Genomic DNA, 115,343 nt, shown 5'->3' on the forward strand with positions numbered 1-115,343 from the left:
ACTTGCTGATTTCTTCTTCAGCTTTCGCTGTTCCGACATCCTTTTTCGTTAATCCTGCTGCCTCTAATACAGCTTCAGCTAATTTATAACTTTCGGGATGGATACCTGTAGCATCTAACGGATTTTTAGCATCTGCAATACGCAAGAAACCAACTGCCTGCTCGTATGTTTTAGCACCTAATCGCGGGATTTTTTTCAGTTGGGCACGAGATGTAAATTGGCCGTTTTCACTACGCATTATCACAATATTTTCTGCAACAGTTTTTGAGAGTCCAGATACATATTGTAAAAGGGAGGCCGAAGCTGTATTTACATCTACCCCAACTTGGTTTACCGCTGTTTCCACAATAAATGTCAGTGATTCTGCGAGCTGCTTTTGGGATACATCATGCTGATACTGCCCTACACCGACAGCTTTCGGGTCAATTTTAACAAGCTCGGATAATGGGTCTTGCAAACGACGGGCAATCGATACAGCACTCCGTTGTTCCACCTGTAAATCCGGAAACTCCGATCGCGCCACTTCAGAAGCCGAGTATACGGAAGCCCCAGCCTCGTTGACAATAACATATGCAATGTTTCCATCTGCTTCTTTCAGTAGTTCTGCAATAAATTGCTCTGTTTCTCGTGATGCTGTCCCATTACCAATTGCAATAATACTAATCGGATATTTTTTTAATAATGCCTTTACTGTCGCTTTCGCTTTTGAAGGATCCGACGTAGTGTGGGGATAAATAACACCAACCTCAATCATCTTACCTGTCTCATCCACTACCGCCAATTTACAGCCGGTTCTGTATGCAGGATCTACACCAAGTACCATTTTACCGCGCATTGGAGGCTGTAATAATAAGTTGCGGAGATTTTCTGAGAAAATATGAATTGCCTGTGTTTCTGCTTTTGATGATAGTTCTGCGCGCAGCTCATTTTCAATAGATGGTTTAATTAAACGTTTATAGCTATCTGCAACTGCCAATTTCACTTCGTTGACAGATGGACCTACATAATTTCTAGGTATAAAATGATTTTCCATTTGAGTTGTCGCTTTATCAATCGGAACTTCAATCGTTGCACGAATCACTTCTTCCTTTTCACCGCGGTTTACCGCCAGTATACGGTGGGGTGCAATTCGATGAACAGGTTCTTCATATTCGTAATACATTTCAAATACTTGTTTTTCATCTTTTTCCGCATTTTTTAATGTTGTGACAAGCTTGCCTTCTCGCCAAGATAGTGTGCGTAATTTTTCACGAATTGCGGCATCATCCGCAAATCGCTCTGCTAAAATATCGCGTGCGCCCGCCAATGCTTCTTCAATCGAAGTAACACCTTGTTCTTCGTTTAAATAAGGAGTTGCCATTTGCTCCATCGTCCGCTTTGTATACTTTAAAAGCTCTTCAGCTAACGGTTCCAAGCCACGTTCTTTTGCAATCGTTGCTTTTGTACGACGCTTTTGTTTAAATGGTCGGTACAAATCTTCCACACGCTGTAAAACAGTTGATGCTTGAATAGCAGTTTGTAGTTCTTCCGTTAATTTACCTTGCTCATCGATTAAACGCAGCACTTCCTCTTTCCGTGTTTCGAGCTGCTGTATGTAATGGTAGCGGTCTTCCACTGCTTTTATTTGAACTTCATCAAGAGAACCTGTCATTTCTTTTCGGTAACGGGCGATAAAAGGTACTGTGTTACCTTCTTCCAGTAGCCCAATAACTGCTTTTGCTTGCTTTGGCTCTACTTTTGCATCTTTCGCGATTATTTGTAACATTTTTTGTTGATCCATTATGCCACTCCTTTGAATTTAAAACTTTCTTTTAGTGTACCATTCCATTTGTATTGTTTCCCAAAAAAAGCGATGAATTTATGCATGAAAAAGAGCCTACTAATCTATATTAGTAGACTCTTAAACTTTATAACGAGACGCCGCCGCTTGCTGTGATGGCATCTTGTAATTTTTTAATGGCTTTACGTTGAATTCGCGAAACGTGCATTTGGGATATACCGAGTCTCTCCCCGGCTTCCTTTTGACTAAGCTGTTCCAAATATGTTAACTGGATAATTTGTCGCTCACGTTCATTTAATACATTCATCGCATCAGCTACAATCATTCTGCGGTTTGTCACTTCATAGCCTGTATCTTCTCGACCCACTACATCAAATAACGTTACCGTACTGCCATCAGAATCCGATTCGATTGAATGATCCATCGATAGTGCCTGATAGCTTCGTCCCATCTCCATCGCTTCCAATACGTCCTCATCCTGTACTTCTAAATATGTCGCAATTTCAGTAATAGATGGGGAACGTTGTAAGGACGTCGTTAATGCTTCGACAGCCGCCTTGATTCTAGGTCCCAATTCTTTAATACGTCTCGGAACATGCACGTCCCAAGTTTTATCACGTAAAAAACGTTTTATTTCACCTACGATTGTCGGAACAGCAAACGCCTCGAAACTTCTGCCAAAAGAAGGGTCAAATCGTCGGATCGCACCTAATAAACCAAGCATCCCTACTTGTACAATATCATCATAATAAGATTTACCATGTGAATATTTGCGTGCAATCGACTCGACTAACTGCTGATAATGGAGCACAAGGTTAGTTTGTGATTCTTCACAGCCGCTCGCCTGATATTCTGCAATCCAATTTAGCACTTCTTCTTTTGATGTATTTTTAGGTAGTGATTCTTTCGACATTCCCTTTCACCTGCTCTCTCGAGACATACTTTGTCATGAAAACAGTGACGCCACCTTCGTTATTTAATTTCACTTCGTCCATTAAAGTCTCCATTAAATAAATCCCTAATCCACCTTCACGTAATAGTGCTACGTTTTCATTTTCATGATATGGACCAACTTTTGATTTAATCTCTTCAAAGTTAAAGCTGACACCGTAATCTGCAACCATTATTTCGATCTTGTCCTCAAATAACGCACAGCCGATCACAACTTCTCCTTCCTCGTTTGCTTTATAAGCATGGTGTACAACATTTGTCACCGCTTCACTTGTAGCAATTTTTAAGTCCTCAATTTCATCATAAGTAAACCCAACTCGCATCGCTAATCCTGAAATTGTTAGCCGGATTACACTTACATATTGCGATTTGGCAGGCACTCGAATTTCAATATAGTCAAATGCTCTCATCATTTCAACTCCAATTCCTCATCAATCTCAATACTCATTAATTCACTTAAACCTGTAATTTCAAACAATCTAACCAAACGATTCGATAAGTTGACTAATTTTAATGATGCATTTTCTCTCGTAACTTTTTTATAAAATGCAACAAATATTCCTAATCCTGTACTGTCCATATAATTTACTTTTGATAAATCTAATTCGATTTTTCGGCCTTCCACAATTTGAACAGTCTCTAACTCTTCGCGTAAAATCGGGGCTGTATACGTATCAATTTCACCCTCGATATAGCCTTTTAATACGTTTCCATCTTCTCTAAATTGAACATTAACATTCATTATTAGACACCTCCATCTATAAACCTAATTACTTTTCCCCAATGTACAGGAGTTCAAACATAATTATTTATTTATTTTTTAAAAATAACAACCGTAAAATCATCTTCTAATTCAAAATCCGGCAAGTTTTTCAAATAGGTGTACATTTCCTCACACATTTTCTGAGCTGAAAGATGGTTACAGCTTAATGCCAAATTCTTAATCACATCCCGTGGATCCAGCTCTCCTTGCTTGCGAAAATCCGTTACCCCATCTGTAATCATAATGATAAAATCATTATCCTCCAAATGAATATCATACTGTGGATACGTAACTTCCGGCATGACACCTAACAATAAACCTTTTGACTCCAAATCAAAGAAAGTGTTTTTACGAGCATTATAATATATAGCAGGTTCATGTCCAGCTGACCCATATGTAAATTTGCTTTCTTTAATATTATATGTCCCGTAAAACATCGAGACAAACATACTATCATCAACACTTTTTTCAATAATGCGGTTTAACACTTCCAAAATGTATGATGGATCTTTCGTTGCATACTCAAGTGTATCTAGCCCGTACTTAACCATCGACATACAAAGGGCTGCTGGTACACCTTTTCCGACAACATCTGTCACTGCTACACTAACAACTGAGTTATTGTTGTTTAGAAAGTGAACATAATCACCATTCATTTTGCGGATTGGTACAGATAGCATCCCAATATCAATCTGATTCAACATGGGTACTGTTGTTCTGAGAATCATATTCTGAATTTTTGTAGCAACATTCATCTCCATACGCAGTTCTTCTTGCTGTTCCAGTAAACTTTGATGCTCCTTTAAAGTTAAACCAAAGTGTACCATAATCTCAATTAGAAAATCATAGCTATGCGAAATATCTTCTGGTAGATCTGGATAAATTTTCTCTATCGCATATTTGTGGATATTGATTACTTCTTCTGGAGCTACTTTTTTTTGGATTAACTGTCGAATGAAATTTTGGCCTATATACAAATTTCGCTCAGTTTGGTTGGCCAAAAAATCCGATAATATTTTTTGATATTGAGTTTGCAGCTCTTTCAAATTTTATCACATCCTACTTTACCCATTTTTCGATAACTATTGTCGTACCGTTCCCTACATTGGATTGGATGTCCATTGTATCCATTAGTCTCTTGACTCCTGGCAGACCCGCTCCAAGCCCGCCTGAAGTAGAATAGCCGTCTTCCATCACCTTTTTCAAATTACTAATTCCTGGTCCTTTATCTGCCGCTATTATGCGAAGGCCAACTTTCTCTTCATTACTAATACGCTCTATCGTGACTTCCCCGGATCGGGCATATAAATAAATATTTCGAGCCAGTTCGCTTATCGCCGTCGTAATTCGAGCCTGATCTACCGCGCCAAAGCCAATTGCTTTCGCCTCATTACGTCCAAGTTGGCGTGCAGCTACAATATCCCATTCTGTTACAATCTCTACGGTAGATTTCGCATTCATCATAGTGCCCCCAATTTCCTACTTTTTCTTTCTATGGAGTTAACGTACAGTATCAATTTTTTGAATTATTAATCTTTTACATTATACCATATGTTATCCTTGTAGTTTAGTTGGATATAAATTTTAAACCATTTTTTTGATATATTTATAATTTTAAGGAAACTACCACAATATTGCATGATTACAGTTTACTATTTACCTCAAAATTATAAGGTACTTTGATTTGTAATAATAAAAAACACCGAAACGAAATGTTTCGATGTTTTTTTATGTATTAAAATTTTACGAGTCCTAAACTAATATTAAGAGCTATATCTACTTCTTGCATTAGTTTCGCATCTAGCTGAGTAATACGATCTGTTAATCGTGATTTATCAATTGTACGCAATTGTTCAAGCAAAATTACCGAATCACGCTCAAAACCATACTTTTTCGCATCGATTTCAACATGTGTAGGTAACTTTGCTTTTTGAATTTGCGCAGTTATTGCAGCTATTATGACGGTTGGACTAAAGCGATTTCCAATATCATTTTGAATAATAAGAACGGGTCTAGTCCCGCCCTGTTCTGACCCTACCACAGGTGATAGGTCAGCAAAAAAAACGTCTCCACGTTTTACAATCAAATTGTCATCCCCCGCTTACGAGACGCTCCACCATATGTTCCGCTTCATACTCTGCATGCAAGCACTCACTGCAAATTGTCAGATTAATTTGCGACATTTCCACATAGCCCTTTATTAAAGCTTCCCGTATTTGATTTGGTTGCATATGCTTTGTATAATTTTGAGTCGCCAAATACGCCATCATATAACCATTCTCAGTATTACGCCCAAACGTTCTTTCGAATTGCGTTACTAGCTCATTTGGTATGTCAATTACTACTTCTTCTACTTCTACTAATTCCTTCGCGTACAAAACAAGCACCTCCACCGAACATCCCATTTCCCATTCATTCTATCATTGATTGACTACAATGAAAAGACAGGAAAATTAAAAAACTGACAATTCTCGCAATAAATGAATAAATTTGGACATACTTGTTTTGTATATTTGAAGTTTTTTTTAGTAATATTACATCGATTATTTATATACCCTAGGAACTCTAGCTGTAATTACACATGGCACTTCGTAATTAATTGTTTGGAGTTTATGAGCCCAATCATCTATTGTGATTTCCTCTTGCTGTTGGCAGCCTATTAGTACAACTTCTTCTCCAACATTATATGCTTCCGGGAGTAAAATCATACTCTGATCCATACAAATTCTGCCGACAATTTTCGCTCTTTTTCCTCCAACAAGCACTTCTTGGCCAGAAAGCTTTCGGATCATACCATCTGCATAGCCGATCGGTATTGTTCCGATGTAGCAATCCTCTTCTGCAGTATATGTTGCCCCATAGCCTACCGATTGACCAGCTTGCATTTTTTTAATATGTACAAGTTCTGTCTGCAAGGAAAAGGCTGGCTTAATCGGAAAAGGTAATTTTGTGCCTACATAACTTGAAGGCAATAATCCGTACATGGAAATGCCGAAACGTACCGCATCATAATGCAAAGAAGGATCTTTCACTAATGCGGTCGCTGTATTGGCAACATGAACAAGACGAGGCTTTTGTGGCAGTGCACCTAAAAAGTCCTTGAATAGGGTAGCCTGATTGTCAAAGTACATCGAATCTTCTTCATCTGCAGTAGCAAAGTGCGTAAATATTCCATCCACTAAAAAATCATCGGAAGAATTAATCATTGTATACAATTCCATTAGTTCTTCTTTAGTGGAAACACCGATACGCCCCATGCCCGAATCAACTTTAATATGAAGTCTCAGCTGATTCAACAGTGGTGTATATTGCTGTGCAAGCTGCAACCATTCTGTTGAAAATACAGTAAGAATAATATTTTCAGCTGATGCAAACGGAATAAAAGTATGTGGTGAAGCACCTAAAACTAAAATATCAATATCCTTAAAATTTTCTCTAATATGTACTGCTTCGTCCGGTGTTGCGACAGCAAGCATTGTTGCACCTGCCTCAATTGCCGTTTTTGCAACTTCGACATCTCCATGACCATAAGCATTTGCCTTTACTACAGCAATTATTTGGATTTTCGGTCCTATATAGTTTTGTAGTGAAGAAATGTTATGTGTGATTGCTTGAAGATCAATTACTGCTTTTGTTGGTCTGTAATAAATTGGAGTATTCATTTCGATTTTTACCCTCTTTTTATAAGTTTAAACTTACTGTTATTTATGTAATTTTGAGTAAATCATTTTTAAATCCGTATACGAAAAGAAATCATCTTGCGCTTGTATACGCAAGATGTCTCTTCTTAAATATAACCATAAAATACAATTTAAAAACAAGTTTAGAATTATATTTTTTTAAAACCCGATTAGTTCCGGCCCAACACGATGTTAGTCACACATGGTTTGTCACAGGATGTGATGTTTTTAGCTTAGTGGGGGATGAGCCCCCACTGATTGACGTTTACTTCATACTACTTTCCTGCACACTTGCAGCTACTTCCAGTAATTCATCCTTCGTTAATTTTGTGGAAGCGATAAAGAAGGTCATGCCATCTTTGTCCCATTGAATTGAGTTATCAGTAATAGCCCCTATTGTATAGCCTAAATCCGCCGGGTCCCCAGATACAGGCAATATTGTTTCATCGGATTGAATCGGCTGCTGCATTAGTGTAAATGGCTTTTCCCCTTCGAATGTCAAAATAACTCGTGTGTTTCCATCTTCCTGCACTTCAAACTCATCTGTCAGCTTAGTATGTGCCCAGTCGATCGTTGGGTAATATACACTAAACTCTGTGTCCACCACTTCTGCTGATGCGGCTTTCTTTTCCTCTTTTTCAGAGAATTTCTCTACCGCGTACTCTTCTGCAGTATGCTTCACACCTAATTTAATGTCGGCAAATGTAATCACGACTTGTTCTTGTAAAGATTCATCCATCACACTTACTTTTGTCGGAAGCATCGTTTTCTTATCAACTACAATTTGCTGTACCGGCAGTGCTGTTTGGTCTACATTTCGTGTTGCTACTTCAAAAGTATAGCTTGCATCATCTTCAGTCATTACCACTTTTGAATCTGAAACTAAATCATCGGCTAATGCCCCAATTATATACGCCTGACTATTTTGCTTCGGCCATTCACTTTGGAATTTATGCGTTTTACGTAATGATGGCGTGACAACAAATACACCTTCTTCATTTCGGACGATTAACTGTTGTTCTGACTCACCTTTTGGATTAACTGCAACCCGATAAAAATCTGGTTTTGTATGCCAAACTTTCACATCGTAAATACGTGGTTCTGCGCCTGTCCGAACTTCCATCGAAGCACTTAATTCATAACCTTTTGCGTCATTCCACTTCTTGTTGACATCCTCAATCACTTCATCCTTTGTAGCTTTTCCACACGCCGCCAAAAAGAGACAACAAACGACAACTACTAGCAGTCGGAGTTTCAAAGATTCACCCTTTCGATTATCTATTTCGATAAATTACTATATGAGCCAAGGTGTGCATGTATGTATTATTGCATTAAGATTACTTGAGCAGCTGCTGTCGTCCTTGTATGAGTAATGGAAATGAACCCGTTCACCTGTTCACCATCAAAGTATAAAACAGGTTTCCCTTGCTCTTCTTTTAAAATTTCTATTTGATGAAGTTCACAGCCCTTACCAATTCCTGTGCCATTCGCTTTTGAATAAGCTTCCTTTGCAGCAAAGCGACCTGCCAGAAATTCCACTTTACGTGAGTCCGATAATGTATTAAAAACGGCAAGTTCCCTTTCCGTTAAAATTCGTTGTGCAAATTTCGCCGAACGTCCTATCATTTTTTCAATTCGATCCAATTCTACTAAATCTAATCCAATCCCTTTAATCATTTAATAGCTCTCCCTTTCTTTTCCTCATTACTCCAATGTATAATAAATAAAATACGTTTTATTTTGTATCGACTTAATTGAGGTGGAACATGTTTATTCGTAGAGAAAATTTTAAACAGTACATTACGTTATATCCGGTCGTATCATCAATTATAGCAATTAATTTAATTGTTTTCGTCCTAACATTAATCCCGGGATTCGGCGAAGAATTACTTTATGCCGGTATGAGCGTCAATGGACTCATTGCAGCCGGTGAATGGTGGCGCATTATCACGTCCATGTTTTTACATGCAGGTTTTATGCACGTTCTTTTTAATATGTTCTCCCTATTTTTATTTGGTCCGGAGCTCGAGAAAATCGCCGGCAAAATGCGATTTTTAACAATTTACTTTTTAGCCGGAATTTTTGGTGTTGCTGCCACTTACGCAACACAAGATGCCTATTATGCCAGCGTAGGGGCAAGTGGAGCACTTTATGGAATTTTCGGTGCGTTCGGAGCACTTGTTTATTACACGAGACATTTATTCCCGCAGTTGAGACAAATTATATTGCCGTTAATTGTGATTAGTATTATTATGACATTTTTAACACCAAATATTAATATTGCTGCACATTTAGGCGGTTTAGTTACCGGCTTTATTTTAGGGGTTGTTTACTTTAACCCTAAAAATATGGGGCGCTGGCGCAAACAGTCCATTAAACGGGTAAAATAAAAACAGGATCCGCGAAAGTAATTTCGCGGATCCTGTTTTTTAATGTTCATACCATGTCAGTATTTTTTCCACTTCCCGTTGCTCCACATGACGTGCAGTCGCTGAAGCTCCGGCTATACCTGACATCACTATAATTTTTACAGATCCTATATTTCGCCGCTTTTGGAAATACGTTTGACTTCCTTGCGTAATTTGCACACGTTTCTTTAAAGCATAAAACGTTACACGACTTACAAGGCGCGATACAATCGTAATTTGCTGATCTTTCACCGTAAATCCGGTCGTCTTAAATTGCCATCTTCCAAGTAGAATAATCGGAACGATCAGCAATAATGACAGCAGTCCATATGGGTAAAAGAAGTAAGAAACTGCGCCGATTAACGGAACTAACCATACAAAATCAATCCGATAGAAAAAAGGCTGTGCTTTTTTCGGCGGCTGAACAATTTGGTTAACTTGAAAATCATATTCAGGAAACAGTTCTGCCAAAGGTGCAAATACTTCTTTTTTTGCAATTAGCGGAAATAAAATGATTTTCTTATCATTTTCCCCGCTAAATCCTCCACCAGCACTTTCTACCGCAACAGAAGCTAAGCCAAGCAGTTGCTGGAAAGGGTTTTCTGCCAGTTTAATTGCCTGCACCCGGTTTAACGGAATTGTCACACGTTTTTTTTCGATTAATCCTCGTGTAATAATTAACCGATCATGCTGCTTGCACACCGTAAAGTTATAATAATTTAAAAAGGTCAAGCCGACAGAAACTCCCCATGCCAGTATAAGTGCAAGAGCGATTAAAATCATAACGACTATATAGCCGTATTCCACTAAAAATGCCAACTCATCATAAATCAAGTCAAAAGGGATAAACTCCGCAAATTGGGAAAGGACAGCAAAGACGCCGGCAAGTACTACTCCCACACCGCTGGAAGTCGTCGCTAACAATAACAGCTCCGGTACTTTCATTTTGTGTAATATAACTGATGCCGGCTCTGGCTCTTCCTCTTCAGCTACTTGTACCAGGTCACTTTCAACCGGCAGTTTTTGTTTCGTTTTCGCCTTTTTCATTTGAATTTCTACTTCATCTGCCGCAGCTTTCGTTACCGCTGTCAACTCCGCTTCCGGTTTACCATCTTTACTTCCCGCCGTTTCCACTTGTACTTGTACAAGCTTGAACAACCGGTGAAAAATACCTTCTTTATAATTCAGGTTTTGAATGCGCTCAAATGGAATGTAGCGCTTTTTCTTTATAAACAGACCGTATTCCACACGGAGTTCACTATCTTCAAACCAATATACAAATGTCCACCACTTAATCAAACCGCTCACTACCGTTACCGATAAGACGATTACTAAAATAAAGAGTGGAATCATTTCGCTGAAAAATGTTTCGCTTCGATAATCCAAATTAATATTAAAGCCGTTCGCCGCAACAATGATAATGATTGGGATAAGGAGATCTTTCAATGCTTTTACTACATTGATGATTGCCGTTACAGGATGAAGTTTATATTTCTCTTTAGACATCATCTTCCGCCACCCTTGCAAGTTCAGAGATTTTTGTCCTCAATTCATCGGCGTCCTCAACTTTCAGCATAGGAATCGTATGTACTGTAGCCGCCGAAGAAATCGATATATTCGCTAACATGTATTTCTTTAATATCGGTCCCTGCTCTGTATCCACATGTTGAACACGCACCATCGGTATTAGTGTCCGTTTTACGACAAACAGGCCACTTTGAATTTCAATTTCCTGTTCTCGTACTTCATATCTCCAAATTCTCCAACGAATGCTCGGAAATACAATAACCGAAAATGCGATCGATAAGATAACCAGCGCTATGGCAATCCACATAATCCACTGCGGCCAATCAAATCGGACTGTTAAAAATACAATACCACCTGTTAAAAGAGCGATAATAAAAGTTTGAATGATTCCATATAATCGCCACACAGTTTGCGCTTTTTTAGGTAACTGAAACTTTGGTTGTTCTCTCACTTGCCCTACACCTCTTTCTCTACAGTATGCTATACGTATTAACCGTTTAAATGTTTCATTCTGCTCTAACCATTATGAAAAAACAATCCCCTTACCCTCATAGTATAGTTAATTGGTAAATTTGTTAAATAATTTATAAAGATTTTATTTCCCGGAAAATATATTTATATAAAATTTTCCACAAAAAAACACACCAACAAGAAAAATGTTGGTGTGTTTGAATAAGATTAGTCTTCACGACGTGGACGTGGACGACGATCACGAGAACCTTCGCGACGAGCACCGCCTTCACGACGACCTCCATCACGACTTCCGCTACCAGAACGGCTTCCGCCTCCGCCACCTTCACGACGGCGATCTCCTCCGCGACGGTCACCACCGCCACGGTTGCCACCACCACGGTTACGGTCATTACCGCCACGGCCACGGCCTCCGCCACCTTGTGAACGGTCACGACGCATTGGTAATGGACGCTCTTCCGATAATGATACTGGTGTAGCATCAGGTTCTTTAGTAATTGATTTAAGAGCAGCTGCTACTAAGTCAAGTGCATCGTTATTTTCCAATAACTTAGCTGCTAACTCACGGTAAGTACCTAAATCATTATTTTGAACTAATTCCACCAATGATTGCATTGCATCTTCTTGTAAGCCTACTAATGCTTCTTCAGATGATGGTGGACGTAAAGGAGTCATACGTTTTTTCGTAGTTTCTTCTACGATGCGTAAATAACCCATTTCACGAGGTGTTACGAAAGTTACTGCAACACCAGATTTACCTGCACGGCCTGTACGACCGATACGGTGAACGTATGATTCTGGATCTTGTGGAATGTCAAAGTTGTAAACATGCGTTACACCTGAAATATCCAATCCACGAGCTGCAACGTCTGTTGCGATTAAAATATCGATTTTACCTTCTTTAAACTGACGTAAAACAGAAATACGTTTCGCTTGAGATAAATCACCGTGGATACCTTCCGCTAAGAAGCCACGTAAACCTAAAGCTTGGCTTAACTCATCAACACGGCGTTTCGTACGACCGAAGATAATTGCTAATTCTGGTTTTTGTGAATCCAATAGACGAGATAAAGCATCGAATTTTTCGCGCTCTGTTGCTTTTACGAAGAATTGTTCAATGTTTTCCATTGTTAATTCTTTCGCTTTAATTTTTACGATTTCAGGATCTTTCATGAATGTCTCTGCAATTTTACGGATTGCTGGAGGCATTGTCGCTGAGAATAGTAATGTTTGGCGATCTGATGGTACGTTTTCTAAAATCGCATTAATATCATCGATGAAGCCCATGTTTAACATTTCGTCCGCTTCGTCTAAAACTAAAGTTTGCACTTCGTCTAAACGTAATGTACGACGGTTAATATGGTCTTGAATACGACCCGGTGTACCTACAATAATTTGAGGTTTGTTTTTTAATGCGCGGATTTGACGGCCAATTTCTTGACCTCCGTAAACTGATAATAATTTTACGCGCTTGTCATAACCTAATTTATAAAGTTCTTCTGAAACTTGGATTGCTAATTCGCGAGTCGGAGCAATTACCAAAGCTTGGATATTTGGATTTTTTGGATCGATTTTCTCGATTAAAGGAATACCAAATGCAGCTGTTTTACCAGTACCTGTTTGTGCTTGGCCTAAAACATCACGGCCAGCCATTGCAAACGTAACTGTTCCTTCTTGGATTGGTGTTGCTTCTTCAAACCCCATACGCTTAATAGAACGTAATGTCGATTCACTAATGTTTAATTCTGAAAAATTTGTCAAACTCTTCATTCTCCTTTTTCCTGTATAAGTTGACAAATGGTTACATTTTCAGATGAAATGGCGGCAAATTTTCGAGCCATTGTATGTGGAACGTTTCCGTTACTTAAAAATTCTCTCTGCTTCATATGCAGAGTCTCTTATATGAAAAGGAAAGCCCGGTCATTGCCGAGCGGTTCAATTCTACTGTTTCTAATTGGGTAATGCTCGTGTAAAAATAGAATAAAACCGTTTATCAAAAAAAAGTACTCTTCACCCATAAGTCTGAAGAGTCTTCGCACAAAATGTATCCATTGCTTTTATTAGTCTAACATGGGTTGTAACGGTATGCAATGATATTGCTTTGTATCAAAATAGTCAGATATTTATTACTCCATTAAAAATTGATACACTTGATCAAACCATTGCTCACAATCATCACTGTAACAAATATGATGTTTTCCACAATCTGAAATATACATTTGCTTTTGTTGCGACTGAATTTGTTGAAATAAAATATGTGCGGTTGCACTTGGTACAATACCATCCAGCTCCCCTTGTACGATAAAGGTAGGACAGTGAATGTTTTTTATATACGGTTCAGTTTTTTTCACGACCTTCATAAATTCAATCGTCGCTGATAACGGAACATTTTTAAATTTAAATTTGTACCGTGCAAACAATTCATTTTCTTCTAACTTATTGTGCACCATATCCTGGGCAATCGCTCGAATATCTTTTACTAACTGAGTAGGACTCACATACTTGGCTGCAGCACTTAGGAGTACCAACTTTTTTACTGGGTAACGTATAGATAAGTACATCGCAATGACACCACCCATTGAAAAGCCGACGACAATGACTTCATCTACTTGCTTTTTCAACTGCCGATATGCGATTTCCGCTTCCATCATCCAGTGTTCTGCTTTATAGCCTTTCATTGCCAAATTTTCTGCATCACCGTGGCCTGAAAATGTCGGAATACTTACGACCCAATCTATTCGTTGCTCTATATAATGTGCAAATGGCTGTACTTCATACGGTCCGCCTGAAAATCCGTGTAAAAATAGAACGCCGATTTTCATTAGTTCACCTGCTTCCATGAGCTGTTAGTAATTATAATAATCGACAATTCGAACAGAAAAAAGCTTTTGCACTAAAAAAACGAGCTAGCACTAGGCTAACTCGATTGAATGGATAATTTTCTCCAACTTCATTCCACGGGAACCTTTAACTAAAAGGATGGACTCGTTTGTTGCATGAGATTGGATCTTTTCGATAATCGGTGCGTACTCATTCTCGGAATACACTAAATGTTCAGCATCAAAAGTCTCTTGCAGTTTATTATATAGCCACTTCATACGAGGGCCGTATAAGCAAACATAGCTTATTTCTTCAGGATGAATATGTCCTGCAATTCCTTCATGCATCTTCTTTTCCTCGTTTCCGAGCTCAAGCATATCACCGAGTACAAGCCACTTTTCATTTCGGATAGTCGTTTGCTCGACAAATTCGATTGCTGCATGCATCGATGTTGGCGCTGCATTATATGCATCATTAATAAATAATAAATCACCGACGGGAACAAGCTGCATCCGCATATCTGTTAAAACTACTTTCTTTAATGCTTCGCGGATTTGTTCATCAGTCAAACCTAATGACTTACTCACAAGCATTGCACTTAAAGTATTCTTTACTTGGTGTTCCCCTAAAACTGAAATAAAGAAATCACCTTGTATTAATCCCTCTACATGGAAGCTGCTTCCTTGTGCTGTCGCTTTAATTTGCGACGCTGCCAAATTCAGTTCCTGGCTAAAGCCAAATGCCTGTGTTTTTAAATGCGGTGTTTTGGCAACTAAGTTTTGAAGTAACGGCTCATCACCGTCATAAAAGAGAATCCCTTCTTCAGACAACCCTTTTACAATTTCAAACTTCGCCTTCGCAATTCCTTCCCGCGATCCTAAATCTTGCATATGTGCTTCACCGATATTTGTAATAATGGCATAATGTGGTCGTGCAAGATTAGTTAAAAATTCAATCTCACCGAAACCGCTCATCCCCATTTCCAATACGGAAACTTCCGTGTCCTCATCAAGCTGTAAAATCGTGATCGGCAAACCGAGCTGATTATTAAAATTCCCGATTGTTTTTTGTACTTTAAAGTAAGGAGAAAGAGCACCCGCCAAAATATCTTTTGACGAAGTTTTACCGTTTGAGCCGGTAATCCCGATAAATGTCGCTTGATGCTCATTACGGTAACACTCTGACATTTTTTGAAGTGCAAGCTCTGGGTCTTCCACGAAAATTAATGGCAAATGTGCCGGGGGATTCGGCTCGTCGATCATCCATAAAGAAGCTGCCGCACCTTTTTCAAATGCCTGCTCGACAAATCGGTGTCCATTAACGGCTTCTCCGCGGAAAGGAATAAATAAATCCCCTTTCGTAATTGTCCGTGTATCAATGGAGACACCTGTGACAATTGTTTCAGGAAATGACTGATTTTCTATCGTTAACCATTCTGCAATTTGCTGTAAACTTTTTTTCACTTTTTATCCCACTCAATCTCTGTTGTATTGAAGCTGTTGTTTTTCTGTATAACGTTCCACCGCAAAATCAATCAGCTCTTTAATTAACTGCGGATATGTTACATCTGTATGCTGCCACAGTAACGGATACATGCTGACCGGTGTGAATCCTGGCATCGTATTTACTTCATTAATGTAAATTTCGTTGTTTTCAGTTACGAAGAAATCCGCGCGTACTAACCCGGCTCCGTCAATTGCTTTGAATGCTCTTTTCGCCATATCAACCAAGTTTGTATAGACATCGTTTTGTAATGGTGCCGGAATAATTAATGCCGTCGAGCCATCTTTATATTTTGAATCATAATCATAAAACTCAGTCATCGGCTTAATCTCACCTGCTACTGAAACATTTGGTGTATCATTTCCTAACACAGCAAGCTCAATTTCACGTGCAGTGACGCCCTGTTCAATTACAATTTTGCGGTCATATTGGAGTGCAAATTGAACAGCTTTTTCTAGTTCCGCTGCATTTGTCGCTTTGCTAATCCCTACACTTGATCCTAAATTAGCTGGCTTAACGAACATTGGATAACCTAAAGACTGTTCACATCTTTTGATCCAAGCTTCTTTTTCCCGCTCCCATTCACTTCGAATAAAGTATTCATAAGGCAATTGCGGCAATTTTGCCATTTCAAACAACTGTTTCATAACTACCTTATCCATACCTGCTGCAGAGCCAAGAACACCGTTCCCTACATAAGGAATATTCAGTACTTCCAAAAAGCCCTGTACTGTTCCGTCTTCACCGTTCGTTCCATGCAGTAAAGGGAAGATTACATCAAATGGACTTTCCATATGTTTTGCAATGAATTGCGTAATATTATTTTCAGAATGGTCTGATGCTGTTGTAAATTGCAATTGTTCAATCGTTTGAGCGGGTTCTGTTAACTGAGGTCCAACACGCCATTCCCCCTTCAATGTAATAAAAATCGGGAAAACGTCAAACTCATTAAAATCCAATGCTTGTGTTACTGCCTTTGCAGTTGAAAGTGATACTTCATGCTCGGCTGACTTACCACCATATAATAAACCAATTCTTTTTTTCATTTTTTTTGACCTCCAGTTTTCACTAACCTTATTTTATCACGAATACACAAAACGCTGAAATCGGATAAAAAACACCCACTGCCCTGTTCGCTGTGAGTGTCAACTAATTTGTATTAATTCATCATAGCCTTGTTTTAATATTTCATCTAAATCGTCCCAAACTTCATCCGGATAATCATAATCACTCAGCAGTCTAATTTCGATTCCATAATGGGAATTTGGTTTATCTAGTTTATATAATGACAGCAATGCGCCTTCCTTAACAAAAGGCCGATATTGTCTTAATGTAGAAGGATCGATTGTCGGTGAGTTGTTTTTACTCTTTCTTCTCCAAAAGCTTCCAACACCTTCTTTATCTCTTATCATTCGATTAAATAGATTCGAAACAAGTATTTCAGAATCGCCTATAAAACGATAATATACTTTAGTCATTTTGTCAGTTACAGAAGAGTAATAAGCATAGCGATTTTGCAATTTGCTGAAAAAGGGCGATGCAAGCGGTTCACGCTTATGACTTAAATACAGAAGCTCTGCTTGTTCAAGGGGAGTTAATGTATTAATGTTTTTCTCTGTCGTAAAATCTACCCAGCACAAATCTTTCTTTAAGTCGCTTTCCTTTTTTAGAAAATCGCGCATATCATCATTTGTTACAAAATCAAATTGTGTATGCATATTAAAAGAGCCGTTGTCGTACGCGTGCTTTAATAACAGAACATTTTTTACGGGCTCGACCGAAACCATAAATTCCTTCAGTGTAAGACCACTATAAATAACAAAATGTTCGACATCGTTCATATGAATATATAAATGATGCATAAAATCTTCAGCAGATTTCAGTTTCTTCGCCACGATTTGCACGCCCCTTTAATATGAATAATATGATTATTATATGACTTCTCATTCAAATTTGAAACATTTTCTCACCTGTTTCGTCCAACTTTTAAATTAGTCTTACTAAAGTAATTTTTATAAGAATATGATAAAGTAAATAAAGCTTAAAACATTCTAGCTATTCGTGTTAAATATTTCCTATACGGAATCGCTACGAAAAGTTGGGACAACATAAGAACCTTCAATTTGTTGGTATCTTCTGGCCCTTTAGTGGGCTAAATTTAATAATTTAAGGTGAAATGAATGGATACAAACAATTATAATTTCAATAAACGGTTCGACTGGCCGCTCACAATTATTTTAATCTTATTTTTAGGTGTGAGTCTACTTGCCATTGCCTCTGCGCAGACTTCTGGCCAATATGGCGAGAACTATGTGCCTAAACAAATCCTGAACTATGCAATTTTTGCCTTTATCGTAGCATTTGTCATGTACTTTGACCCAGACCAATATAAAAAGCTGGCGTGGCCACTTTACGGTTTTGGTATCTTACTGCTAATCGCAATTGTTGTTATTCCAACATCTACCGGCATAACAGTTGAACGAAACGGTGCAAAAAGCTGGTTCCAAACACCGATTGGTAATATTCAACCCGCCGAATTTATGAAGACGTTTTTCATTTTAGCTTCTGCCTTTTTAATTAGTAAGCACAATGAAACTTACCAGATTAAAACGATTAAAACCGATTTATTGCTGCTCGGCAAAATTGGGTTAACGTTGGCAGTACCGCTTGGCTTCATTATGATGCAGCCAGATTTAGGCTCTGCTCTAGTATTTTTTGCTATTACTGCAGCACTTGTGATCGTGGCAGGTGTCACTTGGAAAATTGTTTTACCGTTGTTTGGCGGAGCAGCAGTTATAGGCGGGTCGTTATTATGGATGGCACTGTATATGCAGGACTTCCTGGAAAAGACATTTGGATTCCAGCCATACCAATTCGCCCGTATTTATTCATGGATCAATCCATACGAATATGCGACATCAGACGGCTATCATTTAATAACTTCACTAAATGCAATTGGCTCCGGTGAGGTTTTCGGTAAAGGATTCATGGCGCGTGAAGTTTATGTTGCCGAAAATCATACAGACTTTATCTTTGCTGTAATTGGCGAAGAATGGGGCTTTATCGGTGCAAGCGCTGTTATTTGTCTCTATTTCCTGTTAATTTATCACTTAACGAAAATGACATTATTATTAAAAGATCCATTCTGTACTTATGTATGTGCAGGGATTATCGCCATGATTACATTCCATGTATTCGAAAACATCGGCATGACGATACAATTACTGCCAATTACCGGTATTCCGTTACCTTTCATTAGCTATGGAGGTAGTTCGATGATGGGGAATGCCTTAGCGATCGGTCTTGTATATAGTATGAAGTTTCATTACCGAACATATATGTTTACAACAAATGATCCCGACAATGAATAAAACAAAAGGACCCGTGCATACCACGGGTCCTTTTCTTATTGCTTCATATGAAAATAACGGATGACGAGCAAGGTTTCAACACACCTTACTCTCATTAATTTTGCGCTTGTGGAGTTTGTGTTGGTGGTGTTAAAACTTTTAAAAGCTCAAGACGAGATTTCGTAACTGTCGCCGTAACACCTAATTTTGATAAGTTTGTAACAATACGCTTTAAATCAATCTCTTTCGCCATTTGATTACACCTCAAACTTTCCTTTGTTAATATATATAACGATTTTTCATGTTAAAAGTTTCAATTTAATAAGGTCAGACCTTCTAATACTTCATATATTACCACGTAAAATCTTATTTTTCTTTCCTGTTTTGTGACAAATCTAAAACATAATTAATCTTAACCTTTTTTAAGCAATAATAAACTTATTTAAATTTATTTAAGAAAATTATTCCTAAGTAAGTTTTATAATTACTTTTGAAATAAATTACATAAACTTCTCGAATACATGTTATTTAATAATTTCATTTTCCACGTGTAGTTAAAAGGGATTGTATTGTATCCCCAACCATGTTTAACAAAAATTATAAATGGAAATATTGTAAAATATCATAACCATTTTTGTGAAGTAAAACCGATTAGGAATAAACAAATTTTCGTTCATACGACCTTTTAAGTTAGTCATTTCACATAGATGTTACTTCAGTAGGAGGAACTTCAAATGTCACATATAGAAAAAAACATTTATATTCCAAAAGAATTGACCCATTATCATACGAGTTTAAGTCACTCAGCTGAACAAGCTGCCATTTTGAACCCGGTGAAACAACCTTCATTTTTGCATGAAAGCAAATTTGCCGGGCTTCCGTTTCTAACAAACAAAATGGAACATCCAAAAGACAATCAAAATCGCTATATGCTATTTTTGGCACAGCTTAATTTTGCGGAAATCCAGCTGGATCACCCATTTCCACAAGACGGTATATTACAATTTTATATTCCCCAACAATGTTATGAAAAGGAAAAGTTTCATTCGGAATGCCGTTATTTTAAAGTACAATATATACCTTATCAAGGTCACTATAATGAATTTATTCATGATTTCACCTATTTAGAAGATGTAAACTTCAGCAGTTTCCCAATTCAGCAGGAAATGAAGCTTATTCCTAAATCACAATTTGAACCGGTATCGGCAATGGATTACAGATTAAATAATTATTTCAAACCTGAAATTATGGATGCACCTATTACACTGGATGACCGTTCATTTCAGGATGTATATTTGGAAAGTTATTTAGCAGCAGAACATAAAATTGGGGGCTATCCATATTTTATCCATCAGGATTTCAGAAAAACATCGCCCTATTTACAGCACTATGACACATTATTACTGCAAATCGTTTCAAACGATGAACAAAATATTATGTGGGGAGATAGCGGTATTATCAGCTTCTTCATCAACTCCGAAAAATTAGCGCAATGCGATTTCTCGGATATTTACTTCCATGTTGAGGAATACTAAACGTTAAGAAGCACTCGCTTGAAGTGTTTCTTTTTTTGTTTTGCTTCCATAGGCTATAATGGTAAGAAAGAAGGAAAGTAGGTGAATCTTTTGAGCGCAATTACACAAAGTTCCATTTTAGTACCACTTATTATGTTTATAAATATTCTTTTTGCCCTGACTGTCATTTTTTTAGAGCGCAAAAAGCCTTCATCGACTTGGGCATGGTTGCTCGTTCTTTTTTTCTTACCGTTTGTCGGATTTTTCCTCTATTTATTATTAGGTAGACAATTGAGAAAAAAACACTTATTCCGTTGGGATGGAAGAAAAGATATCGGAATTGAACAACTGATCAGTTATCAAATTGAAGCAATCGAGAATAATGAACTGGAGCTACGTGTAGAACATATTAAAAGTTATAATCATCTCATTTATATGAATTTAAAAACAAACAACGCTGTCCTGACACAAGATAACGATGTAAAAATTTTCGTTGACGGCAGTGACAAGTTCGAAGCACTTATCAATGATATTTCACATGCGAAAAACCATATTCATATTCAATACTATATTTTCAAACTGGATAATTTGGGCCAACGCATTGTAAATGCTTTAATCAAAAAGGCTAAACAAGGTGTAAAAGTAAGAGTACTATTTGATGAAATGGGCTCACGCGGAGTTCGGAAGCGGCATTTTAAAGAGCTGATCGAAGCTGGCGGTGAAGTAGAAGTGTTCTTCCCTTCGATCTTACCTCTCATCAATCCACGGTTAAACTTTAGAAATCATAGAAAAATTTCCATAATAGACGGGCGTATCGGCTATATCGGGGGATTTAATGTTGGGGACGAATATTTAAGTTTATCGGATCGTTTCGGCTACTGGCGGGATACCCATCTGCGTATTGAAGGGAGTGCTGTCCATCCATTACAGACTCGCTTCATTTTGGACTGGAATCAGGCAAGCGCCAAAAATGATATTTGTTATGCGGAGCGTTACTTTCCGATTATCCCTCAAAAAGGAACGGCCGCTCTCCAAATTATTTCTAGTGGACCGGATACAGAATGGGAAGTAATTAAAAACAACTACTTGCATTTAATTACGAATGCAAAAAAATACGTGTACATACAGTCCCCGTATTTCATTCCAGATGAATCGTTTTTTGACGCTATTCGAATCGCTGCCTTATCCGGAATCGATGTACGGATTATGATTCCAAATAAACCTGACCATTTGTTTGTCTATTGGGCGACTTATTCATATGTAGGGCCACTCGTTGAGGCGGGAGCCAAGGTGTATCATTATGAGAAAGGCTTTATTCATGCAAAGATGATTGTTGTAGATGATGAGATTGCTTCAGTTGGCACTGCAAACATTGATGTGCGGAGCTTTAGTTTAAACTTTGAAGTGAACGCTCTTCTTTATGACAGATTATTGGCTCACCGCCTTGCTGAAATATTTGAAAGTGATATATTAGACTGCTCCGAGCTCACATTTGAACTGTATAAAAACCGTTCCAATTTTATTAAATTCAAAGAATCCATTTCCCGTTTATTATCACCGATATTATAAGGGAATGGAAATAAGCGGAAAGGTAGATCAGGTGAACTGATATTCCTTTTACACACAGTAAAAAACCAATTTCCTCCTTGCGAGAAAATTGGTTTTTTCGTTTATATTCCAGCTTCAAGTATCATTGTATTCCTAAATATTCTTCCAGCGTTACGCCTGCTTCATAAACTTTTGCGGCTAGTTCGCCTTCTAAATAGCGGAAATGCCATGATTCATGCATGAAACCTGTAATATCTTCTTTTCCTTTTGGATAACGTAAAATGAAGCCGTATTTATGAGCATTTTGTGCTAACCATTGTCCCGCTTCAGTTTGGCCGAATTCATTTGTCAGCCACAGCTCTTCACGGCCTTTTTCCCCAATATCAAAAGCGAGGCCAGTCTGATGCTCGGAATACCCAGGTCTTGCACTATAGCGATCAGCTGCCTCCTTTCCGTCTCTCTTTACATAACGATCATATAGCGTTTTTTGATAATCGTAAGAACGGAAACCACTAAATGCAACAAGCTCTAGTCCATCTTCCATTGCAGCCTTTGCCATCTTTTCAAAAGCTGCTCGTGCTTTAGGATCTTCTCCTTTATTGTAGGTAGCAGGTAGTGGATTTTTCTTGTTCGCGATTAAAACCCCCTTCACAAATGTAGGTTCTGTCGCAGGCTTTTGGCCAACAATATATCCATTTTCAAGCTCCACTTCTTCCGTAACAGGAGCTTCTTTAGCAGGTTGCTGATTTGGCTGCTCACCGGAATTTGTCGGAGGCTTCTCGCCGTTTTTATCTGAAGAAGGCAGATCAGCACCATTTCCTTCTTGTTGCTTCAATGGTTCTTCGGTTTCATTTGTTTTATTTTGTGTCTCTACATTTTCAACTTCGTTTGGTTTAACAGATTTTTCTTCTGTTTGCGCTATTTCAAATTTATAATAAATAGATCCTAAAATCGCGATTAAAATAATAATTGAAATGGATACAATCATTGCGATCGGACTTTTTCTGTTTGCTTTTCTGTTCATTCCATTTCGCCTTCTTTTTCTATTTTTATCCTGTGACAATAACAAATAAAACAATAATCGATAAAACCGCAAAGATCATCGACATCTTCTGCATCCATTTTGCTTCTTTTTCATGCCCCTTTTCTTTAAAGGTACGTGAACGGAAAAAATTCGTAAACGTAAACATGATTGTCATTGCTAAAATAGCTGCTTCCATATTTTGTTTCACAATAAAAAATAGTGCCGTTAAACTAGCTCCTGCCACTAATACGAGTGATATTGCTCTTTCATATTTTTTCATTATTCTCTCCTTACATGATGATTACGTTTTCTACTTCAGCAATCTAATTTTCAACCTTTGTTTAGTATAAAACTAGCTTAATTGATAATGCAATTTTGAAAATCTTCAAAGGTACAAATTTGTTTACAAATAAAAAACTCTACATGTAATAATATATACCATGCAGAGTTTTCATATAGTATTCTTTTTTTTCTGAAACTTTCAGCTAAACAAAGAATAAGGAAATTAACCTAACTTATCTGCCCAAAGTTTAAGGGACCATTATATATACACCATTCAACTTTGAATATTAAACACTTTCGTACGCTACTTCCGGAATTTCAAATCTGAAAAATTCATGATGCAGTTCATCACGGAAATGCTTAGGTGTTACACCTGTGTACTTCTTAAAAATTCTAGTGAAATAACTCTGATTGCAGAAATGAAATTGATCTGAAATTGATGTAATGCTTTTATTCGTATGACGTAAATAATATTGGGATTCCTCTACACGGCGGACATTTAAGTATTCCACTAAAGTAATTCCTACATGTTCACGGAAAATACGCGATAAATGACTCGTACTAATATGGAAGTTTGCTGCAATACTTTCAACTGTTAAATCATTTTCCAGCTCATCATTTATGTACATAATTACTTTGTTTACTGTTTGGTGACGGAACGTAGGCTGTTTTCGATCCGCAATAAAGTACACATAAAAATCGATTAAGTCATCTGCAAACTGCAGAAACTCGGCATCCTTCATCTTGTTTTCAATCATATCTGCACAAGCTAAATTGAAGGCAAATGCTTTTTTAGAAGGGACTTGATTATCTAAAAGCTTACGCGCAACAATTGATGATAACGTAACAAAGTATGAGCGCACTACTTTAATGACTTGTTTTCCGAAGCGTACGGATAATATGTCAATAATTTCGTGTAATGTCTTCTTTGCTTTGGCTACTTCTAAATGATAAACTTCAAAAATCAATCGAGATTCCAGAACAAAAAAATCTTCGATACCAGCATATTGATTGATATTGTCAATCTCTTGAAAATACCGCTTTGAAATTGTTTCCGAGATTGAATATTGATGTAGTTGCATAAGTTACCCCATCTTTCTTCAGAATGACCTTCTATTACTTATTAGAAAGACAAGCCCAATACGAAATGTACAAGAAATTGTCATAATTCTGCAGAATGGTTATGTTCCTACATCAGCCAGGTCTGCATTTCATAATAAGTCATATCATTATATTAATCATAAGAAAATCCCATAGTAGAATTTCTTTTATTAAGCAAAGTAATTATTTATACAATTTAATATTTATACTATCTATAGTATGCTTTATTTCCCGCATAATAGTACATTTTATTAGTAACTATAGTGAATATTACCATATTATAAGTTTTCCTTTCAACCTAATTTTAACAATTACCCTAGGACAAAATTATTAGGTTACTTCCAATTATAGAAATAAAGGAAATTAAAAATTGCATATTTCGCTTAATCATACTCTTTTAGCATAGTAATTTTCACGCTATTTTTTCACTGAAACTTTTTGACAAAAATCCATTTTTAGATGTTCAAAAAATATTTTTCATTTTAAAAAATCTTCCCAACCCAATTTCTTTAAATATGTAGTAAAATAGTTCATAATTGTATAAAATGCTTATAAAGAGGTGTTATAAAGTGGATCCAAGACAAATAGAAGAAATTATGGAAGTCATTAAAGAGTTTTTCCCTGAAAATACATCAATTGCTATTTCAGATACAAATGAGTATTTATATTACCAGCCAAGTAAGAAAGTAGACTTAAAAATCAAACCAGGCGACCCGATTAAAGAAGGTTCAGCTGCATACAAAGCATTAACGTATGGCCAAAAAATCAATTCTTACATTGAATCTGACGTATTCGGAGTTCCTTATTATGGAATGAGTATTCCTCTCATCGAAGAAGGTGAAACAAAAGGTGCTATTACAGCAATCTTCCCTCAAAAACCTTCTCCATTTTTAACTAATTATATTACAGTAAAAATTGATGACTGCTGGTACCCAATTAAACATAATCAAGTAATTTATCTTGAGACTCAATTGCGTAAAACATTTGTAAAAACGATGCACCGTGAAGGATACCACCGCTTAAACTTAAGTGATTTGGAATTATTTTTAGCTCCTGATTCGTTCATCCGTTGCCACCGTTCTTATATTGTTAATATTGATTATATTGATGAAATCCAACCAGATTCACACTCAACTTTCCTGCTAATCATGAAAGACGGTACACGTATTCCTGTAAGCCAACGCTATGCAAGCTACTTCCGCCGTTCTTTAGGATTCTAAAATTGTTTAAAAGCGACTCGTACAAACGGGTCGCTTTTATTCTTTCTCCCTCTCCCTTGGCCTTTTTACCTATTCCGTTAATTTTAATTGTGCAAATTTGCTAATTAATCAACCAGCCAGCTTTACATTCAATTCATTTTTATCTCTCTTTTACGATAAATTTCTCTAATAAACACCTTTTAAGCGCTTTTATGTTGCGCGTGAAGTAAATGTGACAATTTGATGATAATATTAGCATAAATGCCGGTTTACTACCTGGTGAAAAACACAGAAAATTATAAAAGTTTTCTGTTTATCAAACGATTAAATAACTTATTAGGGGAGGATTTTTTAATGGATCCACGAGTTGAGAAACGTTTAGGTTTAAAACAATTAGTAGATAAAGTTGTATCTGCTGAAGAAGCTGCTGCTTTAATCCAAGATGGCACAGTAGTAGGGATGTCAGGATTTACTCGCGCAGGTGATGCTAAAGTTGTACCAATGGCATTAGTAGAGCGTGCTAAAAATGAAAAATTTAAAATTGATGTATATACAGGGGCTTCATTAGGTCCTGAAGTTGATAACTACTTAGCTGCTGCTGGTGTTATTAACAAACGTGGTCCTTTTCAAGGGGATTCGGTAATGCGCGGTTTAGTTAACAAAGGCGAAATTTCTTATGTAGACGCACACCTTTCTCATAATGCTGAGTTAGTACGTCAAGGAATTATCGGTCCTATTAAACACTTAATTTTAGAAGCAGTTGCAATTACAGAAGACGGTTTAATTATCCCATCTAACTCTGTAGGTAACTCACCAATCTTCGCTGAATATGCAGAGAATATTATTATCGAATTAAATATCTCTCATCCGGAAGCATTGATCGGTATTCATGATATCTATGTTCCAGGTGAACAAGGTAAGCGTGACGCGATTCCAATGACAAATGCTGAGCAACGTATTGGTGAAATCGGTATTAAAGTAGATCCAGCTAAAATTAAAGCCATCGTTATTTCTGAAGAGCCAGACGCTCCTTCATTAATCGTTCCTCCAGATGAAGAAACACAAAATATGGCGAACATTTTATTAGACTTCTTCCGTTCAGAAATCAAAGCGGGTCGTTTAACAAATGAATTAATGCCATTACAATCTGGTGTAGGTTCTGTAGCAAACGCAGTTTTAGACGGTTTTGCTGATTCTGAATTCGAAAACTTGGTAGTTGCTTCTGAAGTACTACAAGATGCAGTATTCAACTTAATTGATGCTGGTAAAGTACGCTTTGCTGCTGCAACTTCTATTACACTTACTGAAGAATTACAGAAAAAAGTTTACGGCAACTTAGAAAAGTATGCTGACAAAATTTGCTTACGTCCACAAGAAATCTCTAACCACCCAGAGCTTATCCGTCGTTTGGGCTTAATCTCAATCAACACTGCTCTTGAGTTAGATATTTATGGTAACGTAAACTCTACACACGTTTCAGGAACTAAAATGATGAATGGTATCGGCGGTTCTGGTGACTTCGCACGTAACGCTCGTCTTGGTATCTTCGTAACGAAATCATACGCAAAAGGCGGCGCGATTTCTTCAATCGTACCAATGGTTTCTCACGTAGATCACACTGAGCACGATGTAGACGTAATCGTAACTGAACAAGGGATCGCAGATTTACGCGGACTTGCTCCAAAAGAGCGCGTAAAATTAATCATCGAAAACTGTGCACACCCAGATTTCAAAGAGCAGTTATGGGATTACTATAACCGCGCTTACGAAGCAACTGGCGGCGCGCATACTCCTCATATCTTAGAGGAAGCTCTATCTTGGCACGTAAATCTTGCTAAAAACAAAACAATGAAAAAAGAAACAGCTAACGCTTAATCTTTATACATGTTAAAGGGTTTGTCTGAAACGATTTAAAACGTTTCCGGACAAACCCTTTTTATCGTTTTGGTTCAAACATTATTAAACCCCCACATCATAAAAAAAAGGAGGCTACTTTCCCGCCCACCTTGTTTTTATATAGTTCAGCTATGCGCTTATGCTCGTTTGTCCTGTTCATGATTGTAATAATTTGTTGTTGTTTGAGCGCCTTCTTCGACCATTTGGTTACCTTCTAGCGTATGGTCTGCAATCTCTCCAGCTGTCACTGCAACATCTTCCAGTGATTCCTCTTTGTAATCCTCTTTTCCGACAGAAGCCGATTTAGCCATATTTGTATCTAAATCTCCTGTTGATGACGGATGCGCGTTTTCATTACTATAACCAGCCGATTTGTCTTGAACTTTCTGCATTAGGCCTTGCACTCCACCGCTTTCATTCACTTTCCCTTTTGCTTTGTTTAAATAATCCATTGCTTTATCACGGTTTTCCTTTTTACTTAAAAATGAAGCAGCACCTGCTAATAATCCAGCAACTACAACGCCCTTACCTTTTAATTTAGCCATAATAATATTACCTCCCAATTCAAAATTTAATTTCACTTTTCATATAAATTAATATACCCTTCGAAATTCTTTTAAAACATTTGCTGTTATAGGATTAAAAAATACCTGAATTGGATAAATATATATAAATAAAATAAAAGGAGTGTTCAATATGTTTCAAAACAAAGAAATTACATATAAAGGTACGGAAATTTTTGCACTTCTCGGTGTCTCAGGAGTTATCACTGCTATGATTTCATTATTTGTAGGGTTTTAAACAACCATGATCGTAAATCTAAAGAAAGTTATAATTACATAATAAAACACGATTTTCAAAAGAAATGAAAATCGTGTTTTTTTATATTGCTATACTTTTACATCGTCATACGCGTCGCTTTTTTGGAATGAAGAAACGACATATGAGCAAATGGCATTCATCTTGTAATTGTTTTCTCGTGCGTAGTCCGCAGCTGCATCTAAAAGCTTTTTGGCTACCCCTTGACCGCGCAGTACATCCGATACATACGTATGGTCCATATTCATGACACCATCACGTAAAACCCAAGTAATCTCAGCAACACGCTGACCATTCAACTCATATTCCAGAGCACCATAGTTGTTCCCTTTGTCTTTATAAATAAATTCCATATTTCTCCCTCCTTTTGTACTTCACAATATACCATAATTTGAATTTTCATCAAAAATAAAAGCACCCGTTAAGGAGTGCCTTCATTAAAAACTATTTTATTTGAACCAGGACGAAATTGTATCGATTAAATTATTGAAGAAATTTTTGACGCTTTGCCAAAATCCTTCATCCTCCAGTATTGCACCGAACTTCTCATCGAACTTTGCCGTTAAATCCGATAACTGTGAAGATAATTTACTGAAGTCAATATTCAGATTACTAATTCGGTCCATTAAATCAACTAAAAGCTGACGGTCTGCTTCACTCAAATTGATTTGCAGTTTATTCAGCTGTTCTTCAACAATTTGCTGAACCTCTTCTTTTGTTGCCGGTTTATTTTCTGCAATTGCTTTTTTAATTTCCGTTAATAGTTCCGCTACTTGTTCATCTGAAACACCTGCCGATTCGGCAAGTGATGTAGCAACGGATAATTCGTCATTTGCGACATCTGTACGTTCAATATCTAATGTCTCACCTGTTTTTACTTCATATGCTTTATATATACCGACTAATGCAGAGTGACCTGTTACTGGTTTCGGTGCTGCAATTTCTACAATCGCATCTTCAATACCTGCCGTTAACATGGCACTTGCATACATTTCCGATGTTACCTGTGTAATATTATCTGGTGTTACGATACTAATTGTAAGTCCCTTACCTGCATCTTGGCGTGTAATTTTAGCTGATGAAAACATGCGTGAACTAGGGTTACTATCTTTTATATATTTTGCTAAATCCTGTCCTGTAATCGTAATTTCATCTATTTCTGTCTCTTTATCTACACGCAATGCTATTTTCACTGTTTCTTTTTCATCAGCAGATAAATTACCTCCATAAACAACGATTGGTACGCCGAGCTTTTCGTTGATTGGATTCTTTTGTTCTGTAGCAGCCGCAGAAGCAGACATTGGTAAAACAAAAGAAATCAGTAGCACAAATGCAGCAATAACAGCCATCCATTTTTGTTTCATTTATAAATCCCCCTTTACGAATGTATATGTTGTCCAATTTTACTATACATTCTTTAATTAATACGAATAAAAAAAGTAAAAGGTTTCATGTACATTTCCCCTTTTACTTATAGTTGTATCTAAACGATTTCTGTCCAGCCGTCTTTTTGCGTAATTTTGCGCGCTTTCATTAAAGTACCTAGTGCACGCTTAAACGAACCTTTACTCATCTTGAACATTTCAGAAATTTCCTCTGGTGTTGACTTATCACCAAACGGCATTCTTCCGCCGACACTTTCCAAATATGCAAAGATTTTTTCCGCATCTTCCCCTAAACGCTCATGCTTTCGAGGTAAAAATGATCCGTTTAACGAGCCATCTTCCTTCACATCAATAATGCGCACCTGCACTTCTTGTCCTAAACGAGGCTCAGCCTTCATTTCAGATTCGTGTACGAAAATACGATGAGGGTTATCAACGCCTAATAAAAATGAACCTACCGGTAATAGACGGTATGGTCGAGCAGTAATATTTTTGTTGAACATGTCTTCCGCTGCGCCTTCATACATGTCATTAACTTTTTCTTCAGTAATTAGACGACCGAATAAATCACCGTTGCGATCTGTACGTAATGTAATATACAAATGATCTCCTGACTCTGGCCATACTTCTTCAATAGCCGGTAAATCTTCGGCACGCACTAATACTTCACGTGACGTACCAATATCACAAAAAGCACCTTCTTTTGTCACTTTTAACACACGTGCCCAACCGTAATCCGCTTCTGTAATATGAGGAATTGCCGTCGTTGCCTGAAGGTCTCCTCGGCGATCTGTATAAAGGAATACTTTTAAAACATCGCCAATCGCAATTGTTTCTGCTACATCTGATGCATTTAAAGGAATTTCCAAATCACCATTTGTTAAAATATAGCGTGACCCTTGTTCTTCCAATACCGTTAATTCCACTACTTGTCCTGATTTTATTAACTGATTCATCATATTCTCCTTTTTCTTGTCAATCATTACATACTATGATTTGATTTCATTTCTTCCAGCTTCTTTGTAATTTGAGGCTCTTCTTCTAAAAGCTGCACAAGATCAGCAATGCGATCAATGGAATTCCAGCTCAAGTGATGTTCAATACCTTCAACGTCTTCATATATACGTTCTTCATCGACCCCTATTAAACGCAAAAATTGTTCCAGCAAATCATGTCGCTGAACAAGTCTCTTTCCTAACTTTTGCCCTTTTGGCGTTAATGTTAAGCCTCTATATTTTTCATATATCAAATAGCCGTCTTTATCTAATTTCTGCACCATTTTTGTAACGGAGGAAGGTAGAACAGATAAAGCTTCCGCAATATCGGACACACGCGCATACCCTTTATGTTCAATTAGTAGATAAATTTGTTCAATGTGGTCCTCCATGCTAGGTGTTGGCATAGCTGTTCCCTCTCTTTCCAATTGCTCCTTTCAGTTTACTACAATTTCACGCAAAAAGTTAACTGAAAACAGTAAACACCGAAATATACATCCGCTTGGCTGCATAACAATTTGGTTCCGGTTACATAGGAAGCGGATTAGTCATCTGTTGCCGAAAATCGTGACAATTTTAAACTACGCAAAAATGGGTTAAAAGAAAAAGGCTATTGCAATTAGTATGCCCCTAATTGAATAACCTCTTCATTTTATCTTTTACAAAACTTGATCATAACTGCTTATATACATAAAAACGCATTGATATCATTACTTATAGATGCTTAGGATATTGTTTTACGATGTGAAGTGCACGAATAATTTGTTTGTTAATTTCCTCAAGATATTCCGGGGTGCTCATTTGTTTAAATACAGCATCTCTCGTCTCATCTGACGTAACATAACGAGCAGGCAATACATTTAAAACAATTGCATTCACATCCATCTCACATTGTTCACAATGGCAAAATGTTTGATATTCAACGCCATGCAGCAGAAAACTAACAAGCCCTTTTACAATTTCCTCTGTAACATTTATTAATTTAATACCTGACATTGTATCTTTCGCCTCATTTATATAACTAGATTGTCTTCTTTAATCATATAACGCGAAGTAATATAACTCAAACATTTTTATTAGCATATGTGACTATTTTACTTTAATTTTATATTTTCAACTCTATATTTTAACTCATTCCAATATCAATACTGCACTACTTTTCTCCTTTTATTAGCATATAAAATTTAAAGCAACATTTAAAAATCCTCCCTTTTGAAAAAGGGAGGATCATTCAAACTTCTATTCAGCTTTTAAAATTAACTCGTAACCATGGTCGATATCGCCATTGATTTTTGTTTTATGATAGCGGCCGTATACCCAGTTTGACGTTTGGTTGTCATACCATTTAGACTTCACATGACCGCTCTGCCCTGGACCAACAATATGATATGCTGATTTTAAATTATCCAAGTCAGCTACAAAGCGCCATGATGCCCCGTGATTTACATTCCCGCTGCCATCTTCAGAAGCTGCTTGTACGGTAACACTAGAACCGCCAACCGGTAGTTTTTCAGGGTTGACATAGTCCGCTAAAAAGTCGGATGCGCTTGCTAATGGATGATCGAATGTGAGCTGATTATAGCTGCCCCATTTCCATTTTGAAACCGACGTCCCAAATTTACCTTTAATTTTTGTAACTGCATCCTCGAATGCAGTGTAAACGAATTTATCCAGTCCGCCTTCTTCTGTAATCCAGACACCCGGATTACCTGCATATGCATCACGCAACATCTGGTCGGTAATTTGCGATTTAGCTGGCATTAATTTATAAACATCTTCAGGCATTGCATCCTGGAATAATGCCTTTTCCATATTTTCAATTAAGAAATGGTATACAAGTGGTGCACCTTGGTCTTTATCATCATAATACTCCCACTCTTCCAGAAGTGTTATGACATTCTTGTATTTGCCATCTTTATCTTGAGCTTTGATCGTTTCAAGTAAGCCTGGTAAAAATTCTTGGGCATGCAAATTCTTTTTATCCATTTGCATCCCTTTCATTTCTGCAACAGACAGCTTTAATAATTCACCTGTTTCCTCATCATACATTGGTGTTTTAATCATCTCTACGATTCGCTCATATCGATAAGGCTGTGCCCAAAGATTTGAAATATGGTAAGGGTATTCCTCGCCTACAACTTGATTATTCGCTGTTGCAATAAACCCTTCTTCCGGATTAATAACAGTTGGCAGCTCATCAAACGGGATATAGCTTTCCCAACCGTATTCCGAAGAGTTACCTGGCACTGGCAATGCACCTGTACCTTGTTTACGGATTGGTACTAGACCATTTGCTTTGTATGCAATTGTTCCATCAGTTGAAGCAAACACAAAGTTTTGCGCCGGTGCTTTAAAGTCCTCTAACGCAACTTCAAACTCTTCCCAATCTGTCGCTTTATTGAAACCTAATACTGCTTTTAGTTCCTGTGTTGATTGTAATGCTGTCCACTGCATAGAGAACTGCTCTTTCATCTTTGTATCTTTAAGCATAATGTTGGAAATAATTGGACCATGGCGTGTTTCCACAACTTCAAAGTCCACCGTTTCACCGTCTTTTACTTTGATTGGCTCTTGTCGAACAGTTGCCTCTTCCCATTCGCCGTCATATTCAAATTGATACGGGTTTTCCGGGTTGGGTGTTTCAATATATATATCTTGCACATCTGGGTTCACATTCGTTACGCCCCATGCAATTTGTTCGTTATGCCCAAGAATAATTCCAGGAATCCCTGCAAAAATTACACCACTTACATTTTGTTCTGGTGATTGCAAATGCATTTGATACCATACAGACGGTGTGCTTAATCCTAGATGCGGATCATCTGCAAGCAATGGCTTACCTGACTTTGTCAGCTCGCCACTTACAACCCAGTTATTACTGCCGTTATGTTCTGATGGTAAATAATCTGTTGGAATAGCACTTGCAATATCTGTTTCCAGATTTAAATTCGCTTCAATAATTGATTGTGCGTTTTCTGGATACTCTACAAATAATTCTTCAGCTTGTTCTTGTGTATAGTTTTGCATTGCCCATGAACGGAATACTTGCTGATTCCAGTTTCCGCCTAAGTCATATGCCATATATTTTCCGATTGTCAATGAATCAATCGGTGTCCATGCTTCAGGTTTATACCCAAGTAATTTGAATTCATATGAAAGTTTGCTTGTATCTTTTACTTCATCGATAAAAGCATTTACACCTTCTGTATACCACTCCAGGATTTGTTTTGACTGGGCATCATAATCATCCCATGATTGTTCCGCAGCATGACGTAAACTAAATGTCCGGAAAAACTTATCTGTATTTACTGCAGATTCACCTACGACTTCAGCTAATGTACCACTTGCTTGGCGGCGCGCTAAATCCATTTGGAATAAACGATCCTGCGCCTGTACATAGCCTTGTGCACGGTAAAGATCCGCATCAGACTTGGCAACAATGTGCGGTACTCCTACACCATCTCTCGTAACTTCTACATCCTCATCTAAAATGGAGACAGCAAGCTCACCTTCAATGACAGGTTTAGAATTTGATACGTATAAGTGCAATCCTGCTACCGCTGCACCACCTACAATAATTAAAATCCCAACTGCCCAAATGACAATGTTAATAAATTTGCGTCCTTTTGACTTTTTCGCCTGTTGCGCCATAAATTCCACCTCTTTTTTTCGTTTTTTACAAAGCAATATGCTGTAAAAGTTCTATTTCTATTAGTCTATTCATCTTACACCGTTTTTAATTTTAATACGATAGGGCAATGATCGCTACCTAAAATTTCTGAATGTATAGATGCTTCCTCTATTTTTTCAACTAGTCGGTCAGAGATAATAAAGTAGTCGATGCGCCAGCCGATATTTCGCTCACGTACTTTCGCCATGTAACTCCACCATGTAAAGTGGTCGGTTACATCCGGATGGAAATGACGAAACGTATCTGTAAACCCACTTGCGAGTAAGTCTGTCATCTTTCCGCGCTCTTCATATGTATATCCGGAATTACCGATATTGGATTTCACATTTTTAATATCCAGTTCACTATGGGCAACATTTAAATCTCCACAATAAATGACGGGCTTTTTCGCATCAAGTTCCTTTAAATATATTCTCATTCGGTCTTCCCAAAGCAGCCGTTCCTCCAAACGAGTTAAATCTCTTTTTGCATTCGGTGTGTATGTATTCACCAAATAAAAGTTTTCATACTCCAATGTAAGGATTCGGCCTTCATCTGCCGCAATTTCATTTTCAATGCCGTAATAGACAGCTAACGGCTCGTGTTTCGTAAATACCGCTGTACCGGAGTAGCCTTTTTTCACTGCTGAATGCCAATATTGATAGTATCCTTCTAGTTGGAGATCAATTTGTCCTACCTGGCATTTTGTTTCTTGTAAACAGAAAAAATCCGCATCCATTTCCCGAAAATAATCCAAAAATCCTTTATTCACACATGCACGTATCCCATTCACATTCCACGAAATAAATTTCATCTTTCTTACTCCTTTTATGTAACATATATTAAATTAACCATTAAAAAAAAGAGAACTCGCGCTAAATTAGCACGAGTTGGAGTTGCACTTTATCTTTCAAGATTAGTCTTCACCGACGATTTTTACTTCCATTTCCAAATCGATATCGAACTTCTCTTTTACGACACGCTGTACCATTTGAATTGTATCGATATAGTCTTTTGCCGTAGCATTGTTTTTATTGACGATAAATCCTGCATGCTTTGTAGAAACCTCGGCCCCACCAACACCCTTACCTTGCAATTCACTATCCTGAATGAGCTTACCTGCAAAATAACCTGGTGGACGTTTAAATACACTGCCTGCTGAAGGATATTCGAGGGGTTGCTTCGATTCACGCTGGAATGTTAAATCAGCAATTTTTTCATCGATTTGCTGTTGATCGCCTTGCGCTAATTGGAACGTAGCTGACAGCACGAGATATCCTTTTTTTGCAATAATACTTTTACGGTAAGAAAGCTCCAGTTGTTCGTTGTTCAGCTCAAGAATCTTTCCTTCCGGTGTCAGTACTCTACAAGATGTGACGATATCTTTAACCTCACCACCGTAAGCGCCGGCATTCATCGCCATTGCTCCTCCGATCGAACCTGGAATACCGCATGCAAATTCAAACCCAGTTAAACTTTTAGCTGCAACTTGTTTTGACACTTCTTTAATCAATGCACCACTTTGCGCATAAACCGTATTACCTTCAATGCGAATTTCATCCAATAAGGCAAAATGCAGGACGATTCCACGGACACCACCATCACGAACGACCATATTAGACCCGTTCCCCAGCATGAGTAGCGGTACATTATTCTCATACGCATACTTAACGACAGCTGCTGCTTGCTCTTCTGTATTCGGCAGCACTAAAATATCTGCCTTACCGCCTAGTTTTGTCATCGTATATTTTTTTAGTGTTTCATTTATTTTTATATTAGTTGAAGGAATCCATTGTAATAAATCATTTTCCCACTGTTGAATTGTCATAAAAAACATTTTCCTTTCTTGTAAAGCTGACGTACTTTTTAAGTATCTGTTTTTATAACGCTTTTTACAAGTAAAACAACATGATTTATAACCAAGTTTTCGCCCAGATCTCAATTTCTCTAACAGTTTGTTCAAGGGAAAGCCCTTTATCTGTTAAATTATACTCTACACGAACCGGTACTTCTGAGTATACTTTACGTTCAACAATTCCTTCTTTTTCGAGTTCCTTTAAACGCTCCGACAATAAGCGTCCACTAATCGGCAATGCTGCTTCGATCGCATTGAAACGTTGAGGTCCTTCCAACAATTGATAAATAATTAAAGCTGTCCAGCGTTTCCCAACAAGCTCCATTGCTTTCGATAGACGCGGACATAGCGCTGATTCTTTCATTTTCTTCACCTCATATTCACTACTCTAAATCTAAATTTATTTAACTGCTACATATTATATTACCACTTCTCATCAATTACGAAAAGTAAGTAGCTTACTGCCAGGTTAATTTAAAATAATTGCAACTGCTCAATGACATAAAAAAGAAGGGAACTCACAACTTTGTGAATTACCCTTCTTTACTATATGAATAATAAATTATGCTGTTACTTTTGCTAAATTTTGCGCTGCAGCTTTTACTTTTTCTAGACCGTCAGCGATAATTTGTTCAGCGCCCGCTGGATTTGAAGCATGACCTTCGATAATAACTTCATCGATTTTTTCCATGCCATATACGCCACCAATAACTGCATTAATATAATTTACTGACATTTCTGATGCGTTTGCTTGTGGTGTTGAGTAAATACCGCCACGAGCGTTTAATACGATATATTTTTTGTCCGTCATCAAGCTTACTAATTGACCTTGTTCGTTATATTTAAATGAATATCCAGCACCGTATGTGTAATCGATGAATGATTGTAATGCAGCTGGGATTGTTAAGTTCCATAATGGGAATGCAAATACTACTACATCAGCAGCTGTTAATGCTTCACGAGACTTATTGAAAGCAGCTAAAGAACCTTCTTGGATTGCTGATAATTCTTCGCCCGCTTGTGCTTTACCGAAAGCGTTGAATAATTCTTGACCGAAATATGGCATATTTTCTTCAAATACGTCAAAAGTTGTTACGTTTAAACCTTCATTATTCGCTACTTCAGCAATGAATGTTTCATACATTTTTGTTGATACGCCATCTGGGCGGTTATTTGCTTTTACTACTAATACGTTTGTCATTTTCATTCTCCCTAATATTTTTAATATTATTTATTTTTGCATTTTTATCTTGTTTTAAAGTATCTCAAATTCGAGGTACTTTTATATAATAAAAGAACAACCTAAAAAAATCAATTAGATTGTTCTCATACTTTAGTCTGAATTCCCATTTCGGTTTTATATAAAAATACGAATCTGGGTAAATTTACTCATTTCATTGCTTTTAAATATCACAAGAATCATCGGTACACGCAGCCCCGTCTACACCTTGCATTTTTAAAGGCTTACGTAATCCCATTTCCTGTGCTGCCTTTTCGATTGTTTGCTCAAACACTTCCTGTGGCTGTGCACCTGAAATACCGTACTTATTATCAATAACAAAGAAAGGTACGCCTCGTACACCAAGATTTTGAGCAACCGCAATATCTTGCTCAACTTGCTCCAAATACTCATTGCTCTCGATCACTTGTCGTGCTTTTTCAGCCGATAACCCAACTTCTTCTGCTAATGTCAGTAATACATCAGTTTGTCCGATTGCTTCACCTTCTAAAAAGTAGGCTTTTAACACACGCTCGGTGAACTCTTTTTCTTTTCCTTCTGTTTCAGCCCATTTCGCTAAACGGTGCGCTTTTACAGTGTTGGCACTTTTCATTTCATCAAAATTGTACTCAAGCCCTACTTCTTTGGCACGTGCTGTAACATTTGCTGTCATCTTCTTCACTTCATCTAATGAAATCTGGTATTTTCGTGACAATTCTTCATAGACAGAGCTTGTTGTATCAACTGGTGTGGAAGGATCCAATAAATAGCTTTTATATGCTACTTCAATCGCATCTCCATACCCAAGTTCATCTAATGCGATTTCTAACTGTTTTTTGCCGATATAGCAAAAAGGACATACATAATCAGACCATACTTCGATTTTCATGCTCATCACTCCCCTTGTCTTGTATTGTAGCGAGCAATTATTCAAAAGTACAATGTTTGAAACTCTCTACTCCCCACTAGTTGCGTAATGACTTAATTTGTAGCATAACTGAATAAATCAATGCCAAATACCCAATGCTAAAAAATAAAAAGGTGATATTTTGAAACAATCTCTATGGCTTCCAACACATTCAGAATTTTCTGCTCCAACACTTCAAGAATCGATTAACTGCGATATCTGTATTATCGGTGGGGGGATTAGCGGTATTTATACAGCCTATTCACTTGCTAAAGAGGGGCTGCAAGTTGTGCTAATTGAAGCAATGCCTCAGTTTTCACAAGGTACGACAGGCTATTCTACAGGGAAATTAACAGTACAGCATAATGTCATTTACTCAAAACTTAATGAAGAAGACGGGAAAATTTACTACGAGGCAAATAAACAGGCTATCGAACAAGCTGTTTCCGAAAGTAGCACCAGCTTTACCCGAGCTACTTCTTATGTTTATACAGCTACCCCTCAAGGAAAAGAGCAGCTTTTAAACGAGGCGGAAAGCTATAAAAAAATTGGGATTCCATTTGTTGCAACAAAGGACATCGAACTTTCGGTTCCTGTAGAACTTGCGCTCGGCATTAAAAATGAAGGTCAGATCAATCCTGTTGAGTTCACAAATACGTATGTTCATTTAGCAAGAAAACATGGAGCACAACTTTATTTAAATACACGAGTCACTAAATTAGAAATGTCCAAAAATTGTCTTCATACAAGCAATGACCATACTGTCCATTATAAAAAGCTTATTTTATGTACACATTACCCGATTGAATCAATCCGCCAGCTTTATTCGATGAAGCTGCAAATTAAACGGTCCTACTTAACTGCAACAAAATATTCACAACTGTTAGAAGGCCAATATTTAAGCGTTGATGCTCAAAGCCGTACAATTCGAACGGCACTTATCGATAATCAGCCGTACTTCATCTATGGCGGGCAATCGCATACAGCAGGGTCCACAAGTGATACAGACCCGTTTTACGATACATTGCAGCATGAACTAACAACAGATTTTGAACTTCCTCCATATGAATATGGCTGGAGTGCCCAGGATATTATGACTGCAGACCAAATCCCTTACATCGGCCAGCTTTCCCCAAGCGATGACAGTTTGTATATTGCAACGGGTTTCAATAAATGGGGGCTTTCCTCATCGCTTGTTGCAGGAACATTGCTTACAGATCTTATTAAAAGAATTGCAAACCCGGCAGCTGCTTTATTCTCACCGGACCGTTCGAATTTCGGAAAGACTTTTTACTTTATGCTGCAAACGGGCGGAATGATCGGAAAAGAGCTTGTAAAAGGCTATATCGACAGACCGGATGCGCCTAAGTGTACACACCTCGGCTGTAAAACAAGATGGAATGTAGCTGATGATACATGGGATTGTCCATGTCATGGATCCCGGTACAACGCAAAAGGCGAAGTCATCGAAGGCCCTGCCGTCTATCCGTTAAAAATGAAAAAATCCGGTAACTCTTAAAAGAGTTACCGGGTTTATTTTTTATTTTAAGTTTTCCGTTAATACTGGAACGATTTGTTTTTTTCGTGATACAACGCCAGGCAAGCTGATGCGACCGTTGACAATTGTTGCACCAAAGGCTTTCGCTGCTTCTTCGGCAACTTGTCCAGCTGCTACTGCTGTTGAATCATTGTTTAAAATATCCGTTACAACGAAGAAGAATAAATCAAGGCCGTTATCTGCAATATTTTTGTTCAATAAGTTTTCAAGCTCTTCTTGGCGACCAAGAACGTCTTCGATATCCACTGCGTTTACTTGGGCAACCGTCGCTTTATATTCACCAAATTCAAAGCCTTTTGCATCCAATGACAATAAATCTTCCAATGACTTATCTGAAAGGTCCGCACCTGCTTTTAGCATAGCTAAACCATATTGTGCAGTATCAACATTTGCAATGGCTGCCAATTCTTCACCAGCTTTTACATCTTGCTCTGTGCATGTCGGTGATTTGAATAATAATGTATCTGAAATAATTGCAGAAAGCATTAAACCCGCAATATTAGCCGGAATTTCCACATTATTTTCTTTAAATAATTTATTTAAAATTGTCGCTGTACAACCTACAGGCTCCGCACGGAAATAGAGCGGATCAGCTGTTGTAAAGTTCGCAATACGGTGATGATCGATTACTTCCGTGATTTGTACGTCTTCAATTCCATCTGCCGATTGCTGGAACTCATTGTGGTCCACCAAAATTACATGTGCCGCTTCGTCTTTTACGTTCGCAATTAGACGCGGTGCTTCAAAGTTGAATTTTTCCAGTGCATACTTTGTTTCATTATTTAATTCTCCAAGACGAACTGCTTCTGCATCCACACCTAATTGTTGTTTTAAGTATGCATAAACAATTGCTGAAGTAATTGTATCTGTATCTGGATTTTTATGTCCGAAAACTAATGTTTTACTCATGAGTGAGCCTCCTATTTAAATGCTTTTCGCTCTTCATTTTAACATAACGATCTAAAAGTGAAAAACAGAAGATTTGCTAACATTACTTAGCAAAAAGTAAAACTGTAAGGGCTATTGGTTAGCCCTTACAGTTTAGCTGATTGCTATTAAATTTGATGTATTCAAAGCGCTTTTTGTGTTTTTAGTATACTGCTCATATTGTTGCGGATTTTGATCTACCATCGATTCCACTAATATATGTAAAAGAGAGAAAACCGCAATCGTACATGTGTTTCCGGATTCTTTTGTATTAGGAACGATGAGTACGAGGTTAGCCGGTTCATCTTGAGAATTAAGCTCTTTGTTACGGATTGCGACAATTTTCACATTTTTTCTTTTAGCAATTTCAACTATTGTCGCCATATCTTCATACTCTTCATCAAGCGATATAATGAAAAGCAATGAATCTTCATCCATATATGCAACCTGCTGTGCAATTTTGTCTGCCTCATGGGGAATAAAATGAACGCGGTCTCGTAACCTATTGACATTGCTGTACATCCAAAATGCAACTGGTGTCGATTGTCTGAAACCTAAAAAGTGGATTTTTTTTGCTGTATGTAATAATTGCACAACTTCTTCAACATCCTGCTCTTTTAGTTGATTGAAAGTTTTTGAAATGTTGGCGATGTCATTTTTAACAATGTCTGCCCCAATGTGATTTCGGATTTTTTTAACAGGCACCGCTTGTTTAACTTCGCTTGCTTCACCTTTTTCCATTAAATATTCCTTCAGTTTATCTTGGAGCTCACTAAAACCTGCCAAATCCATTGAGTAGCAAAATCTTATTACAGTCGATTCACTTACATCCGCTAATCTTCCTACTTCGGAAGCGGTATTTGTCCACACAATATTCGGATTATCCATAACAAACTGAGCAACTTTCCGCTGCCCCTTAGAAAGGCGAATATACTTCTTTTTAATATTTTCACAAATAGTCAAATTCTCCATCTCCCTTTCCTCTATTTATCCAATAAAATATTTTCTCACACATTTATGTAACTTTACTTACACTAAATTCTTAATAATAAAAAATACATTATCATGAATAATAATAGAATTCAACGAGTTTTCTGAAAAAACTTTAGCATACTAAAGAATATAAAATTTCAAATAGAAAATTGACATACTTTTGTAAAATATATAGTTTATAAAAGAACTATTATTAAAAATCCTGTTAAGCGCATTCAACTATTAGGTATTTTTTTACATATCATTCATATTAAAAGGGACCTGCGCTTTTTTAATAGCACAGGTCCTTAATATTTATTATACTCTATGGATTGCCATTCGGCATTTAACTATTGTAATTCTGTTTGCTTCGTTTCTTTACCTAAAAAAATAACCGCTAATACACCAATAACGATGGCTACACAGAAAATAGCGAAAATAAAGCTAATATCATAACCTTTTGTCAGCAGTGTCCCCACTAATAACGGACCGAAAATACCTCCAACTCGACCTATAGCTGCCGCCATACCAGCTCCCGTTCCACGTACGATTGCCGGATATTGCTCAGGTGTATAGGCATATAAAGCACCCCATGCTCCCAAGTTAAAGAATGAAAGCAACATACCCGAAATTAATAATGTTTCGATCGTTTCTGCACCACCGAACACAAAGGCACTTGCTGCAGTACCTAATAAATATGTAACTAATACAAATTTCCGCCCAAACTTTTCGATAAACCAAGCAGCTGTAAAATAACCTGGTAATTGGGCTAAAGTCATAATTAATACATATTTAAAACTTGATATTAAATCAAATCCTTTGCCAACCATTACACTTGGTAACCATAAAAACATGCCATAGTATGAAAATACAACTGCAAACCATAAAACCCAAAGCATTAGTGTAGAACGTGCATATTTTTTCTCCCATAATGTTGCGATATTTTGAAATACTGAACGTTTTTTCGATTCCTCTTTTACCCTGAACTGTGGAGAGTCCGGTAATTTCATTCTTATATAAATTGCATAAAGTGCAGGAATTGCCGTAATTAATAATGCAACTCGCCAGCCTTCTAGTGGCCAAAATTCAGCCGGTATAACGAAATAGGCAATAAGCGCAGCAATTAGCCAGCCTCCAGCCCAAAAACTTTCAAGTAAAACAACAACTCTTCCGCGTTCTTCAGCTTTTACGCTTTCAGATACAAGTGTCGAAGCAACCGGTAATTCCCCGCCAAGCCCCATTCCAACAAAGAAACGTAATATTAAAAAGAGCGTCAACGTTGTCGTAAAAGCGGATAATCCACTCGCAACGGAGAAAATTATTAATGTCCACATAAAAATTTGTTTACGTCCAACTTTATCTGCAAGTACACCAAATAACACCGCACCTACTGCCATACCGATGGAGTTTACACTTGCAATCCAACCCATTTGACTACTATTCAATCCCCAGTCAACCGCAAGTGCTGCAATGATAAAGGATAGTATTCCAACATCCATTGCATCGAACATCCATCCAACCCCTGCTATACGTAAAAGTTTATTACGTGATAAGGGCTTTTGTTCATTTGTTCCCACTGACATTACTTTTCCACCTTCCATGTGTCTTTACACCTGACTTAACAACATTATTATAATACATTTCTTTCTTAAAAGTGACAACATTTTTTTTACTTAACAAATTGTTCCGACAATTTAACAATTCCTATTGAAATAAGAAACACATAGGTATAAAATGTCTTGTATACAAAAACAAATGTTCACCTAGCGAGAACAGAAGGAGTTTATTATCTATGTGGAAAGGTCTTATCGAAGAATATAAACAGTACCTACCTGTTACTGAAAATACACCTGCTTTATCACTAAATGAAGGAAATACACCACTAATCCCGTTAGTAAATTTATCAAAAGAGCTCGGAATTGAGTTATACGGAAAAATCGAAGGCGCTAACCCAACCGGATCTTTTAAAGACCGTGGTATGGTATTTGCTGTTGCAAAAGCAATTGAAGAAGGTTCTAAAGTTGTTATTTGTGCATCTACAGGCAATACATCCGCTGCTGCAGCGGCATATGCGGCACGTGCAGGCATTCAGTCTATCGTTGTCATTCCAAAAGGCAAAGTAGCACTCGGAAAATTGGCACAAGCATGCATGTACGGTGCAAAGATTATTGAAATTGACGGTAACTTTGATGATGCATTAAATATTGTTCGCAAAATTGGGGAAAATACTCCTATCGCACTTGTTAACTCTGTAAACCCATATCGTATTGAAGGTCAAAAAACAGCTGCGTTTGAAATTGTCGACCAACTTGGTCAAGCACCTGACTACTTATGTATTCCTGTAGGAAACGCAGGGAATATTACAGCTTACTGGAAAGGCTTTAAAGAATATAATGAAGCAAAACAAAGCGGTCTTCCTAAAATGTATGGGTTTGAAGCAGAAGGTGCCGCTGCAATCGTGCAGGGTGCTCCCATTGCAAATCCGGAAACAGTAGCAACAGCGATTCGTATCGGAAATCCAGCAAGCTGGAAGTTCGCTGAAACAGCTCGTGATGAGTCAGGCGGTCTAATTGATGCTGTAACAGATGAAGAAATTTTAGAAGCTTATAAACTAATTGCCAACAAAGAGGGGATTTTTGTGGAGCCGGGTTCAGCTGCTTCATTAGCTGGTGTCATTAAATCTGTAAAAGCCGGTAAAATTGCTGCAGGCAGTCGTGTTGTTACAATCTTTACTGGAAACGGCTTAAAAGATCCGGATACAGCGATGAATGTTTCAACTGTTGACCTTGTTTCTTTACAAAATGACGAGCAGGAAATCCGTAATTATATCGAGGGCGTATTTAGTCTATGAGTAAAAAGTGGCAAATCAAAGTTCCTGGCAGTACAGCAAATTTAGGCCCTGGATTTGATTCCATTGGCCTTGGACTATCACTCTATTTAACATTGGATGTCACATTACAAGATGAGTGGGAATTTATGCATATTGGTGACAATGTGCCTTCTGATACGACAGTCGACACACATTTAATTTATACAATTGCACAACAGGTAGCACAGCAATATAATACAACGCTGCCTCCATGTAAAGTTGAGATGACTAGCGAGCTTCCCCTTGCTCGTGGTATTGGCAGCAGCGCGGCAGCAATCGTGGGTGCTATTGAATTAGCCAATATTTTAGGGGATCTGAAATTATCGCAACAGGATAAGCTGAACATTTCATCTCAAATTGAAGGACATCCTGATAACGCAACCGCTTCGGTATTGGGCGGGTTGACGATTTCCTCAATGGACGAAGCCGGAATTGTCGATACACTACATATTCAGGAAATGGATGCAGCATTCGTAGTATTTATCCCGAATATCGAACTTAAAACAGCAGCATCACGCGGTGTTTTACCGGAGCACCTGAAACGTAGCTATGCAGTGCGTGCGAGCGCCAATGCGAATATGCTAGCAGCTTCCCTGATTGCAAAGGATTATGAGCGAATCGGACGTTATATGGAAGCAGACCTTTTCCATGAACCTTTCCGAGCAAACCTTATTCCTGCTTATAAAGAAATTCGCGAAGCAGCAAAAAGGGCCGGAGCATATGGAACTGCTTTAAGTGGTGCCGGACCAACATTAATCTCGATGATCCCGCTTGCTTTATCCGAACAGTTTACCTCCTCAATGCAACAACAGTTTCCGGAACACCAAGTTGTAGTGACAACTGCTTCACCATCCGGCTCCACTGTCACAGCTTATTAATAATAAAATAAGGGTATTTAATGTACGTTATTTCCATATACGAATAACGTACATTTTTTGTTTTTTCTATACAATTTTGTCTTTTATGCATAATTCCCCTTAAATTTGGGTATATTAATAAATCTACTGTTAGAAAGGGGTAATGTTTATGAAAATTGCAGTTATTGGGGCTGCTGGTAAGGCAGGAACTCATATTTTAAGAGAAGCAATAATGAGAAACTTTGATGTGACAGCGATTGTAAAAAATAGGGCAACAGTTCAAGAAGAAAATATTAACATCATTGAAAGCGACCTGTTTAATTTAACAGAGGAACAAATCGCTCCTTTCGATATTTTAATTAATGCTTTTGCTCCACTACCAGGGGAAGAACATTTACATGTTGATGCTGGTGAACATTTAATTTCCTTACTAGAAGGAACAGAGAAAAAGTTGTTCGTCATCGGGAGTTCAGGCTGCCTTTTTGTTGATCGCGAAAAAACAGTTCGCCTTATGGATCTCGAAGATTATCCGGAAGACCTTGCTGTCGCAGCAAAGGCTCAATTGCAGAATCTGCGTGATTTGGAAAGCTCTTCAATCCACTGGTCCTTTGCCATTCCATCGGCAATGTTCGATTCGGATGGACCGCGTACCGGCCACTATATTAAGGGTGAAGAGAAAATTTTAGTAAACTCGCAATTTAACAGTTATATCAGTTATGCTGATTTTGCTGTCGCATTGCTCGATGAAATTGAAAAAAATGAATACCCAAATACAACATTTACTGTTGCATCTGAAAATGTAACAGCAGCATCTTAATAAATAGCGCCGAAGCTTCTGGCCTCGACACGAAAAAAGCCAGCATGTTCCCAATAGGAGATGCTGGTTTTTTTTTGTGGAGAAATTAAGTTAACATCACTAAACTGATCGCCATAACTGCCATACCTGCTATTAATCCATAAATTGAAGAATGGGCTTCATCATATTTTTTAGCAGCCGGCAGCAGCTCATCAATCGAAATAAATACCATAATACCTGCAACACCAGCAAAAACAATACCGAACAATGTATCTGTCATAAATTGCATTAGTACTAAGTAGGCAATAAACGCACCGAGCGGCTCTGATAAACCAGAGGCGAACGACCATTTAAATGCCTTCATACGCTTCCCTGTTGCATAAAAGATAGGAATAGCTACCGCAATACCTTCGGGAATATTATGAATGGCTACAGCAATTGCTATCGCTACTCCGACATTCGGGTCCTGCAATACCGCCATAAATGTCGCAATACCTTCCGGAAAGTTATGAATCGCGATTGCTAACGCTGTAAATAAACCCATTTTCATTAACCGGTCTGCTTCTACATCCTCATTTCCGATTAATTGAGCCTTTTGTACATCTTCTACAGACTTTACTTCATGCGGGTTTCTACCCTTTGGAATAAACCGGTCGATTAAGGCAATTAAAAGCATCCCCCCGAAAAAGCCGATGATTGTGTACCAATACCCTACTGTCTCCCCATGAACGTTAACTAAAGCGTCTTTCGCTTTTACAAAAATCTCTACAAGTGATACATAAATCATAACACCTGCTGAAAAGCCTAATGCAACTGAAAGAAACCTTTTATTTGTGCGTGTTGTAAAAAATGCGATCAAGCTGCCAATACCTGTAGCAAGCCCTGCAAATAATGTTAAGCCTAACGCTAATAATACATTCTCATCCATACAATTCTCCTTCTTTATAATCTTTTCTCATATTATACGCACAATGTTTCCTATGTGCAACTTTTTTTAAGCGGGAAACATCTTGTGAGGGTAACCAAACCAAATACTAAAAAAAGGGATTCCTATTCATCAGGAATCCCAATACTACTATTTATTCTTTTTTGACTCATACCATAATACGCATAGGACAAACCAAGTATACCCGATACTCCACCCTGCTATAACATCCGTTGCATAGTGGCGACCTTCCGCTATACGTGATAAACCTATGAAAAAAATAAGGACTAGCATTACACTGTATGTAATAAATTTCCAACTTTTATTTTTCAGCAATTTCGAAATCAAATATGCGAGCGTTAAAAAGAACATTACACTGATTTGCGCATGTCCTGAAGGAAAGCTAAATGAAGTAAGCTGATCTTCAATTTCCGGACGTGGTCGTGAAAAAATACGCTTTAAAAGCTGATTCAGCCCATTTCCAACCCCAACTGTAAGAAGCACAAAGAGCACACCGCGAAAATCTTTTTTAAAGATTGCCAAATACAGCAAGATAATAACGGTTGCAACTATGACAAACTTTATTTCTCCTAAATAATGAAATAAAATAATGAAATTATTACCAAATAATAAAGAGCGGATTTTCATATCAAATGCCTCGAAGCTTGGTATATCAAAATTCAGTGCAATAATAATAAACACCAGCAATGTAACGAATGCAAAAATCGAAACTTTCTTTTTCAAACGATAACCTACTTTCCTTATACGAACTGTTACTTCACTATTATTATATGTAGTATACAAAAAATAAAAATCCACTTCGCTAAAAAACTCTGCAAAGTAGATTCCCTCTTAAACATTCATTATTCTACAACTGTGTAATTTCCGTGCTCCATTGAAATAACGAAATCCGGTTTAGGTGGTTTACCGCCATGCTCTTTGATTTTCGCTTTGTGGCCCGCAATATGCTCAGGGCTCTTCTCCCAGGCTTTCCATGCATCTTCCGATTCCCAACGAATAATCATTACAACTTCCTCTTCACCACGTCGCACATTTTTTACAAGCAGTTCACGGCCAATAAATCCTTCGCGTTGTTCAAGCATCGATGGACCTTGACCAGTTTTTTTGCTAAAGCGCTCGATAATTTTAAGCGAGTTGCCTTCTGTTACGATCCATTTGCGAATTTGTACGAACATTTTAATTCCCCTCTCTTTTAAAAAGGCATGCCTCTACTTGAGAGACATGCCATCTTTAATTATATTATTTTAATTCATTTAAGATTTCATCTAATTTTTCTGCTTCAGTTGTTACACCATTAGAAGAGAAGTACCAGTTTACGCCATCAAGGTAAACGATTTTGCCTTCTTTGTAAGCACGCGTTTGTTTGATGATATCGTTTTCGATGTCAGCTTTGATTGTTTCTACATCAGATGCTGTACGGTCGATGATTAATAATACTTCTGGGTCTACAGAAAGAATTGACTCATACGAGAAGTCAGAACCGTGTGATGAAGCTTTGATATCAGTTGTTGATGGTTTGAAACCAAAGTCATTGTAAACATATGCGAAACGAGAATCTTCACCGTTGTCGAAACCAGAGATTTTTTTGTCGTTGTACATTGCTACTAATGCATTTTCATAGCCAGCTGCTTTTTCTTTTACAGCGTCAACTTTTTCTTGTAATGCAGCTTTTAACTCTTCAGCTTTTTCTTGTTTTCCGAAGATTTCAGCAGCTAAGTCAACTGATTCGTATACACCTTCTACATAGTTTGAGTTATCAGAACCGATGAATACAACGTTTGGTGTAATTTCTTTTAATTCTTCATAGAAAGAACCTTGACGACCTGAGATGAAGATTGCATCCGGGTTAGCAGCTGCTACTTTTTCGAAGTCGATCTGTTTTAAAGAACCAACATCAGTAATTGAATCAGTTAAATATTTTTCTTTTAAATGCTCAGGGAAGTTACCTTTACCGCCGTTAGCAGCGATACCAACGATACCTTCAACACCTAATGCATCAAGTGTATCTAAGAAACCGTAGTCAAATACTACGATGTTTTTTGGCATTTCTTTAAATGTTACATCTTCAAAAGTAAGGGATTTACCGTCTTCTGTTTCACTACCCGCTGATAATGGAGATACTGTCATTGGGAAAGCTGGAGCTTCCGTAGATGAAGTTGTTTCTTCTGTTTTAGCTGGTTCGTTCGCTTCATCTTTCGTAGATGTTTCTTCGTCTGAACCACAAGCTGCTAACATTAATGTTAATGCTGCTGCCGTTAAAAATTTCCACTTTTTCATTGTTACTTTTCCTCCTAAAATACTCTCAAGCGAGAGTGATAATCGTTTTCAATTAACTAACGTTAGTGTAAATCAACTGCCTATAGTTGTCAATGAATATTCTGAAACTAATATTCATTCTCAATTAAATTTACAAAATAAATGCATAAGCGAGCAAAGCCCATGCATTTATCCGTATTTTTATTTAACTATGTGAATTAAAATATACACAAATACGACAGCCATCCTGTTCCTGCACCGGAATATGCATATCATATACTTCTCGTAATGCTTCAGAGTTAATAATCTCATTTGTTGGACCATCTTTTACAAGGCGTCCATCTTTCAATGCGACAATCCGATCTGAATATACTGAAGCAAAGTTAATATCATGTAAAACAATTACTACTGTTTTGCCCAACTCATCAACGAGCTTGCGTAAAATTTTCATAATTTGAACAGAGTGCTTCATATCCAAGTTGTTTAAAGGCTCATCCAGTAAAATATATTCTGTATCCTGAGCGATTACCATCGAGATAAAAGCACGTTGCTTTTGACCACCTGATAATTCATCCAAAAACTTATGTTCCATTTCACCAAGTGTCATATATTCAATTGCACGGTCGATATGCTGCTCATCTTCTGGAGTCAAACGACCTTTCGAATATGGATAACGGCCAAATGATACAAGCTCACGAACTGTTAAACGCACATTTAAATGATTTGACTGACGTAAAATAGCAACGCGTTTCGCAAAATCATTGGACTTCATTTTTTTAACATCACTTTGATCTAAAAATACTTCACCTGTATCTGCATCAAGCAACCGGCTTACCATTGATAATAATGTAGATTTACCTGCTCCATTCGGTCCAATAAACGAAGTAATTGCTTTCGGCTGAATAGTTAATGAGACATCCTCAACAACCGGTTTTTTTCCAAAGCTTTTAGAAAGCCCTTTAATTTCAATCATCCTGCTTTCCTACTTTCCTTCAGTATTAGGTAAATAAAGTAAAGTCCACCGACAAAGTTAATAATAACGCTGATCGTTGTACTTAACTGGAATACATGCAGTACTAAGAACTGCCCACCGACAAGTGCAATAATACTTATTAAACTCGCACCCACTATTAAAACGGAATGCTTGTACGTAGCAAAAAACTGATATGCCAAGTTAGAAACGATTAACCCTAAAAATGTAATCGGACCAACAAGTGCAGTAGATGTTGCAATTAAAACAGAAGATAAAATTAATACTTTCAATACTATTCTATCATAATTTACACCTAAGTTTATTGCATTCTCCCGACCTAGTGACATGACATCTAAATCACGCAATAAACGGTAACCGTAGATAAATGAAGCCCCTAAAATAATGACAGCAATAAATAGCAGCTCTGTTTTCACATTCATGAAACTAGCAAACAGTCGTGTCTGTAAGCTTTCATATTCTACAGGGTCGATTATTACTTGTAAAAATGTTACAAAACTGCCGAGTAATGTTCCGATTATCATTCCTGCAAGTAAAAGTAGGAAAATCGGATGTTTATCTGCCCGGAATAAGAAACGGTATAAAATCAGTGCGAAAATTACCATTGCCAAAATTGATAAACCAAAGTTTAAATAACGACTTACTACAAAGATTGATGCAGAGCCTGCAAAGAAGAAAATAATCGTTTGCACTACTTCATACATCGAATCGACGCCCATCATAGATGGTGTCAGTAAACGGTTATGTGTAACCGTCTGAAATGTAACGGTCGCATATGCAATCGCCGTTCCTGTAATTACCATTGCTGCTATTCGCTCTAACCGCTTTGGAAAGGCATAACTGAAACCGCCCTGAATATTGTAAAAAGCAAATAACGCAATACATACCAATGCGATAATTGCTAAGAAAATCAACTTTGTACTATTTTTTCGCATATGCTTTCCCCCTAAATAACATTACTAAGAAGATCGCACTGCCGATTACCGCAACCGTTGTGTTTACGGGAATTTCAAACGGGTATACAATTAAACGACTTAAAATATCACACATTAATAGGAATGCTGCACCTAAGAAGATTGTATGCGGAATTGTTTTACGTAAATTGTCTCCCATATATAATGAAACCAAGTTCGGTACGATTAATCCTAGGAAAGGTATAATCCCTACCGTTAAGACAACTGTAGTGGAAATAATCGCTACTAGTACTAAACCAAGATTCAATACGGTACGATAGCTTAAGCCAAGATTTTTGGCGAAATCTTCACCCATGCCAGCAACTGTAAACTTATTGGCATATAAATACGCAAGGAAAATTGCAGGCACCGCTACATAAAGCAATTCATAGCGACCTGATACAACAAGTGTAAAACTTCCTAGAAAGAATGTATCTACACTTTGCAGCACATCCGCCTCATACGCAAGAAATGTTGAAATGGCACCAATAATATTCCCATACATAATCCCGATAAGAGGTACAAAAATAACGTCCTTGAATTTAATGCTTTCAAGAAGACGCATGAAAACCATCATACCGATCAGTGCAAATGTAAAACTGAATATAATTTTCTCCATATACCCAACACTTGTAAAAAATATCATTGATACAACAATACCTAGCTTTGCCGCATCAAGCGTACCAGACGTTGTCGGCGATACGAATTTGTTACGGCTTAAGCTTTGCATAATTAATCCTGAAATACCCATCCCTGCCCCAGCAAGTATAATTGCCATTAATCGCGGTACTCGACTCATTAAGAAAATTTGCATTTTATCTGAATCCCAATCCAATAAATCAGATGGCTTAATGTCGATAGCTCCGATAAACAATGATAAAAAGGACAGGACGATGGTCGCTACTACGAGCATCCAAAGTCTCATTTCATTCTCCCACTATTCTTTATATATTTTATACCTCTATATATTACGTAAATTCTAAATGAAAATGAGAATCATCTCTTTCCCTACATCATTATATAATTGCTAATAATGAAAATCAAACAGACAATTTATAATAAGTTATTTTAAAAGAAGAATAGACTGAAAAATGTACTTTTAGAGCGTTTCTCCGCTTTAATTACGCATCCTTTCTCTTTATTAATAGGAAGAAAATTCAAATTAAAAAAGACCACAATTATTAAAAATTGTGGCCTTACATTTATAATCGATATGTTTTTTTACTTACACTATATTTATTTAATGCTTCGCGATTCACATTATAGCCAAGCCCTTTTGACTTTGGAACAGTAATGTAGCCATCTGTAACGGTTACTTCAGGTTGAATAATATCTTCATGCCAATAACGTTCAGAAGCAGCGGTATCTCCAGGCATTATAAAGTTTGCAAGACTTGTCAGTGCAACATTTTGTGCGCGGCCGATACCCGCTTCCAGCATTCCTCCACACCACACAGGAACATTGTGTTCCATACAGTAGTCATGGATACGCTTTGCTTCGCTAATACCGCCAACTCGCGCAATTTTAATATTTATCACCCGACAGCTGCCAAGTTGAACCGCTTTTCTCGTGTCCTCTAATGAAGTAATACTCTCATCTAAACAAACCGGTGTCTTTATTTGTTTTTGCAATAGTGCATGATCGATTATGTCATCATGCGCTAATGGCTGTTCAATCATCATTAAATTAAATGCATCCAACTCTTTTAAACGATCGATTTCATCTAATGTATACGCTGAGTTTGCATCTGCCATTAAAGGAATTACCGGGAATGCCTGCCGAATTGTTCGGATCAGCTCAATATCTTTGCCTGGCTTAATTTTTACTTTAATTCGTTTATAGCCTTCATCCAAAAACTGCTGAATCGTTTGGATCAGCTGTTCATCTGTAGGCTGTAAACCGATGCTGATTCCTACTTCGATTTTTTCCCGGACTCCTCCAACAGCCGATGCCAACGATTGGTCCGTCAATTGAGCATAAATATCCCACACCGCTCCTTCAATCGACGCTTTCGCCATATTATTGCGTCGAATCGGACGGAATATTTCATACACGTCATCCGGATGCTTTAATTCTTTCCCAAGCAATGCAGGGATTAAAAAATCCTCCAATAAATGAAGCGAAGTTTTAAATGTTTCTTCTGTATAGGAAGGCTCCTCGAATGCAACCCCCTCGCCCCAACCGACTACACCACTTTCATCTGTCGCCTCAATAACTAAAAAACGCTTGTCTTGCATTGTACCTAAGCCTGTCGTAAACGGGGTTTTCATTCGCATCACTAGTTCATGAATTGTTACTTTTACTAATTTCATATTTGTTGCTCCTAATAATATTCAGCCGCCGAATCATTCACCAATTGATGCTAAAGAGCAAATAATGAACGCTTTACAAGTAAGTAATGGCTAATATTATCATCTATTTTGTTTAAATAAATTATTTTATAATTTTGATCAAACATTGCCTGTAAAATGTGTCTTGTTTTATAGCGCCAATCTTCTGCTAAAGAGACACTTTCCACTTTGATTTTCTGGAAGTTCGTAGGGATAGGTAACAGATAGGCATCATGGATAAGTGACTCTTCTTTTTTGAATCTTTGCTCCGGATCCAATGTCGGAAGGCCTACCATATTTTCTTCCCAATTTACTACCGGCTTTGCTTCATCCAGTAATTCTTCCACTTTCGCATCCCAGCGTAAGTAATCATTATCTACAAGTTGCCATTCTACACAAAGACGATCTGTAGGCAGTACTCGATTGAACGGATCTTCCATTTCCCCGTAGCAATTTTCTATATAAGTATCGCTGTAACTACGCAATTTTGAAAAGTTTAAAAATCCGCTGCGTGCTTCAAGAGGGTCAAATGTCCAGCGGCAAGTTCTATAACCGCGCTCTATAGCGATATCCTTTAAGTAATTTTTAAGAAGTTCTCCAACGCCTAGCTCACGATAATTACGTTTCACACCAATCATATGGGAATATAAGTATATATTCTCATCCATATATCCAGGGCAACTATAGTTAAAACCAATTATTTCATCATTTAAATATGCACCAAGTATAATCCCGCCATTGCGAATCGTCGCAATTGTCTGATGTACCGGAATGCTGCCAACAGCCCAAATTTCATGCTCTAGCTTACGTGCCTCTTCAATTTGTTCAATTGTCGTTAACTCTTTAATCGTCACTGATTCTAACATAATTCTGCCTCCCCTATAGTTACTTTTTTTCATACTTAAAAACGCCTTGCTTTACTTAGTTCTCTCCTCAATCATGCTATGTTACCATGATTTCTGAAAAAGACGTGTAACCATCGGGAATGTTCTACATATATCGGTTACCCGGTTATTTTCGACCAAATGTAGCGAATTTAACCCAAGCAGGTCTCTTTCGGCAAATGTTTTTGACAACTTGCTGAAAGAAGTTAATGTGAAGAATCGATACTTCCTTACTCAAAGATTTCTTAGCGCTTTGATAAGTATCATCCCAATCCCATTATATACCACATAATACCTTTTTAAGTAGTTAACTTTTATTATTCCTTATTGACCAAAAGAAAAAACCTTTATTTGCAGAATTTCTGCAAATAAAGGTTTGAAAATTACTTAATACCGCGCATTGCTTTAGAGATGATTGGCGAGATTAGGAGGATAATAACACCTAATACTACCGATAAACCACCTAATACACCAAAGTAAGTTGTTTCAGATACAATTCCATAAACTCGAACTAACTGTGCGTTAATTGCTTGTGCAGCAGCTGAAGCTAAGAACCATAACGCCATTGTCTGTCCTGCGAATGCAGCTGGAGCCAATTTCGTTGTAGCTGATAGACCAACCGGTGACAGCAATAGCTCACCTAATACTAACAGGAAGATTGAGAATACAACCCAAAGTGGGTTTACTAACGTATCTTCCGGAGTTAAAACGATTGCTGCGATCATTACGAAGAATGAAATACCTGCAAAGAATAAAGATAAAGCAAATTTCTTTGGAGTAGATGGTCCGCGATCCGCTAATTTCGTCCACATAATCGCAAACATTGGCGCTAGAACGATGATGAATAACGGGTTAAATGACTGGAACCATGCAGCTGGAATTTCAAAGCCCCATAAATTTAAGTTTGTACGTGTATCAATGAATGTTGCAATAACTGTTGAAGATTGTTCAGCAATTGCCCAGAACATTACCGCACAGATAAATAATGGGATATAAGCTAATAGACGAGATTTTTCGTCTGCATTTGTTTTTGGACTACGATACATATAAATAATAAATAGCGTAGGAATCATTACACCTAAGAATGTAATTAACAATGAGAAGTTTTCAATGCTTGCGTTACCTGTTTGGTAAGCTACGAAACCTAAAATCACAATAATTAAACCACCGATTGTGAAGTTACGAGTCGTCGTTTTCTTCTCTTTATCAGAAAGTGGGTTTGGTGCTACAGAACCTGCTAAACCAAGGCTCTTTTGTGACATTAAGTAAACAACTAAACCGATGAACATACCTACCGCAGCAACACTGAATCCTGCGTGGAAGCCCCAGTTCTTTTGGAATAACCCAACTAATAACGGTGCCAGGAAGCCACCCATGTTGATACCCATATAGAAAATAGAGAATCCTGAATCACGACGTGCATCATTTTCCGCATACAAGTCACCAACTACCGATGAAACGTTTGGTTTTAATAAACCAGTACCAATAATAATAAAGAACATTGATAAGTATAAGGCTGTTACACCAAGCGGCAAGGCCAATAATATATGACCAATCATAATTAATATTCCGCCGTAGAATATCGCTTTACGCATACCAGTAATTCGGTCAGCGATCCACCCGCCAATAATACCTGACATGTAGATTAATGAACCGTAAATCGACATGATGATGTTTGCTTGCGTACGATCTAATCCTAATCCACCATCTTTAACTGCGTAATACATGTAGAATAGTAGAATGGCACGCATACCATAATATGAAAAACGTTCCCAAAACTCTGTAAAGAATAGTGTAAACAACCCTTTAGGTTGACCGACAAAACCAGTTTGAGGAACGGACTTCACGATTTCTTCTTTTGAATACATTTGAAATCCTCCCGATTAATAAATATTCTGACAATAAACTCTGTCGTCTGTTGTCTGACATTTGAAATAATATACTTGAACACTTTAGCCTAATAGTTGATTAAAATCAACAAATAATCAAAATGTTATAATTTTATGTTTTTTCTATATTTTCAGATAAATAAAACGTATCTTCACATCAAGATTTTTGTATTATAAATCAATTAATTCAGTAATGAAATTATTTTGACTTTTCCTTAGAAAAATAAATTTTCATTAATATAGAAAAAGACTAAAGTACAATGTGACTGCAATGTACTTTAGTCTTTTGTTTATATTATTGCTTAACAACATAAATTTCATACTTTTGATAATCCGCTTCTTTAAGTTCAAGCGTCAATAATGTACCCTCTTCTTCATACTCCGTTTCCAGAACAGTTGCCTGCTCATTTAAATAGGAAACAATTCCGCCCTGATTATATGGAATAAGCATTTGACACGTTATATAATTAGCAAAAATTTGCTGACGAATTAACTGAAGTAACTCCTCAAGTCCTACATCTTCCTTCGCAGAAAGCCAAATATTATCTCCGCTAACTAACGGATATTCTACATCAGCCAAATCGGATTTATTGTATACATATACAGTAGGAATATTTTCAACATCAATTGCTTTTAATGTCTCATTCGTTACATCCATCATAAATCGGTATTCCTCATTAGAAACATCGACAACATGCAGCAACAGGTCGGATTCTCGTGCTTCTTCCAATGTTGATCGGAAGGCTTTTACTAAATGATGCGGCAATTTACTAACAAAACCAACCGTATCAGTCAGTAAAAAGGATTTGTTATCTTCCAGGTCAATATTGCGGACCGAAGTTTCAAGTGTTGCGAACAACATATCCTTTTCAAACACTTGCTTTGTATCATCTTGCCCTGCCTTTGCAAGTAACTGGTTCATAATCGTGGACTTCCCTGCATTTGTATAACCTACAATTGATACGACAGGCACTGCATTTTTACGGCGTTGTTTACGCTGTGTTTCACGCTGCTCTTTAACTACTTCTAACTCTTTCTTGATTTTCGAAATCTGATCTTCAATTTTACGGCGGTCAAGTTCAAGTTTCGTTTCCCCTGCACCACGGTTTTTAAAGCCGCCGCCTGTTCCTCCCCCTTGACGGGATAATGATGCATGGAGCCCAACTAGGCGCGGGAGCATATACTGTAATTGAGCGAGCTCTACTTGTAATTGCGCTTCACGCGTTTTTGCACGGCGACTGAAAATATCTAAAATCAGCATTGTGCGATCAATTACTTTACATTGTAAATCACGTTCTAAATTACGGATTTGCGATGGTGAGAGTTCATCATTAAAAATAACAATGTTGGCATCTGTTTCATCAAAGAACGCCTTAATTTCTTCAATCTTCCCTGTGCCTACATAATGTGAAGGTGTGACCCGTTCCAGATTTTGCGTCACCATACCGACAACTTCTACATCTAAGGCTTGTGCTAAATTCGCCAATTCTTCCATTGAATAATCGAAATGCTCATCCTTTTGTAAATTGACGCCAACTAATACACCGCGTTCAATCAATACTTCAACATCTTTCAAATTTTTGCCTCCTTGCTACCATCTATAGTTTTTTCCCATCGTAACATACAATTCAAAAGCCTGTACAATGACAGCATATAAGCGCATTATGATACTATAAGAACAATTATTTTTCTTCATTCATCACTTACCTTTCACGGGTGAGTGATGAATGAAGAAAAGCCCCGGCAGATGTCACAGATTTTTTTAAGGAAAATGAAGTCAGCCTAAATACGTCACATCAAGTGACAACGGCTGACTGACCCACATCCTGTGGGCCTCAAAAAATCTGGACGCAAATACGCCGAGGCGTAATTGATGAAAAAGAAAAGGCGGTTTTTATGAAATTTGAACAAATGAAAGTGCAGCTTCATGCACTCATTTCTAATAAAACACTACTTCAGGCAACAATTAGCCAACCACGTCAGAAGTCCAATGACCTAAAACGGGTCAAACTCAAGCCGGTAGAGATTCGCGGAGACTATATGATCCAGCTGGAATTTCAATATGAGCGCATTTTAAAACATGAAAATATTACAATTGAAGATTTAGCTGTAAAGCTTGATGCTCTCTTTGAAGATTTTCGTCAAGTACATGCAGAGTTTCAGGAGCAGACAGTGCAAGTGCAACTCTCTAAGAAAAATAAGGTACTTTGGAAATCTGATCAAAATGCGACAACTAAACAAGTGAACTTATCCCATAACCGAAAAAAACAGTATTTATTGGATGATTCCCGTGTTCACCCGTTTTTAGTCCGCTTAGGGGTGCAGACAGAGGACGGAAAAATAAAGAAACAGAAATACGATAAGTTTAAACAAATCAATCGCTTTGTTGAGTTTATTGATGATTCATTAGCCCATTTGCCAAAAGACAGAACGATTCGCATCTTAGATTTCGGTTCAGGTAAATCTTATTTAACATTCGCTTTGTATCATTACTTAAAAATTGAAAAGGGTCTTGATATTCATGTCACAGGCCTGGACCTCAAAAAAGAAGTAATCGAAGAATGTAATCGGATTGCTGCTGATTTACAATATGAAGATTTACAGTTTTTAGTCGGGGATATTAATGACTTCAATGAAGAAACTGCTGTAGATATGGTCGTAACGCTTCATGCTTGTGATGTTGCGACAGATATGGCATTAGCCCGTGCAGTAAGGTGGGGCGCAAAAGTTATTTTAAGTGTTCCTTGTTGTCAGCATGAGCTGAACCGTCAGCTGGAGGTACCAGCACTATCAATTATGACACAGCATGGTTTAGTGAAGGAGCGCTTTGCAGCATTAGCTACCGATTCAATTCGCGCTGAACTTTTATCACTTGTCGGCTATGATACTCAATTACTGGAATTTATCGATATGGAAAATACACCAAAGAATATTTTAATACGTGCTTACCATACCGGAAAGAAGCCAACGAGTGAGCAGCGGTTAAAGTACGACGAATTTGTGCGCTTTTTAAATGCCAAGCCATTTCTAGAAAATGAGCTGCAGGATTTACTCCTATAGCAAAATAGTTTTCTCACTTTGTTTTATTTTTTCTATTTTGTGACTAAAATTGATTACTTATTCAACTTTTCCTTTTGTTACAGAATTGTAAAGATTGATAAGGTTAGAGTAAAATTTGTATAGATTTTTTTAAGTTTTTGTTATGATAATTGAGGTTAATTTTTAAAATTATTTTAATTATATATATTCAGGAGGCAATTCCATGTTTAGTTCAAAGAAGCAAGATCCGTTTTTCTCAGCCTTATTGAAAATTGCTGAAAATATGCGTGAAGGTATCCATTATGCAAATGATTTCCGCATTGAAACGGTTGCAGACTTAAAGGAAATCAGCATTCGTATGAAACAATACGAAACAGCGGGTGATAAATTAATTCATGAATTAATCGTCATGCTTAATAAATCATTTATGACACCAATAGAGCGTGAAGATATTTTATCATTAGCGATTCGTATGGATGATGTGTTGGATGGCGCAGAAGGTACGATTGCACATTTCGAAATGTTTTCATTAACAGAAATCGATGAGTCAATGCGTGATTTCCTAGCATATATCGCCAAATCTACTGATGAAATCGTTAAAGCGATGGAACTTTTAAACAGAAAAGATCTTGTTGGAATGCGCCAGCACGCCATTTTAATTAAAGATTATGAGCGTGAATGTGATGAAGTATTACGTTCTTCCATTAAAAAACTATTTTTAAACGAAAAAGATCCTATTCGTCTAATTAAATTCAAAGATATTTATGAGCAGCTAGAAGAAATTGCCGACTACTGTCAAACAGTTGCTAATACAATCGAAACAATCATTATGCGTAATGCGTAATAAATGAGGAGTCCTTTTAATGAATACACTACTTATCATTACCGTCCTAGTAGTCTTTTTTGCACTTGCATTTGACTTCATTAATGGTTTTCATGATACTGCAAATGCGATTGCGACATCCGTTTCAACACGTGCGCTACCTCCTCGAGTAGCGGTAATCATGGCAGCATTTATGAATTTCTTGGGTGCCATTACATTCGTAGGTGTTGCAAAGGCGATTGCGTCAGATATTGTTGACCCGTTTGCATTATCTACACCTGATGCACCATTAATCGGTTCTGTTGTTATTTTGGCCGCTCTATTATCGGCGATTACCTGGAACTTAGTCACTTGGTATTTTGGAATTCCATCAAGTTCTTCTCATACATTGATCGGTTCGATTGCAGGTGCTGCCATTGCAGCATCTGGAGTCGGGGTTTTAAACTATAGCGGATTCACAAAAATTATTATTGCTTTATTAGCATCACCAATCATTGCGATTTGTGCCGGTTATTTAATGATGACAATAATGAAATTTATTTTTAAGAATATGAATCTTTATAAAACAAATAAAGGCTTCCGTATTATGCAAATTTTCACTGCAGCCATTCAATCATTTACCCACGGGACAAACGATGCTCAAAAGGCAATGGGTATTATTACGATGGCACTGATTGCAGCGAATTGGCAAACAACGGATGATGTACAAGGCTGGGTACGTTTTGCCTGTGCTTTAGCAATGGGTCTTGGTACTTCGATCGGTGGCTATAAAATTATTAAAACAGTTGGCGGTAAAATCATGAAAATCCGTCCTGTAAACGGTGCCGCTGCGGACATTGCTTCTGCATCCATCATTTTCGGTGCGACATTAATTCACTTGCCTGTATCAACAACACATGTTATTTCTTCTGCAATTATGGGTGTTGGTTCGGCACAAAATGTAAAAGGCGTAAACTGGGGTATGGCTCGTAAAATTGTCACAACTTGGATTATTACAATGCCTATTTCTGCTGTGATGGCAGCAATTATCTATACAGTATTAAATCTATTCTTTTAAAAAAGAGGGCAGGTATGTTTCGAAATTTTTTTCGGACAAACCTCCCTCTTTTCTTTTTTTCTATCAATCCATTACACTGTATTTATGGAAAAAGAAAGGCGGTAATTTATGAAACAGTTTGCAGCATTCATTACAAAATTCGCAAAACCGATTGTTCTACTATGGTCTGCACTTTTAATTGTTCTTGCATTTTTTGCGCTTCAACTCCCTTCTAAACTGCAAGGGGATGGTTTTTTCTACGATGGCGACCACTCGTATGTAACGAAAGAGCTATCGGATACATTCAACTTACCTGCAAAAACGATTTTTGTACTGTTTGAAAATAAATCGGATGAGGAAATTTCATCAGCACTTGAAAGTTTAGAAACAATCGAAGAAATCCAATCCATTACATCTCCTGTAGGTGTTGAAGATTTAAACAAAGAAGGATATGCCTATGGAATGCTGGAGTTCGATAATACGGTGGATGATTACTTCCCTATTATTGATGAGCTGCGTGAAAAGCTTGGCGATATTAACGGTATTTCCATTACAGGAGAACCGGTTATTTCAAAGGATATTAATGTTGCGAGTCAAAATGATTTAATTAAAGCTGAAACGATTGGCCTTCCGATCGCCTTAATCGTTTTATTGTTAGCATTCGGTACGATCGTAGCTTCTTTACTGCCGATATTAGTCGGCGGTGCTACGGTTGTCATCACACTTGGTCTATTGACTCTATTAGGAGATAGTGTGAACTTATCGATTTTCGTGTTAAATATTGTCCCAATGCTCGGGTTAGCCTTAAGTATTGATTTTGCATTGCTGCTTATTAACCGATACCGTGAAGAACGCAATACACAATCGGTTGAGCAGTCTGTTCAAATTGCTATCCAAACAGCCGGACGCTCAATTATCTTTTCAGCGCTTTGTGTCATGATCGGTCTTGGCGCAATGATTGTCATAGATGTTGAAATATTCATGAACATCGCGCTTGGCGGGTCAATTGTTGTGTTGCTCGCTGTATTAACAGGTATTACACTTTTACCGGCAGCATTGACGATTTTAGGCGACCGTTTAAATAAAGGCCGTGTTTTCCGTATAAAACCAACTGCCTCTCGTTGGCAGAAGTTCGCCGCCTTTGTCATGAAACGTCCTGTCACAATTATCGTTGTGGCTATCATCTTGCTATGTGTTGCAATGGTGCCGATTAAGGATATCGAGTTAACTATTCCTTCTACGGAATCACTGCCGGAATCCTATGAGTCACGCCAAACGTTCGATACACTCGATGAACAATTCGGTCTCGGCGATAATACACCAGTATTCCTTCTGGCAGAAAATGATGAAGCCGGTGCTTGGGATACGACAGAAGGCCGCGAGAAAATACTCGATATCCAGCAGCAGTTGTTGGATGATCCGCTTGTTGATCGTGTAACGTCAATGTTTACTGTGGCCCATATCGATTCTGTTGAAATGTGGGAAATGGCGAATAGCAACCCGCAAGCACCAGGTGCACTGGAGGAAGTGGCGGAAAACTTTATTCAGGAAGATAAAATGTATATGGTCGCGTATTTAAATACAGAAGGTTCTTCATTCGAAGCACAGGATTTTGTACGGGACTGGAGTGAAAAGGACTTAGGTGTCGATTTCGCCTTATCCGGTCAAGCAAAGTTCAATCAGGAAATCTTTGATGAGATTTCGAGCAAGGTACTCATCGCCATTGCGATCATCATTGTATCAACCTTCTTTATTTTAATGATTGCGTTCCGTTCGATTTTAATTCCGTTGAAGGCGATCTTAATGAACATCCTTGGCTTAGGAGCGACATTCGGAATTCTCGTCTACATTTTCCAGTATGGCCATTTCGGTTTGGAAGCGACGACGATTGTACTGATTATTCCGGTGTTAACCTTCTGCTTAGTGTTCGGCTTAAGTATGGACTATGAAGTTTTTTTAATTTCCCGTATTCAGGAGGAATATTTAAAAGGGGCAACAAATACGAAGGCAACGGTCGATGGACTTGTCTCGACGAGTAAAATTATTACATCGGCAGCGCTCATTATGATTGTTATTACCGGTGCATTCGCATTTACGGATGTCATGCCCGTGAAGCAAATCGGTGTCGGTATTGCGATCGCGATTGCCATTGATGCAACAATCATCCGCCTGATGCTCGTCCCAAGTTTCATGAAGTTGTTTGGTGACTGGAACTGGTGGCTGCCGTTTAGAAAGAATACTAGATAACGTTGAATAAATAGTCGTCCGGCCTTTTGTAAAGGGATCGGGCGGCTGTTTTATTTCGGTCAGGATTTTATTAGAACAATTGTCGGGGATATTAGAAGACGCAGTGAGGTTATTAGAACATCTGTAGTTTTTATTTGAAAACCGGGTGAAACGGGTTATTTTCCTTTCAATTAGAGAGGGTGCCGGGTGACCAATCTTGCGTTTATTAGAACTTCTCGTGCCGATATTAGAACAACTTGATGGGATATTAGCACATCTATCCCCTATATTAGAAAATCTCGAACACTTATTAGCACATAGAGCTTGTATATTAGAAAATGAGACTTTTATTAGAACTTTTTAAAATATATTAGACAATTCCACCTGTTTATTAGAAAATCATCACCCCACACTCCCCAAAATAAAAAAATCCCCTTCGTCACTATAACGATGAAGGGGATTTTAGAAATCAAAGCGACCAACCTAGCCTATATACAGTTGTTCCTCAAACGGCAGCACAACTGCATATGCTTCGCTCGACTGTTCACTTTTGTTTAACTCGATCTGTTTCGGGTCTTTAGGTTCCCACAACATATAAAATGCTTGAATTACAATGACAATAACAACGGATGCTACTAAAATTGTACCGACGATAATCTTGACCATTTTATTTCCGGACATTTCTTTCGATGAATTCTGTTGTGCCATTCTTCAATTCCCTCACTTATCTATTTTGAAAGTCGGAAACCTTCCTCACGTAAATAAGCGATAGCATCTTCACGCGTACCGAAAGATTCCTCTAAATTTCCTTGATGATAAATATTCCAAGAACGATCATTAAACTCAAGCTCTAGTTTTGTTCCTTCACGCGATGTCCACGTCTCGACAATCGGTAAAATCTCTTCTTCTTCCTCAGATAAATAGTTGATTGAGTCGCGCACTATTTCACGTAACGCTTCCTCGCTGTAGTCACGAATATTGACTAGCCCGTTGTCGCCCGCTTCTGTTTCATATTTCAATAAGTCACCGACGAAAACAAAGCCATTGCCGTTTGGATGCAACTTTTCTACAACAATCGATTTTTCGTAAAGGCTTCCTTCAAAATGATAATTCACACGTTTTAATGAAATTTCCTTTTTCGTCAACTGAGGAAATGATTCGATAATTTCTTGTTTTTGTTCAAATGTTAGCATTGTCTGCTCCTTTTAAATGTCTTTTCAATTAATAAGTATACCGTGTCCGGCGAAAATTAAAAAGCGAAGCATATGCTTATCACATATGCTCCGCAACTTAGCCATATAAACTAGGTTATATCGTCTTATTGGCAGTCTCTTTAATCTGTTTGCGTTCTTCATAAATATTTTGAACGATTACTTTAATGACACAGTACGTAGGGATCGCAATCAGAATTCCGATAAACCCGGCAATATTTCCTGCTGCCAATACGATTGAAATGACTGTCAACGGGTGAATATCCAAAGATCGTCCCATAACATTTGGTGTGATTAAGTTACTTTCTACTTGCTGTGCGACAAGCGTTACAACACCCACCCAAATAACGTCAAACGGATTATTCAGAAGTGCTACAATCACTGCCGGTACAAGGGAAAGCCACGGACCGATAAACGGAATCATATTCATGAAAAATGCAAACAAAGCAAGTAATAATGAATATTCCAAACCAATGATTAAATAGCCAATATACATCATGATTGCGAGTAAAAAGCTGACCAATACTTGTCCTTGTACATAGCTTCTTAATACGTTATCAATTTCTTCTAATGTTTTTTTCACCCATGTGCGGCGTTCCCCAGAAAAGATACCATAAATCTGAGGAGCGAATTTTTCATGGTCTTTCAACATAAAAATAAAGAAAAATGGTGCTAATACTAATGTTAATGTGACGGTTACCGCCCCGCTTAAGAAAGAAACAAGATATTTACTACTTGCGACAGCAATGTCTTGTATCGAATTGGTTACAGATGCTATAAACTCTTCTACTTGCGGAGGTAACATCGGAATATTTTCCTTATTATCTAAAATAAAATCAGCTGCTTCTTCAATATCCTTAGCGATCGTCGGTGCATTTTCAACAAGTCTGTTTACCTGGTTTGCAATTGGAGTGCCAACCAAAATCAAAAAACTTGCGAATAAACCCGCAATTATAAGAACAATCGTTATTAAACTACCCCATCTCGGCATTCCCCGTTTTTCCAATATACGCTGTAACGGCTCTGAAATATAATAGAGCACCCCACCGAGTAATAACGGCACAAGAATTGTCGTAAAAATGATGATAATCGGATTAAATATCGAATGAATTTCAATAAAGTATTTAATAATTAATAATGTTAATAAAATACCTACGCCAACTTGGAACCACAGTTTTCTTGTCATCGGCTCACTCTCTTTCCCAAACTTTCTTTTACTTTATATTTTTACTATAACTATGTACGTTTTAGCATGCCATAAAGGTTCATAAAATACAAAAAATAAAAAAGGTTTCTTCCGCAAAGGAGTCTTTGCGGAACAAACCTCTTAACTTTTATAGCTTTTTATCGTCAATTGAATTTAAATAGTCTTCGATTGTGCCTACAACCGACTCCACACAGCCGTCGTCAAATGGCGAGATTAAGCCCGCTTCTTCAACAAGTTTTGTGAAAGCAAATGACCCGCCTAGACTGCATAAATGCAGATAGTCTTTCCAAGCACCATCAAAGTCTTCGCGTGAACGTTTCCAAAACTGGAATGCACAAATTTGCGCTAACGTGTAGTCAATATAATAGAATGGGCTTGAATAAATATGACCTTGTCGTTGCCAAAAAGCTCCGGATTCCAAGTAGTCATGTCCATCATAATTGCGATGCGGTAAATATTTCGCCTCGATTTCTTTCCATGCAGCATTGCGCTCTGCTGGTGTCATTTGTGGATTTTCATACACGACATGCTGGAATTCATCTACTGCTACACCGTATGGTAAGAATAGTAACCCGCTGCTTAAATGCGAGAATTTATACTTATCTGTTTGGTGCTTGAAGAATAGCTCCATCCAAGGCCATGTAAAGAATTCCATACTCATAGAATGAATTTCTGCTGATTCATATGTCGGCCATAAGTATTCCGGAATTCCAATATTTCGGCTTGAATACACTTGGAATGCGTGTCCTGCCTCATGTGTCAGTACATCAATATCTCCGGATGTGCCATTAAAGTTCGAGAAGATGTACGGTGATTCGTAGTCTTCGATAAACGTACAGTATCCGCCGCTTTCCTTACCTTTTTTCGCAACTAAATCCATCAGGTCATGCTCGATCATATAGTTGAAGAACTCGCCTGTTTCCTTAGATAGTTCTTCGTACATTTTTTTACCATTATCGATAATCCATTGCGGATCACCTTGAGGTACGGCATTTCCTGTTAAGAATGTTAAGCCTTCATCATAGAATTTAAAGTCTTCCACACCGATGCGTTCTGCTTGGCGTTCATATAGTTTTGTGGCAAGCGGCACGATATTTTCGCGCACTTGCTCGCGGAATTTCGCAACCATCTCTGCATTGTAGTCTATACGGTTCATGTTGACATAGCCCAGTTCTACATAGTTTTTGAAGCCTAATTTCGTCGCAATTTCATGGCGCAGCTTCACTAAATCATCATAAATCTGATCGAACTTTTCTTTGTTTGAAGCATAGAAATCTGCACTCGCTTCACGTGCCGCTTTACGTACTTCACGTTCTGTCGATTCTGCATATGGTCCCAGCTGTGCCAGCGTCAATGTTTTACCGTCAAACTCAATCTGAGCAGAAGCAACTAGCTTGCTGTATTCAGAAGTTAATCTGTTTTCCTTTTGCATAAGCTCGATTACTGCAGGCGAGAAACCTTTTAATAAGTTTTCAGCTAATGCAAATAGTTGCGTACCCCATTTTTCTTCCAGTTGTGCACGGAATGGCGACTTCACGAGTTCCGTATAGTAATTAAATACAAGCTCATCTGCCATTGGACTTACTTCATCAAAATAGTCGCGCTCTTTTTGGTAATATTCATCATTCGTATCGATTGATGCACGTACATAGACGATATTGGCCATTGTAGAAAATGTGTTGCGAATCGCATTTAATTTTTCGATGACCTCGCTTTGTTCATCTACTGTAGTTGCAGCTTTAAACTCTTCTAATAATGCTGCTGTCTGTTCTTTCATTTGTTCTAGATCCGGACGTTTATAATCAAAGTCTTTAAATGTTACCAAACTCATTCACCCCATCTGTTCACTTCATTCGGAATTCGAAATTCCCTCTTTTATTATTTATGATTATGGCAAAAATTGCAATTATTTTCAGAATATTTATCCAGCTTTATTTTAGGTTAATAGACATAAAAATAAGCAGCCGAGAAAAGGTCTCTGCTGCTTATTCCGGTTTTTATATCTTGAACTTATTCATTTCCAATACGACTTGTTGTGAATGGCTATCCAATTCTTCAACCGCTTTTGTTAGATCATCGACTACGAGAGTTTGTTCATCTGAAGCAAGTGCCAAATGTTTGGCGTAGTCTGATGTATCGTTTACTAAGCGACTCATCTCCTCAGTTGAAGCTAGAATTTGCTCTGCACCAGCAGACATTTGCTCGACAACTGCTGAATCATCCTGAATTCGGTTGTTGACATTCAATACGGAATTCAAAATTTGGTTTAAACGCTGACCAATTTCACCTACTGCCATCGTTCCTTCTTTAACATCTGTAGTTGTCAGATCAATCTCAACTAGTAAACGATCCGTTATATGCGAGAAGTTTTGCAGATGATCTGAAATCTCCTCCGCTGATGATCTGGACATTTCCGCCAGTTTCTTTACTTCATCTGCTACAACGGCAAAACCTTTTCCGGCTTCCCCGGCACGCGCCGCTTCAATTGCAGCATTAAGCGCAAGTAAATTTGTCTGATCCGAAATATTCGTAATGACGGTCACCATTTCTTTAATCGAATGGAAGTTTTGCCCCATTTCCCTCACTAGCTTAGCCGTATTTTCTACCGATTTTTCTACCCCTTGAATCTGGTCAACTACCTTTCCGGAACTTTGTGCGCCATCTTCAACAAGGCTCGTCATATCGGAAGAAATTTCAGCAATCTCATTAAATGTATCGGCCAGTTTCTGAATGCCGATTGCCATTTCATTCATCGCAGCATTTACTTCATTATTGCTTACTTGCTGTAATGTCCCGCTGTGTGAAATCGTGGCGATATTTTCTACCATTTTTTCATTTGATGTGTTCACACGTTCTGTAGATGTTTCGATTAAATCGACTACTTCTCCCAGCCCATCTGTACGTTCCTTTAATATTTGGAATGTTGCAGATAACTCGACGAGTGAACTTTGGAAATTTTTAGCGAACGCTGTAACTTCATTATTCGTTTTAAAACTCAGCTTGTCCAACGTAGCCTGTGATTCAACAATATCACCTGAAGCTAGATTTTCTGCTGCCTTATTTAATGTTTGTAGTGGGGATAATGCCCGACGGATATAGGTATAAATCCCAATTAAAGCTACGATAAATATAATAATGAAAATGAGCGCTATAAGTGGGACAATCTCTTTTGCTACATTCTCTGTTAAAGAACTGATATACGAAGCATCGATATCAACACCTAAATAGGCAATCGTTTCTCCTGCATCATTTTTAATTGGAACAATGCCAGTAATATATTCACCGAAATCACTGTTTAAAAGGTCTGATGCAAATTGACCTTCTTCGATAACGCGCTCAATATGCTCGTATTTTGTAGAACCTGATGGGTCACCCAGTTTCCCGGCGTTTTCAGTATCATCTGCTGGCATGCCATCAACTAAAAAGGAAATCTCCCCATTTTCTTCTGGTACAAAATAGGTGTAGGCATACATGACACCATTGTATTCACGTAATTCATTTAACTGTTCACGTAATTCCCAATATGTTGCATTTTCACTTGGTTTTTCAATAAGCTGCTCATACTTTTGTACATCTATGTATTTTACGATATTGCTAGCTACTTCAATCGTACGCTCTTTTACGGATGATTGAACTGAACGAGCTGAGTTATATTGAAGCATAATGACGGTTAATAGCAAAATAACGGCGAAAATACTGCCGATCATCAGTATTATTCTACTACCTAATTTGTCCATTCTTTTCATAGCCTATTCTATCTCCTAGTATAATATTTAATTGTTTAATTTATTTTGAATTAAAGATTATTTAAATGCAACTTCTTTTCGTGAATCCTTTATATTATTAATGAATAATAAGTAAATAGAACTACCCATTTCCCGTTAGTTTCCAAAAGTAAATGAAGACAGAAAAAAAGCCCAAAGAATCATCTTTGGACTTAGATTTTTATTCGCCTAAATCAGCATTGTGGTAAACGCGTTGCACGTCTTCCAAATCTTCCAATGCATCAATCATTTTTTCAAACTTCACTAAATCATCACCAGTTAAAGCCACATCCGTCATTGGCAGCATCGTTAGCTCTGCTACAGTAAAGTCTTCGATGCCCGCTCCTTTAAATGCTTCTTGCGTTGCATGGAACTGTTCCGGCTCAACATATACGATAATTGTGCCTTCTTCATCCATAATGTCACGCATATCTAAATCAGCTTCCATTAAAATTTCAAGAATTTCATCTTCTGATTTACCTTCAATTCCGAATACAGCTGTATTTTGGAACATATGCGCCGCTGAACCAGATACGCCCATATTACCGCCATTTTTACCGAATGCTGCACGTACTTCAGAAGCTGTACGGTTTACGTTGTTTGTTAATGCATCAACGATTACCATTGTACCTGCTACCCCGAAACCTTCGTAGCGTAATTCATCAAATTGCTCATCTCCGCCGCCTTTTGCTTTGTCGATTGCTTTTTCAATAATATGTTTTGGTACAGAATACGTTTTTGCTCGTTCCAAAACCGTTTTCAGTGCACGGTTTGATTCCGGATTTGGTTCACCTGATTTTGCTGCTACATAAATTTCACGACCGAATTTAGCATAAATACGACTATTTGCTGCGTCTTTCCCAGCCTTTTTATCTTTAATGTTATTCCATTTACGACCCATTTTATTCACTCTCTTTCATACTCTATTAGTAACGTTATTTAAAAACGAAAAAATATATTTAACTTATTTATTATACATAAACTTGAAATAATTTTAAATTACTCTGCATAAAAAAATGTAAAAACCTATAGCACCATTTGGCATGCTATAGGTTTCGTTTATAATTGTGATGCCTCTAAGCTAAATGTATCGCCGCCTTGAAGTGTCCCGGCATTATATCCTTTTTTGAACCAGCGCATCCGTTGCTCGCTTGTACCATGTGTAAAGCTTTCCGGTACGACATATCCTTGCGCTTCCATCTGTAGTGTATCATCGCCAATGGCATTTGCTGCCGTTAATGCCTCCTCAAAATCGCCTTCTTCCAAATACCCCTTGTCTTGGACATGATGTGCCCATACACCCGAGTAATAGTCAGCCTGAAGTTCCAGACGTTTCACGGCTTCATTGTACTTGGCTTGTGATACTTTTCCGTTTAACGCATGTACCTGTTCGGATGTGCCCAATAATGTTTGGACATGGTGCCCGACTTCATGCGCGACTACATAAGCCATCGCAAAATCACCCGGTGCATCAAACCGGTTTTTTAATTCTTTATAAAAACTTAAATCAATATACAACTTATAATCTGCCGGACAATAAAATGGCCCGACCGCAGCACTTTGCATTCCGCATCCGGAGCTTACACTATCCGTAAACAATACGAGCGTCGGATTTTTGTAAGTTAATCCATTGTCAGCAAACAATTGTTGCCATATATCCTCTGTATCCGCAAGTACTACCGAAACGAATTCCGCCAGTTCCTCTTCTTCAGCGGTCGGTTCATAGTTTTCAGAAGTTGCACCGTTTTGCGTAATGCTCTTTGATACTTCCGAAACAACATCCCCTGCATCTCCGCCATTGAGCAATGTGAAAATAATGGCAATAATTATCCCGACACCGCCAAGACCTCCACCGATTTTCCCGGCACTCATCCCACGGCGATCCTCCACATTACTGCTTTTCCGTCTTCCTTTTACATCCATAGTGTTCCCCTCCACCTAAAACAGGCATTCTTTGCCCTATAATTACCCTATTTACGATTTCATATAACTTCTAATTTTAATTTGTAAAACAAAAGAAATCGAAGTAGTTTTCAATTCCACTTCGATTTCTTTCTAAACTTCGCCTAATACAAAAATAACTACCTTATAAATCGGCTTCGATCTTTTTCAGCAATGCCTCGCAGCCTTCTACACATAGATCGTACGTTTCCTGGAAATCCCCTGTATACCATGGATCCGGAACATCTTTTTTATGTGTCGTCAGATCAAGGAAGCGGAACACTTTTGCATCAGCTTCAGCACGCAGCATTTCGATTGTATTTTTCACGTTGCTTTCATCCATACAGACAATATAGTCAAAGCTGTCTAAATCGGAAGTGCATAACTGTCTTGCAAGCATACCGGTTGTCATAATTCCGTATTCCTGTAATTTTGCCGTCGTTCCTTTATGCGGGGGTTCTCCAATATGGTAATTGCTCGTGCCGGCCGAGTCGACTGTAATTTTATCCGTTAAACCGCGTTTAGCGATTAAATCACGCATAACAGCTTCCGCCATCGGAGAACGGCAAATATTGCCCAAACATACGAATAGTACTTGCTTCATCTCTTTTCCACTCCTAATCAAAGAAGCCGCACGAAAGATTCCGCGCAGCTCCTGTTATTTTACTTCCGGGTGCATTTCCTTCAAATGTGCTGTCAATCGGTTCAGCTCATCTTCCAAAAATTGAATAGATTGTTCACGGCCTTCTTTTCCTGCCCCAACTGTAAATGGCTTCCCGTAAATTAAATAGCCTTTTTGGCGTTTGAATACACCTTTTGCATTTTTCGGACCGATATATGCAGCCGGCAAAATTTCAGTCTTCGCCAACTGGGCAATTGTCACTGCGCCGGCTTTTAGTTCCGAGTTTTCCGAACTTCTCGTTCCACTCGGGAAGATTCCGACTACTTTTCCTTCTTTAATAAGCTGTCGCGGGATTTTAATAACACTTGGTCCCGGATTATCGCGATCTACCGGGAATGCGTTCAATCTCGTAATGAGCCAACCTAATCCTTTGACATCAAATAATTGTTTCTTAGCCATAAAATGTACTTCTTTAGGCAGCATAGATATTCCTAGATTCAAAATATCGATATAGCCATTATGTGTACAGGCAACGACAAAGCCGCCTTCTTTCGGTATATTTTCTTTCCCGTATACCTTAGCCTTTGACCCGTTAACCCCTAAAATTCCATACACAACTCTTGCAATAAATTTATACACGTTTCATTCCTACCTTATCGTTAATCTCACTTTATTTTAATTGAAAGTAATACCATCATTCAATCACTACTGTTTTGCCGTCGTTCCCGCAATTTGCTCGATTAATGGGGGCAGCCAATCCTCAAGCTGACTAAACGAAAATCCTAATTGCTCCGCCTTGTCATTTTTCATATACCATGTTGCAGGTATGGCATATGGTGAACGGATTTCCTCTGTCCCAAGTAATGCTATTTTAGCGCGCTCCCCTGTCTTTTCTTCAATAAGAGAAATAAGGTCTTTTAACGAAATAACCCCATTTGCTATCGCATTAATTGGACCTTCCACATCTTCATTACCTGCCCACTGTAAAAATTGAGCGGCTTCTGTTGCCTGAATGAAGGACATTTCCGCATCCATGTTTAAAAATCCAATCGGTTCCTTATTAATAATGCGCTCAATATGGAAATGCAAACGGCGCGTATAATCATCTTCTCCCATGACAATCGGGAAACGGACCGCGACTACAGGGAACTCCGCATATTTATAAAATACCGCCTCTGCCAGACGTTTGCCTTCACCATACGTAAATTCATGTGTGTCTCCCATGATGATGCCATATGAAGTCGGATCAAAATCTTCTTCCGAATGCGGCTTTCCATTTGCCTCATATACAGCTAATGTAGAGGTGAAGACGAGCTTGCCGATTTTACCATTGAACAGATCGCATAGCTGTTTTGCCTCATTTGGCGAATAGCAAATATTATCATATACAATATCAAATGTACGATTTTCCAATGCCTTCCCAAAAGCCTCCGTATCTTTACGATCCACTTTAATATGCTCCACTGCATCGCCAAAGGGATTTTCCGACATACCACGTGTGACAATTGTTACTTCATGCTTTTGCTCCAATAAAAGCTCCACTAATTTACGGCCAAAAAATCGTGTCCCGCCTAATACTAAGATTTTCTTCATATACGATCACTCCATTCCAATTAATAAATCTAAATCAATTGTAATTTCCTGTAATTGAATACTTTCTTTATCGTTAATATGCCAGCCCATCGGTGTCATTTCAAGAAGGTTTTGTACTAAATGTGCTTCAAGTGGTACTGTATAGGTAATTCTTTTTACTTCTGCATTTGCAAAACTTGCTTTAAAACGCTCAACTGTTTCAGCATTTGTATAGGTTTCCTTTTCCGAATTTGCAAACGCCTGTTTACGCAGTTCTTTTAAGTAATTTTCCTGTGGCACAACTTTAATCACTTTACCGCCCCGTTTTAATAGCCGTTTAAATTCATCGTAATTTGCAGGTGACAAAATATTTAAAATCGCATCAAAAGATTGCTCGTTGAATGGACTATTGGCTAAATCACCTACACACCATAGCTGTTCAGGATTATACTTTGCCGCTGCGATTACCCCTTCTTTAGAAATATCAATTCCTACACCAACAGGGCGATCAAGCTGTTCGCAAATACGATGTAAATGAGAACCTTCACCACAACCTGTATCTAAAATTACCGGCTGTTCTACTGTGATTTCCCGGGCAATGGCGGCTTGTAACCGATCATAGATTCCTGCTTGAATGACAGTATGGCGAGACTCGAATAATTCTTTTCCATACATTGATTGGATAGGTCGATTTAACATATAAACATAGCCTTGTTTTGCCACATCAAATGTATGATTCGATAGACAGCTCATTTTTCCTTCATTGCTTATCTCTATTCCCTGTTGGCATATAGGACAAGCAAAAAGTTGGCTATTGAATTGAAATTGCTGAATACTTAACGCTCGTTTTGATAATAGACCCATTATGGATCCTCCTTCATATGTGTTCGCTAGTATCGTACCATAAACTCATTCAAATAAAAAAAGGAAATAGTGGTCACTACTCCCTTCAAATACTTTTCAATCTATAATAGTTGGCTCGTTGTCACAAATTCATAGCCTTCTTCTTTCAAATACAATATAACTTCCTCTAAAGCATCTGCTGATTGCTGATGAATATCGTGCATTAAAATAATCCCATTGTCCTTTGCTTGTGATTTTAAATTTGCCAATGTCTTTTTCGGTGTTTTATGCTGCCAATCAAGTGTATCAATATTCCACAGAACCGGCTTTATATCATCGATCGATTCCCTTACTTTTTCATCTATTGCTCCAAACGGCGGTCGATACATCGTAGGCGTCTTTCCTGTTGCGTCACAAATTGCCTCGTTTGCTCGGTCGATTTCTGCTCGCATTTGTTGTGCGTTTAGCTTCGTCAAGTTTTTGTGGCTCCACGTATGATTGGCAATTTCATGACCGAAAGCATCCGCTTTTTTCACGACATCAGGATATTTTACAACGTTTTGACCGAGCACAAAGAATGTTGCCTTCACTTCATACTTTTGCAGTGTCATTAAAATTTGATCGGTCACATTTTTATGTGGACCGTCATCGAACGTAAGTGCAATTTTTTTATGAACGGCCTGTTGTTCTGGAGGTTGTTGTTGTTCATTTTCTTGTACAACATCGGCCTGCGTATTATCCAATATATTTTCAACCTTTATGTATGTTGTACAATTTCTGACCGGTGCCCCTCCGTCATTCATATAAAACGGCATCATTTTATTTAAGCTGTCGGTTGGCTCGTTTATATAACCTTTGGAAGCGGATGGCTCATAATAAGCAGCATTCATCGAAACCGCTTTATTACTTGCGTAAGTTGACGGTGTATCGATCCATAGGCGATATCCGAAAACTATTAATATTCCACATAATATGCTGAGCACTGTTATTTTTTTGCCCATTCTACTACCCTCCTTTCCTCTTCTATTTATTAGACGTATGAAGAGAGCAAAAAGTTAATAAAATATTGGATTTTTTTATAAATTTTTCCCATAAAAATAGCAAAGTAGAAAAAACTACTTCGCTCTGTTTACTTTGTCGGTGTGGCGGTTTTTGAATGTAATGTCGTATTTTTCCCGTGCATAAAGGCTTCTAATGCTGTGTACACACTTTCAATCTCTGTTTCTGATAATCGTTTTCCTTCAAGTGTTTTTGCCCATTTTTTTAATTCCGCCATTTTTAGCACTTCTACATTTGAAGATTGAACTTCAATCTGCTGAAATGAGCAACCATTCGTAAAAACTACGAGCGTTTCAAATATTGTACCGTTTACTTCCGGCAGCTGGTCTTTTAATACATGAGTTAAACGTTTTGTTTCATGGATCGGGTTATTAAATACTTGTTTTTTATTTTTATGTAATAGCTCAATCCATTCAATACCCTGCTCCCGTCCATTAATCCAGCCTGATTTATCTTTCACATTTACTACATAGATCCCTGATTCATGAAGTAAAAGTGCATCAATTGTTTGTACTTCATTATGAACAGGAAGTTGGAGATTCACCATTACTTTTTTTATACCTTGAACATGCTCCAATTCCTTTACTAGCTGATCGGATATTCGGACACTCTTATTCATAAGCACATCAAAATAGGTATAGCCGGTCAATTGATAAAATGTTGTATTGTCATGAGTATATAATTTAAAAATAATGTAACCAATAATCGCAATTAGAACGACCAATAAAAATAAGGTCATTGCGTTCACTCCTTGTCTGCGTCATCGCAGTTCATTTTAAATAACACTAGTGCCATTCCTAAATTTCTATAGGCTGTTGAGAGTTGGCTTTATGACTGTTTATAATCGGCAAAAGCTGATCAAGCTTTTGTATTTCATAAGTTGGCCGAATTGTTGATGGTACCGCATTAAACGGATTAAGCCAGCATGTATCGATTCCGGCATTTGCGCCACCGATAATATCAGCACTGTAGGAATCACCAATGATCATCGCCTTGTTCGGGTCGAAATTTGGAATTCGTTCAAAAACATAATCAAAAAATGGCTTCATCGGCTTTTGATAGCCTGTATTTTCCGAAACGAAAACTTGCTTAAAATAAGGTGCCAAGCCTGTCACTTGGAGGCGTTTCATTTGTGTCTCGGCCAACCCATTCGATGTGATATACAGTTCATACTCAGGTTCCAATGTATGAATCAGCTCCAATGCGCCTTCAACAAACACTTTACTTTCCGCTAAATAGCCTCGGTACTCAGCGTCCAATGCCTTGCCATCCACTTCAATGCCAAAATGCTCAAATGTCTTGCCAAATCGGGTTTCCATTAAAATGTCACGAGTGATCAGCCCTTCTTCAAGCGAGCGCCATAAGCCCGTATTAATTTTTCGGTAAACATCCTCGGTCTGGGGTGTCAATGGAAGCTGATATGCTTCAAATAACTTCGGCAGTGCCAACTTTTCGGCAGCTTTAAAATCCAATAATGTATCATCCAAGTCAAATAATAAAAATTGATATTCCTTCATATGTGTACTCCGTTTCCATTATACTAATATATTAGCTTATCATAATCGAATCACAATTTTAACTATTTACACTACTCCTAATTTTCGATAGCATGAGAGTATTGCTCTATGTAAAGAAAGAAGGGTTCTTTTATGGGATTTGAGTTAGACCCACAACTAGTTATTATTTTAATTTGTTTTGGTTTTTTAGCAGCCTTTATCGATTCTGTTGTGGGAGGCGGTGGCCTTATTTCCCTGCCTGCATTAATGTTTGCCGGGCTAAGTCCCTCTGCAGCTGTTGCAACAAACAAACTGGCCGGGACGATGGGATCATTAACGAGTACTATTACTTTTTATCGGTCTGGAAAGCTTGATATTAAATCCGTAATGAAGTATTTCCCATGGGTTTTTATTAGTTCCATGATTGGGGCTTGGATTGTCCATTTACTTGATCCAAATTTATTGAAACCATTAATGCTGATCATGCTGGCAGCTGTAGCAGTCTATACAATATTCAAAAAAGATTGGGGCAGCATTTCGGCGGTTAAAACTCTTTCAAAAACAAAGTATGTTTTATTTTTCCTAGTGATTTCACTAATTGGTTTTTATGATGGATTTTTAGGTCCTGGTACGGGGTCATTCCTGATTTTTGCATTTCTCATGGTCGGCTATGATTTTTTAAAGGCAGCCGGTAATGCAAAACTTCTTAATTTCGGGAGTAATATCGGGGCACTTTTAATGTTTATCTATTTAGGGCAAATCAATTATACATATGGCTTGATTATGGGGGCCGCTCAAATTGTCGGAGCAATTGTCGGTTCACGGTTTGCGATTAAACGCGGAAGTGGCTATGTGCGTGTCCTTTTCATTATTGTTACGATTACGCTACTTGCGAAAAATGGATATGATTTCTTCATGAAATAGAATGTATCGGATGTCCAATTATTGGGCATCTTTTTTAATTTTAAAAAAAGCTCCGAAAATCGGAGCTGAGTTCTTATTGCATTTCTTTTGTCGGTCCCATTACTGGAGGTACCGGTAAACCTGCTTGGCGTAGTAATACTGTCATTTGGCCAATATGATGCGTTTGGTGTGTGATCACTTTGCTAAGTAGCTCACCGCGCTTCATCATACCACCAAAAGCAGGTACTTCTTCTAAAAGCTGTTCCTCTGTTAATGCTGCCGCTTCTTTTTTATACGCTTCGCGCACCATTTCATACTTCTCTATAATTCCAGCCATTGTGTCTGGCTGTGGCATATCAGGACCTGGACCCGGAATTTGCAATCCCGCAAAATGGCCGAATGCGCCTGCTACACTTACTAAATGCCATGATAACCATCCTAATGAATTGTGCTCATCTACGATGGCGATATGCATTTTGTCATCCGGAATGGCTTGCATTACTTTCAATGCACCCTTTGATGAGATTGCCCAATCTTTTACAAAATCTTCAGCTACACGATACATAAATAATTCCCCTTTACTAAGATTTGTTTTTATCATACCGAATAAGAACGGATTGCGCTATAAATCAACATTTCAGATTTTTAATCAAGGTATATAATCCAGTAAGATGCTCCATATTTCAACTTTTTCATCAAAGGTTTTAATATTCTTCCCTGGAATCGGGCTTGTAGATGGCATTTTTTTATATGCCCGTCCATCCAATACTTGGAGCCCAATATGTCTTTTAAAAACATCAAAGCTTTTCCCGCCATTAAATAGGACAAGCTGTATTTGCGGGTATTTTTTAAACAGCTCCGAAAAGTTATTCGGTATTTCATTTTTTATTGTTGCATCAAGACTTCCTTCACGTTCACAGCTTTCGATGGAATCCCATAGCCCGATACAATGTTTACGAAGAAGTGCGATTCTTTCGTTATAGTCTTCCGGAATATCGATTGCTAGAAGCTTTCCTATAATTGGCCAAAAATGATTCCGTTGGTTGCCGTAGTATTGCTGTTTTTCCAGTGACTGCTTTCCTGGCATTGAGCCAAGAATAAGCACTTTTGTTTTCCCATCCACAATCGGAGGTAATATATTATGGATGAGCTCCATCACAACTCCCACCATTCTTTACTGTTATTTTAATGATAAAAGAACCACATATAAGTATGCGGTTCTTTCACTCTATTATTCTTTTTTATATACAATTGATCCATTAACAACGGTCAATAATGCATTCGTCTGTAAAATTTCTTCAGCGCTGCAGTTCATTAAATCCGTATCGAGTATTGTAAAATCGGCATCATACCCTTGTCGGATATATCCGCGTTCGTCTTCTTTAGAAATTGCTTCGGCACTGCCAACGGTGTACATTTTCACTGCCTCATAACGGGTAAGCTTTTGTTCAGCATTATAGCCTTCATGTGTATCTTTCGGTTTCTTTCGCTCCACTGCCGCATATATTGTTTCAAATGGACTCATCGCTTCAATCGGGGCATCAGTACCTGCCGCACATATTAAACCTTCTTCTATAAACGTTTTCCACGCATAATGATGACCAGGGCGATTTTCACCAAGCTTCTCTGTTACCCATGGATAATCCGATGTAACAAAGGCCGGCTGCAAATCCAATATAATCGACAGCTTCTTCATTCGGTCAAGATGTTCTTCCGATACGATGCAGCAATGAATCAGGCGATCGCGCTTCCCGTCAGCTACAGGATATTTCTCTAAATATTGAAGCACCTGTTCCATTGCGCCATCACCGATTATATGAATGGCTACGGCTTCATTATACTTCCGTGCTAATTGTATGAGTGCTTCCATTTGTTCATCCGTATGAATGAGCATCCCTTTATTATGTTCATCATTTGCATATGGCGCCAATAATGCAGCCGTAGAGCCACCTAATGAACCATCCGCAAAAATTTTCATCGCACCCGCCTCAATAAATGGCTCATCAAATTGTGCATTGTCCGTTACCATTTCCTCAAATACCGTATGATGACGCAATAAATTGACACGGAAATGCTTTCGTTCACCTATTACGCTATGATAGGCAGTCAGCGGATTCGTATAATGGCCGTAATAGCCCATCTCTTCTGTATGCCCACCGGTTAAACCATAGGATTGCATATGTTCAATGGCCAGCTGCAATACTTCCGCTAAACTTTCAATATAGCTTTCTCCCTCTTGTTTGAATAGTGATGACACTAGATTCGTTGCCTGTTCATACAACAGTCCGTTCAGCTCACCGTTTTCATGGCGTCCAATCTTTCCGCCTTCGGGATTTTCAGTATCTATTGTAATACCCGCTAAATGAAGTGTGGTTGAATTCACTAAAGCAACATGGTGGCACACACGGTTAAGGAATAGAGGGTTTTTTGTTACTGCATCCAATTCCTCTTTCGTTGGAATACGGCCATCTGTAAATTGATTTTCATTCCATCCGTCCCCAATGAGCCACTGCCCATCCTGTAGTTGGCTTGCCGCATTTTTAACCAGTTGCACAAGCTCTTCCCCACTTGTTGCTACTGTCAAATCAAGACGCATCAACTTTTCACCGTGTCCTATCATATGGAGATGACTATCTACAAAGCCGGGGTACATAACTGCGCCCTGCAAGTCGATAACATCATCTGCATATACTAGTAAATCGTCGAAAGCCCCTGTCTCCACGATCTTACCATCTTGTACAAGCACTGCCTGAACGGTCGCCCCTTCTTGCTCCATCGTATATATTTTGCCATTAGTCCATAGCTGCCTCATCTTCCGCTATCCCCCATCTACATATCAAAATCTTGTCGTGCATATGGTTCACCTATATTCATATGATCGAGAATCGGTTCATCTGATCCTTTATAAATAAACGTGATATCCTGCAATTCAGGTAAATTCTCAAAATAAGAGCGTGCTAACGTTTCAACAAACATATTGGCACCTGCAGAACCTTGAATCGTATATATATCGTCACCTAAATTAAGCACTAAGCTCTTATCCTTATTTTCCATTGTATAGTCAAGCAACACTACATCATGCTCATTTACTGTTGAAAAAATAAACGGCACCAGTTCTTCGTCATCGCTATTGAAATTTTCTTCAAATGGAACGGTATTCTCTGCATTCTCATCTGATTTATATAATGTAATCTTTTCCTCTTTCACTTTAGAGCTACCTTGTGTCACATTGTCTGTATTATTTCCCGGGACATTATTTACATCATCACTCATCTCTTTTGTCCCGCACGCTGCGAGCACGAGCGCAAATAACATGACCAATAACAATTTCTTCATCATTGCCTCACTCCTTTTGATGTATTACTTTCAAGATACAGAATAAATAAACAATTTTCAAACTTCCGATGACTTTTCTAAGTACTTGTTACGCTCAAAATATAGCTAAGTTTATCTAAATATAAGTAAACCATTAAATTTCAATACTGAAAATAAAATGTTTTCAAAAAATATTGACAATGGTAATTACCTCCAATATTATTAAGGAACACTAAATAAATTAAAACAAGGAAAGGAGTTTAGGGATATGATGACACCAATTGTAAAGTTACCAATTTCAACAGCGACAATTTCATATTGCCCTAACCTGAACTTTTGTTTTAATTTCGCACGTACTTGTAAATAAAAAGCACAGGTGTGGACTCCCCCTGTGCCCTTTTCGTTTTGACACCTTTTCGAAAAATCGGAATAGGTGTCTTTTTTGTTTGCATTGGCCGTGTTTTTAAATATCCGCGGAAAATGTACGATGCATTTTAGTGTAACAACATTTTAGGAGGGCTTTATATGACTATCATTTGGCAGCGAAAACTATTAAAAATGGATCGATACGATGATGGGTAGCAACACGATCAACAATGAAGAAAGAAGGTATACGTAATGTTTAATGTATTTGTGAAATTAAAGTGGTTTTTAAAACTGTACCGTAAGCAATATACAATTGCGATTGTGCTCCTTATGCTGGCGAGCTTTATCGAAGTCTTGCCGCCATGGATTTTAGGGGAAGCCATTGATGACATGACAAATGGAGATATGGATCAGATGCAGCTGCTTAAGTATGTAGGCTTCGTTATTGGCGCTGCCATCGTGAGCTACGCTTTAAACTTCATCTGGCAATACCAGCTGTTTGGCGGTTCGATCGCACTGGACCGTATATTACGTAAAAAACTGATGCACCAGTTTTTAAAAATGACTCCTACATTTTATGAAAAAAACCGTACCGGTGACTTAATGGCAAAAGCTACAAACGACTTGAATGCCGTAACATTGACAGCTGGCTTTGGTATTATGACACTCATTGATTCCACGGTCTATATGGCATTGATTATTTTAGCAATGGGCTTTTTCATTTCTTGGAAGCTGACATTTTTCGCGATGCTCCCGATTCCTGTCATGGCTCTAATCATTCAATATTTAGGAAAAATTGTTCATGAACGTTATATGAAAGCACAGGATGCATTCGGAGAGATGAATGACAATGTGTTGGAATCTGTTGCGGGAACTCGCGTAATCCGCGCGTACGTTCAAGAAGGAAAAGATGAAGAACGCTTCGCTGAAATGAGCGAAAACATTTTTGCCAAAAACATGCGCGTCGCTTATATTAACGGACTCTTTATGCCAATCACAAAAATTGGAACTGGCATTTGTTATGTAATCGCATTGGGCTATGGTGCTGTTCTTGTCTCAAATTCTGAGCTAACGGTCGGTCAGCTCGTTTCATTCAACGTATATTTAGGTTTGGCAATTTGGCCAATGTTTGCTATTGGCGAGCTGATCAATGTCATGCAGCAAGGGAGTGCTTCACTTGACCGTGTACAGGACACATTGGAATATGAAGCGGATGTACAAAACCCTCCTTCACCAATGACGCACCAAGTACCAAATTCTATCGGGTTTTCTGAGTTTACATTCCAGTATCCTCTATCTCAGGTAAAAAACTTGCAGCAAATCTCACTGAATCTGAAAAAAGGGCAGACACTCGGTATTGTCGGTAAAACAGGTGCAGGGAAAACAACATTTATTCGCCAACTGTTACGTGAATATCCGTTAGGCAATGGGCAAATCGCCATTAATGATACGGACTTGGCACAAATGACAAAAGAACAAATATTGGACTGGATCGGCTATGTGCCACAGGACCATGTACTATTTTCCCGCACAATCCGCGAAAACATTTTATTCGGGAAAGAGGATGCTACGATTGGCGAAATCGAGGAAGCCATTCGTTTAGCAGACTTTGAAAAAGATTTATCAAATTTACCGCTTGGCATTGAAACACTTGTCGGTGAAAAAGGCGTATCTTTATCAGGTGGTCAAAAACAACGTGTATCAATCGCACGTGCCTTAATTAAAGATCCGGAAATTTTAATTTTGGACGATTCTTTATCAGCAGTCGATGCGAAAACAGAATCAAAAATCATTGAAAATATACAAACAGAGCGCGCTGGAAAAACGACAATCATTTCAACTCACCGCCTGTCAGGTATTCAGCATGCGGATGAAATAATCGTGCTGGATGATGGTTATATCGTTGAACGAGGTACACATGAAGAGCTTCTACGCTTAGGTGGTTGGTACAAAGAGCAGTTTGACCGCCAGCAGCTTGAGGAGGTGGAGCAATGAGTACATCAAAACGACTGTACCTGTATGCTTTGAAATTTAAAAAACCGATTTTAATCGGATTAGCCTTATTAACAATTGCCGTTGCAACAGATATTGCCGGACCGTTCATTGCCAAATATATTATCGACCATCATATGGAACCGGGTAATCTGGAAGTAGAACCGATTGCAATCTTATTATCGATTTTCTTCTTATTGTCTGTTCTGACAGCAGTGTTCCGATATTTAATGTTCATCTTTTTACAACGAGGTGCAAACTTCGTTATTCAGCAGTTACGGAAGGATGTTTTCGGTCATATTCAAAAGCTACCAATTGAATACTTCGATAACCTGCCGGCCGGTAAAGTTGTAGCCCGTGTCACAAATGATACAGAGGCAATCCGCAACCTGTATGTAACTGTACTTTCGCAATTTGCGAACAGCTTTATTACCATTGCAGGGGTATATATAGCATTATTTATACTAAATTGGAAAATGGCACTGTTTGCTCTATTGCTTGTTCCGATTGTTTATATTTGGATGATTTTATACCGGAAATTCGCTTCCCAGTACAACCATATTATTCGAACAAAAATTGCGGACATTAACGCAATGATCAACGAATCGATTAATGGGATGACGATTATTCAGGCATTCCGCCGTGAAGAACAGATGAAGCAAGAGTTCGACGAGATGAATGATGAACATTACAAATACAACCGTAAGCTTTTATTGCTGGACTCTGCGACATCACATAACCTCGTAAATATTTTACGTCTTGGAATGTTTGCAGTTTTCGTTTATTACTTCGGCACCCAATCAATGACAATGCCTGAAGCAGTATCAGCCGGTACGCTATATGCGTTTGTTGATTATATTACACGCCTGTTCAATCCGATTACGAACTTAGTCAACCAGTTCTCTCAGCTGGAACGATCTTTAGTTGCAGGATCTCGGGTATTTGAACTGCTTGATCAGCAAGGGGAAGCTGTAAGTACAGAACGAATCGAACGCTATAAAGGAAATGTTGTGTTTGATCATGTATCATTCGCCTATAAAAATGATGAATATGTATTGAAAAATATTCACTTTGAAGCAAAAGAAGGCGAAACGATCGCACTTGTCGGTCATACAGGTTCAGGGAAAAGCTCAATTATGAATTTACTGTTCCGCTTCTACGACCCGCAAAAAGGCCGGATTATCATTGACGGGAAAGATATTACGAAACTTCCTCGCCAAGCGATCCGCGAACATATGGGAATCGTGTTGCAGGATCCGTATTTGTTCACCGGAACGATTGCCTCGAACATTAGCCTAAATGATAAGCGGATTTCAAGAGAAACTGTTGAAAAAGCGCTAGAAGCAGTCGGTGGCGAACGTGTTTTATCGAAATTCGAAAAAGGAATTGATGAGCCTGTTATTGAAAAAGGAAGTACCCTTTCTTCCGGACAGCGCCAGTTAATTTCGTTTGCGCGTGCGCTTGCATTTGATCCGGCTATTCTTATTCTGGATGAGGCGACATCGAATATCGACTCAGAAACAGAGGAAATTATTCAGCACGCAATGGATGTATTGAAAAAGGGACGTACGACATTTATTATCGCCCACCGACTTTCCACTATTAAAAATGCAGATAAAATTTTAGTATTGGACCGTGGTGAAATTGTTGAACAAGGCAGCCATGATGAACTTGTCGCACTTGGCGGTAAGTATGAACTTATGTATCGCCTGCAATCCGGTTCATTAACTTCTTCATAAAAAAAGAAGCGTACAGCCCCCTTCATTAGGGAGCTGTACGCTTTTTGCTATTCTTTAAGCTTTTTATTCGGCCAGTATGACCACTTACCAAATACCGTAATAAGGGCTGGTACGAGCAATGGACGTACGACAAACGTATCAAGCAGTACCCCAACCGCTGTAACAATACCGAATTGTACTAATAGCTGAATTGGTAATGATGCCAATACTAAGAATGTACCCGCTAAAATCAGACCCGCTGACGTAATAACTGCACCTGTTGAAGCAATACCATTTGAAATAGCTTGCTTATGCGCAGCGCCGCGTTTACGGTTTTTCCATATATCAGAAATCATAAAAATATTATAGTCGTTACCTAATGCGATAATAAATACGAAACTATATAGCGGAATCGAACTTGCCATTGCTTCGTGTCCTAAACCGTAATGGATGATCAGCCAACCTGCACCTAAAGCAGAGAAGAAGGATATCACTACTGTTACCATTAATTGAATTGATGTAATTAGAGCTCGTAAGTAAGCTAATAATACGATGAAAATAATAATAATCATAACAGGCTGAATAATGTTTTCATCGCCCGACTGAACAACTTTTGTATCTAGTTGAGAGCTTGTTTCGCCCCCTATCCAGAATTGGCCGTCTTTCAGATTGCTATCCGCAAGAATTCCCTTAACATCGTCTTTCATTTGCTCAACATCATCCATTGCTTCATTCGAATATGGATTTTTATCCAAATCGATTTCATAAAGTTGGATATTGTTATTTGTCTCACCTGTACGCATTTCTTTTACTACACCGACATATGGAAGCCTTAACAGTTGCTCTGTAATGTCCAGATCAGTACCTTCACTGTCTATTAATAACTGAACCGGTGCCAATTCACCTGGTGTAAAGTTTTCTTCAATAATTTTAAATCCTTCACGTGAAGGCATATCTTCAGGGAATGAAGATATTAAATCGTAATTGTATTTAATATTTGTGGAAGCGAATGCTAAACCGATTAAAACCGCTCCCGCTACAATAATGACAAGCCATGGTTTTGATGTAACAAATTCACCAATCGCACGCATATAACGGTGATTTGGTTTACGTGGTTTATATGGTTTGTTTTTCTTTTCTGCATTCGCTTTTTCAGCTTCCTCCGTACGAGGAACAAACGGCCAAAATGCTGCACGGCCTAAAATGCCAAGAACGGCAGGGAGCAATGTAACTACTGCAAATCCTGTAATTAATACACCAAAGCTGAATGGAACGGCAAAACGCTGGAATGCGCCATAATCTGCCAATGCCAATGTCGCTAAACCGATTACAACTGTTAAACCACTCATTACAATTGCGCCTGTTGATTCACGAACAGCCGATGCCAATGCCGTAAATTTATTATCTTCAGTCAACAATATGTCTCGATAACGTGTAATTAAAAATAAACAATAGTCCGTACCTGCACCAAACAGTAAAACAATCATAATCGCTACCGCTTGCGCATCTTTATCGATCCATCCATTTTCAGCCATCGCACCCAGTAAAGGACTTACAACTAAATATGCAATCCCTACTACTACTAACGGGATAATCGCTAAAATTGGCGAACGATAAATTACTAATAAGATGACTAAAATTATAATTACAGTGGCAATCATAAGTTGTACGTCAGCTGCTTTGAAAAGATCCGTCGCATCAATTGAGATACCAACCGGTCCAGAAAATCGGGCATGAAGTCCTTCATCTTCCAAGTTTGTATCATACGGATTTTCACCGAATTGGCTTTCTGTACGTTCTTGAATAATCGCTAAATTTTCTTTTAAAACATCTGAGTTTTTCTCAGTTGAGAAGAAAACAGGTGTGACAAGTGCTGCACCGTTCTCAGAAAGTGAACCCATTAATGCTGTAACGGGAAGTTCATGGAATGGCGGAATTGTTTCCTGCCCATCTAACGGCTCATCTGCCAGTTGTTTGTATAACCCTTGAATATTTGTCAGATCTTCTTCTGTAAGACCTGATTCGTTGTACCAAGTAATTAATAGTGGTATACCACTATCTGACGAGAATTCTTCTTCCATAATGTTTCCTGCTTGAATCGAAGTATAAGTATCAGGGATTTCATCACCCGAATAGTTTTCAACACTATTAACTTGCGGGAAGATAAGTGCAAACACAACCGCAAACATAATCCATAATGCAACAACTATCCAACGTGTTTTTTTACCGCCCATTACACTTCCCCATTTTTCCAATGGATGTTTAGCCATAACATAGCCCCCCTCTTCTTCTTTTTAGCTCTCCAAATATTACAAGGTACTCATGACATTTTATGGTACCCTTAACTCAAGTTATACAAACATTGTACAATATACGAAAAACATTTGACAAGTACTTTCTTTTTCGGTTGAATAGAGTTTAATAAAGGATCACTTTAGGAGGTGGTAAAATATGACTAAAAAGACTTATTCGATACAACAAGTATCCAGCTTAACAAATCTTTCTAAACAACTGATCCGAAAATGGGAAGATCGCTACCAAATCATTCAACCCGATAGATTAGACAATGGCTATCGAGTGTATACGGAAGATGAAGTTCAGACGTTAATGCAGCTGAAACAATATATAAATAGCGGTATGACAATCAAACAGGCGGTAGATCACTACATTAAAAATAAGGATATACCAGAAGCAGACCCTGTATCATTCTTCCACAAAGCACTGATCCAGGCTGGTACAGAAGCAAATGAGCATGAAATTTTGCATTTGCTAGAACAAGCCCACCATAAATTCGGAGTAGAGAAGCTGATTCAGGACATTGTCGTTCCCTTCCTTCATGAAGTCGGACAGCTATGGTGTGAAAAAGCATGGGGAGAATATCAAGAAGCTATTAGCAGTCAAACAGTGCGTGACTTTTTAAGCCACATTCGTCGACACTTTTTTGTTCCGGACGATGCGCCACTCGCGTTAGGGAGCTGTCTACCTGGAGAGAGACATGAAATCCCAATGCAAATTTTGCTTATTCAATGTATGTTGCGAGGTTACCGTACATTAATGCTCGGTCCTTCACCTGCTCCAACAGCAATACAATCTGCCATCGCCCTGAAGAAGCCGGCTATTGTTTTGCTAACCGGATCAACTGAGATTGCATACAACGAATTTGCCCAATCCGTTCACACACTCGAAAAGTTAGCACAAGTTCACGAACATATTTCATTTTTTATAGGGGGTGCAGGTACAGAACAATTTTATGAACAGTTCCAATTAAAAGCATTAAAATTAGCACGAACAATTGAGGATATCCTTCCTCCCGCTAACCTTTAGGAATATTGTATACTGAGCTCACTGTATTTTCCATTTACAGCGAGCTTTTTTCTGCTTGTTTCCAGGAATCAAAAATTGACCACTTTGCTTATTCGCAAAATGGTCAATCTTTAGACTGTCTATACTGTTTTTTGAGTTTTAATTTTACGCATCTTTCGTTTCATCCGGCTGGTTTTTACGCTCACTGCCTGATGTCGTTTTTGTGTTTGCATTATGTTTCTCATCTTTTACTTGATCATTTAATTCTTCCACCGGGATTGGATCCACAAATTTCATTTCCTCATCTATATCGAAAATGCTTTCCTTTTCGGTATTTAATAAATCCGGATTATCAAGCTTTTTATGCTTTATTTTATCGTCTCTCATTGATAAAAGCCTCCTTTTCGAATAGTCTCCTATCCTTTACCCGAAAAAAGAGATCGTTACACTTTTACTTTCAAATACATGTTTTCTTAACTTTTAAAATCTAAGCCTTTCTCTGCCAACGCACGTTTTAATGTGGGCAATGTCGCAGGTCCAATACCATGCAATTTTAAAATTTCTTTTTCCGTATAATCAGCAAGCTGCGCCAACTCGGTAATCCCTGCGTTTATCAGCGCATTACATGCAGGTGAGGATAAGCGAGATAAAAATCCTTCTGACGGTTTATTCTCCTGCTCACATTTAGGGCATGTTCCACAATCAGTACTTTTATAATACCGATGCCCCACCGGACAAATGCGCAATGTCCTTTCCCTTTTCACCATTCCCATCAACTCCTCTTTCAGTTAAAGTTTTATCTACCCTTCATTATTCTACCGTTCAAAAAAATCCGTTGCACGATTTTACGTACAACGGATTTCAATTTATGCTTTTACAAAATCACGTGAATCAACATTTCGAATCATATAGTCAAATGCCCCTAAAGCTGCTGTTGCGCCAGAACCCATTGAAATGACAATTTGTTTATACACCGTATCCGTGCAATCACCTGCAGCAAAGACTCCCGGAATATTTGTAGCCCCGTGGTTATCTACAATAATTTCACCATGCGCATTCATGTTTACCGTCCCTTTAAGGAACTCTGTATTTGGCAATAAACCAATTTGAATGAATACACCTTGTAATTCAATATGTTTTTCTTCACCAGTAGCAACGTCTTTATACATTAAACCATTCACTTTATCCGTTCCTGTAATTTCAGTAGTTAAAGCATTCGTAATGACTGTAACGTTTTTTAAACTGTAAACGCGCTCTTGTAACACTTTATCCGCCTTCAACTCACTGTTACGCTGTATTAGCGTAACATGATTTACAATACCTGCTAGGTCAATAGCCGCTTCTACACCAGAGTTACCGCCACCGATTACCGCTACATCTTTCCCTTTAAAAATCGGACCGTCACAATGCGGACAATACGCAACACCTTTATTTTTAAATTCTTCCTCACCAGGCACCTCTAGTTGACGATAACGAGCACCCGTAGAAAGGATAACTGTTTTCCCTTTTAATACCGCGCCATTTTCTAACGTTACTTCAATAAAATCTTTTTTCTCGATCTTTGCAGCACGTTGGGATTTCATCACATCGATATCATAGTCTAATACATGCGCTTCTAAGCTTGATACAAATGCCGGACCTTCTGTTGCCTTTGTTCCAATAATATTTTCGATCGATAACGTATCGTTAACTTGACCACCGAAGCGATCGGCTACAATACCTGTACGAATCCCTTTACGCGCCGAATAAATAGCGGCTGCAGAACCGGCAGGACCGCCACCTACTACTAATACATCAAAAGCTTCTTTATCTGCAAATTCCGAGCCGTCTGATACTTCACCTAACTTTGTTAAAATATCTTCCAGCTCCATACGACCACCACCGAAGTTTTCGCCGTTTAAATATACAGTAGGCACCGCCATAATATCTCGCTCTTTAATTTCAGATTGGAATGCTCCACCTTCGACCATCGTGTTCGAGATATTCGGATTTAAAACCGCCATAATGTTTAAAGCCTGCACTACATCCGGGCAGTTGTGACAAGTTAAACTTACATACGTTTCAAACTTCAACGGCTGTTTGATCGCCTGAATACGCTTTACAACTGCTGCATCAATTTTTGGTGCACGTCCTGAAACTTGTAAAAGCGCTAAAACTAATGATGTAAATTCATGACCAAGTGGTAACCCGGCAAATGTAATACCAGATTCTCCTTCGCCTACTTTATTAATACTGAAACTTGGTGTACGTTCTAATAAAGCATGTTGCACCGTAATACGAGGAGACATCTTTTCCAACTCTTCAACTAAATTGAGCATTTCTTGCGATGTCTTGTCGTCATTAACGCTCACTTTAATTAATAAATCACCTTCCAGCATTGATAAATACTGTTGTAATTGCGCTTTAATTTGATTATCTAACACTGCACAAGCTGCTGTATGAACCCCACTTACCGTTCTCTCCCGAAAAATAAGCGGCCATTCTCTCTCTAATACAGCAAACCCTTCACCTCTTTCATATTAAATTAGAAGATAGAGAGCTTACCTTTCTTTTCCCTATTTAAAAACAGAGCGACAAAAATCAAGCCGTAACGGTTGTTTTTTGTCGCTTACTTGTTGTTATTTAATTACGCAAAGGCGTAATTGATTTCTTAGATTTTACCTACTAAATCTAAGCTTGGTGTTAAAGTTTCGCCGCCTTCTTCCCATTTAGCTGGGCAAACTTCACCTGGATTGTTACGTACATATTGAGCTGCTTTAATTTTGTTCACTAAAATCGAAGCGTCACGGCCGATGCCGCCAGCATTAATTTCTAATGCTTGTACAATACCGTCTGGATCGATGATGAATGTACCGCGCTCTGCTAAACCATCTTCTTCGTTTAATACGTCAAATGCCTTAGAAATTGTATGAGATGGGTCGCCAATCATGATGTACTCAATTTTGCCAATTGTTTCAGAAGTATCGTGCCATGCTTTGTGAGTGAAGTGTGTATCAGTCGATACTGAGTAAACTTCCACTCCTAAAGATTTTAAAGTAGCATATTCGTTTTGTAAGTCTTCCAACTCTGTTGGGCAAACGAATGTGAAGTCTGCTGGGTAGAAGCATACTACTGACCATTGTCCTTTGAAGTTTTCTGAAGTTACGTCGATGAATTCACCTTTTTGGAATGCTTTCGCTGCGAATGGTGCGATTTCTTTACCGATTAATGCCATTTTAAAATTCCTCCTATACATATATCAATGAAATAATTATTATAAAATAATTATTATTACCATCTAGAATTATCTTATATTAGTAATATTTCGTCAACCTTCAGCGACCTAAATTCATGGAATTCTTCTTTAAAACCTACAAATTAATGTCACACAGTAAAGCATCAATATTGTTAATACAAGAAAATCGTCCTTTAAAATAAAATTTTGTCTATAATACATTATTTTTGTATATTTCATTTTAATGGAGATAATTATCCTATAACTAATATTCTTCCCTCACACTTTAACTGACAGCTAGTACTCTTTCTAATAGTTGCCATTCTCGATTAACATATGATCCTTCTTATAAACGAGAAAAATAGACATTTCTTCTCTCGATATTACCTTACAAATAAAAAGGCCTATGCAGAAAGCTTTCACTTCCTGCATAGACCTTTCTTTAATTAATTTGTAAATGACAGCACAGCATTTTTGTATTTCGCTAAAAATGCAGCAGCCTCGCTTTTCGTTGTGTACTCGAACATACGAATGTCATTTGGATTATTGAACACTGTTACTACCCACATATTGTTTCAGCTCCTTTTAAAGTCTTTATTTTGTATATGATAAGATTGCATTTGTATATTTTTCTAACTTGGACGTCGCTTCATTTTTTGTCGTATATTCGAATATACGGATATCGTTTATATTGTTAAATACCGTTACTACCCACATGTTTCATTCTCCTTTTTTATAAAACTGTATTATAAATAGTCGATTGTTCCGTGACAGTTGCAAATTGTTATATAACACTCTTTCTGTTTTCTATTTTACTCTAATTTATTTAAAATGAAACCTTAAAATCCTTCTTTTCACAATGTGTTCATAATTTATCTGATTTCTTTGAACACTTTGTGAAGGTCCTGGATTCAAGGTTTTAAACAAAAAACAGAAGAATAAACAGTAAGCCAGCAAGTTCTGTTCTAGTACAGAATAATAACGCTTACATATAATATTGCGTTCATATTCAATTGGCCATTTTTTCATTTTCAATACTGAATGAAAATAAAAAAGGAATGTATAAAATTATACATCCCTTTCCCATTATGCTTTCCGCTGAATAATACCCATTGCAGTATTGGTCCAACGTTCTACTTCGGCTTGTCGGTTTGGATCATTGTTCGCTTTCTTCATAACCTTCGCAGTCGCATCATGTGAGACATCACTCACTTGGTTTAATACATCACCTGTATGTTTGATAGATTGAATGACAGACTGGACAGATTCTTTTTTAAATTCGATATCTGCTTTCATACGATCGACTGTTGTTGTTAATTTTGTTGTTTCCGTTTGAATTGGGTTCAGCTGTTTTTTCATTCCTTCAGCATGTGCCAATAACAGAGTTACAACTTTTTTTATCGGTCCAATTACTGCAACAATACAGACGATTAACAGAACTACAGCAATTCCTAATATAACGAGAGCTGCTAAAAACCATGGATTCATAAAATATGCCTCCTTATTAAAATTCCTTTATTCCTTACTTATACCCAACTTACTCCTAACAATACACTAAATACTTTGTCATGTAAGTTAAAAAGAAACGGAAAATTTCATTTAAATATGTCTGCTTTTATAGATAACGTCTTGCACCTGAATAGTTCTTTTTGTAAACACCGTTGTTCATCGATTCGATTTTTACTTTTGATGCGTAATGTGGTGCATGTAACATTTTACCGTCACCGATATAAAGTCCAACATGGTACACTTTCCCTTTGCCGCCATTATACGCAAAGAATACAAGGTCCCCCGCCTTTAAATTCTTCTTTGCAATGGCTTTCCCACCAGTTGCCTGATAGAATGAATCCCTCGGAATCATGATGCCGTGTGTACGGAATACTGCATATAAAATACCCGAGCAGTCATAGCCCCACGAAGAGGTTCCTGCCCATAGATACGGTAAATCCAAATAACGCTTCGCTTCATTAATAATTGTAGTAGCTGTCGGTTTTGGAACTTCGCTATAGGATGTATGCGATTTGGCTGCACTTTTCTTTAATAGTTTAACCCCGTCACCTGGTGTCTCTACATAATAATATTTCGCAGTCTCATCAATGACCGGCAAAATTGTTGCATAGCTAATTTGTAAATATTTTGTTTTCGCATCTTTTTCTAATAGATTCGTTTTATCTGCAGTAACAATCGCAATGGAACAGTCATCATAGTTTTTATTCGTTGCCACAACATGAGACTGTGGAACCCATCCAGGATAACCTGCTTTTAAATACGGTACATATTGATCTTTTGCCGCAATACGTTGCCATTTTCCTTTCGTTTCAAGCAACGTTACTTCATCGCCATATAATGCCTGGGTATCCGTACGTCCAACGAGCCATTTCTTTTGCGACAGGCTTAATGATGAAATCCATTTTTGCATTTCTACCGGATTTTTTGTCGAAGGGTAATCAACAGCACGTGCCTGGTTAGGTTTATTCCATAAATTCGTTACTGCGACATCGACTACATAACGTTTTTTCGCCTCTTCTTTTACACAGCTTTGGAACACAGGCTGTTCAGGTTCGGTAGGTCTTAGTGATGGCTCAACTATTCTTGCAAGATACGAAATAAAATTCCCGCGCGTCATCATATCACTTGGATTGAACTTTTCGTTTTTTGCCGGGAATACAATTTTGTTTGCTACTAAAGCTGCAATCGCAGGTGCTGCACTATGATTTTTTGTAATATCCGTATATGGAATGGCTGTCTGTCCAGATAACTGAAACGCAGGTGCCAATATTTTCACCGCCTGTGCACGCGTTAATTTTGCATCCGGATTAAACTTCCCTTCATACCCTGTCATCATCCCAAGCTCAGTAATTGCTGCAATGACAGGCATTCGAGGATCTTCTGTCGGAATGTCTAAATATGTAGGAATTGCACTCATTTCTAAATCGATTTGCAGTGTGTGTACGATAAACTCCGCCACTTCATACCGCGTAATTGGATCATCGGCACGAAAGGTACCATTTGGCGATTGTATTACTCCACCTAAATTATTTAACACTGTAAGCTCTTTACTAAGTTTAGAGTCACTTTTCACATCCGTAAATATTTGGGCATAGCCTGTATTTGCCGCAGCTGCAACCAACAGACAAATTACCCCAAATTGAATTAAAACTTTCCTGATCATATTCATATTCCTACGCTCCATTTTCCCTTAGCCCCCTATAGTATTAAATTTTACCTATAATTGTATGGTTTTACCTTTCTTTCTAAATATAATAGTATTTATTGTAATTTTTTTCTATGTTATTTCGTCACTATTTTTAGATTTTTACAAATTTTTATTATTAAGCCATATTTAATTGGTTCATTTTTAGTTGGAATTTTTTCACGTGAAACATAATGTGACAACTTTCGCTAATTTAGCACATTATTTTTTTGTACTACAGGCTCCTTTTAGTTAACAGCGAATTTATTATATTAATATTTTTCAAACGTTTTTATTGCATGTTACGTTACGTCAGCTTTTATACTACATATAAGGAGTGAGGAATATGTATTCAATCGGGGAATTTTCTAAAAAGACCGGCATTACAATTCGGACTTTACGTTATTACGGAGAAAAGGGTTTACTAAAACCTGCCCGTATTTCTGAAGGCGGTCAGCGCTATTATAATGACGCTAATATCATAACTGTCCAAAAGATTGTGACTTTCAAATATCTTGATTATTCTCTAGAGGAAATTAAAGAGCTGCTCAAAAAAGATGATTCTTTGCTCCAATCTTTGGAACATCAAAAATTGCAGTTACTAAAGAAGAAAAAGCAGCTGGAACAAATGCTTGCAACAATTGATACGGCTATTCATATCCATCAGGGAAATATGGCCGTTGATTCTACTACATTACTGCTCGTTATTCACAGTTTACTGACAGAGGATGCGCAAAAGGATTATTTGAGGCAATATATTTCGGAGCCGCTTATTGAACGTATATACAATTTTCTAGATATAAATTTTATCGAAATAAATCGACGTTATATTGAAAGTCTCCACGAAATTAAGCAGGCTTATCAGGCTCCACCGGAAGACACGATGCTAAAAGAACTGATCGAACGGCTATTTTCTATTATTCCGCAAGAATTAACCAAAAGTATTGCACAGGAATTTGAAAAGCATGCAACCGTAGATTTTGATAATTGGCTTTTTGCGATTCCGCTTACTAGTGAAGAAGAAAATTGGCTATTGGAGCAAGCCGCAAGATTGAACATATTAGAGGAGGTTATTACATGAACGTTAAACTAAAGCAATTATGGGAACTCATTAAAAAAAGTAAATTCCCCAAAAAACTCGTCATCGTTGTTTTTGTATTAAGTATTATCGAAACACTTGCTTCGCTTGCTGTACCATTATTTACAATGAATATGATCAACGATTTTTCGACGACAGGTTTTGCATGGACAGCGGTCACTGCCGTTGCACTTATTTTAGTCGTCCAGGCGGTTCTTAGTGGTTTTACCTATTTTCTAATGCGTATGCTCGGTGAACGGATTGTTGCGAATTTACGAAACACACTTTGGCAGCATATTTTATATTTAAAAACGCCTTACTTTGATGCACACGAATCCGGTGAAACGATGAGCCGTATTACACAAGATACGAGTGTCGTAAAAGAACTCGTGACCGACCATCTCGTAAGCTTTGTATCGGGCATTTTTTCTATTATCGGCGCGATTGCCATTTTACTGTGGATTGACTGGAAAATGACTCTGCTTATGTTAATCGCCGTACCTCTTGCAATTTTTGTGACATTGCCACTTGGACAAAAAATGCATAAGATTGCCAAGGCTAATCAGGATGAGCTTGCTTCATTCAGTGGACACCTGGGACGTGTGTTATCTAATATCCGACTTGTAAAATCTTCGCAAACCGAAACTTTGGAAAAAGAACGGGGTGAAACTCGCATTGAGCAGCTTTACCGATTTGGTTTAAAAGAAGCGAAAATCCTGGCTATTTTATCCCCGATCATGACATTCATTATGATGATTGTCCTAATACTTTTATTCGGATATGGGGGCACACAAGTATCTTCAGGAGCGATTTCTTCAGGGGAGCTTGTTGCGATAATGATTTACCTTGTGCAAATCATCATTCCTTTTACACAAATGGCAACATTTTTTACAGCATTACAGAAAGCACTTGGTGCAACAGAACGTATTCAAGCAATCATTGCGCAGGCTACCGAAAAGATATCCGGCCTTTCAATTCCTGCGTCTGCACAAAATATTATTTTTCAAAATGTAAAGTTTCAATATGCTGACCAGCCCATTTTAAAAGGAATGAACTTTACGATTCCCTCTGGCAAAACAACGGCATTTGTTAGCAGTAGTGGCGGCGGGAAAACGACGATGTTTTCATTAATCGAGCGTTTTTATGAAGCAACAGAGGGCAAAATTTTATATGGGCAGACAACTATTGAACAGTATGATTTATACGAATGGCGGAAACTGTTTGGCTATGTGACGCAAGACGCCCCCCTTATGAATGGCTCGATCCGTGAAAATGTTTTGTATGGTCAACACGATGCAACAGACGACCAAGTTGTGGAAGCATTGCGGGCAGCATATGCCTACGATTTTGTAATTGCACTTGAACAAGGACTCGAAACCGAAGTTGGTGAAGGTGGCATTAAATTATCAGGCGGCCAAAAGCAACGGATTGCAATTGCCCGTGCGATTCTACGCGACCCTCAAATATTATTGCTTGATGAGGCGACATCGAATTTGGACAATGAATCTGAACGTGAAGTCCAGCTTGCTTTACAGGCATTGATGAAAAACCGAACGACTGTCATTATCGCACATCGTCTTTCTACAATTACAAATGCCGACCAGATTTTACTATTTGAAGACGGGCAGCTGTCAGGCGCAGGTACACACGCGGAGCTTATTAACTCACATTCATACTACAAGCAGCTATGGTCTAAAATGCAAGTGATTTAGCATGAAAAGTGCTCGAAGGAAACTTCGCAGCACTTTTCCCCCTATAGAAAAACACGTCAAAAGTTAATTTACTTTTGACGTGCTGTATTTCATTTCTAAGCTTTCAATTGAGCAAACTGTATATGCTTACAATGTTTTTTCAAGATATCCAATACTTCATTTAAAAAACTAATTTCATCTTTTTCAACCATCCAGGCGTTTTCATCATGCTGAGCAACATAGGTACTGCTTACATATGGAGCATTTTCTGCTGTAATGAGACGCACATAGCCGAATGTCATACCGGCTTCCTTGTAATCGACTCTCAATATGTCATTGTATGAAATTGTTTTCATCCGAGGCTTTGATTTATTTATAAATAGAAACTTTTCGCCAGCATAGTCAATTGTTATATCCGTTTTATCAAGCGACACCTTATAGCCACCAAATAATTTAAAGCTAAATATTTTCATCGTTAACGACTCCATTTCAACTATCATTAGTTTTATTATACGGATTGTACCGATGAATTTCTAACTTTTACATAGATTACTGTGCTAAAAGATCCTCCACCGTAATTTTCCCATTGCTCGTTTTTAATTGAATTGTGTGTTCTTTAGTGCCATGGGAATAATGCGATGTTTTTTCATTATAAATGGATACGGATCCCCATGCTGTCCAACTATCAATTTCAATATTTTGAAGTTTTCCTTCTGTACTTAATATGATTTGCCCATTATCAGATACAAAATTTAATGGTGATTGAACAGATTTTAGCTGAGCAACAATTCGGCCATTTCGTGACTGCGCATGAATTTTGCCTACCACATTTTTAATCTCAACACGTCCGTTATCAGATTCCAACTGAAGCTCTTGACCCATTACATCCTCTGCGATAATCCGGCCATTATTGGAACTTGCTTTAACATGTTCAATGTTAGTTTCTGTGAGCACCACTCGCCCATTAGCCGAATGAGCATCAAGAACTTTCCCTTGAATATGGTCTGTTAAAATACGGCCGTTATCTGATTTTAAATAAAATTGCTGTGCGATAGTTTCAGACACCTTAATCCGTCCATTGTCATTATGAATCACAAGCTTTTCATACTGTTTTTTAGGCAGATAAACCACTGTATCTATTGTATTGATCGTCCCTATTATCGTAATAAACCAAAAACGGCGGACCTGCTCCTGACGCTTTATAGAGATGAAAAGTGTGTCATCTTTTATTAGCATGGACGCTTCAGTCAACTGGTCCTTATCCTTTGTCTCAATAAGTGCCTCGTCAGCGTCAGTTGGAACAATTACAACATTCACACCATTAGCCTCAATATCTACATTTCGATACGGAATTGGCTTATCATTTTTCATAACCGCCACATTTTCCATAAAGTCTTCTTCATCATATGAAACAAGGAGCTCTTCAGCCAGCTCTTCAATATTTCCGAATGATTTTATAATTTCTTCAGTTGTCTTTCCTTCTGCACGGCCATTTTCGAAGTATTCTTCAAAGTCTCTGCGTATGTCATCTCTTTCTTGCTGTTGTAATTTTACTAAATGGTTATCAAGTAAATCTAAAAACTGTTGTTCATTCATTTTTATTTGCTCCCTTGAATTAAAGTATTTACACCCGAAATAAAACTTTCCCATTCATTACGTAAGCTCTGTAGTTGTTCAATCCCTAGTTCGGTAATCTGATAATATTTACGCGGCGGGCCTTCTGTTGATTCCATTAAATATGTTGTAAAAAGACCGTCTTTTGTTAACCTGCGTAACAGCGGGTATACCGCTCCTTCTGATATTTCAATTTGTGTAGAAATTGCTTGCACAAGCTCATATCCATACATATCTTTCTTTTCCAGTAAGGCGAGGACACATAAATTCAACACGCCTTTTTTAAATTGAGGATTCATTATTTCACCTCACTACTATTTAATATATAATAGTGTAGCAAACACTACTGTTCATTGCAAGGTAGTGTACAAAAAATAATTGTGCTAAGATTTATCCTCAGCACAATTTTCGTTCGTTAAAACCTTCTATATGGTCTGTCGTTCGAATAATGGATTGCCGTCCACATTAACGTCGCGATTAATACTAACTCAAAGGCATTTGTAATCGCGTCACTACCAATATCAATCGGAACTGCACTACCGATTGTCATAACAATTGTACCGACAAGCATCCACCACCATTTTCTTTTCCGGGCAAGCATGATCGCAGCGATTAATAAGGCCACAAGAACAATCAAAATCATTGGGGGCGGTCCGGAAGCTGCTTCTGTTGTACTGTAGCTTATTACACCATACGATTCCTCCGGCGCTAGTTCCAGCCCACTCAGTTCCGCAAAATATTCAACAATCATTGCAACAACCCATAAAGCGCCAAATGTAAACGAAACCCATTCCTTATAGGCAAAATGAAGGTTTGCCTCTTTCATTATAAACAGGGAAAAAAGTATTAAAGTAGGTGTGAATATTGCATGGAGCCAAAATCTGCCATAACTTAGGTTTTCAAGCAGCTCTCCCTCTCCGATAACATGGCCTAAAGCTAATATTGCATTATCATAAATTAGGGCAGCAATAACTAAAAATAAAATGGCGGATGCAGTTTTTTTATGTTTTGCCATTCCCCAGACGAAGATGGCAATATAGGCAATCGTGAAAAGTCCGAATATATAAGGATCCATCATACCCCTCCTTTTAATTACTATTCTTTCCCCTTTACCCCAAAATTAAGTTATTAAATATTTCAAGATTAGAAAGGGGCACGAGCGGGAACTATTCTTTAGATGAATAAAGGGGGAACTATTTATGGAATTACACAATGGTTTATTATTTTGGCCGACTACACTTGTAAAAAAACCTCACACGAACCCACCAATTAAACCTCATTATGACGCGATTATCGTAGGTGCCGGAATGAGCGGGATATTGACGGCGAAAGCACTAATTGATGAAGGATTATCAGTAGCCGTTATAGAACGAAATGAACTCGGCTCAGGCAGTACTTCGGCCAATACAGGACTACTTCAATATTCAAATGATATTCAATTACACGAACTTTGCGATTTAATTGGAGAAGAGGATGCTGTACGTTTTTATAACCTATGCTTGGAGGCAGTTGACCAGCTTGAAAAAACTGCCCAGCCGTTAAAAGATCAGGCAGATTTCATTCGACGTCCGAGCATCTGTTTTGCCAGTGAAAAAAAAGATGTATCAAAACTTGAGCAGGAATGCGAGATTTTAGTAAAGCACGGATTCTCTGCTGAGTTTTGGAATGAACTTGTCGTAGAAAAGCGCTTACCATTTAAAGCACCTGCTGCTCTGTACACAAATAATGATGCGGAAATGAACCCTTACAAATTCGTTGTTTCGTTAACTGCACAGCTTATTACTAAAGGACTAGATTTATTTGAAAATACGTACGCCAATATTATAGAGGACGAAGGAAATGACATTATTTTGCACACAATGAACGGCATTTTTAAAACATCCCGTATTATATACACGACCGGATATGATCGTCTTCCTTATGGAAAAATGAAGGGGGCTGACATTAACCGTTCCTATGCGATTGTGACAGAGCAAAAACCAACCTTTGAGAGCTGGTATGAAAATGCACTCATTTGGGAAACTGCCCGCCCATATTTGTATATGCGAAAAACGGTAGATCACCGCATTATAATCGGAGGATTAGACGAAAAAAAAGCCAATCCTGCCAAGCATGAATCAAAAGTGGAAGCAATGGCAAATATGCTGCTTGATAAACTTCATGAATTAATACCTGGCGAAACCTTCCATGCACCGTATAAATATTGTGCTTCCTTCGGTGAGTCATTAGACCATCTACCATTCATCGGACAGCACCCAGAACAGCCAAATCACTATTACCTGCTTGGATTTGGAGGGAACGGCACGGTTTATAGCATGCTTGGCTCCCAAATAATTGCTGATTTAATCATGAATCGACCGAACGACGATGCACGTCTTGTGACATTGGACCGGAAATATGGAATTAAATAACCATAAAGTCCCCTATTGCTGGAATTCTATTTTTAATTCCGCTTCTTTGTTATAAGCTATTAAGTAAAAGGGGTGCTTTTTTATGGTTTTTAAATCAAAGGTGGATATTTGGATGGCGTTCATATTTATTCTTGTGCCATCCTCAATGATATACGGGGTCATTACCGAGCCAAGTGCTGTTTTACTGCTTGTTACGGCATTCATTATTGTTTTATTATGCATACTGTTTTTCGGTACCAAATACGTAATTGAAGCGGATGAACTCATCGTTTACGGCGGTATTTATAAGAAGCGGATTCCTATTAAGCAAATACGAAGCTTGCGTCCATCGAAAAATCCTCTATCGGCTCCGGCAATGTCGATCGACCGTATTGAAATTACATTTGATCCTCATATTCAGGTCATTCTTATATCCCCAAAAGAAAAGGAGCTGTTTGTAAAAAAGCTTCTTGAAATCAATCCAAGTATTACACTCAAGTCGTAAGAAGTCCACGCAAATTGTATCAGCAATCTGCGTGGATTTTTTACACGAGTATCCCTTTTTCACTTAAACGTTTTGAAAAATCATCAATTGTTAAAGGACGACTATAATAGTAACCCTGTACAAATTCACAATCAAATTCCCGTAAAAGGTGTAAATCTGCATGTTCCTCAACACCTTCTGCCACTACTTTTAAATTAAGTGCCCGTGCCAAAGAAATCATCGCGGAAACCATGGCAATGTCTGCGTTGTTCTTATACATTTCGTGAATGAACGTACGGTCGATTTTTAATAAATCTACCGGAAATTTCTTTAAATAGCTTAATGAGGAATAGCCAGTCCCAAAATCATCAATAGCTAACGTAATATCCATTTCACTTAATTGCTTGATCGTATGGAGCAAATCTGAATTTTGATCTAAGAAACTCATCTCTGTTATCTCGATTTCCAGTGCGCTTGGAGAAATTTCATGCTGCTGTAAAATTCGATTTAAGCGCACAATAAAGTTTTCTGCTTTTAAATGGTTCGGTGAAATATTAACAGCCACACGGAGGTTTAAATTATATCGTTCATTCCATTCTGTTACTTGGCGACCTGCTTTAGCAATAACCCACTCACTAATATCACTGATCAAACCAAACTCTTCCGCAAATGGTATGAACTGATCCGGTGGTACGAAACCAAGCTCATCATCAAACCAGCGAATCAGGGCTTCCATACCTTCAATTTTATTTGTTTGCAAATTCACTTTCGGTTGATAATACAGTTCAAATGCCTCTTTTTTAATGGCATCATGTAACTTTGTTTCCAATGTTAGTAGTTGATTATACGAAAAACGCTGTTGCTTTTTATAAATGACAAAACCTTTGTTATTGCTTTTTTTCGCCTCATACATCGCAATATCAGCATATTTTAAAATGTCTTGTGCCGAATAGCCATGTTCCGGGTAACTTACCGCCCCGATACTGATCGAAGCATAAAAAGTATGGTTATTTAAATTAAATTGGCTTTTAAATAGTGCTTGTATATCCTCTGCAGCACTTTCCAGTAGATCTGAATTTCTTAAAATACAGATGAATTCATCTCCGCTCAAACGATAAAAAGATATAAACGGACTAGTCAATGTTTTTGTTCGCTCCGCAATTTCTGCTAAAAACATATCCCCGACATGGTGCCCTAAACCATCATTTATATTTTTAAACCGATTGACATCAAATAACATGAGTGAAAATGGCTGTTGTTCAACTTCGATTAGCGTTTTTAAATCATTAAGCAACATCCGGCGATTTGGCAGTCCTGTCAGATCATCATGGTGTGCAATATGTATCATTTCCCCAATCTTCTTTTGTGCGGTAATATCTGTACGAATCGAAATATACTGATAGGGCTTTCCTTTCGCATTCAAAAACGGTACAATCGTCGTCTGTACCCAATAGATTGAACCATCCTTTGCGCGGTTACACACTTCTCCGTTCCATGTCTTGCCTGAACTTATCGTACGCCACATTTCCTTAAAAAAAGTTTTGGGATGATAGCCTGAATTTAAAAGACGGTGATCTTTACCAATGAGTTCACAACGTTCGTATTTGGAAATTTTACAAAATCGGTCATTTACAATTGTGATAATGCCTTTTTGATCTGTAACTGCCAAAATGGACGATTCGTCTAATGCAACTTTAATATTTTGTAATTCTTCTACAGTCAATTGCATTGAACCTAGTACATTTGTATCTTCTATTTTTACCATCTACCCACCAACTTCTATTTAGTGATTCTTTTCTAGTGCATTTTCGGAAAATTTGCATTCTTTAATTCATAATTATAGTTCTTAGTTAATGATTTTGGTAGTTCTTTTAGATTATATCGCCTTTTTTTCATAATTTTTTATTTTTTCCATTTCATTTTGTAAATAAAAATAATAGTTATCTTTTTCCTAACTGTAAATTTCTAGAAATATTTCATGGGGATTCTCTATTAAATGTTCAAAAACCTCTTCTTTCGGTGGAATATTCTGATAAAATGATAGTAATTTCCAGTGAAAGGATTGATGAAAATGAAAATATTTATGAAGGTGATTGAAAAGTAATCTTTCGACTCTTTTCAATCAGATGAACATCAAATTATTTTGAAAAGAGGAAAACAATGTACACAGATCAGGAATTAACTATCCGACCAATAACAGAACAAGATATGGAACGCTTATGGGAACTGATATATAAAGATGAACAGCCCGAGTGGAAAAAGTGGGATGCGCCGTACTATCCGCATAGAGCGATTCCTTATGAACAATTTATCCAGACAAATCAGGATTGGATCGGGGATGAAAGCTTTTGGGTCATTGAAGTATCGGGAGTCGTTCGCGGAATTATCTCCTACTACTGGGAACACGAACCTTCAAAGTGGCTGGAGATGGGCATTATCCTGCATGAAGGGCATTTATGGGGAAAAGGCATCGGAACTCGAGCATTAAAATTATGGATTGCCCATTTATTTCATACAATGCCATTAGTGCGTGTTGGTTTTTCGACATGGTCAGGCAACGAACGCATGATTCGTGTTGGCGAAAAGCTCGGAATGCAGCTAGAAGCAAGAATTCGTAAAGTCCGCTATTACAAAGGGCATTATTATGACTCGATTCGCATGGGGTTACTTAGAGAAGAATGGGAAGCTTTGAATAACGACTAATTTTTCAGGGGTGGAGAAGATGAGCGTAAAAGAGAAACTGCAAGCAAACTATGAGAACATGGTTGAAATTCGAAGACATCTGCATATGTATCCGGAGCTTTCATTCAAAGAAGTTAATACACCAAAACTAATTGCTGAAAAGCTTCGTTCTTTTGGTATTGAGGTAAAAGAAAATGTTGGCGGAAATGGCGTCGTTGGCCGCTTAGAAGGCGCTTACGACGGACCGACAATTGCGTTCCGCGCCGATTTTGATGCACTTCCGATTCAAGATGAAAAAGAAGTACCTTACAAATCGAAAGTCGATGGAGTAAGCCATGCTTGTGGTCATGATATCCATACAGCCGCACTGCTCGGTTTAGCAAAATCACTTGCTGACAACCATGATGCGCTTCACGGCAATATTGTATTCATCCATCAATTTGCGGAAGAAGTCGTACCAGGCGGTGCAAAAGCTATGGTAGAAGCAGGTTGCCTGGAAGGCGTCGACTATGTGTACGGTTCACATGTATCTTCATGGAGCGAATTAGGTACTGTACTGTTTTGTGAAGGCTACGCAATGGCGGCTGCGGACTTCTTTGAGCTTACTATTCAAGGTAAAGGCGGACATGGCGCATCACCTCATGAAACAATAGACCCGATTGTTGCAGCGGCACAGTTTGTATTTGGAGTGCAGCCGATCGTCAGCCGAAATACAGATCCAATTGAATCTGCTGTTATTACAATCGGAAAAATTGAAAGTGGCACTGTCGGCAATGTCATTCCCGATAAGGCCCATTTAACGGGGACTGTTCGTACATTCAATCCAGCAATCCGCGATATGGTGGAGCAAAAGTTAAACAACTTATGCAAAGCGATTGAAATTCAGTACGGGGCCAAACTTGAATTTAACTATACACGTGGTTATGACGCTGTATATAATCACCCGGCAGAAACAGCTATGCTTCGAGAAGCTGTTTCAATCAACCTGCCAGATTTGCAAGTACTAAATGCCCCACCTCGCATGGGTGCAGAAGACTTCACCTATTATTTACAGGAAAAGCCGGGGACATTTTTCTTCACAGGTGGCGGCAATAAGGAAATTGAAGCTGTCTATCCGCATCACCATCCAAAATTCGATGTGGATGAACAGTCCATGCTGAATATTGCCGATGTGTTTGTGGAGGCATTGAAGCTTCATGGGGTTGTAAAATAAAATTAATTTTAATTTGAGCTATCATGTTCTAAAAGGAGGTTATAGAGATGAAAAAAGAAAAAAATGAGCTGCTGGAATGGATCAAAGTTATCGCCATAACCGCCTTGTTTGTTGTAGCAATCCGGACGTTTATTTTCACTCCGATCGATGTGAAAGGTGCTTCCATGATGCCGACATATGAAGACGGAGACCGGATTATCGTCAACAAAATCGGAAAGACGCTTCATGATTTTGAGCGATTTGATGTCATTGTATTCGATGGTTTAGAAAGTGAGTATTTTATTAAACGAATTATCGGCCTTCCAGGTGATCAAATCGAATATAAAGAGGATGTACTTTATATAAATGGTCAGAAAGTCGATGAGCCCTATTTGGATGAATACAAATCTTCTCTTAACGATACAGGTGATTTGACTCCTGACTTCACGCTGGAAGATCTGGCAGGTGTATCAGAAATTCCGAATGACTATTATTTTGTAATGGGCGACAATCGCCGCAAAAGTAGTGACAGCCGAGATCCACGCATTGGTCTTGTCTCAAAGGAACATATTCTTGGCTCTACATCTATCCGATTTTACCCGCTCGACTCATTAGGTTTGGTGAAATAATCCGAAAAACAGACTTGCCGTGATTGCTTTCTTTAGCAATTGCGGCTTTTTTGTATTTAATTAAGCATAAAATAAATTACATAATGACATATATAAATTGCATTTAGAATTATATATTGTATAATAAGCTTAACAATAAATTTGGGGAGGGAATATGATGGGATTTTGGAACAAAAAAGTGGTCGATGAGCGCGTGTACAACATGCAAAATAAAATTTACCGGGAAATATATTTACTCACGATGATGATTGTTCTCGTGTCGATTGGGGTTAAATTTTATCGCTTCGGAGTAAGTATGGAGTCAGTTACTACAGAGATAGTCATTTTAATAGGTGTCAGTTTATACTACGGCTTCCGTTCCTCACAACTTGGAGTATTTTCGGATGAAGTTGAACTTCATGATGCCAACAGCAAATTTTCATACAGCACAAAACAGCTAATCATCGGTATTGGCATGGGGCTGGTTATCGCACTTTTCATGGGGATTAATAGTGCGTACCAGTATGCAGACAGTTCATCTCAGGCTATTGAATATTTCTTTTTAGTATTTTTCGTTTCACTCATTATTTACGTTCCATTTTATTTACTGCTTTTATTTGCTGCCTATAAAAGTGCCTTGAAAAAAAGCCAAAAGGTAAACAGCAAAATGCTTGAAGAAGATGATGATGTGGGGCGATACCAATGAAAAATATCCGCTTAAAGATGGCCCGGATTGAACATGATCTATCACAGGATGAGCTCGCAAAAAAGGTTGGGGTCACACGCCAAACAATCGGACTCATTGAGCTTGGCAAATACAATCCGACATTAAGTGTATGTATCGCAATATGTAGAACATTGAATAGAACTTTGGATGAACTATTTTGGGATGAACAATCCGAATAAAAGCAATCATTATAAAAAGGAGCATAAAAGTTTTTTCACTTTTACGCTCCTTTTAATTTCCTATAATTCTAGCTTATACAATTGATCATCCTTTTCTTCTGGTGTACCTCGCCCGTCCGTATTATTCGTAATCCAGTACAATGTATTCTCTTCAATCCATACATCGCGGATTCTGCCTACATTATTGACGATTTCTTTTACTTCTTTTGACTTTAAATCGAATTCGAGCAATGCTGTCCCCCGGAGTGCCGCAACATATAGTTTGTTGTCATAGAATGCTATACCTGAAGGGGCCCATGTACTTTCACTCCCCGAGGTGAACAAAGGGGATATGAATCCTTCTTGCTCTTCCTCTCCTTCAATTATAGGCCAGCCGTAATTTTGTCCAGCTTCAATTTTATTAATTTCATCATGTGCGCTTTGCCCATGCTCACTTGCATACATTGTTCCATCAGTTGACCAGGTGATGCCTTGCGGGTTTCGGTGTCCGTAGCTGTACACGTATAAATGCGGAAAAGGATTATCGTCTGGAATGCTTCCGTCCAAATTCATGCGCAATATTTTCCCGCTAAGTGTAGTCAGGTCCTGTGCAGTTTGTGGATTCGATGCATCACCTGCTGTCACATAAAGCTTTTGATCCGGGCCGATCTTTACGCGTCCGCCGTGATGATATTTACCACTAGGTATTTGATCAAGAAGTAACCGCTTCTCCCGCCAGCTATCATTCTCCTGTTGAAGCACTACAATTCGATTATACTGCTCACTTGCTGTTTCATACGTATAATAAGCGTAGGCTTCATTTGACTGTACAAAATCCGGCGCCAGTACAAAGCCAAGCAGCCCTGCCTCAGATGCAGTGGAAAGTGTTTTTTCAAGTTTTACAGCCTGCCTTGTCATTTCCCCTTGCTCTACTTTTACAATATGCCCTGTTCGCTCCGTTATATAAAAAGTGTCTCCAAGTTTATTAATAGCCCATGGTGCTTCAAGATTGGTAGCGATTGTTTTGTATTGTTCTATACTTTGAGAGTTATTTGCGACGGTAGAGGGTTGTATTTCATTTGTGGAACATCCTGTTAAACATAACAACGTAATCCCTACTCCAACAAATGATTTCTTCAAAGAAAAACCTCCCTTTGCGATACATATTGTTTCGTCATTTCCTACACTAAAAGTCTATAAAAAATGGGTGTTTCGTTGCATCCAAGCAATATTCTATTCTTTGTCGAAAGTTTCCGGCTGTCACCATTTCAAGGGCCTCTTCAATCGGAAAATACCCAACTTCCAAACTTTCTGGAGAAGTTGTCGTTGTCCCCCCGATTGGTTTCGCTAAGAACAGCGTATTGCAAATACATTTCTCTACATTTTGAAAAATACCGCAGAATTTGAGTATCTCCACATCGATTCCCGATTCTTCTTTTGTTTCCCTAATCGCTGCAGCCGTCAAAGACTCGCCTTCTTCTACTTGACCACCCGGCATCTCCCAACCTCTTTTTGGTCCTTTAATAAGCAGAATCTCATTTTTACTGTTCAGTACAATCGTTGCTGCAGACAAAATATGTTTCGGGGTTGTATTTATTACTTGCTGAATTTGTTCCAATCTCATCAGTCCTTTTAAAAGTATCTATATCGCATATTTTAAAAGGTTCTATAGAGGAAATTTAAAACCCTGCCATTACGAGAATCTTTCTTTAATCCTGCATTTTCTAATTAACAAACAACGATACAAACGCAACGCCAAATATAATTACTGATACAACCCAAAAGAGAATTCCTGACTGTTTATTTTGAGTCCGGTCCGTCTGTATTCTCTAAATCCTATTATCCCAAACATCGCACTCATAAAGATAAACATAAGCGGCTGCAGGTGGAAGCGATCTGTAACCAAACTATAAATACAAATCAACGTTGCCATAAATGCAAAAGTTAGTTGAAAGGCAACAAGTATATCAACTTTCATATCCTTCATTTGTAACTCCCACCTCAATTCATGATATGAAACTAAATAAGTTTCCCCTTAAAATATTCTTCAGCTAAAATAGCTAAATAATCCATATCTTCATAAACATTCTCTTTTAAAAATTCCTGTCTGTGGCGGCCTTCCCATTCCATTCCGGACTTCTCCATCACTTTTCTTGAAGCGATATTTCTAACCATGCAGCGGCTGTAAATTCTATTTAACTGATGTTCCTGAAATCCGTAATCAATTATTTTTTTGCAAGCTTCTGTTGCATAGCCATTGCCCCACTCCGACACATCGATAAAATAGCCCACTTCTGCATTGCGGTGGTTTTTTGAAACCGTAACGAGCCCGCAATTCCCGATATAGCGGCCGCTCTCTTTTAAAAACACTGCAAATTCATAGGCCGTTCCTTGCTCAAAGCTTTTTTGCAAATAGGAAATCCACTGATCTACAACTTCACGTGGATACGGATGCGGAATCATGACCATTGTATCCGCAATCTCCCTATGCTTTACTACTTCAAAAATTGCATCTGCAACTTCAACTTCATATGGCTTTAATATGAGTCTGTCCGTTTCTAAAATCATTTCCTCATCCCCCTAAGTTATTGAATGAAATATTCCATGTAAATATCATTTTCCTTAAAACCGACTTTTTTGTATAACGGTTTTCCCATCGGCGAAGAAATTAAAAATATGTGTTGTACACTTCTTCCTTTTGCTTCTGCCAACAGTCGCTCAACCAATTGTTTGGCAAGCCCCCGACCTCTGCTTTCCGGCGTTGTGTACATATTTAAAATATACCCGCGAATGCCTGTAGGATTGAAATAACTAGGGGGAAAGGAAATAAACTGAATGCCCCCTGTAGCGATTACACTTTTCTCTTCCTCAATGATCCATTGAACAAATTGGTCAGCGTTCAATTGCTTCTCAAAAAAATTTCTTAATTGTTCATCGATATTGGGAGATACCGTTTGCCCTTCCTCCACTAATAATCGCTTACGTAAATCTATTAATAATTCCATATCATCTGTAGTAGCCAATCGATATTCCATTCAAATCCACCTTCCTAATTTTATTGCAAGCTCTTCTATTTCCTATCTATAATGACGAGCTTTTTCGTCTTGAACTTTTCTGAAACAGCATAAATAAGTGTAATTATAAGCGCTGTAATACACGGATAACCTACCATCACAACAATGTTTGTATGTTCGACTAAACTGAATTCTCCCCACTCAAGCCATAGACGCCAGCCCATTCCGAGAGCACTGAATATTAACGAAATGAAAAAAACCAGTACCGTTTTGTGAATAAAAATCCCAACGAAGACATTTGCAATAACAATATAGATAAGGAAAACAATAAATGAAGAGCCTAAATCAAATCCCTTTAAATTTGGAATCACATAAGTAAAGGATATTCCCGTAAAAAACAGAATCGTGATGAGATTGAAAATTATAAAATGTTTTCTATTCTTTTCTATTTTTTATAATCATCTGTACCGAACATTCAATTCACCTCTTTTACTTATTGTAACAATTAATGGAATATATAGGAGCAGCAAATCATTATTTGCACTCGGAAACTTTCCGAATTTTCTAACGTCTGTTTTTCATATATCTGAATGGAGGGGGATTAATATGCAGAAATTAAATTCAATCTTTTTAAGAACGTTTATTATTTCAACTGGTGTACTTGTATTATCATTATGTGTATTTATTTTACCGGGTGTGGCTCAGAAAACTGCGCATTTAAATCCGGAAGTCGCCTACCTGCAATATCCGATTTTGTTAGGTATGTATGCGACCGCAATTCCATTTTTCTATGCGCTTTATGAAACATTGAAGATGATTGCTATTATTGAGCGGGAATCTGTTTTTTCCAGTCGTCTTGAACAAGGATTAAACTATATAAAATATTGCGCCTATGTCATTCTCGTTTTGTACATTTCGGGCTTCTTCCTGCTCGATTATTCAAATGCACTGCCGCCATTAGTGGCAGTGATCGGTATTGTTATTATTATAATTACCACGCTTGTTGCTACAGGCGCGGCATTTTTAAAACATGTACTTATAAAAAGCCGGTTGAATGTGAATTAAAAACAACCACTCCGATCATCTTTCGGAGTGGTTGTTCTATCTCTATTATTTTATTTCACTAATATCCAATAGCTTTTCTGCGGTGCTGTTAACATTTCCGTAGGCATCGTTCAGTTCATGCATACTTGTGGCAAACTGTTCTGTAAATGCTGCGATTTGACTTGTCGATCCATTAACTTCCTCGATGGAAGTACGGATTTTATTAAGCTGCGCAGCAATTTTTTCTGCGCTATCTTTGCTATTCTGCGCCATTTTTTGAATTTCCTTCGCTACGACGGCAAATCCTCTTCCATGCTCGCCAGAACGAGCCGCTTCAATCGATGCATTTAATCCTAAAATTTGTGATTTTGATGCAATTCCTTTTACAAGTTCGACCATTTGGTTTATTTCCCCAATATCGGCCGTCATCATTTCTGTTGATGTGACAAGGCCATCCAAGCGGTTTGATACATCCATGCTCGCCGCCGTTAACTCTTCATTCGTTGCAGTCATTTCCTCTACCGCACTCGATAATTCTGTCGCTAATTGACGCATGGAATCCATTTTTTTGTTTGAGATAGTGGCACTTACTACACCTATTATGTCTGTTCCATCAAAAATTGGTTGTGCTGATGAAATATAAGCAAACCCAAATCTTTCCGGACCCTTTTCTTCTCTTATAAAACGCTTTGTCGTCAATGCACGCTCTGTAACGGTGCCGCGGAAATCTACCATTTTCAACCCTACATTAATTTTTAAATCAATAAACTTGCCTGGTAAGTATCCCACTACCTCTTCATTGCTTGCTACAATGATACAAGCATCTTCCGGAAAAGTTGCCTGATATAGCTCCATCGTATCTACTACGGCTTGTAATTTTGTATGCATGCCCATCTCCCCTTTGAATGTATTATATAATAGATAATAATACCTTAATATCGTAATCTTTCGAAATGTTCATGAATAAACTCTGCTATATGTTCTCATAAAAAAATCCCCTTCTCTATAAAAGAAGGGGGAATTACTATTGTTCTTCCATTGCTGCAGCTGCAGTCAGCATATTATCATAGTCTTCTTCATCATAGACTAGATTATAGATTTTCCACAGGCCGTCTTCTGTTTTCTTTAAGTAAGCTGTTCCGGATAAATCTAATGTCATTTCCAAATTGAAGTTGATTTCAGGGTCATTCATCTTAATATGAACTTTCAAATCATCAATTTTTACTGCGGCAAAACGTTTATTCAATGATATCAACTTACTTGAATACTCGCCTATTTTTTGAGATGAACTAGAACCAGTTGAGAAATCTGCGTCTTCCAATAGCAATTGGCTATCAAGTGAATAAGCTAAATAGTAGCCTGTTGTTGTTTCACGATAGAGCGCATCCATATCCTCTTCGTTTTCCGTATCTGATGAAAACTCAAACTCTTCATCAATATAACGATTCACTGTTGCAATGATTGAAGCTTCGTCTTCTGCTTCTCCACTTTCTAAATGTAAAGCACGGTCAATCATCAGTACTGCATGAGAACGCTTTGCAAAATCATTCGGTTTAAACGTTTCTCCATAGCCATTAACAATACCGGCACCTGCTGTTTTCACAATTGCTTCATAAGAATAGCTATTCGGATTAACATCGTTAAATATTTTTCCTGTTTTTGAAAAATCAACTGTCTCATTAAATGCACGATAAATCATCGCTGCCATTTGAGCACGTGTAATTTTATCGTTCGGTTTAAATGTACCGTCTTCTTTACCGGTAATAATGCCTTTACTGCTGGCAATCTGAACAAAGTCATAATACCATGCAGAAGATTTAACATCGGAAAATTCTTTTTTAATATCGCCACTCGTTAAATTCATTGCATTCACTAAAATTTTTGTAAACTGTGCACGTGTAATACTGTTTTCCGGCTTTAAAAGAATAGACGTAAATTCGTATACTTCGCCATCTTCTTCATATACTGTTGGCTCTTCATATCCGTCGATAATATTTGCATATAAGAAACGTTCCAACTGCTCGTATGCGCCATGTTCATAACTTACATCATCCATGTAATACTGATCGATCGTTTTTTCTGCTGCCGACGCTGGCGTTACAGTAATAAAACAAACTGTAAAAACTAATAAAATTGCTAATTGAAGTACCTTCAATCTAGTTAACCCCACTTCTCCAAATTCTATAATACCTTAACATATTACTTAAACAGAACTTATATGAATACAAGTATATTTTGGCAATATTTTTAAAAGAAAAATTAGTAGCCTAAATAGTAGTAAAAGATGAATGCAACTGCGAAGTTAGGAATTGCCATATTAAGAGAACACAATGCAATCGTATTTCTTTGAATCCAGCTTTCTTTCGTTTCCATTGCCGTGTTTGCCCGCATTCGGTCACCATTGACGAATGCCCCGGAAAAAATGCATGCCACAATAAAAAAGATAAAACCAATCCCGCTCGTTATAGTGGAAATCATATGAACATCCCAAATAATAATAGAAAGCAAAATTCCTATTAAAGACAACCCTGTACCGATTAGAAAAAATTTCATATTATTCCCCCTTTCCCTATATACCGCATTCTTTTGGAAATGGTTTCAAAATAAATCGATATAATGAGAATTTTGTCAGGCATCGTCTGGAACTAAGTAATAATGTACAATACTTAAAAATCCTTTCGCCGAGTTTTTCATTGCCTGTTCATCGATATTAAATTTTGGATGGTGATGAGGAAATTGTGTAGTAGGGACATCTGTAGCTGAACCAGTATAAAAATATACTCCGGGAACTTTTTGCAAATAATACGCAAAATCTTCACTTGCCATAATGGGGGGCATCTCAACGACATTTAAATGGTTAATATTATCAAGCAAATCTCTTACAACTTTTGTTTCTTTCTCGGTATTGACTAATTGCGGATAT

118 protein-coding genes (2 of these 118 running past the window's edge) are annotated in these 115,343 nt (G+C 38.0%); 28 read left to right on the forward strand and 90 right to left on the reverse strand.

What is annotated here, in order from left to right:
* From MHB58_RS18635 to acpS, 11 genes are all read right to left on the reverse strand, one after another.
* On the reverse strand, positions 1 to 1,780 hold the 5' portion of the coding sequence (locus MHB58_RS18635; RefSeq protein ID WP_339263310.1) for a Tex family protein. 392 nt of this gene lie to the left of the window's left edge; the window shows 1,780 of its 2,172 coding nt (coding positions 1-1,780); the start codon lies at positions 1,778 to 1,780; the stop codon falls past the left edge of the window.
* Positions 1,781 to 1,907: 127 nt separating this feature from the next.
* The gene (gene sigB / locus MHB58_RS18640) at positions 1,908 to 2,693 is read right to left on the reverse strand and encodes an RNA polymerase sigma factor SigB (RefSeq protein WP_008405769.1); all 786 of its coding nucleotides are present in this window, start codon (positions 2,691 to 2,693) and stop codon (positions 1,908 to 1,910) included.
* Positions 2,671 to 3,141, reverse strand: a complete 471-nt coding sequence (rsbW, locus tag MHB58_RS18645; protein ID WP_014822539.1) for an anti-sigma B factor RsbW — start codon at positions 3,139 to 3,141, stop codon at positions 2,671 to 2,673. Before rsbW ends, sigB begins: the two co-directional genes overlap by 23 nt.
* Positions 3,141 to 3,473, reverse strand: a complete 333-nt coding sequence (locus tag MHB58_RS18650) for an STAS domain-containing protein (RefSeq protein WP_014822538.1) — start codon at positions 3,471 to 3,473, stop codon at positions 3,141 to 3,143. The genes rsbW and MHB58_RS18650 overlap by 1 nt, the downstream gene beginning before the upstream one ends.
* A gap of 71 nt (positions 3,474 to 3,544) precedes the next feature.
* On the reverse strand, positions 3,545 to 4,540 hold the full coding sequence (locus tag MHB58_RS18655) for a PP2C family protein-serine/threonine phosphatase (protein ID WP_339263311.1): 996 nt from the start codon (positions 4,538 to 4,540) through the stop codon (positions 3,545 to 3,547).
* A gap of 13 nt (positions 4,541 to 4,553) precedes the next feature.
* Positions 4,554 to 4,955 (reverse strand): anti-sigma regulatory factor, encoded by a 402-nt coding sequence (locus MHB58_RS18660; RefSeq protein WP_014822537.1) that lies wholly within the window; start codon positions 4,953 to 4,955, stop codon positions 4,554 to 4,556.
* A 274-nt stretch (positions 4,956 to 5,229) separates the two neighbouring features.
* Positions 5,230 to 5,580 (reverse strand): type II toxin-antitoxin system PemK/MazF family toxin, encoded by a 351-nt coding sequence (locus tag MHB58_RS18665; RefSeq protein ID WP_008405778.1) that lies wholly within the window; start codon positions 5,578 to 5,580, stop codon positions 5,230 to 5,232.
* 4 nt (positions 5,581 to 5,584) lie between these two features.
* The gene (locus MHB58_RS18670; protein WP_008405780.1) at positions 5,585 to 5,872 is read right to left on the reverse strand and encodes a hypothetical protein; all 288 of its coding nucleotides are present in this window, start codon (positions 5,870 to 5,872) and stop codon (positions 5,585 to 5,587) included.
* A gap of 165 nt (positions 5,873 to 6,037) precedes the next feature.
* Positions 6,038 to 7,156 (reverse strand): alanine racemase, encoded by a 1,119-nt coding sequence (alr, locus tag MHB58_RS18675; protein WP_014822536.1) that lies wholly within the window; start codon positions 7,154 to 7,156, stop codon positions 6,038 to 6,040.
* Between the two features lie 283 nt (positions 7,157 to 7,439).
* Complete coding sequence (locus tag MHB58_RS18680) at positions 7,440 to 8,432, reverse strand: LolA family protein (RefSeq protein ID WP_340735812.1); 993 nt, start codon at positions 8,430 to 8,432, stop codon at positions 7,440 to 7,442.
* Between the two features lie 65 nt (positions 8,433 to 8,497).
* On the reverse strand, positions 8,498 to 8,851 hold the full coding sequence (gene acpS / locus MHB58_RS18685; protein WP_008405783.1) for a holo-ACP synthase: 354 nt from the start codon (positions 8,849 to 8,851) through the stop codon (positions 8,498 to 8,500).
* A gap of 89 nt (positions 8,852 to 8,940) precedes the next feature.
* Between acpS and MHB58_RS18690 the strand changes: the two genes are divergently transcribed.
* Positions 8,941 to 9,564, forward strand: a complete 624-nt coding sequence (locus MHB58_RS18690) for a rhomboid family intramembrane serine protease (RefSeq protein ID WP_008405784.1) — start codon at positions 8,941 to 8,943, stop codon at positions 9,562 to 9,564.
* A 39-nt stretch (positions 9,565 to 9,603) separates the two neighbouring features.
* Here MHB58_RS18690 and MHB58_RS18695 read toward each other — a convergent pair whose 3' ends face one another.
* From MHB58_RS18695 to MHB58_RS18725, 7 genes are all read right to left on the reverse strand, one after another.
* Positions 9,604 to 11,088: a PH domain-containing protein gene (locus tag MHB58_RS18695; RefSeq protein WP_340735813.1), complete on the reverse strand. Its 1,485-nt coding sequence runs from the start codon at positions 11,086 to 11,088 to the stop codon at positions 9,604 to 9,606.
* The gene (locus tag MHB58_RS18700; RefSeq protein ID WP_008405786.1) at positions 11,081 to 11,560 is read right to left on the reverse strand and encodes a PH domain-containing protein; all 480 of its coding nucleotides are present in this window, start codon (positions 11,558 to 11,560) and stop codon (positions 11,081 to 11,083) included. The genes MHB58_RS18695 and MHB58_RS18700 overlap by 8 nt, the downstream gene beginning before the upstream one ends.
* 227 nt (positions 11,561 to 11,787) lie before the next feature.
* Positions 11,788 to 13,341: a DEAD/DEAH box helicase gene (locus MHB58_RS18705; RefSeq protein WP_008405787.1), complete on the reverse strand. Its 1,554-nt coding sequence runs from the start codon at positions 13,339 to 13,341 to the stop codon at positions 11,788 to 11,790.
* 365 nt (positions 13,342 to 13,706) lie between these two features.
* Positions 13,707 to 14,402, reverse strand: coding sequence for an alpha/beta hydrolase (locus MHB58_RS18710; protein WP_008405788.1), 696 nt, complete (start codon positions 14,400 to 14,402; stop codon positions 13,707 to 13,709).
* Positions 14,403 to 14,492: 90 nt separating this feature from the next.
* Complete coding sequence (locus MHB58_RS18715; protein WP_340735814.1) at positions 14,493 to 15,863, reverse strand: UDP-N-acetylmuramoyl-tripeptide--D-alanyl-D-alanine ligase; 1,371 nt, start codon at positions 15,861 to 15,863, stop codon at positions 14,493 to 14,495.
* A gap of 12 nt (positions 15,864 to 15,875) precedes the next feature.
* Complete coding sequence (locus tag MHB58_RS18720) at positions 15,876 to 16,949, reverse strand: D-alanine--D-alanine ligase (protein WP_014822531.1); 1,074 nt, start codon at positions 16,947 to 16,949, stop codon at positions 15,876 to 15,878.
* A 99-nt stretch (positions 16,950 to 17,048) separates the two neighbouring features.
* Complete coding sequence (locus MHB58_RS18725; RefSeq protein WP_014822530.1) at positions 17,049 to 17,798, reverse strand: hypothetical protein; 750 nt, start codon at positions 17,796 to 17,798, stop codon at positions 17,049 to 17,051.
* Between the two features lie 285 nt (positions 17,799 to 18,083).
* Here MHB58_RS18725 and MHB58_RS18730 point away from each other — a divergent pair, with 285 nt between their 5' ends.
* Complete coding sequence (locus tag MHB58_RS18730) at positions 18,084 to 19,274, forward strand: FtsW/RodA/SpoVE family cell cycle protein (protein ID WP_340735815.1); 1,191 nt, start codon at positions 18,084 to 18,086, stop codon at positions 19,272 to 19,274.
* Positions 19,275 to 19,368: 94 nt separating this feature from the next.
* Here the strand turns inward: MHB58_RS18730 and MHB58_RS18735 are convergent, their stop codons facing one another.
* The gene (locus MHB58_RS18735) at positions 19,369 to 19,506 is read right to left on the reverse strand and encodes an Lmo0850 family protein (protein ID WP_008405794.1); all 138 of its coding nucleotides are present in this window, start codon (positions 19,504 to 19,506) and stop codon (positions 19,369 to 19,371) included.
* A 481-nt stretch (positions 19,507 to 19,987) separates the two neighbouring features.
* Between MHB58_RS18735 and MHB58_RS18740 the strand changes: the two genes are divergently transcribed.
* Positions 19,988 to 20,788 (forward strand): YwqG family protein, encoded by an 801-nt coding sequence (locus MHB58_RS18740; RefSeq protein ID WP_008405796.1) that lies wholly within the window; start codon positions 19,988 to 19,990, stop codon positions 20,786 to 20,788.
* Between the two features lie 81 nt (positions 20,789 to 20,869).
* On the forward strand, positions 20,870 to 22,336 hold the full coding sequence (cls, locus tag MHB58_RS18745; RefSeq protein ID WP_014822528.1) for a cardiolipin synthase: 1,467 nt from the start codon (positions 20,870 to 20,872) through the stop codon (positions 22,334 to 22,336).
* 121 nt (positions 22,337 to 22,457) lie between these two features.
* Here the strand turns inward: cls and MHB58_RS18750 are convergent, their stop codons facing one another.
* From MHB58_RS18750 to MHB58_RS18760, 3 genes are all read right to left on the reverse strand, one after another.
* A complete protein-coding gene (locus MHB58_RS18750) occupies positions 22,458 to 23,339 on the reverse strand; it encodes a M15 family metallopeptidase (RefSeq protein ID WP_339263315.1) in 882 nt (293 codons plus the stop codon).
* Between the two features lie 25 nt (positions 23,340 to 23,364).
* Positions 23,365 to 23,619 carry a hypothetical protein gene (locus MHB58_RS18755; RefSeq protein ID WP_008405800.1) on the reverse strand — a complete coding sequence of 85 codons (255 nt, stop codon included), beginning with the start codon at positions 23,617 to 23,619 and terminating at the stop codon, positions 23,365 to 23,367.
* Between the two features lie 289 nt (positions 23,620 to 23,908).
* Complete coding sequence (locus MHB58_RS18760; RefSeq protein ID WP_014822526.1) at positions 23,909 to 24,703, reverse strand: helix-turn-helix transcriptional regulator; 795 nt, start codon at positions 24,701 to 24,703, stop codon at positions 23,909 to 23,911.
* Positions 24,704 to 25,291: 588 nt separating this feature from the next.
* On the opposite strand from MHB58_RS18760, the gene MHB58_RS18765 reads away from it, so the two are divergent.
* Together MHB58_RS18765 and MHB58_RS18770 are read left to right on the forward strand one after the other, a co-directional pair.
* Positions 25,292 to 25,942, forward strand: a complete 651-nt coding sequence (locus MHB58_RS18765; protein ID WP_008405802.1) for a LytTR family DNA-binding domain-containing protein — start codon at positions 25,292 to 25,294, stop codon at positions 25,940 to 25,942.
* Between the two features lie 333 nt (positions 25,943 to 26,275).
* Positions 26,276 to 27,796, forward strand: coding sequence for a succinate CoA transferase (locus MHB58_RS18770; RefSeq protein WP_340735816.1), 1,521 nt, complete (start codon positions 26,276 to 26,278; stop codon positions 27,794 to 27,796).
* A gap of 158 nt (positions 27,797 to 27,954) precedes the next feature.
* Here the strand turns inward: MHB58_RS18770 and MHB58_RS18775 are convergent, their stop codons facing one another.
* The 12 genes from MHB58_RS18775 to MHB58_RS18830 all read right to left on the reverse strand — a co-directional run bounded on the left by MHB58_RS18775 (position 27,955) and on the right by MHB58_RS18830 (position 38,649).
* Positions 27,955 to 28,362 carry a hypothetical protein gene (locus MHB58_RS18775; protein WP_008405804.1) on the reverse strand — a complete coding sequence of 136 codons (408 nt, stop codon included), beginning with the start codon at positions 28,360 to 28,362 and terminating at the stop codon, positions 27,955 to 27,957.
* A 345-nt stretch (positions 28,363 to 28,707) separates the two neighbouring features.
* Positions 28,708 to 28,989, reverse strand: a complete 282-nt coding sequence (locus tag MHB58_RS18780) for a GNAT family N-acetyltransferase (protein ID WP_008405806.1) — start codon at positions 28,987 to 28,989, stop codon at positions 28,708 to 28,710.
* Positions 28,990 to 29,085: 96 nt separating this feature from the next.
* Positions 29,086 to 30,000, reverse strand: a complete 915-nt coding sequence (locus tag MHB58_RS18785) for a DUF1002 domain-containing protein (protein WP_008405807.1) — start codon at positions 29,998 to 30,000, stop codon at positions 29,086 to 29,088.
* Positions 30,001 to 30,119: 119 nt separating this feature from the next.
* Positions 30,120 to 30,977, reverse strand: coding sequence for a CvfB family protein (locus MHB58_RS18790; RefSeq protein WP_340735817.1), 858 nt, complete (start codon positions 30,975 to 30,977; stop codon positions 30,120 to 30,122).
* 26 nt (positions 30,978 to 31,003) lie between these two features.
* Positions 31,004 to 31,423 (reverse strand): transcriptional regulator MntR, encoded by a 420-nt coding sequence (mntR, locus tag MHB58_RS18795; RefSeq protein WP_008405810.1) that lies wholly within the window; start codon positions 31,421 to 31,423, stop codon positions 31,004 to 31,006.
* Positions 31,424 to 31,730: 307 nt separating this feature from the next.
* The gene (locus MHB58_RS18800) at positions 31,731 to 32,012 is read right to left on the reverse strand and encodes a late competence development ComFB family protein (protein WP_014822522.1); all 282 of its coding nucleotides are present in this window, start codon (positions 32,010 to 32,012) and stop codon (positions 31,731 to 31,733) included.
* 243 nt (positions 32,013 to 32,255) lie between these two features.
* A complete protein-coding gene (locus MHB58_RS18805) occupies positions 32,256 to 34,667 on the reverse strand; it encodes a penicillin acylase family protein (RefSeq protein WP_014822521.1) in 2,412 nt (803 codons plus the stop codon).
* A gap of 74 nt (positions 34,668 to 34,741) precedes the next feature.
* A complete protein-coding gene (locus MHB58_RS18810; RefSeq protein ID WP_340735818.1) occupies positions 34,742 to 35,500 on the reverse strand; it encodes an exodeoxyribonuclease III in 759 nt (252 codons plus the stop codon).
* Positions 35,501 to 35,602: 102 nt separating this feature from the next.
* Positions 35,603 to 36,514 (reverse strand): UDP-N-acetylmuramate dehydrogenase, encoded by a 912-nt coding sequence (murB, locus tag MHB58_RS18815; RefSeq protein WP_014822519.1) that lies wholly within the window; start codon positions 36,512 to 36,514, stop codon positions 35,603 to 35,605.
* A gap of 85 nt (positions 36,515 to 36,599) precedes the next feature.
* Complete coding sequence (locus MHB58_RS18820; protein ID WP_008405817.1) at positions 36,600 to 36,905, reverse strand: winged helix-turn-helix transcriptional regulator; 306 nt, start codon at positions 36,903 to 36,905, stop codon at positions 36,600 to 36,602.
* Between the two features lie 198 nt (positions 36,906 to 37,103).
* A complete protein-coding gene (locus tag MHB58_RS18825; protein WP_008405818.1) occupies positions 37,104 to 37,742 on the reverse strand; it encodes an FMN-dependent NADH-azoreductase in 639 nt (212 codons plus the stop codon).
* A 202-nt stretch (positions 37,743 to 37,944) separates the two neighbouring features.
* The gene (locus MHB58_RS18830) at positions 37,945 to 38,649 is read right to left on the reverse strand and encodes a DsbA family oxidoreductase (protein ID WP_008405820.1); all 705 of its coding nucleotides are present in this window, start codon (positions 38,647 to 38,649) and stop codon (positions 37,945 to 37,947) included.
* A 160-nt stretch (positions 38,650 to 38,809) separates the two neighbouring features.
* Between MHB58_RS18830 and MHB58_RS18835 the strand changes: the two genes are divergently transcribed.
* Positions 38,810 to 40,186, forward strand: a complete 1,377-nt coding sequence (locus MHB58_RS18835; protein ID WP_008405821.1) for an FAD-dependent oxidoreductase — start codon at positions 38,810 to 38,812, stop codon at positions 40,184 to 40,186.
* Positions 40,187 to 40,207: 21 nt separating this feature from the next.
* On the opposite strand, the gene MHB58_RS18840 is transcribed toward MHB58_RS18835, so the two are convergent.
* The 3 genes from MHB58_RS18840 to MHB58_RS18850 form a co-directional block, all read right to left on the reverse strand.
* Complete coding sequence (locus tag MHB58_RS18840; protein ID WP_008405822.1) at positions 40,208 to 41,134, reverse strand: manganese-dependent inorganic pyrophosphatase; 927 nt, start codon at positions 41,132 to 41,134, stop codon at positions 40,208 to 40,210.
* A 132-nt stretch (positions 41,135 to 41,266) separates the two neighbouring features.
* Positions 41,267 to 42,124, reverse strand: a complete 858-nt coding sequence (locus MHB58_RS18845) for a MurR/RpiR family transcriptional regulator (protein WP_340735819.1) — start codon at positions 42,122 to 42,124, stop codon at positions 41,267 to 41,269.
* A gap of 350 nt (positions 42,125 to 42,474) precedes the next feature.
* Entirely contained in the window at positions 42,475 to 43,707 is a 1,233-nt protein-coding gene (locus tag MHB58_RS18850; protein ID WP_008405826.1) for an MFS transporter, read from the reverse strand.
* Positions 43,708 to 43,916: 209 nt separating this feature from the next.
* Between MHB58_RS18850 and thrC the strand changes: the two genes are divergently transcribed.
* From thrC to MHB58_RS18865, 3 genes are all read left to right on the forward strand, one after another.
* Positions 43,917 to 44,975: a threonine synthase gene (gene thrC / locus MHB58_RS18855; protein WP_008405828.1), complete on the forward strand. Its 1,059-nt coding sequence runs from the start codon at positions 43,917 to 43,919 to the stop codon at positions 44,973 to 44,975.
* The gene (gene thrB / locus MHB58_RS18860; RefSeq protein WP_340735820.1) at positions 44,972 to 45,871 is read left to right on the forward strand and encodes a homoserine kinase; all 900 of its coding nucleotides are present in this window, start codon (positions 44,972 to 44,974) and stop codon (positions 45,869 to 45,871) included. The genes thrC and thrB overlap by 4 nt, the downstream gene beginning before the upstream one ends.
* 148 nt (positions 45,872 to 46,019) lie before the next feature.
* Positions 46,020 to 46,667 carry an NAD(P)-dependent oxidoreductase gene (locus tag MHB58_RS18865; protein WP_008405832.1) on the forward strand — a complete coding sequence of 216 codons (648 nt, stop codon included), beginning with the start codon at positions 46,020 to 46,022 and terminating at the stop codon, positions 46,665 to 46,667.
* An 85-nt stretch (positions 46,668 to 46,752) separates the two neighbouring features.
* Here MHB58_RS18865 and zupT read toward each other — a convergent pair whose 3' ends face one another.
* From zupT to hflX, 11 genes are all read right to left on the reverse strand, one after another.
* Positions 46,753 to 47,574: a zinc transporter ZupT gene (gene zupT, locus MHB58_RS18870; RefSeq protein ID WP_014822515.1), complete on the reverse strand. Its 822-nt coding sequence runs from the start codon at positions 47,572 to 47,574 to the stop codon at positions 46,753 to 46,755.
* A 147-nt stretch (positions 47,575 to 47,721) separates the two neighbouring features.
* The gene (locus MHB58_RS18875; RefSeq protein WP_014822514.1) at positions 47,722 to 48,315 is read right to left on the reverse strand and encodes a phosphatase PAP2 family protein; all 594 of its coding nucleotides are present in this window, start codon (positions 48,313 to 48,315) and stop codon (positions 47,722 to 47,724) included.
* Between the two features lie 119 nt (positions 48,316 to 48,434).
* Positions 48,435 to 48,767, reverse strand: coding sequence for an antibiotic biosynthesis monooxygenase family protein (locus tag MHB58_RS18880; RefSeq protein ID WP_014822513.1), 333 nt, complete (start codon positions 48,765 to 48,767; stop codon positions 48,435 to 48,437).
* Positions 48,768 to 48,831: 64 nt separating this feature from the next.
* The gene (locus MHB58_RS18885) at positions 48,832 to 49,869 is read right to left on the reverse strand and encodes a siderophore ABC transporter substrate-binding protein (RefSeq protein ID WP_340735821.1); all 1,038 of its coding nucleotides are present in this window, start codon (positions 49,867 to 49,869) and stop codon (positions 48,832 to 48,834) included.
* A 184-nt stretch (positions 49,870 to 50,053) separates the two neighbouring features.
* Positions 50,054 to 50,821, reverse strand: coding sequence for an iron ABC transporter ATP-binding protein (locus MHB58_RS18890; protein WP_008405841.1), 768 nt, complete (start codon positions 50,819 to 50,821; stop codon positions 50,054 to 50,056).
* Positions 50,818 to 51,774, reverse strand: a complete 957-nt coding sequence (locus MHB58_RS18895) for an iron chelate uptake ABC transporter family permease subunit (RefSeq protein ID WP_014822511.1) — start codon at positions 51,772 to 51,774, stop codon at positions 50,818 to 50,820. The genes MHB58_RS18890 and MHB58_RS18895 overlap by 4 nt, the downstream gene beginning before the upstream one ends.
* On the reverse strand, positions 51,761 to 52,717 hold the full coding sequence (locus tag MHB58_RS18900) for an ABC transporter permease (protein WP_008405843.1): 957 nt from the start codon (positions 52,715 to 52,717) through the stop codon (positions 51,761 to 51,763). Before MHB58_RS18900 ends, MHB58_RS18895 begins: the two co-directional genes overlap by 14 nt.
* A gap of 277 nt (positions 52,718 to 52,994) precedes the next feature.
* Complete coding sequence (menC, locus tag MHB58_RS18905; protein WP_340735822.1) at positions 52,995 to 54,104, reverse strand: o-succinylbenzoate synthase; 1,110 nt, start codon at positions 54,102 to 54,104, stop codon at positions 52,995 to 52,997.
* A 50-nt stretch (positions 54,105 to 54,154) separates the two neighbouring features.
* A complete protein-coding gene (locus MHB58_RS18910; RefSeq protein ID WP_340735823.1) occupies positions 54,155 to 54,988 on the reverse strand; it encodes a GNAT family N-acetyltransferase in 834 nt (277 codons plus the stop codon).
* A gap of 401 nt (positions 54,989 to 55,389) precedes the next feature.
* On the reverse strand, positions 55,390 to 56,874 hold the full coding sequence (locus tag MHB58_RS18915) for a peptide MFS transporter (RefSeq protein ID WP_014822508.1): 1,485 nt from the start codon (positions 56,872 to 56,874) through the stop codon (positions 55,390 to 55,392).
* Positions 56,875 to 57,190: 316 nt separating this feature from the next.
* Positions 57,191 to 58,471: a GTPase HflX gene (hflX, locus tag MHB58_RS18920; protein ID WP_008405847.1), complete on the reverse strand. Its 1,281-nt coding sequence runs from the start codon at positions 58,469 to 58,471 to the stop codon at positions 57,191 to 57,193.
* A 320-nt stretch (positions 58,472 to 58,791) separates the two neighbouring features.
* Between hflX and MHB58_RS18925 the strand changes: the two genes are divergently transcribed.
* From MHB58_RS18925 to MHB58_RS18940, 4 genes are all read left to right on the forward strand, one after another.
* On the forward strand, positions 58,792 to 59,955 hold the full coding sequence (locus MHB58_RS18925; protein WP_340735824.1) for a class I SAM-dependent methyltransferase: 1,164 nt from the start codon (positions 58,792 to 58,794) through the stop codon (positions 59,953 to 59,955).
* Positions 59,956 to 60,157: 202 nt separating this feature from the next.
* A complete protein-coding gene (locus tag MHB58_RS18930) occupies positions 60,158 to 60,778 on the forward strand; it encodes a DUF47 domain-containing protein (protein WP_340735825.1) in 621 nt (206 codons plus the stop codon).
* Between the two features lie 19 nt (positions 60,779 to 60,797).
* Positions 60,798 to 61,814 carry an inorganic phosphate transporter gene (locus MHB58_RS18935; RefSeq protein WP_008405850.1) on the forward strand — a complete coding sequence of 339 codons (1,017 nt, stop codon included), beginning with the start codon at positions 60,798 to 60,800 and terminating at the stop codon, positions 61,812 to 61,814.
* A gap of 108 nt (positions 61,815 to 61,922) precedes the next feature.
* On the forward strand, positions 61,923 to 64,040 hold the full coding sequence (locus MHB58_RS18940) for an MMPL family transporter (RefSeq protein ID WP_340735826.1): 2,118 nt from the start codon (positions 61,923 to 61,925) through the stop codon (positions 64,038 to 64,040).
* A gap of 462 nt (positions 64,041 to 64,502) precedes the next feature.
* On the opposite strand, the gene MHB58_RS18945 is transcribed toward MHB58_RS18940, so the two are convergent.
* The 14 genes from MHB58_RS18945 to MHB58_RS19010 all read right to left on the reverse strand — a co-directional run bounded on the left by MHB58_RS18945 (position 64,503) and on the right by MHB58_RS19010 (position 77,755).
* Positions 64,503 to 64,727 (reverse strand): hypothetical protein, encoded by a 225-nt coding sequence (locus tag MHB58_RS18945; protein WP_340735827.1) that lies wholly within the window; start codon positions 64,725 to 64,727, stop codon positions 64,503 to 64,505.
* 20 nt (positions 64,728 to 64,747) lie between these two features.
* Positions 64,748 to 65,212 carry a hypothetical protein gene (locus MHB58_RS18950; RefSeq protein WP_014822504.1) on the reverse strand — a complete coding sequence of 155 codons (465 nt, stop codon included), beginning with the start codon at positions 65,210 to 65,212 and terminating at the stop codon, positions 64,748 to 64,750.
* A 115-nt stretch (positions 65,213 to 65,327) separates the two neighbouring features.
* Positions 65,328 to 66,416, reverse strand: a complete 1,089-nt coding sequence (locus tag MHB58_RS18955; RefSeq protein ID WP_014822503.1) for an AI-2E family transporter — start codon at positions 66,414 to 66,416, stop codon at positions 65,328 to 65,330.
* A 148-nt stretch (positions 66,417 to 66,564) separates the two neighbouring features.
* On the reverse strand, positions 66,565 to 68,268 hold the full coding sequence (locus MHB58_RS18960; RefSeq protein WP_041865680.1) for a M3 family oligoendopeptidase: 1,704 nt from the start codon (positions 68,266 to 68,268) through the stop codon (positions 66,565 to 66,567).
* 166 nt (positions 68,269 to 68,434) lie between these two features.
* The gene (locus tag MHB58_RS18965; RefSeq protein ID WP_014822501.1) at positions 68,435 to 70,183 is read right to left on the reverse strand and encodes a methyl-accepting chemotaxis protein; all 1,749 of its coding nucleotides are present in this window, start codon (positions 70,181 to 70,183) and stop codon (positions 68,435 to 68,437) included.
* 199 nt (positions 70,184 to 70,382) lie between these two features.
* On the reverse strand, positions 70,383 to 71,102 hold the full coding sequence (locus MHB58_RS18970; RefSeq protein ID WP_008405861.1) for a YebC/PmpR family DNA-binding transcriptional regulator: 720 nt from the start codon (positions 71,100 to 71,102) through the stop codon (positions 70,383 to 70,385).
* 158 nt (positions 71,103 to 71,260) lie between these two features.
* Positions 71,261 to 72,124, reverse strand: a complete 864-nt coding sequence (gene ypfJ, locus MHB58_RS18975; protein WP_065216124.1) for a KPN_02809 family neutral zinc metallopeptidase — start codon at positions 72,122 to 72,124, stop codon at positions 71,261 to 71,263.
* Between the two features lie 163 nt (positions 72,125 to 72,287).
* Positions 72,288 to 72,746: a low molecular weight protein-tyrosine-phosphatase gene (locus MHB58_RS18980; RefSeq protein WP_008405865.1), complete on the reverse strand. Its 459-nt coding sequence runs from the start codon at positions 72,744 to 72,746 to the stop codon at positions 72,288 to 72,290.
* Positions 72,747 to 72,800: 54 nt separating this feature from the next.
* Positions 72,801 to 73,403, reverse strand: a complete 603-nt coding sequence (locus MHB58_RS18985) for a lysophospholipid acyltransferase family protein (protein ID WP_087618098.1) — start codon at positions 73,401 to 73,403, stop codon at positions 72,801 to 72,803.
* Between the two features lie 66 nt (positions 73,404 to 73,469).
* Entirely contained in the window at positions 73,470 to 74,357 is an 888-nt protein-coding gene (locus tag MHB58_RS18990; protein ID WP_340735828.1) for an NAD-dependent epimerase/dehydratase family protein, read from the reverse strand.
* Between the two features lie 6 nt (positions 74,358 to 74,363).
* Positions 74,364 to 75,200 (reverse strand): putative RNA methyltransferase, encoded by an 837-nt coding sequence (locus tag MHB58_RS18995; RefSeq protein WP_340735829.1) that lies wholly within the window; start codon positions 75,198 to 75,200, stop codon positions 74,364 to 74,366.
* 101 nt (positions 75,201 to 75,301) lie between these two features.
* Positions 75,302 to 76,180 (reverse strand): polysaccharide deacetylase family protein, encoded by an 879-nt coding sequence (locus MHB58_RS19000; protein WP_339263332.1) that lies wholly within the window; start codon positions 76,178 to 76,180, stop codon positions 75,302 to 75,304.
* Between the two features lie 128 nt (positions 76,181 to 76,308).
* Complete coding sequence (locus MHB58_RS19005; protein WP_340735830.1) at positions 76,309 to 76,977, reverse strand: nuclease-related domain-containing protein; 669 nt, start codon at positions 76,975 to 76,977, stop codon at positions 76,309 to 76,311.
* 58 nt (positions 76,978 to 77,035) lie between these two features.
* Positions 77,036 to 77,755 carry a YjjG family noncanonical pyrimidine nucleotidase gene (locus MHB58_RS19010; protein WP_340735831.1) on the reverse strand — a complete coding sequence of 240 codons (720 nt, stop codon included), beginning with the start codon at positions 77,753 to 77,755 and terminating at the stop codon, positions 77,036 to 77,038.
* 132 nt (positions 77,756 to 77,887) lie between these two features.
* Between MHB58_RS19010 and MHB58_RS19015 the strand changes: the two genes are divergently transcribed.
* On the forward strand, positions 77,888 to 78,658 hold the full coding sequence (locus tag MHB58_RS19015; RefSeq protein WP_339263335.1) for a TSUP family transporter: 771 nt from the start codon (positions 77,888 to 77,890) through the stop codon (positions 78,656 to 78,658).
* A gap of 73 nt (positions 78,659 to 78,731) precedes the next feature.
* On the opposite strand, the gene MHB58_RS19020 is transcribed toward MHB58_RS19015, so the two are convergent.
* From MHB58_RS19020 to MHB58_RS19035, 4 genes are all read right to left on the reverse strand, one after another.
* Complete coding sequence (locus MHB58_RS19020) at positions 78,732 to 79,202, reverse strand: DinB family protein (RefSeq protein WP_340735832.1); 471 nt, start codon at positions 79,200 to 79,202, stop codon at positions 78,732 to 78,734.
* An 84-nt stretch (positions 79,203 to 79,286) separates the two neighbouring features.
* Positions 79,287 to 79,793: a DNA-deoxyinosine glycosylase gene (locus MHB58_RS19025; RefSeq protein ID WP_340735833.1), complete on the reverse strand. Its 507-nt coding sequence runs from the start codon at positions 79,791 to 79,793 to the stop codon at positions 79,287 to 79,289.
* A gap of 75 nt (positions 79,794 to 79,868) precedes the next feature.
* Positions 79,869 to 81,449 carry an amidohydrolase gene (locus MHB58_RS19030; protein WP_340735834.1) on the reverse strand — a complete coding sequence of 527 codons (1,581 nt, stop codon included), beginning with the start codon at positions 81,447 to 81,449 and terminating at the stop codon, positions 79,869 to 79,871.
* A gap of 17 nt (positions 81,450 to 81,466) precedes the next feature.
* Positions 81,467 to 81,976: a fructose 2,6-bisphosphatase gene (locus tag MHB58_RS19035; RefSeq protein ID WP_014822488.1), complete on the reverse strand. Its 510-nt coding sequence runs from the start codon at positions 81,974 to 81,976 to the stop codon at positions 81,467 to 81,469.
* 594 nt (positions 81,977 to 82,570) lie between these two features.
* Between MHB58_RS19035 and MHB58_RS19040 the strand changes: the two genes are divergently transcribed.
* Both MHB58_RS19040 and MHB58_RS19045 read left to right on the forward strand, forming a co-directional pair.
* Positions 82,571 to 84,313 carry an ABC transporter ATP-binding protein gene (locus tag MHB58_RS19040; RefSeq protein WP_008405882.1) on the forward strand — a complete coding sequence of 581 codons (1,743 nt, stop codon included), beginning with the start codon at positions 82,571 to 82,573 and terminating at the stop codon, positions 84,311 to 84,313.
* The gene (locus tag MHB58_RS19045) at positions 84,310 to 86,049 is read left to right on the forward strand and encodes an ABC transporter ATP-binding protein (RefSeq protein ID WP_008405883.1); all 1,740 of its coding nucleotides are present in this window, start codon (positions 84,310 to 84,312) and stop codon (positions 86,047 to 86,049) included. Before MHB58_RS19040 ends, MHB58_RS19045 begins: the two co-directional genes overlap by 4 nt.
* A 47-nt stretch (positions 86,050 to 86,096) precedes the next feature.
* Here MHB58_RS19045 and MHB58_RS19050 read toward each other — a convergent pair whose 3' ends face one another.
* Positions 86,097 to 88,298 (reverse strand): MMPL family transporter, encoded by a 2,202-nt coding sequence (locus tag MHB58_RS19050; RefSeq protein WP_065216116.1) that lies wholly within the window; start codon positions 88,296 to 88,298, stop codon positions 86,097 to 86,099.
* Between the two features lie 181 nt (positions 88,299 to 88,479).
* Between MHB58_RS19050 and MHB58_RS19055 the strand changes: the two genes are divergently transcribed.
* A complete protein-coding gene (locus MHB58_RS19055; protein ID WP_014822486.1) occupies positions 88,480 to 89,352 on the forward strand; it encodes a MerR family transcriptional regulator in 873 nt (290 codons plus the stop codon).
* A 144-nt stretch (positions 89,353 to 89,496) separates the two neighbouring features.
* Here MHB58_RS19055 and MHB58_RS19060 read toward each other — a convergent pair whose 3' ends face one another.
* The 8 genes from MHB58_RS19060 to MHB58_RS19095 form a co-directional block, all read right to left on the reverse strand.
* Positions 89,497 to 89,718, reverse strand: a complete 222-nt coding sequence (locus MHB58_RS19060; protein ID WP_014822485.1) for a hypothetical protein — start codon at positions 89,716 to 89,718, stop codon at positions 89,497 to 89,499.
* A gap of 86 nt (positions 89,719 to 89,804) precedes the next feature.
* Entirely contained in the window at positions 89,805 to 90,098 is a 294-nt protein-coding gene (locus MHB58_RS19065) for an RNA polymerase alpha subunit C-terminal domain-containing protein (protein WP_340735835.1), read from the reverse strand.
* 99 nt (positions 90,099 to 90,197) lie between these two features.
* Complete coding sequence (gene ahpF / locus MHB58_RS19070; RefSeq protein WP_008405890.1) at positions 90,198 to 91,754, reverse strand: alkyl hydroperoxide reductase subunit F; 1,557 nt, start codon at positions 91,752 to 91,754, stop codon at positions 90,198 to 90,200.
* A 227-nt stretch (positions 91,755 to 91,981) separates the two neighbouring features.
* Positions 91,982 to 92,545 (reverse strand): alkyl hydroperoxide reductase subunit C, encoded by a 564-nt coding sequence (ahpC, locus tag MHB58_RS19075; protein WP_008405891.1) that lies wholly within the window; start codon positions 92,543 to 92,545, stop codon positions 91,982 to 91,984.
* 446 nt (positions 92,546 to 92,991) lie between these two features.
* Positions 92,992 to 93,114, reverse strand: a complete 123-nt coding sequence (locus MHB58_RS19080) for a hypothetical protein (RefSeq protein ID WP_008405892.1) — start codon at positions 93,112 to 93,114, stop codon at positions 92,992 to 92,994.
* Positions 93,115 to 93,139: 25 nt separating this feature from the next.
* Positions 93,140 to 93,262 (reverse strand): hypothetical protein, encoded by a 123-nt coding sequence (locus MHB58_RS19085; protein ID WP_008405893.1) that lies wholly within the window; start codon positions 93,260 to 93,262, stop codon positions 93,140 to 93,142.
* Between the two features lie 369 nt (positions 93,263 to 93,631).
* Positions 93,632 to 94,033 carry a DUF948 domain-containing protein gene (locus MHB58_RS19090; protein ID WP_014822483.1) on the reverse strand — a complete coding sequence of 134 codons (402 nt, stop codon included), beginning with the start codon at positions 94,031 to 94,033 and terminating at the stop codon, positions 93,632 to 93,634.
* Between the two features lie 127 nt (positions 94,034 to 94,160).
* Complete coding sequence (locus tag MHB58_RS19095) at positions 94,161 to 95,738, reverse strand: NlpC/P60 family protein (protein ID WP_340735836.1); 1,578 nt, start codon at positions 95,736 to 95,738, stop codon at positions 94,161 to 94,163.
* A gap of 346 nt (positions 95,739 to 96,084) precedes the next feature.
* On the opposite strand from MHB58_RS19095, the gene MHB58_RS19100 reads away from it, so the two are divergent.
* Both MHB58_RS19100 and MHB58_RS19105 read left to right on the forward strand, forming a co-directional pair.
* Complete coding sequence (locus MHB58_RS19100; protein WP_014822481.1) at positions 96,085 to 96,819, forward strand: MerR family transcriptional regulator; 735 nt, start codon at positions 96,085 to 96,087, stop codon at positions 96,817 to 96,819.
* The gene (locus MHB58_RS19105) at positions 96,816 to 98,528 is read left to right on the forward strand and encodes an ABC transporter ATP-binding protein (RefSeq protein ID WP_340735837.1); all 1,713 of its coding nucleotides are present in this window, start codon (positions 96,816 to 96,818) and stop codon (positions 98,526 to 98,528) included. Before MHB58_RS19100 ends, MHB58_RS19105 begins: the two co-directional genes overlap by 4 nt.
* 95 nt (positions 98,529 to 98,623) lie before the next feature.
* Here the strand turns inward: MHB58_RS19105 and MHB58_RS19110 are convergent, their stop codons facing one another.
* From MHB58_RS19110 to MHB58_RS19125, 4 genes are all read right to left on the reverse strand, one after another.
* Complete coding sequence (locus MHB58_RS19110; protein ID WP_065216111.1) at positions 98,624 to 98,980, reverse strand: hypothetical protein; 357 nt, start codon at positions 98,978 to 98,980, stop codon at positions 98,624 to 98,626.
* 76 nt (positions 98,981 to 99,056) lie between these two features.
* Entirely contained in the window at positions 99,057 to 100,103 is a 1,047-nt protein-coding gene (locus tag MHB58_RS19115; protein ID WP_340735838.1) for a DUF4097 family beta strand repeat-containing protein, read from the reverse strand.
* Positions 100,104 to 100,105: 2 nt separating this feature from the next.
* Positions 100,106 to 100,420, reverse strand: a complete 315-nt coding sequence (locus MHB58_RS19120; RefSeq protein ID WP_008405902.1) for a PadR family transcriptional regulator — start codon at positions 100,418 to 100,420, stop codon at positions 100,106 to 100,108.
* A 116-nt stretch (positions 100,421 to 100,536) separates the two neighbouring features.
* Positions 100,537 to 101,196: a phospholipid phosphatase gene (locus tag MHB58_RS19125; protein WP_340735839.1), complete on the reverse strand. Its 660-nt coding sequence runs from the start codon at positions 101,194 to 101,196 to the stop codon at positions 100,537 to 100,539.
* A 124-nt stretch (positions 101,197 to 101,320) separates the two neighbouring features.
* Here MHB58_RS19125 and MHB58_RS19130 point away from each other — a divergent pair, with 124 nt between their 5' ends.
* Complete coding sequence (locus MHB58_RS19130) at positions 101,321 to 102,532, forward strand: NAD(P)/FAD-dependent oxidoreductase (RefSeq protein ID WP_065216108.1); 1,212 nt, start codon at positions 101,321 to 101,323, stop codon at positions 102,530 to 102,532.
* A gap of 82 nt (positions 102,533 to 102,614) precedes the next feature.
* Entirely contained in the window at positions 102,615 to 103,016 is a 402-nt protein-coding gene (locus tag MHB58_RS19135) for a PH domain-containing protein (RefSeq protein ID WP_065216107.1), read from the forward strand.
* Positions 103,017 to 103,056: 40 nt separating this feature from the next.
* On the opposite strand, the gene MHB58_RS19140 is transcribed toward MHB58_RS19135, so the two are convergent.
* Positions 103,057 to 104,760, reverse strand: a complete 1,704-nt coding sequence (locus MHB58_RS19140) for a bifunctional diguanylate cyclase/phosphodiesterase (protein WP_340735840.1) — start codon at positions 104,758 to 104,760, stop codon at positions 103,057 to 103,059.
* 395 nt (positions 104,761 to 105,155) lie between these two features.
* Between MHB58_RS19140 and MHB58_RS19145 the strand changes: the two genes are divergently transcribed.
* From MHB58_RS19145 to MHB58_RS19165, 5 genes are all read left to right on the forward strand, one after another.
* On the forward strand, positions 105,156 to 105,698 hold the full coding sequence (locus tag MHB58_RS19145) for a GNAT family N-acetyltransferase (RefSeq protein ID WP_340735841.1): 543 nt from the start codon (positions 105,156 to 105,158) through the stop codon (positions 105,696 to 105,698).
* A 19-nt stretch (positions 105,699 to 105,717) separates the two neighbouring features.
* A complete protein-coding gene (locus MHB58_RS19150) occupies positions 105,718 to 106,890 on the forward strand; it encodes a M20 metallopeptidase family protein (RefSeq protein WP_014822473.1) in 1,173 nt (390 codons plus the stop codon).
* Positions 106,891 to 106,937: 47 nt separating this feature from the next.
* Positions 106,938 to 107,498: a signal peptidase I gene (gene lepB, locus MHB58_RS19155; protein ID WP_340735842.1), complete on the forward strand. Its 561-nt coding sequence runs from the start codon at positions 106,938 to 106,940 to the stop codon at positions 107,496 to 107,498.
* 157 nt (positions 107,499 to 107,655) lie between these two features.
* Positions 107,656 to 108,183, forward strand: a complete 528-nt coding sequence (locus tag MHB58_RS19160; RefSeq protein WP_014822472.1) for a DUF6773 family protein — start codon at positions 107,656 to 107,658, stop codon at positions 108,181 to 108,183.
* Positions 108,180 to 108,383 carry a helix-turn-helix transcriptional regulator gene (locus MHB58_RS19165; protein WP_008405912.1) on the forward strand — a complete coding sequence of 68 codons (204 nt, stop codon included), beginning with the start codon at positions 108,180 to 108,182 and terminating at the stop codon, positions 108,381 to 108,383. Before MHB58_RS19160 ends, MHB58_RS19165 begins: the two co-directional genes overlap by 4 nt.
* Before the next feature lie 60 nt (positions 108,384 to 108,443).
* Here the strand turns inward: MHB58_RS19165 and MHB58_RS19170 are convergent, their stop codons facing one another.
* The 6 genes from MHB58_RS19170 to MHB58_RS19190 all read right to left on the reverse strand — a co-directional run bounded on the left by MHB58_RS19170 (position 108,444) and on the right by MHB58_RS19190 (position 111,397).
* A complete protein-coding gene (locus MHB58_RS19170) occupies positions 108,444 to 109,502 on the reverse strand; it encodes a PQQ-dependent sugar dehydrogenase (RefSeq protein ID WP_065216104.1) in 1,059 nt (352 codons plus the stop codon).
* A gap of 46 nt (positions 109,503 to 109,548) precedes the next feature.
* On the reverse strand, positions 109,549 to 109,980 hold the full coding sequence (locus tag MHB58_RS19175) for an NUDIX hydrolase (RefSeq protein ID WP_014822470.1): 432 nt from the start codon (positions 109,978 to 109,980) through the stop codon (positions 109,549 to 109,551).
* 106 nt (positions 109,981 to 110,086) lie between these two features.
* Positions 110,087 to 110,152, reverse strand: coding sequence for a hypothetical protein (locus tag MHB58_RS20345; protein WP_369051730.1), 66 nt, complete (start codon positions 110,150 to 110,152; stop codon positions 110,087 to 110,089).
* Entirely contained in the window at positions 110,128 to 110,349 is a 222-nt protein-coding gene (locus MHB58_RS19180; protein ID WP_008405920.1) for a DUF3953 domain-containing protein, read from the reverse strand. The genes MHB58_RS20345 and MHB58_RS19180 overlap by 25 nt, the downstream gene beginning before the upstream one ends.
* 32 nt (positions 110,350 to 110,381) lie before the next feature.
* Positions 110,382 to 110,930 (reverse strand): GNAT family N-acetyltransferase, encoded by a 549-nt coding sequence (locus MHB58_RS19185; RefSeq protein ID WP_008405921.1) that lies wholly within the window; start codon positions 110,928 to 110,930, stop codon positions 110,382 to 110,384.
* A 17-nt stretch (positions 110,931 to 110,947) separates the two neighbouring features.
* On the reverse strand, positions 110,948 to 111,397 hold the full coding sequence (locus MHB58_RS19190; RefSeq protein WP_008405922.1) for a GNAT family N-acetyltransferase: 450 nt from the start codon (positions 111,395 to 111,397) through the stop codon (positions 110,948 to 110,950).
* Between the two features lie 585 nt (positions 111,398 to 111,982).
* On the opposite strand from MHB58_RS19190, the gene MHB58_RS19195 reads away from it, so the two are divergent.
* Positions 111,983 to 112,441 carry a DUF2975 domain-containing protein gene (locus MHB58_RS19195; protein ID WP_340735843.1) on the forward strand — a complete coding sequence of 153 codons (459 nt, stop codon included), beginning with the start codon at positions 111,983 to 111,985 and terminating at the stop codon, positions 112,439 to 112,441.
* Positions 112,442 to 112,486: 45 nt separating this feature from the next.
* On the opposite strand, the gene MHB58_RS19200 is transcribed toward MHB58_RS19195, so the two are convergent.
* From MHB58_RS19200 to MHB58_RS19215, 4 genes are all read right to left on the reverse strand, one after another.
* Positions 112,487 to 113,308 (reverse strand): methyl-accepting chemotaxis protein, encoded by an 822-nt coding sequence (locus tag MHB58_RS19200; RefSeq protein WP_340735844.1) that lies wholly within the window; start codon positions 113,306 to 113,308, stop codon positions 112,487 to 112,489.
* A 136-nt stretch (positions 113,309 to 113,444) separates the two neighbouring features.
* On the reverse strand, positions 113,445 to 114,575 hold the full coding sequence (locus MHB58_RS19205; protein ID WP_340735845.1) for an S-layer homology domain-containing protein: 1,131 nt from the start codon (positions 114,573 to 114,575) through the stop codon (positions 113,445 to 113,447).
* Positions 114,576 to 114,679: 104 nt separating this feature from the next.
* The gene (locus MHB58_RS19210; RefSeq protein WP_014822462.1) at positions 114,680 to 114,973 is read right to left on the reverse strand and encodes a DUF5316 domain-containing protein; all 294 of its coding nucleotides are present in this window, start codon (positions 114,971 to 114,973) and stop codon (positions 114,680 to 114,682) included.
* A 75-nt stretch (positions 114,974 to 115,048) separates the two neighbouring features.
* On the reverse strand, positions 115,049 to 115,343 hold the end of the coding sequence (locus MHB58_RS19215) for a M20 metallopeptidase family protein (protein ID WP_340735846.1). The gene runs 887 nt beyond the window's last position; the window shows 295 of its 1,182 coding nt (coding positions 888-1,182); its start codon lies beyond the right edge, outside the window — the gene reads right to left on this strand; it ends in the stop codon at positions 115,049 to 115,051.

This window comes from Solibacillus sp. FSL K6-1554 (genome assembly GCF_038005185.1).
Taxonomy (GTDB): Bacteria; Bacillota; Bacilli; order Bacillales_A; family Planococcaceae; genus Solibacillus; species Solibacillus silvestris.

Bases quoted from the DNA above. Each gene is read 5' to 3' on its own strand.
- sigB (WP_008405769.1), bottom strand. From the start codon at position 2,693: ATGTCGAAAGAATCACTACCTAAAAATACATCAAAAGAAGAAGTGCTA.
- rsbW (WP_014822539.1), bottom strand. From the start codon at position 3,141: ATGAGAGCATTTGACTATATTGAAATTCGAGTGCCTGCCAAATCGCAA.
- MHB58_RS18650 (WP_014822538.1), bottom strand. From the start codon at position 3,473: ATGAATGTTAATGTTCAATTTAGAGAAGATGGAAACGTATTAAAAGGC.
- MHB58_RS18660 (WP_014822537.1), bottom strand. From the start codon at position 4,955: ATGAATGCGAAATCTACCGTAGAGATTGTAACAGAATGGGATATTGTA.
- alr (WP_014822536.1), bottom strand. From the start codon at position 7,156: ATGAATACTCCAATTTATTACAGACCAACAAAAGCAGTAATTGATCTT.
- acpS (WP_008405783.1), bottom strand. From the start codon at position 8,851: ATGATTAAAGGGATTGGATTAGATTTAGTAGAATTGGATCGAATTGAA.
- MHB58_RS18690 (WP_008405784.1), top strand. From the start codon at position 8,941: ATGTTTATTCGTAGAGAAAATTTTAAACAGTACATTACGTTATATCCG.
- MHB58_RS18695 (WP_340735813.1), bottom strand. From the start codon at position 11,088: ATGTCTAAAGAGAAATATAAACTTCATCCTGTAACGGCAATCATCAAT.
- MHB58_RS18710 (WP_008405788.1), bottom strand. From the start codon at position 14,402: ATGAAAATCGGCGTTCTATTTTTACACGGATTTTCAGGCGGACCGTAT.
- MHB58_RS18720 (WP_014822531.1), bottom strand. From the start codon at position 16,949: ATGAAAAAAAGAATTGGTTTATTATATGGTGGTAAGTCAGCCGAGCAT.
- MHB58_RS18730 (WP_340735815.1), top strand. From the start codon at position 18,084: ATGGATACAAACAATTATAATTTCAATAAACGGTTCGACTGGCCGCTC.
- MHB58_RS18735 (WP_008405794.1), bottom strand. From the start codon at position 19,506: ATGGCGAAAGAGATTGATTTAAAGCGTATTGTTACAAACTTATCAAAA.
- MHB58_RS18740 (WP_008405796.1), top strand. From the start codon at position 19,988: ATGTCACATATAGAAAAAAACATTTATATTCCAAAAGAATTGACCCAT.
- MHB58_RS18750 (WP_339263315.1), bottom strand. From the start codon at position 23,339: ATGAACAGAAAAGCAAACAGAAAAAGTCCGATCGCAATGATTGTATCC.
- MHB58_RS18755 (WP_008405800.1), bottom strand. From the start codon at position 23,619: ATGAAAAAATATGAAAGAGCAATATCACTCGTATTAGTGGCAGGAGCT.
- MHB58_RS18760 (WP_014822526.1), bottom strand. From the start codon at position 24,703: ATGCAACTACATCAATATTCAATCTCGGAAACAATTTCAAAGCGGTAT.
- MHB58_RS18770 (WP_340735816.1), top strand. From the start codon at position 26,276: ATGGATCCACGAGTTGAGAAACGTTTAGGTTTAAAACAATTAGTAGAT.
- MHB58_RS18775 (WP_008405804.1), bottom strand. From the start codon at position 28,362: ATGGCTAAATTAAAAGGTAAGGGCGTTGTAGTTGCTGGATTATTAGCA.
- MHB58_RS18780 (WP_008405806.1), bottom strand. From the start codon at position 28,989: ATGGAATTTATTTATAAAGACAAAGGGAACAACTATGGTGCTCTGGAA.
- MHB58_RS18785 (WP_008405807.1), bottom strand. From the start codon at position 30,000: ATGAAACAAAAATGGATGGCTGTTATTGCTGCATTTGTGCTACTGATT.
- MHB58_RS18790 (WP_340735817.1), bottom strand. From the start codon at position 30,977: ATGAATCAGTTAATAAAATCAGGACAAGTAGTGGAATTAACGGTATTG.
- mntR (WP_008405810.1), bottom strand. From the start codon at position 31,423: ATGCCAACACCTAGCATGGAGGACCACATTGAACAAATTTATCTACTA.
- MHB58_RS18800 (WP_014822522.1), bottom strand. From the start codon at position 32,012: ATGTCAGGTATTAAATTAATAAATGTTACAGAGGAAATTGTAAAAGGG.
- MHB58_RS18805 (WP_014822521.1), bottom strand. From the start codon at position 34,667: ATGGCGCAACAGGCGAAAAAGTCAAAAGGACGCAAATTTATTAACATT.
- MHB58_RS18810 (WP_340735818.1), bottom strand. From the start codon at position 35,500: ATGAAATTTATTTCGTGGAATGTGAATGGGATACGTGCATGTGTGAAT.
- murB (WP_014822519.1), bottom strand. From the start codon at position 36,514: ATGACAATTCAACAGTGGGAAAATGATTTATTACAATGGATTCCTTCA.
- MHB58_RS18820 (WP_008405817.1), bottom strand. From the start codon at position 36,905: ATGAAAGAATCAGCGCTATGTCCGCGTCTATCGAAAGCAATGGAGCTT.
- MHB58_RS18825 (WP_008405818.1), bottom strand. From the start codon at position 37,742: ATGACAAACGTATTAGTAGTAAAAGCAAATAACCGCCCAGATGGCGTA.
- MHB58_RS18830 (WP_008405820.1), bottom strand. From the start codon at position 38,649: ATGAAAATCGAAGTATGGTCTGATTATGTATGTCCTTTTTGCTATATC.
- MHB58_RS18840 (WP_008405822.1), bottom strand. From the start codon at position 41,134: ATGAGTAAAACATTAGTTTTCGGACATAAAAATCCAGATACAGATACA.
- MHB58_RS18845 (WP_340735819.1), bottom strand. From the start codon at position 42,124: ATGGAGAATTTGACTATTTGTGAAAATATTAAAAAGAAGTATATTCGC.
- MHB58_RS18850 (WP_008405826.1), bottom strand. From the start codon at position 43,707: ATGTCAGTGGGAACAAATGAACAAAAGCCCTTATCACGTAATAAACTT.
- thrC (WP_008405828.1), top strand. From the start codon at position 43,917: ATGTGGAAAGGTCTTATCGAAGAATATAAACAGTACCTACCTGTTACT.
- thrB (WP_340735820.1), top strand. From the start codon at position 44,972: ATGAGTAAAAAGTGGCAAATCAAAGTTCCTGGCAGTACAGCAAATTTA.
- MHB58_RS18865 (WP_008405832.1), top strand. From the start codon at position 46,020: ATGAAAATTGCAGTTATTGGGGCTGCTGGTAAGGCAGGAACTCATATT.
- zupT (WP_014822515.1), bottom strand. From the start codon at position 47,574: ATGGATGAGAATGTATTATTAGCGTTAGGCTTAACATTATTTGCAGGG.
- MHB58_RS18880 (WP_014822513.1), bottom strand. From the start codon at position 48,767: ATGTTCGTACAAATTCGCAAATGGATCGTAACAGAAGGCAACTCGCTT.
- MHB58_RS18885 (WP_340735821.1), bottom strand. From the start codon at position 49,869: ATGAAAAAGTGGAAATTTTTAACGGCAGCAGCATTAACATTAATGTTA.
- MHB58_RS18890 (WP_008405841.1), bottom strand. From the start codon at position 50,821: ATGATTGAAATTAAAGGGCTTTCTAAAAGCTTTGGAAAAAAACCGGTT.
- MHB58_RS18895 (WP_014822511.1), bottom strand. From the start codon at position 51,774: ATGCGAAAAAATAGTACAAAGTTGATTTTCTTAGCAATTATCGCATTG.
- MHB58_RS18900 (WP_008405843.1), bottom strand. From the start codon at position 52,717: ATGAGACTTTGGATGCTCGTAGTAGCGACCATCGTCCTGTCCTTTTTA.
- menC (WP_340735822.1), bottom strand. From the start codon at position 54,104: ATGAAATTAGTAAAAGTAACAATTCATGAACTAGTGATGCGAATGAAA.
- MHB58_RS18910 (WP_340735823.1), bottom strand. From the start codon at position 54,988: ATGTTAGAATCAGTGACGATTAAAGAGTTAACGACAATTGAACAAATT.
- MHB58_RS18915 (WP_014822508.1), bottom strand. From the start codon at position 56,874: ATGTATTCAAAAGAAGAAATCGTGAAGTCCGTTCCTCAAACTGGTTTT.
- MHB58_RS18925 (WP_340735824.1), top strand. From the start codon at position 58,792: ATGAAATTTGAACAAATGAAAGTGCAGCTTCATGCACTCATTTCTAAT.
- MHB58_RS18930 (WP_340735825.1), top strand. From the start codon at position 60,158: ATGTTTAGTTCAAAGAAGCAAGATCCGTTTTTCTCAGCCTTATTGAAA.
- MHB58_RS18935 (WP_008405850.1), top strand. From the start codon at position 60,798: ATGAATACACTACTTATCATTACCGTCCTAGTAGTCTTTTTTGCACTT.
- MHB58_RS18940 (WP_340735826.1), top strand. From the start codon at position 61,923: ATGAAACAGTTTGCAGCATTCATTACAAAATTCGCAAAACCGATTGTT.
- MHB58_RS18945 (WP_340735827.1), bottom strand. From the start codon at position 64,727: ATGGCACAACAGAATTCATCGAAAGAAATGTCCGGAAATAAAATGGTC.
- MHB58_RS18950 (WP_014822504.1), bottom strand. From the start codon at position 65,212: ATGCTAACATTTGAACAAAAACAAGAAATTATCGAATCATTTCCTCAG.
- MHB58_RS18955 (WP_014822503.1), bottom strand. From the start codon at position 66,416: ATGACAAGAAAACTGTGGTTCCAAGTTGGCGTAGGTATTTTATTAACA.
- MHB58_RS18960 (WP_041865680.1), bottom strand. From the start codon at position 68,268: ATGAGTTTGGTAACATTTAAAGACTTTGATTATAAACGTCCGGATCTA.
- MHB58_RS18965 (WP_014822501.1), bottom strand. From the start codon at position 70,183: ATGAAAAGAATGGACAAATTAGGTAGTAGAATAATACTGATGATCGGC.
- MHB58_RS18970 (WP_008405861.1), bottom strand. From the start codon at position 71,102: ATGGGTCGTAAATGGAATAACATTAAAGATAAAAAGGCTGGGAAAGAC.
- ypfJ (WP_065216124.1), bottom strand. From the start codon at position 72,124: ATGGATGTAAAAGGAAGACGGAAAAGCAGTAATGTGGAGGATCGCCGT.
- MHB58_RS18980 (WP_008405865.1), bottom strand. From the start codon at position 72,746: ATGAAGCAAGTACTATTCGTATGTTTGGGCAATATTTGCCGTTCTCCG.
- MHB58_RS18990 (WP_340735828.1), bottom strand. From the start codon at position 74,357: ATGAAGAAAATCTTAGTATTAGGCGGGACACGATTTTTTGGCCGTAAA.
- MHB58_RS18995 (WP_340735829.1), bottom strand. From the start codon at position 75,200: ATGGGTCTATTATCAAAACGAGCGTTAAGTATTCAGCAATTTCAATTC.
- MHB58_RS19000 (WP_339263332.1), bottom strand. From the start codon at position 76,180: ATGGGCAAAAAAATAACAGTGCTCAGCATATTATGTGGAATATTAATA.
- MHB58_RS19005 (WP_340735830.1), bottom strand. From the start codon at position 76,977: ATGACCTTATTTTTATTGGTCGTTCTAATTGCGATTATTGGTTACATT.
- MHB58_RS19010 (WP_340735831.1), bottom strand. From the start codon at position 77,755: ATGAAGGAATATCAATTTTTATTATTTGACTTGGATGATACATTATTG.
- MHB58_RS19015 (WP_339263335.1), top strand. From the start codon at position 77,888: ATGGGATTTGAGTTAGACCCACAACTAGTTATTATTTTAATTTGTTTT.
- MHB58_RS19020 (WP_340735832.1), bottom strand. From the start codon at position 79,202: ATGTATCGTGTAGCTGAAGATTTTGTAAAAGATTGGGCAATCTCATCA.
- MHB58_RS19025 (WP_340735833.1), bottom strand. From the start codon at position 79,793: ATGGAGCTCATCCATAATATATTACCTCCGATTGTGGATGGGAAAACA.
- MHB58_RS19030 (WP_340735834.1), bottom strand. From the start codon at position 81,449: ATGAGGCAGCTATGGACTAATGGCAAAATATATACGATGGAGCAAGAA.
- MHB58_RS19035 (WP_014822488.1), bottom strand. From the start codon at position 81,976: ATGATGAAGAAATTGTTATTGGTCATGTTATTTGCGCTCGTGCTCGCA.
- MHB58_RS19040 (WP_008405882.1), top strand. From the start codon at position 82,571: ATGTTTAATGTATTTGTGAAATTAAAGTGGTTTTTAAAACTGTACCGT.
- MHB58_RS19045 (WP_008405883.1), top strand. From the start codon at position 84,310: ATGAGTACATCAAAACGACTGTACCTGTATGCTTTGAAATTTAAAAAA.
- MHB58_RS19050 (WP_065216116.1), bottom strand. From the start codon at position 88,298: ATGGCTAAACATCCATTGGAAAAATGGGGAAGTGTAATGGGCGGTAAA.
- MHB58_RS19055 (WP_014822486.1), top strand. From the start codon at position 88,480: ATGACTAAAAAGACTTATTCGATACAACAAGTATCCAGCTTAACAAAT.
- MHB58_RS19060 (WP_014822485.1), bottom strand. From the start codon at position 89,718: ATGAGAGACGATAAAATAAAGCATAAAAAGCTTGATAATCCGGATTTA.
- MHB58_RS19065 (WP_340735835.1), bottom strand. From the start codon at position 90,098: ATGGTGAAAAGGGAAAGGACATTGCGCATTTGTCCGGTGGGGCATCGG.
- ahpC (WP_008405891.1), bottom strand. From the start codon at position 92,545: ATGGCATTAATCGGTAAAGAAATCGCACCATTCGCAGCGAAAGCATTC.
- MHB58_RS19080 (WP_008405892.1), bottom strand. From the start codon at position 93,114: ATGTGGGTAGTAACAGTGTTCAATAATCCAAATGACATTCGTATGTTC.
- MHB58_RS19085 (WP_008405893.1), bottom strand. From the start codon at position 93,262: ATGTGGGTAGTAACGGTATTTAACAATATAAACGATATCCGTATATTC.
- MHB58_RS19090 (WP_014822483.1), bottom strand. From the start codon at position 94,033: ATGAATCCATGGTTTTTAGCAGCTCTCGTTATATTAGGAATTGCTGTA.
- MHB58_RS19095 (WP_340735836.1), bottom strand. From the start codon at position 95,738: ATGGAGCGTAGGAATATGAATATGATCAGGAAAGTTTTAATTCAATTT.
- MHB58_RS19100 (WP_014822481.1), top strand. From the start codon at position 96,085: ATGTATTCAATCGGGGAATTTTCTAAAAAGACCGGCATTACAATTCGG.
- MHB58_RS19105 (WP_340735837.1), top strand. From the start codon at position 96,816: ATGAACGTTAAACTAAAGCAATTATGGGAACTCATTAAAAAAAGTAAA.
- MHB58_RS19110 (WP_065216111.1), bottom strand. From the start codon at position 98,980: ATGAAAATATTTAGCTTTAAATTATTTGGTGGCTATAAGGTGTCGCTT.
- MHB58_RS19115 (WP_340735838.1), bottom strand. From the start codon at position 100,103: ATGAATGAACAACAGTTTTTAGATTTACTTGATAACCATTTAGTAAAA.
- MHB58_RS19120 (WP_008405902.1), bottom strand. From the start codon at position 100,420: ATGAATCCTCAATTTAAAAAAGGCGTGTTGAATTTATGTGTCCTCGCC.
- MHB58_RS19125 (WP_340735839.1), bottom strand. From the start codon at position 101,196: ATGGATCCTTATATATTCGGACTTTTCACGATTGCCTATATTGCCATC.
- MHB58_RS19130 (WP_065216108.1), top strand. From the start codon at position 101,321: ATGGAATTACACAATGGTTTATTATTTTGGCCGACTACACTTGTAAAA.
- MHB58_RS19135 (WP_065216107.1), top strand. From the start codon at position 102,615: ATGGTTTTTAAATCAAAGGTGGATATTTGGATGGCGTTCATATTTATT.
- MHB58_RS19140 (WP_340735840.1), bottom strand. From the start codon at position 104,760: ATGGTAAAAATAGAAGATACAAATGTACTAGGTTCAATGCAATTGACT.
- MHB58_RS19145 (WP_340735841.1), top strand. From the start codon at position 105,156: ATGTACACAGATCAGGAATTAACTATCCGACCAATAACAGAACAAGAT.
- MHB58_RS19150 (WP_014822473.1), top strand. From the start codon at position 105,718: ATGAGCGTAAAAGAGAAACTGCAAGCAAACTATGAGAACATGGTTGAA.
- lepB (WP_340735842.1), top strand. From the start codon at position 106,938: ATGAAAAAAGAAAAAAATGAGCTGCTGGAATGGATCAAAGTTATCGCC.
- MHB58_RS19160 (WP_014822472.1), top strand. From the start codon at position 107,656: ATGGGATTTTGGAACAAAAAAGTGGTCGATGAGCGCGTGTACAACATG.
- MHB58_RS19165 (WP_008405912.1), top strand. From the start codon at position 108,180: ATGAAAAATATCCGCTTAAAGATGGCCCGGATTGAACATGATCTATCA.
- MHB58_RS19180 (WP_008405920.1), bottom strand. From the start codon at position 110,349: ATGAAGGATATGAAAGTTGATATACTTGTTGCCTTTCAACTAACTTTT.
- MHB58_RS19185 (WP_008405921.1), bottom strand. From the start codon at position 110,930: ATGATTTTAGAAACGGACAGACTCATATTAAAGCCATATGAAGTTGAA.
- MHB58_RS19190 (WP_008405922.1), bottom strand. From the start codon at position 111,397: ATGGAATATCGATTGGCTACTACAGATGATATGGAATTATTAATAGAT.
- MHB58_RS19195 (WP_340735843.1), top strand. From the start codon at position 111,983: ATGCAGAAATTAAATTCAATCTTTTTAAGAACGTTTATTATTTCAACT.
- MHB58_RS19200 (WP_340735844.1), bottom strand. From the start codon at position 113,308: ATGCATACAAAATTACAAGCCGTAGTAGATACGATGGAGCTATATCAG.
- MHB58_RS19210 (WP_014822462.1), bottom strand. From the start codon at position 114,973: ATGAAATTTTTTCTAATCGGTACAGGGTTGTCTTTAATAGGAATTTTG.